The following is a 115,343-nucleotide window of genomic DNA, read 5'->3' on the forward strand; positions in this document are numbered from 1 at the left end:
ATCTGGTTTCGCGCGGGGATCGGTGCCGTGCTCGTCATCTACTGCTCGATTCTGCTGCTGGCGGCACGCCTGCCTCGCATTCGGCACGGCGGGCGGGCCGCCGACGGCGTCGTGGGCTTCATCGGCGGCGTGATGGGTGGCATTGGCGGACTGGTGGGCGTGGTCCCCACGCTGTGGTGCACGTTGCGCGGTTGGGACAAGGACATGCAGCGCGCGGTCATGCAGCTCTTCTTCATCGCCATGCACACGCTCACCATCACCCTGTACGTCGTGCATGGCGTGATCACGACGCAAACGCTGCATGTGTTCGCCATCGCCGTACCGTCGATGATCCTGCCGACGCTCGCCGGCGCCTGGGCCTACCGGTTTCTCTCCGACCACGCCTTCAGACGCATGGTGCTTGCGCTGCTTGCCTGCTCGGGCGTCACGCTGCTCATGGGCACCGTGCCGGAGCTGCTCGCGCGGTAGGAGCGCCAAACGCGCATGCATGTCCGGCGTTACGATGTGGAAATCGCCCGTCGCCCCGCACCGGGTTCGCGCCCGTCGCCCGCCATGTCCTCCTTGTCCGCCGCTGCCGCGTTTCCCGATCGTGCCGCCGCCGGCAACGCGCTTGCCGAAGTGCTCGCCTCACACGCGTTGCTCGCGCGCTGCGCCCCGCCGCTAGTGCTCGCCATTCCCCGCGGCGGCGTACCCGTGGCCCTGCCCATTGCCCGTCGACTGAACGGCACGCTCGACGTGCTGCTCGCGCACAAGCTTCGCGCGCCGCATCAGGCGGAGCTTGCCGTGGGCGCCGTCGATGAGTTCGGCGGCATCTTTCTTGCCGAGCACGCCCTTGCTCTCGGGGCCACCGGCACATATCTCTCGCACGAAACCGCGCGTCAACGCGCGCGCATCCAGCAGCGGCGACAGGCTTACACCCCCGGGCGCGGCGCGCCGCATGTGCGGGATCGGCCGGTCGTGGTGGTCGACGACGGCATTGCCACCGGCGCGACGATGATCGCGGCGTTGCGCGCGATGCGGCGTCTGGGCGCCACGCCGCTGCTCGCCTGCGCGCCAGTGGCGGCGCGCGAAGCCATTGCCCGCCTCTCGACGCTGGCCGATGCCGTCGTGTGTCTCGAGACACCGCACCCCTTCCATGCCGTGAGCGTGGCGTACAACGATTTCGTCCAGACAGACGATGCCACCGTCATCGCCCTGCTGGCGATGGCAGCCGATCGCCCCTAGGCGTTAGCGAAGTGCCGTCCCGAGGCGCTCAGGCCCAGTCGCGTCCCGACGCGTGCGCCCCCGCCCGGCGGCGTAGCGGCATCCCCCGCGATTGCACTACACTTGAGCCTGCTGTGCGACGTCGGCGCCACGCGATACCCCGGTACCTCGGTGGACGGCCGGCGCGGTGCGCAGGTGGCCGCCCGCCGGCCGCCTCATTCTGCTTCTTGCTGCTTCTTGTTGCTTCTTGCCGCTTCCTGCCGCCTCAGTTTCGACGGAGCCTGTGATGACGACGTCCCTGATTCTCAACGTAATCGGCCCTGACCGCCCGGGCCTGGTCAATGCCATCGCCGATCGCGCTACCGCCGCCGGCGCCAACTGGCTCGAGAGCCGTCTCGCGAATCTGGCCGGCCAGTTCGCCGGCATCATTCATCTGCAAGTCCCCGACGACAACATCGCGTCGCTCACGCAGGCACTGCATGCGCTCGAGACGCATGGCCTGAAGATCTCCGTCACGCCCGCGCAAAGCGCCGCCGCCGACCCGGCCGCGCGCACTCTCCAGCTCGACCTCGTGGGCCAGGACCATCCGGGTATCGTGAAGGAGATTTCGCATGTGCTGTTCGCGCGGGGCGTGAGCATCGACGAACTCGTCACCGAGTGCGTCGATGGATCGATGTCGGGTGGCACCCTGTTTCGCGCAACCGCCCGGTTGCATGTACCCGCCTCGGTCAGCACGGCATCGCTGCGCGAGACCCTGGAGAGCCTTGCCGACGATCTGATGGTCGACGTCGAACTCGATTCACCTGCCGGTGCCTGAGCGCGCGCCGATGAAGCGAGCCTTCCTGTTCGTCCTCGCGGCAGTTGCCATCCTCGCGCTGCTTTCACTGCTGCCCCTGCCCTTCGAGCGCCAGACTCACATCACGAACACCGTGACGCTGCGCGCGCCGCCGCAGGTCGTCTACGACTTCGCCACCACACCCGCCAACTGGCCGAAATGGCATCCGGCATCGCTCGCCGTGCAAGGCGCCACGGATCATCCGCTCAAACTGGGCGAAAAAGTCGCCGAGGAGTTTCGGCTTGCAGGCCGCCACGGCATTCTTCACTGGACGGTCGTCGATGCCAGACCGCCGTACACATGGCGCATCGAGGGCGAGGTCAACCGCCGCCCCGCGGGAGAGGTTCGCTACACGCTCACCCCCGACGGTACGGGCACGCGCTTCGAACGCGACTTCGTCTATCGCACGCCGAACCTGCTCTTCCTGATCCTCGACCCTATCTTCATCGGCCCGCGCGTGCGCGCCGAGTCGAAGCAAGGCGCCCGCCAACTCGAGCAGATCTTCGCGACGCTCGCGCCGGCCATTCCGGCGACGGCGTCGATGCCCGTAGCCGCAAGCGGCGTACCCGCGCAATAGCACCCAGGGCCTCGTCGCAACGACGGCAAGACTGACGGCGGCATGAGACCGGAGACGCCGTCGGGCGCACGTGGCGCCGTTGGCGTGGTCGAGCGTGCGACTACTCGTTGAACGTCGCCGACATTTTGTCCGCCGCCGCCTGAAGATCGGGCAGGAACGTCATCAACTTTTCCAGTGTGCAGTGCTGCGCGCTGGCCTGTACGGCAATGGCCGCACAGGCGCGGTTACGGTCGAGCATCACCGGCACGGCTACCGCGATCATGCCCGGCACGTGCTCCTCGTTGTTGGTGCCCACGCGACGCTTGCGCGTCTCGGTCAACTCCTCGCGCAGGTCTTCCAGGTCGGTGATGGTGTTTTCCGCCCGCGGGCGCAACGGCAGGTGCGCGATGAGCTTCTCGCGGCGCGCGCGCGGCAGAAACGCGAGCAGCAACTTGCCGCTCGCGGTGCAATGCAGCGGCACGCGCGAACCTGGCGAGAGTTTGAGCTGACGCGACCAGTCGGTCTCGATCCGGTCGAGATATACCAGGTCGTCGCCCGAGAGCATCGACAGGTTGCAGGTCTCGCCGAACTTGTCGACCAGCTGTTGCAGAATGCCGTGGCGCGCGGCCGCCGGCCCCACATGCATGAGCGCGTTCACGGCCATTGCCCGCACGCGCGACGACGGCTCGTAATGACGGCTGCCGGCCTCGCGGGTCACAAGCCATGCGGCTTCGAGCTGTTTGAGAATGCGGTGCACGGTCTGCTTCGGCAGACCGATGGCGGCAACGATCTCCGCCAGGGTCATCGGCGCACCGGCTGCACTGAGGATTTCGAGAATGCGAAATGCGCGGACGGCCGCGGCGTTCGACTGATTGCTCATGTCGGTACTTGGCTCTCGGGGTCGAGTTGTGTTTTAGGTCGTTATCGCTCGCGGCGGTCTCCCCCTTCTGCCCTCGCGCGACACGCCGCCGCCCAGCCCGTTGCCAACCGCATCAGGCTGCAGCACCGCCGTGCCGTCGCACCGCGACGTCCCGTTTTCCGCATTCTAGTGCGATTCTTCCAAGCTGACGATTCGAGACAAACCCGGAGATATTCGGAATACAAAATGCAAAACAAGAGGACCGGGACGCCGTCGGGCGTCCCGGTCCTCGCAATCGCCTCCGGCGGTACCCGCCATTCGCCGTCAGGACTTGCCGGACAGTACGCGCAAACGATGAATCAGACTCGACGTATCCCAGCGCGAGCCACCCAGCGCCTGCACATCCCCGTAGAACTGGTCGACGAGCGCCGTGACGGGTAGCGAAACGCCGGCGCGCTGCGCCTCGGCCAGACACAGCCCGAGATCCTTGCGCATCCAGTCGACGGCAAAGCCGTAATCGAACTTGCCGTCGATCATTGTCTGGCCGCGGTTGTCCATCTGCCAACTGGCCGCGGCGCCCTTGTTGATGACGTCGAGCACGAGCGGCATGTCGAGCCCGGCGCGCTGGCCGAAGTGGATCGCCTCGGACAATCCTTGCACGAGGCCGGCAATACAGATCTGGTTGACCATCTTTGCCAGTTGGCCCGCGCCGGCGTCGCCGATACGCGTGACGGCACGGCCATACGCGGAGAGCGTACCCGCGACACGATCGAAGGCGGCCACGTCGCCACCGCACATGATCGTGAGCACGCCATTCTTCGCGCCGGCCTCGCCGCCCGAGACGGGCGCGTCGACAAAATGCAGGCCTTGTTTGCGTGCCGCCGCATAGAGCTCGCGCGCCACGTCGGCCGATGCTGTGGTGTGATCGACGAAAACCGCGTCGGCCTTCATGCCGGCAAATGCGCCGTGCTCGCCGAGCACGATGCTGCGCAGGTCGTCGTCGTTGCCGACGCAGGCGGCCACGATGTCGGCATTACGAGCGGCCTCGGCCGGCGTGGCCGCGTGAGCCCCGCCGTATTCCTTGGCCCATTGCTGCGCCTTGGCGGTCGTACGGTTATAGACCGTGACCTGATGCCCCGCGCGTTGCAGGTGACCGGCCATGGGATAACCCATCACGCCGAGACCGAGAAACGCGATGCGCAGGGAGGATGCTTGCGATGAGGGGGAAGTCAATTCGAGGGCCTCGCAGGTGGAATCTTGATGAGAGACCGAACGGGGTGCCGATGGCGCCTTGCACACCCAGGGGTCCCGTCTGAAATACAGGGGGGCTTGCGAGACATCATTATAGAGACGGGCGGGGTTCGGGCGCCAGCGCAATCCCCCGCCACACGGGGCATTCGCGCGAATTCGCCCCAGAATGGTGCGCCGGCTGTCTTCCAATAATCATTCGTAAACATTGCCCGATCGTTTCCGTTTGAAAAATTCTGTTTCCGTGACTGGCGTTGGTGCCCGGTTCCGATACAATGCGCGGCATGGCTGATTTTGATACTTGTTGGTCAATTCGCGTTTACTACGAGGACACGGACGCCGGCGGCGTCGTCTTCTACGCCAACTATCTGAAATTCTTTGAACGGGCCCGCACCGAGTGGCTCCGTTCGCTCGGTATCGAGCAACTCGAACTGGCCCGCAATACCGGCATGATGTTCATTGTGCGCGCCACCGCGCTCGACTACCTGAGCCCCGCCCGACTCGACGATCTCGTCGTCATCAAAAGCCGCATCGAACGCCTCGGTGGCGCATCGGTCGACTTCCTGCAGGAAGCGTGGCGCGACACCCCCGACGGCAGCAGCGAACTGTTGGCGCGCGGCAGCATCAAAATCGGCTGCGTGCGCGCGGACACGCTGCGTCCGGGCAAGATTCCGGCGCATGTGCGTGCCGCCATGCAAGCGGCCACCAACGCCGCGCAGGCCGAGACCGCTCAGGCGCCAGGCCGCGCGCCCCGGCCGGCCGCCGCCTGACGCCAATGACAAGAATTCCGGTCATTCAATAACCACACCATGCCCGATCAAGACCTTTCCATCATTTCGCTGGTCATGCACGCCAGCGTGCTCGCCCAGGCCGTCATGGGCCTGCTGCTGCTGCTGTCGCTGCTCTCATGGACGCATATCTTCCGCAAGATCTTCGCGATCCGCCGCGCACGCACCCAGACCGAGCGTTTCGAACGCGACTTCTGGTCCGGCGGCGATCTGCAGGCGCTCTATCAAAGCGCGCTGAACAATCGCCACCAGACGGGCGCCCTCGAGCGCATCTTCGAATCAGGCATGCGCGAATACATCAAGGCGAGCGAGAAAGGGCTGAATGATCCTCACGCGATTCTGGACGGTGCGCGCCGCGCCATGCGTGCCTGCTATCAACGTGAAATGGACTCGCTCGAAGCCAACCTTCCGTTCCTCGCATCGGTCGGTTCGGTGAGCCCGTACATTGGTCTGTTCGGTACCGTGTGGGGTATCATGAACGCTTTCCGCGGCCTGTCGAACGTGCAACAAGCCACGCTCGCCAATGTGGCGCCGGGCATTGCGGAAGCGCTGGTGGCCACCGCCATCGGTCTGTTCGCCGCTATCCCTGCCGTGGTTGCCTACAACCGCTTCGCCACCGACATCGACCGGCTGTCGATCCGCTTCGAAAGCTTCATCGAAGAGTTCTCCAACATCCTGCAACGGCAGATTCACTAAGCACTCCGGGAGCGCCGAGACATGGCAGGTTCTATGCGCAACGCTCGCCGCGGCCGTCGCGCCATGGCGGACATCAACGTCGTGCCGTATATCGACGTGATGCTGGTGCTGCTCGTCATCTTCATGGTGGCCGCCCCGCTGGTGGCGCCGTCGATCGTCAATCTGCCGAGCGTCGCCAACGCGAGCCCGCAGCAGCAGACACCGCCGGTCGTCGTCAATATCGAAGCCGACAATCGCATGCTGGTGCGCTACAAGGATGGCGAGAACACCATCGAGCAGCGCATGAGCGGGGGCGATCTGACCGGCTTCCTGCAAGGCCGTCAGGCCGCGAATCCGGATCAGCCCGTCGTCATTGCCGCCGACAGGTCGGTGCGCTATGAAATCGTCATGAACGTGATGTCCGATCTCAAGGCCCAGGGCGTCAAGCGCGTGGGCCTGCTCGTCAAGCAGAAATGAGCCGCACCGTAGCCCGTTCCGACCGTCCCATTGGCCCGCGCAAGGATGAGCGCGGCACGGGTCGGGCATTCCTCCTCGCGCTGCTCATGCACGCGCTGTTGTTCGCGCTGCTCTTCTACGGCATGCGCTGGCAGAACAGCTCCCCCGCCGGGTCCGAAGCCGAACTGTGGACGCCCGCCGAAGTCGCGGAGCCCACGCCGCCCGTCGTGACACCGGCGCCCACGCCCGCGCCGCCGGCCGTGGCCGCACCCACGCCGCCGGCCGAAGACGCCGACATCGCCCTGCAGCAGAAGAAGCGCAAGCAGGAGCAGCAGGCCGCGGAACAGGCCCGCCTGCTCGAAGCCCAGCAGGAAAAGGCGCGTCAGGAAGCGCTCAAGCAAAAGCAGCTCGCCGAGCAGCAGGCGGCTGCGGAGCTCGCGCGCAAGAAAGCCGCCGAGGAAGCGGCGCGTCAGCAGAAGCTGGCCGACCAGAAGAAGGCCGACGAACTGAAGCGTCAAAAGGAAGACGAGGCGAAGAAGGCGGAACAACTGAAGCAACAGCAGCTGGCGGAAGCGCAGAAAAAGGCGGACGCGGAAAAGAAGGCCGCGGAAGACAAGGCCGCGAAGGCCAAGGCAGCGAAGGAAGCGGCGGCCCAGAAAGCCGCTGACGCGGCGCGTGCCGAACGCCTGGCTTCGCTGCGCGGCATGGCTGGCGGCACACCTGGCGCGCATGGTAACGGGCTGGGCTCGCAGGCCGGCGGCACCGGCTCCGGCGCGGGCGGCACGGCATCCGCCGGCTACGCCGACCGGGTGCGGGCCAAGGTCAAACCGAACATCGCCTATGGCGGTGACACCGAGGGCAATCCCACGGCCATCGTTGCGGTACGCCTCGCCCCGGACGGCAGCGTACTTTCGATGCAGCTGGTCAAGTCGAGCGGCAACCCGGCCTGGGATGCCGCCGTGCAGGCCGCCATCACCAAGTCCGACCCCCTGCCGCGCGACACCAACGGCAAAGCGCCCCCGAGCGTCAACCTGCGCTTTAGTCCAAAAGGCTGAGTCTGTTGTCAAACGGGAACGAAAACCGAGCGATGCGAGTCCATTTTCATTCGGATGTGGTAAAAATGGCGCTTGCACCGCGTAACTGACCAATCGAACGCATGCGAATTTCCAGTCAATATGCATGGCGTGCGCTGGTGGCCACCTGGCTCACCGCGGCTTGCACGATCGCCCATGCGCAGACACCGCTTACCGTCGACATCACCGGCGTCGGCACCAACCGATACCCGATTGCCGTGTCGAACTTCAAGGGCAGCGCGCCGACGGACATCGTGTCCGTCGTCAAGGCTGACCTGAGCAACAGCGGTCGCTTCAATCAGATCGACACCGGTGGCGCCGCCGTCGGCGTCGACGATTCGGTCGATCTCGGTACGTGGCGCGCCAAGGGCGCCAACGCCTTCGTCTCCGGCACCATCGTTCCGCAAGGCAACGGCAACTACCAGGTCAGTTTCCGTCTCTACGACGCCGTGAACGGTCAACCGCTCGGCGGCCTGGCCCTCACGTCGTCGCAGGCGAACCTGCGCCTGACCGCGCACAAGATCGCCGACTACATCTACCAGAAGCTGCTGGGCGATCGCGGGGTATTCGCCACGCGTCTGTCGTACGTGCTGCACAACGGCCCGAACTACCAGCTGCAGATTTCGGATTCCGACGGTCAGGACGCCCGCGTGGCGCTCAACAGCCGCGAACCGATCATCTCGCCGGCGTGGTCGCCGGACGGCACGAAGGTCGCCTACGTATCGTTCGAGAAGCGCAAGCCGGTCGTGTACATCCACGATCTGCCGACGGGTCGTCGCGCGGTGCTCGCCAACGAGAAGGGCAACAACTCGGCGCCGTCCTGGTCGCCGGACGGCAGCAAGCTCGCCGTGGCCCTCTCACGCGACGGCAACACACAGATTTACCAGGTCAACGCCAATGGCGGCGGCCTCAAGCGTCTTTCGCGCAGCAGCGCGATCGACACCGAACCGCAGTATTCCCCGGACGGCAAATGGATCTACTTCACGAGCGATCGTGGCGGTGGTCCGCAGATCTACAAGATGCCGGCCGGTGGCGAAAGTGCAGGCGGCGCGCAGCGCGTCACTTTCAAGGGGAGTTACAACGTCAGCCCGCGAATCAGTCCCGACGGCAAGTTGCTCGCGTTCATCGCGCGTCAGGGCGGCGCATTCAAGCTGTGCGTGCAGGATATGAGTACTGGCGATGTTACGGCTCTGACCGACACCAGCCACGACGAGTCACCGAGTTTTGCCGCGAACGGCAAGTACATTCTTTATGCAACGCAGTCAGGGGGCCGCAAGGTCCTCGCAGCAGTCTCGGTGGACGGGCAAACCCGGCAGATTCTTCAGGTCCGGGGAGGGGAAGTTCGCGAACCCTCCTGGGGCCCCTTTATGCAATAACATCAACAGCAACATCAATTGGAGGCTCATATGAGTTCCCTGCTTCGTAACATCCTCGCCATCTCTTCGCTGGCCGCTCTGGCCGCTTGCTCGTCGGGCGTGAAACTCGACGACCAGGCTAACGCCAACAAGGGTCAGACCACGACCGACGCCCGCGCCGTCGCCCCCGTCGACGCATCGGCTGACGAACTGAACAACCCGAACGGCCCGCTCGCCAAGCGCAGCGTGTACTTCGGCTTCGATTCGTACACGGTCGATCCGCAATACACCCCGCTGCTCCAGGCGCACGCACAGTTCCTGGCCAAGTACTCGCAACGTCACGTGCTGCTCCAGGGCAACACCGACCCGCGCGGCACGAGCGAGTACAACCTGGCCCTCGGCCAGCGTCGTGCCGAAGCGGTGCTGAAGTCGATGTCGGCCCTGGGCGCCAACACGAGCCAGATGGAAGCCGTGTCGCTGGGCAAGGAAAAGGCGACGGGTACGGACGAAGCCACCTGGGCTCAGGACCGTCGCGTCGACCTGGCTTATTGATTGAATCGTCATGACGTCTCGTTTGCTTAAAAACATCATCTGCGCGGCGACGCTCGGCACTGCGGTGCTGAGTCCGCTGGCGCATGCCGGATTGTTCGATGACGACGAGGCGCGCAAAGCGATCCTCGATATCCGCAGCCGTCTGGATTCGGACAAGCAGCGGATCGATGGTCTCACGCGCAACGTGCTGGATTTGAACAATCAGATCCAGCAGTTGCAGCGTGATCTGGCCGACCAGCGCGGTCAGAACGAAGATCTGAAAAACCAGCTTGCGAACCTGCAACAGAGTCAAAAGGATTTCTACACCGACCTCGACGGTCGCCTGAAGAAATTCGAACCGCAGCAGATGACCGTCGGCGGCGTTACCGGTACCGTCCAACCGGGCGAGAAGGATGTATTCGACGCCGCCCTGACGAAATTCCGCAATGGTGACTACAAGGGTGCGCAAACGGCATTCCGGACCTTCTCGGCGAAGTATCCTGACAGCCCGTATCAACCCGAAGCCCTGTTCTGGCTTGGCAATGCGCAGTACGCCAACAAGGATCTGAAGGGTTCGACCGCGACGCTGCAAGGGATCGTGACGAAGTACCCGACGAGCCCGAAGGCCGCCGAGGCCATGCTGGCAATCGCCAGCAACCAGGCGGAATCCGGGCAGACTGCGGCAGCGAAAAAGACGCTGGCGGAATTGGTGGCCAAGTACCCGGACACCGAATCGGCAGCGGAGGCCAAGAAGCGCGCGGCCAAGCTGAAGTAGAACGCCCCCCGGAAGGCTGCGCGAACCAGCCGTCCGTGTGAGGTCACTCGTCAAACGCACAACGCCGCCTTTGGGCGGCGTTGTCGTTTTCCGCGATTGCGGGAGACCTGCGCACCTCGCGTAGAATACGGACTTTCCAAGAACGGCCGGTCACGGCCGCTATCGTCCTCTCGCCTCATGACCGACGTCGATCTCACCGCCCTCTCCCACACGGTTGTGTGGCTCACCTTTGGCCTTGCCTTCATCTTCGGTGCCGTGTTGCAGCGCACGCACTTCTGCACGATGGGCGCGCTCTCCGACATCGTCAATATCGGCGACTGGAATCGCATGCGCATGTGGTGGCTGGCCATTGGCGTGGCGACCATCGGCACCGGCGTGCTTGCTTCGCAAGGCATCGTCGATCCGGTCAAGGCAATCTACACCACGCCGCGCTTCACCTGGCTGTCGTATCTGGTCGGTGGTTGGTTGTTCGGTTTTGGCATGGTGCTGGCCTCGGGCTGCGGCAGCAAGACGCTAGTGCGCATTGGCGGCGGCAATCTCAAATCGTTGCTGGTATTCGTGATGATCGGCTTGTCCGCCTACATGACCCTGAAGGGCCTGTTCGCCGTTTTTCGTGTGGCCGCGCTCGACAGCGTGCAAACGACGTTCGCCAATTCGCAGGATCTGCCGACCCTGCTCGGCGGCCTGTTCGGTGGGGACCTGCATCTCGCGCAGTTGGTGCTGGGCCTGGCAGTCGGCGGCGCGTTCGTGATCGCTGCACTGGCGCGACGCGACTTCTGGACCCTGGATAATCTGCTTGGCGGCGTGGTCGTCGGTGCGATCATCGTGGCCCTCTGGTACGTCTCGGGAAAGATCGGCTACGTGGCCGAGAATCCGAATACGCTCGAGGAGAGCTTCGTGGCCACCAACTCGGGCAAGATGGAAGCGTTGTCGTTCGTCTCGCCGCTGGCGTACACCATGTATTGGCTGATGCTGTGGAGCGACACGAGCAACGTGATCACGCTGGGCATCGCCAGCGTGCTCGGCGTGATTGCGGGGTCGTTCGCTTACGCCGTGGTCTCGCGCAATTTCCGCTGGGAAGGTTTTCAGGGCACCGAAGACACGGCGAATCACATGGTGGGCGGCGTGCTGATGGGTTTCGGAGGCGTGACGGCGCTGGGCTGCACGGTGGGCCAGGGGTTGTCGGGCGTATCGACGTTGGCGCTGGGCTCGTTTATCGCCATGGCGGCGATTCTCGCGGGCGGCATCTGCGCGTTCAAGTACCAGATGTGGCGAATCGAGCGCAGCGTTTGAGCGAAATTCGCGCGTGCTCGCGGGAAATGGCGGCGAAACGGACATATTCGCGTCACACTGCTATTGACACTATAACGCCTGCAACGCTATAATCTTTTTCTTCGTTGGGTCGTTAGCTCAGTTGGTAGAGCAGCGGACTTTTAATCCGTTGGTCGCAGGTTCGAATCCTGCACGGCCTACCAGAATACGAGAGGGGTTGCGAGAAATCGCAACCCCTTTTTCGTTTGCCGCGACCGGCTTCGCAACGCGCCGAAAATACTCGAATGCCGTGCCCGGCGGCCGGTACTTCGCATGCGACAATGCGAGGGCCAGCTTGTCCGAATCGTGAGATGGTGTAACGACGGCGACTCACGGCATGATTGCGGCGGCATCCCATCGAAGTCACTCTCGAAGACCCTGGGAAATACATCCGCCATTGCCTTGAATCTGCCCTACAATCGTGGCCCCGAAAGGCAAACCGGCACCGAATCTGCCCACACGAAGCGCTTACAGATTCGCAGCTTTCTCATTAGAACGATCTATGAAGCATAGTCTTTCCTCTCAAACGCAGCGCCGCCCCGGTGCGGCTGCTTTATGGAACGGCTTCGCCAAGGCATTTTTCTTTTTGACGCCGCTGACCTATGTGGCGGCGGAAGGCGGCGCCAGCGCGCTGTTCCTGGTTGCGTGTTGTGCTGCGATGTACGTTGTTATCAAGAACGTACGGGACCCGGAGCTCCAACCTTTCAAAATCAAGCCGGACGAATGGTTGTTCTGTGCCGCAATGTCCGCGCCGATTCTCGTCGTGCTGATCATTGAGATGTCGCATGGCAAGCTCGTTGGCAGGACACTGGACTCTCCCGTGCGTTTTTTGCTCGGCGTGCCGCTGTTTCTCGCCTTCCGTCGACTTCGTCCGAGCGCATTCGCAAGGCTGGATCTCTCGTTGTGCGTAGGTGCCATCGCATCGCTCGCCGCGTTGGTTCCCAGCTTTCCGGAGTGGGGAAAAGGTCGAGTGGAAAGCTACTTCATGAACCCGATTCACTTCGGCGATGTGGCCCTGCTGCTGTCGCTGTTGGTAGTGACGACGTACCGACGCGCGGATACCGTCGGTATGCTGGCCTTCAAGACGATAGCGGCGGCTTCTGCATTGTTCGCGTCGTTGCTGACCGGCTCACGAGGCGGATGGATTGCGCTTCCCGTTGTTGCGTTGGTCTACGTATGGAGCATCAATCGAGCCTTCACCTGGAAAGGCAAGACGGCGATGACTCTGGTCGCGACCGCCCTGATCGCACTGCCGATCATCTTTTCGCCGTGGATCGGTGAGCGCGTAGCGGCGGCGACGGCCGATCTCAGGAGCTATTCGCAAGGTCACCGGGACACATCCGTGGGCGTTCGCTTTCAGTTGTATGAATACGCGTTGCGGGCGATTGGCGACAATCCGATATCCGGCCTGGGCGCGGAAGGGTTCAAGCGAGGCATTCCGTCCCAGGTCGAGCTGGGGCGCCTTACGCCAATCGCCGGTCAGTTGGGGCTTGGCGAGGCCCACAACCAAATCCTCGCGTACGGAGCGGACTACGGAATCCCGGGCATCCTGGCATTGCTCGCCATCTACTTTGTGCCGTCAGTGCTGTTTCTTCGTGCGGCATCGCTTGCGCCGATCCGCAGCGCGCAACGCACGGCCGCCCTCCTCGGCTTGTGGACGTGCCTGGCATTCTTCATCTTCGGTCTGACCGTGGAAACGTTTAACCTGAAGTCGACCGTCTCGCTGTACGTCAGCCTCTTGGCGATATTTGCGGCGGCGAGCCAGATACGGGACGAAGGGCCAGTCGAATCGGTGTGAAATACCGACACTGCCAGACCGTATGCCGCTTCCACGACCGCATGCTTCCGGCAACGTCATGGCATCGAATTGACAAGCACCCGTCGGACAGAGGATCATCTGCGTCCGTATAGGTTATAAACCAATAAAAACGTTGTGAATCTCGGGGGTTACGATGAACGCGGGCGCATACATCATCAAAGAGGATTTTTTCAGCCAGGATGAGATGGCGACAATTGCCGATTTGGCAATCAAGCTGGGCGAATCCAAGACCGCCGTTCACCCCGACGGGAAATATGGCCACGTTCAATGGTTCAAGGTGCCGCTGACGCGTGAATCGCACAGCTTCGTGGACAAGATCTATTCATTCCTCGGTGCCGAGGCCGGCGGCCTGTGCGTTTTCTACTACCTGGCTCCCGGCGCCGTCCTGCACCCGCACCGCGATCTGACCGGCGCATCGGCCAACGCGCGAATCCGTTTCCACGTCCCGGTAATTACGAATCCCAAAGTTCGCTTTGAAGTGTCGCGTGAGCGCGTCACGATGAAGCCGGGCGAGCTGTGGACACTTGATACTTCTTATCTGCATAGCGTCAATAACGAAAGCGACGAAACGCGCGTTCATATCGTGATTGAATGTGATATCAATGAACAGGTTCGCGCCCACCTGAAACCCAAGACCTTCGCTAATCGATACCACGACGTATATTTCGCCGGTATTCTGGGCTTTTCGTTCCTCAAGGCGCTGGTCGTCAATTCGTGGCGTGATCCGAAATATTTCGTGCTGCAGTTGAAAATGATTGCGCGCTTTATCGGTTGGCGCTTCCTGGGAAAGAGTCGCAACGGCGAAATTTGATTGACCTCCCGGACAGTTGCTCCAAAATGGGTTGCGGTAAATCGCAGCCCATTTTTCATTCAGCAGGCCAATCTGATGACATCGGCAAGCCGACACGATTCCTGGTGGAAGAAGCTCATTGAACGCGAGTTCGTCCGCTTCCTGCTCGTCGGCGCGTCCAATACCGCGTTCTTCTACGCTGCGTATGCGCTATGCCTCAGGCTTATCGAGTACCGGCTGGCCTACACCGTCGCGTTTGCGCTAAGCGTCGTATTTTCGTATTGGCTGAACGCGCAGTTCGTCTTCCGCGTGAAGATGTCGCTGACCGGCCTGCTCCGCTTTCCCTTCGTGTACCTCGTCCAGTATGTGATGGGAATCGCGATGATGTACGTCCTCGTCGATCGCTTGAACGTGTCGGCCTATGTCGCCCCCATCCTCGTTGTCTGCCTGACCATTCCCATCACTTTCGCCCTCTCCCGACACCTGCTTCGCGGCGGACGTTCGCACTGATCAGCGCGTCTCAACCGGCCTGCGTTGCTGTCTTCACGACGAGCGCGGCACGCCCTGACGTCTCCCCCCCGCGACGCCCCGCCATGTCCGGGCTCGCCGGATCGATCACGGGAAGCCGGTGCTGCTCGATGTCCTGCACCACCTGGACGGCCGTGGCATCGATGCCGTCGGTGAGGGGCTTGGGATCGAGACCGATCGCCAGCACCATCACCGCCATGGCGCCCAGCAGCGCAAACTCGCGGCGGCTCACGTCGCCGAGCGACGCAACCCGCCCGTTACCCACGCGACCGAAAATCACGCGCTTGTACATCCCGAGCGTGTAGGCGGCACTCAGCACCAACGTCAGCGAGGCTAACGCACCGATCCAGAAATTGGCCTTGATCGCGCCCATCAATACGAGGAACTCGCCCACGAAGCCCGACGTGCCCGGCATTCCGACATTCGCCATCGAGAACAGCATCGCGAATGCGGCAAATCGCGGCATCGTGGCGGCCACTCCCCCATACGCGTCGATCGAGGCGCTTCCCGTACGGTCGTACAACATGCCGGTGCACAACAGCATGGCGCCCGAGACGATGCCATACGAAATCATCTGCATGACGGCGCCATCGGTACCCATCTCCGAGAACAGGAACAGACCGAGTGTGACCAACCCCATGTGTGCGACTGCCGAATACGCGAGCAGCTTTCGCAGATCGGTTTGCACCAACGCCACCAGACTCGCGTAGATGACGGCAATGAGCGACAGCACGACCATGACCGGCGCAAGGAAATGACTCGCATCGGGCAGCAGCGGCAAATTGAAGCGCAGCAGGCCGTAACCGCCCAGCTTCAGCATGCCCAGCATGACCGCCGCGCCGGTGGGCCCGTCAAGATGCACCTCGGGCAACCAGGTGTGCACCGGCCACATCGGCACCTTGACGGAGAACGCGCCGAGAAAGCCGATGAACAGCAGCACCTGCACCGCCAGGGGCAACTGCAGGGCCTGCCATCGTGCGATGTCGAAACTCTGCGTGCGCATGTACAGATAGAGCATCGAGAGCAGCATCATCAGTGAGCCGGTCAGCGAGAAGAAGAAGAACTTCACGGCGGCATGCGTGCGATTGAGGCGTCCGTACACGCCGATGAGCAGATACATCGGCAACAGCGTGGCTTCGAAGAAGACGAAGAACAGCATGCCATCCTGCGCAGTGAACACCCCCTGCATCACCCCGGAGAGCACGAGAAAGCTGCCGAAATACGCGCTCATGCGCGTGGTCACCGCGCGCCACGACGCCAACACCACGATCACGGTCGTCACGCCGGTCAGCGCGACCAGCCACAGCGAGATGCCGTCGACCCCGACGTGCCAGGACGCATCGAACGAATCGATCCAGCGAAAGCGTTCGACGAACTGAAGACTCGACACACCGGTTCGGAATCCATGGACCAGCGGCAAAATGGGGGCCGCCGACGCCAGGGCGGCAGCGAGCGACGTCCAGCGAACGACATCGGGGTGACGATCCCGACCCAGCAGCATGACGAGGGCACCGGCGACGATGGGAAGCCAGATGAGAAGCGACAGAATGGGAAACATTGGGGGACCTGATGGACTGCAACAAAAACCGGATGCCAAGGGGCAAAACCGTCGCAGCCAGGGACGAACCTCCCCCGCACGCCATGCCTGCGGCAAGGCGCGCAAATCAAGGCAAATCAATGCCGGCGGGAGGGGACGCCAGGCGCGGCGGCGTCAACGAAGGTCGCCAGCATACGCGCCTCAAATAAATTTTGCATCGCAGCAAATTTTACAAATGATTGCGCGACCTTCGGCCGACGGGACGGTCGGCGACGGGGCACAACACGGCCTGCCCACGCGCCAGTGCATCGCGACATCTCCGCACGCGCCGCCGACGACGTCGCTTTGAGGACGCATCGAACGCGTTAACGACGCCTTTCGGATTGTGAAGACAATGCGGCCGGGTCAGGCCTTCGGTCGGCGCAGATCGAACATCGGACCGATCTCGGCATAGTCGCCGAGATAGCCCGCGCGCATGACCGGATGCGCCTTCGCGGTATCGAACGTGCCGTCCTCGCGCAGGAACTCGCGCCGGATGTGCACTCCGACCACCTGCCCGAGGGCGAGCCAGTTGTCCATCGGCTTGCCGTCGAGTCCCTGCAAGCGCACGATCTGCAACAGTTTGCATTCGAGCGATGCCGGCGACTCGGCTACGTGCGGCACGCCGACATTCACGCCGGGCGCCTTGGTCAGCCCGGCCAGCTCGAACTCGTCGACCTCATGCGGCACCGGTGCGGACGTACGATTCATCTGTGCGACGAGCGACTTGCTGGTGAAATTCCAGACGAACTCGCGCGTCGCCTCGATATTGGCGATGGAGTCCTTGAAGCCTTCGCTGCAAAAGCCGATGATCGGCGGGAAGGTCGCGAACGCGCCGAAGAAGCTGTACGGCGCGAGGTTGACGCGGCCTTGCGCGTCGTGGCTGGAAATCCAGCCGATCACGCGCGGCGCGACAATGGCCTTGAACGGATCGTGGGACAGGCCGTGGCCCTTGGCGGGGTCGTAGAAGTGAACGTCGTTGGACATGAGGCGGCAGGACCGGAAAGGAAGCGTTACCGGAGATGCTAGCGCACTCCGTCAACTCGTGTGACATGGCGATCAGTCCGCTCCATACCGGACGCCGGGCGCCGCACGCCCGAGTCGTGTCACCAGTTCGCGATGCATGGGCCATCGCGAGGCGAGCGCCGCCGCATCGGCCATCTCGAAGTCCTCGAAGGCAAAGCCCGGCGCCACGGTGCAGCCGACGAGCGCGAACCCGGTCGACGGTGCAGGCTCCGCGGCGAACCAATGGCCGGCGGGCACCACATGCTGGACCCGCTCCCCGCCCGCGACGTCATGCCCGAGCCGGGTGGTGGCGAGCATGCCGCTTGCGTCGATCTCGTGAATCAACAACGTGCCGCCGAGATGAAAATGCCAGACCTCGTCGCTGCGGATGCGATGAAACGCGGAGAAATCCCCCGCTTCGAGCAGATAGAGAATCGCCGTGGAAATGTTGCGTGCCCCGGCAAAACCTGGCGCAAGGACTGTTTGCGGCAGGATGTCCGCGGCGCGATAGGTCTCGCGATAATGGCCACCTTCGGGGTGGGGCTGCAGCCCTAGCGACGTGACGAGTTCGGCGGCTGACGGCATATCGGGCTCCTGATCGACGGGTCGGACGAATGCCTCACACGATACCGCATCGGCGCGCGCCCCCGCCGTGCAGATACCAAAAGAATTACCAGGCAAAACAATCATTCCGACAGACAAAACGACCTTGCTTCCCCATGGGGAATCGCTCCCGCTCGCAAAGCGCCGTGGATCCTCGCGTGTGGCGTGACGACATGGGCCGCCGACGAGGATTCGTGATTTGTGCGACGATTGCCGTGTTGCGTCGCGCAAGGCGGCGCGTTTTTCATTGCAGGCGCCGCGACGGCGCCGTCATCACATGCCAGCTACGCTCAAGATCGATTTTGTCTCCGATGTCGCCTGCCCCTGGTGCGCGATCGGCCTTGCCTCACTGAAGACCGCGCTCGGCCGCCTGGGAAGCGAGGTCGAAGCCGACCTGCACTTCAGCCCGTTCGAACTCAACCCGGACATGCCCACCGAGGGCGTGCCGCTCGCCGATTACATGTCGCGCAAATATGGCCTGTCGCCGGAGCAACTCGCCCAGAATCAGGCGAACATCAGTGCACGCGCCGCAGCGGAGGGTTTCCCGATGCACATGGAGCTGCGCACGCATGCGTACAACACGTTCGACGCACACCGCCTGCTGCATTGGGCACAAACGCTGGGCAACGACAAGCAGCTCGCGCTGAAGGAAGCGCTGTTTCGTGCGTACTTCGTTGACGGCAAGCGCACGAGCGACCCCGATGTGCTCACCGACGCAGCGGCGCAAGCGGGGCTCGATACGACGCGGGCGCGGGAAATTCTCGCCTCGGACGAATACGCCGAACAGGTGCGCGCGCTGGAGCGTCACTACCAGAACCTGGGTATTCGCTCGGTGCCGGCAATCATCTTCAACAACCGCCACCTCGTGAGCGGCGGCCAACCGCCGGAAGTGTTCGAACAGGCCATCCGCCAGATTCTGGCCGAGGGCTGATCGACGATGTCGTCGCTCCCCCCGACCACTGACGTCGCGGCGGTCAATCCGCCTTCGCAGACGCAATTGCACGAGCCGCCCGCGACCGGACGCGGTCTCGCCATGACGGCGATTCTCCTTGCCGTCTCGCTCGCCAGTCTCGACACCGCCATCGCGAATACGGCCCTGCCACAGATGGCCATCGATCTGGATACCACGCCGTCGGCGTCCGTGTGGATCGTGAACGCCTACCAGCTCGCGATGGTGGCCACACTCCTGCCGTTTGCGTCGCTGGGCGAGCGCGTGGGTCACAAGCGCGTGTTCATGACCGGCGTGGCGGTCTTCCTCGTCGCCTCGCTGCTGTGCGCACTGTCGCCGACGCTCGGCTTTCTCGCGGGCGCGCGGGTGCTGCAGGGCGTTGGGGCCGCCGCAGTCATGAGTGTCAATATCGCTCTCATCCGCTTTCTGTATCCGGCGCATCAACTGGGGCGCGGCGTGGGACTCAATGCCCTCATCGTCGGCATCTCATTCGCCATCGGGCCGACGATTGCCTCGCTGGTGCTGGCGTTCGCGAGCTGGCCCTGGCTGTTCCTGATCAATGTGCCGACAGCGTTGCTGGCGCTCGCGTTCTCGCGGCGCAACCTGCCCGACACACCGCGCAGCGAACACAAGCCGGATATGGTGGCCGCGTTGCTCAACGTTGCGACGTTCGCGCTGCTGATCTTCGCGCTGAGCCAAAGCGCCCAACAGGCCGACTGGCGTCTCACGCTGGCATGCTTCGTGGGCGCGCTCGTCTTCGGATGGGCGCTCATTCGCCGCGAGCGCGGCCATCGGGCGCCGATGCTCCCGGTCGATCTGCTGCGCCTGCCCGCGTTTGCGCTGTCGACGGTGACGGCCATTTGTGCGTTCGCCACCCAAGGACTGGGGCTCGTCTCGCTGCCGTTCTATTTCGAGAACGTCTTGCATCGCAGTCCTATCGAGACCGGCTTCCTCATGACGCCCTGGCCGTTCTTCGTGGCGGCCGTTGCCCCGATTGCCGGCCGACTCTCTGACCGCTATCCGCCGGGCGCGCTGGGCGCGATCGGCCTGGCCATGCTCAGTGCGGGCATGGGTTTGCTCGCGATCATGCCCGAGCATGCGGCGCTTTGGGACATCGGCTGGCGCATGGCGTTGTGCGGGCTGGGTTTCGGCTTCTTCCAGTCGCCGAACCTGAAGGCATTCATGCACAGCGCGCCGCCCGAACGCAGCGGCGGCGCGAGTGGCATGGTCGGCACGTCGCGCCTGCTGGGACAGGCGACGGGCGCCGCGCTTGTCGCGCTGGCGCTCGGTCTGGCGGGTACCCACGGCTCGACATGGGCGTTGGCGTGGGGTGCGGCGTTCTCCGCGGCCGGTTGTCTGGCAAGCGGACTACGGCTGGTGGGCGGCAAGGACTGAAATCCGGCATAGTGCCCCCGCGTGACGTGCGTGTTCGAAGCCCCGCCTTGCGGGGCTTCGTCATTTCGTCACTTCGTCATTTCGGCGCTCCGGCAACCGGGGCGCTCGACGACGCGTCGGTTCGCCCTTGCATCCCGGCCAAAGTCGAGTACACTGAATACTGTACAAAAACACAGTACGCGAATCATTCCCGGGAGGACTACCCAATTGGAACGAACCGCAAAAGGCCTGTTCGACGTTCAGCTTGCCCCTCACCCCCTGAGTGGCGTGGCCGAAGCGACCGGCCTCGGCCGCATGTCGCTGGACAAGCGGTATCACGGCGATCTCGAAGCGACGAGCCAAGGCGAGATGCTCGCCTTTCGCAGCACCACGCCAGGGTCGGCCGGCTATGTCGCGATGGAAAGGGTTCAGGGCGCCTTGCACGGCCGCAGCGGGACCTTCGTGCTGCAACATAGCTCGACGATGACCCGAGGGGCGCCCGAACAATCGATCACCGTGGTCCCCGACTCCGGCACGGACGGGTTGTCCGGCCTGGCCGGGCGTCTGGTCATCGTCATCGCCGACGGCCAGCACTCGTACGAATTTCGCTACTCGCTGCCCGACGGTCAATGACCTGTCGGGCATCGTCCATCACCGGAGCACGCCAATGAGCCACCACGGCACGGATCGTCAGATCGACAACATCGAGTTCAGCGTCAGCGACATCGCCCGAAGCAAGGCGTTCTATGGAAGCGTGTTTGGTTGGACCTTTACGGACTACGGCCCAACGTACACGGAATTCAGCGACGGGCGGCTCACGGGCGGCTTTACGACCGGCGGCACCATCCGGCCAGGCGGGCCACTGGTGATTCTGTATGCCGACGACCTCGCGCAAACGCAGTGCCGTGTCGAAGCCGCCGGTGCCGCCGTTTGCGTGCCAGCCTTCGACTTCCCCGGCGGCCGTCGCTTTCACTTCACCGACCCCGACGGGTACGAACTCGCGGTGTGGTCGGCGGCGAAATGATCGCAGACGTTGCCACGCGTCGCCGTCCAAAGCTTGCGCGGTGCGGATGAGCGGCGAGCACGGGGTGCGCCGCCGGCGCTCCTCGCGTTCACGGCACCCACGGCACTTACTGCACTTACGGCACTTGGGGAAAGGGCACATCCTCGGAGAGTGGCCAGTACTGCCCCTGAAGGCGCTCACGCGCGAACGACGTGATGTCGGCGGTGCTCAGCCCCACGCTGTCGACGGAAATGATCTGCCTGGCCAACTGGCGGTAGTAGGCGCGAAAGTGATTCGCGCCCTTCAAGGCGATGAGGCGGTGGCGGCTCACGTCGAGCCCATGCATCGCGAAGGGCTCGACGTCGTAAATCTGCTCCGCGCGCGACGCGACGATAACGTCCACCCCATCGATCACGAGCCGGCACATCGCGCCCAGGTCGAAATGCACACCGGCGAACATCGCCCCTGGCCGGTTCACGAATTTGCCGTCCGTGATCGACTTGACATAGGCCTGAGCCTCGATGGGCCGCCCCTGATAGCGTCCCAGCTTCCCGCCGAGCGACACGGCAATCGTGGCGCCGACACCGGCGGCCTGCGCCTGTGCGACCACCTGTGCGTCGTTGATGGAGGCAAAACATGCCGTTCCCGGCTCGGGACGCGCCGACAACAGGGCGCGCAGCAGGTGCGTGCCGTCGCCCGGCGTACCGCCGCCGGGGTTATCCGCGTATTCGTTCACGACGATGGGCCCTGCTTCGGTGGCAAGCGCTGCCGCCACGCCTTCGGCGGGCGACGGGAAGGATGGCCGGAACGAGGCTCGATGACGCCAGATCCAGTCGGCCACCTCGTCGGCAAGGCGTTGCGCCAGCGCGGGATCGTCGTTCGTCGTGCAGATTACCGAGGGACATGGCGCAGCAATGTCGGCGTACGGAAAGCCGTGAAACCACGAACAGTCGACCACACCGTGCTGCGCCGCGAGCCTGGCACACAACGCGTTGACGAGCGCCGGGGTAAAACCCTCCTGCGTCGTGACGATGTACGGCAGCATCGGCAGGTAGCGCACGGCGGTGACAGGCTTGAGGCGACCATCGAGCATTTGCGCCAGCAACGCCACGGCCTCCACACCGCGATCGAAGAAATCGGTGTGCGGGTACAGCTTGCATGGCAGGGTGATGTCGCATGACAGACGCATGGCTTCCGTAAAGTTGCCGTGCAGGTCGTAGACGGCGGCAATCGGCACACTCGCGCCGACGAGATCGCGCACCGCGCTCGCCAGATCGCCCTCGATGTCCTCCACGCCATCCGCCACGCCGGCGCCGTGCAGCGCGAGCAGGACGCCGTCGACCGGGAGCTGCGCCCGAATGCCTTCGACGATCTCGCGCTTCATCGACGCGTAGGCGGCCGCGTCGATGGTGCCGGACGGCGTGGCCTGTCCCACGAAGGCGTAATCGAGCATCGCGCCCACGCGACGCGCGCCCTCGATGAATCCGCCCACCTGGTGATTGGCGTTGTCGAACACCTCGGCAACGCGCTGTCCCCAGTATTGCTCGAAAGCCGCCAGCGGCGTCAGGCCGGAGAATTCCGCGGCGTAGGTATTGGTTTCGTGGATGATGCCGGCCACCGCGAATCGCATGGGTGTGCGCTCCATTGTCGTAATCTCCTCAATGCTTCGGTCGCTGTTCAGCGATTGACGGTCTTCGGATCGAAGCTCAGCGCGATGACGGCGCTGATGAGCAGCGAGCCGGCAATCACGAAGATCGCGGGCGCCGTGCTGTGATAGGTATCTCGAATCCAGCCGATCAGGTAAGGGCTCACGAATCCGCCCAGGTTCGCCAGGCTGTTGATGGCTCCGATCGACGCGGCGGCCGTGGCACCACCGAGAAACGCCGTGGGCAACGTCCACATGATGGGCGAGAAGCTGATGATCCCCGCAGCGGCAATCGACAGCGAGATCACGGCCAGTGCCAGATGCTGACCGGCGAACACGCTGGCCGCCAGACCGAACGCGCCAACGAGCATGATGCCAGCCAGATGCCAGCGGCGCTCGCGGCGACGGTCCGAGCTTCGGCCGACCAGTACCATCGCCACCGCGGCGACACAATACGGAATCGCGCTCAACAGTCCCACCTGAAGCCCGCCGACCGCGCCGGCGTCCTTGATGAGCGTGGGCAGATAGAAGCCGAGCGTGTAGAGCGCCATCATCGCGGGAAAGGTCATCAGAATGATTTTCCCGATACGCGCGTCGCGCAGAATGTGCGACAGCGGCATGTGCGGGCGGCCCTTCTCGTCCTGCGCGATATCCCGGGCGATGAGCTCGCGTTGTTCGCTCGACAGCCACTTGGCGTCCTTCACGCGGTCGGTGAGGATGAGCAGAACGCCCACGGCCAGCGGCAGGGTCGGGAGCGCTTCGAGCACGAACACCCATTGCCAGCCGGCGTGGCCGCCGACCTGATGGAAGGTGTCCAGAATCCAGCCCGACAGCGGACTGCCCAGCAGACCGGCGACGGGAATGCCTGCCTGGAAGATCGCCGTCATCCTGGCGCGGCGATGATTGGGAAACCAGTACGTCAGGAAGAGAATGACGCCGGGATAGAAGCCCGCTTCGGCGACACCGAGCAGGAACCGCACGACGTAGAACTGCCATGGCGACGTGACGAACGCCATGATGCCGGAGAGCATGCCCCACGAAATCATGATCCGGGCGATCCACAGGCGTGCGCCGACCCGATGCATGATGAGATTGCTCGGCACCTCGAACAGCATGTAGCCGATGAAGAAAAGCCCTGCGCCCAGACCGTAGGCCGCCTCGCTGAATTGCAGATCGGCGAGCATGTTGAGCTTTGCGATGCCGATGTTGACGCGGTCGAGATACGCCACCACGTAACAAAGCATCAGGAACGGAATGAATCGCAGCGCGACCTTCCGGTAAGTGGCGTCTTCAAATGCCAAACGGTCGGTGCGTGTGCCGACGGCGGATGACAACGTGACCTGAGGTTCCATGTGTCTGATTCCTGCTGCGAGTGAGTGGCTTCGATGCGTCAGGCAGCTTGCCCGGCGCGTTCAGGGTCGCGCGCCAGTGCGTCGGCGCGCTCGAGAAATTCCTTGAGGGCTTCCGGAGGCACCAGCGAGCCGCCCGTCGACCAGATCACGTGGGTGGCCTCGCGCATGTCGAGGTCGTGCATGCGCACGTACGCCTGCCCTTCGGGAGAATTGAGCAACCAGTCGGGCCCGCGCACGCCTGCGGCCGCCGACGGCTCGACCAGCACGTCGAGGGTATGCTTCAGCATGCGCAGGTTCAGGAAGAGCTCGTCGTCGGTCACGGTGAACACACCCGACAGTTGCGAGACCATGAGCGGAGCGACGAGGTGCGACGCTTCACCGACGGCCAGGCCGTCGGCATCGGTCTTGTTGTCCAGCCCGAAGTCGTAGACCGACACGGGCGAATCGCTTCGCGACGCCAACTGGACCAGCATGCACGGCGAAGCCACGGGTTCGGCGAAGAAGCAGTGAACGTGCGCCCCGAAGATCGCCTTCAGGCCGTACGTGATGCCGCCGGGCGCTCCCCCCACGCCACAGGGCAGATAGACGAAGAGCGGATGCCCGGCATCGACCGTGCGCCCCGCCGCCACGAGTTGCTCCGCGAGATGGCGGGCACTGGCCGCATAGCCGTGGAACAGCAGGGGCGACTGCTCGTCGTCCACGAAATGACTGCGCGGCGATGCCGAGGCTTGCGTGCGGCCGGCGGCAACCGCCTTTGCGTAGTCGCCCGCATGTTCGACGACACGCACCCCGCGCTGGCGCAGTCGCGCCTTCTTCCACGCCTTGGCGTCGTCCGACATGTGCACGACCGTGTCGAATCCGAGCGCGGCGGCCATCACCCCGATGCTCAGTCCAAGATTGCCTGTGCTGCCGACGGCGACCGTGTATTGCGCGAACAGGGCGCGGGCTTCGGGGGAACCGAGCACGCGGCGGTCGTCCTGCGCCGCAATCAAACCTTGTTCCAGCGCGATTCGCTCGGCAACGGCCAGCACCTCGTGAAACCCTCCCCTGGCCTTGATGGAGCCTGCAACGGGCAGCGCATCGTCGCGCTTGACGAACCATGCGCTCGCATCGTCGGCGTCACCGCGGACAACCGCGCGCTTCAGGGCATCCGCCGGCATCAAGGCCGACTCGATGTGTCCGTCGGTCCCGGCCAGTTCGGGAAACAGGTTGGCGAGCAGCGGAGCGAAGCGTTGCATCCGCGCCTGGGCGTCGAGAATCGCGTCCGTCGAGTCGCTGTTGGGCGCGAGCGGCTGCCCGAGGCGGTCATTGACCCAAAGCGTCGGCGTCTTGCCTTGAAGTCTGGCTAATAGGAGCTTTGGCAGATACGGGAGAGACATTGTTGGCATATTCCGAGAATTTCCTGATACTTCACGGAATGCTAGCGCTCTGGTTCGCGTAAAAATAGCGCTGGATTCTAATGAACGCATTAGCTGGACTAATACTTATGCAACTGGATGCATCGATGCTGGGCGCCCTGCGGTGCTTCGAGACTGCGGCCCGGCTGCTGAGCTTCACGCAGGCGGCACGCGCCCTGAACCTGACGCAAAGCGCGGTGAGTCAAAAGATTCGTTATCTGGAGGATCGCCTGGGTTACGTGTTGTTCGTTCGGCAGGCACGCAGTCTGAAGCTCACGGAGAACGGAGAGGCGCTGTTCGAGACGACGGCCCGTGCATTGGGCGACATCGAGGCCACGCTGCAACGGCTCGGCATCTCCAACGCGCCGCTGCAGGTCAGTTGCCTGCCCTCGTTCGCCTTGCAATGGCTGATGCCGCGGCTGACGGACTTTCATCGGCAGGAGCCCGACGTCTCGGTACGGCTGAAGGCGGAGTTTCAAAGCGTCGACCGACAGTCCATGCGCGCGGACGACATCGACGTTGCGGTACGCTACGACCCCACGCAATACGCGGAGGTCAAGGCCGACGTCCTTTTCGACGAGTACCTGGTCGCGGTGGCTACGCCGGCATATCTGGCGACGCACCCGGGCCTGGCGGACGGTTCGTCATTCGACGGCGTGGTCTTCCTTCACGACGCGTCGCCGTGGGACGGCGCGACCGAATTCATCGAATGGCGCACATGGATGGACGCGAACCGGCCCGGCAGTGCGCAGAACATCGACGGACCGCAGTTCAACCTGTCGAGCCTGGCGCTGGCTGCCGCGCTCAATCATCAGGGCGTTGCCATCGGACGCAGCGCGCTGGTGCACGATGACCTGCAAAGCCGCCGTCTCGTGCCGATCGGCAAGCCGGTCAGGTCGCCCGCGCGATATGTGCTGCTCTCGCGCGATCCCTTCGACCGGCGCACGACAATCTTCTGCGAGTGGATACAGCAGGAATGCCGGCGCTTCGACGGTGCACGGTTTGGCGCGCTGGGGTTGTAGCGTGTCCTGCCCTTTCACTCCACCGTCACCGACTTCGCCAGGTTTCTCGGTTTGTCGACGTCCGTGCCGCGGGCGACGGCGGCGTGATACGCGAGCAGTTGCATCGGAATGGTGTGCAGGATGGGGGATAACAGGCCGTAGTGTTCGTTCAGGCGAATCACATCGATTTCCGGCCCCGGCGACAGGCCGCAATCGCTGTCGGCGAAGACATAGAGCCGGCCGTTGCGCGCGCTGACTTCGTGCATGTTCGACTTGAGCTTTTCGAGCAGACGGTCGTTTGGCGCGACCGCGACCACCGGCATTTCGTCGCTCACCAACGCCAGCGGCCCATGCTTGAGCTCGCCGGCCGGATAGGCTTCGGCGTGGATGTACGAAATCTCCTTCATCTTCAGCGCCCCCTCCATCGCCACGGGATAATGCAGGCCGCGCCCGAGAAACAGAATGTCCTGCCGCCGCGTCAGTTGTTCGGCCCACGCCATGATCTGCGGCTCCAGCGCCAACACCTTGGCGATGGCATCGGGCAAATGTCGCAGCGCCTTCAGGTGTTGCTGCTCGTCTTCGTCCGACAGTCGCCCACGCGTCTGGGCGAGTGTGAGCGCCAGCAGAAACAGCGCAACCAACTGCGTCGTGAACGCTTTGGTCGACGCCACACCGATCTCCACGCCCGCCCGCGTGAAAAACGTCAGCGCACACTCCCTCGCAAGCGCACTCGTCGCGACATTGCAGATCGCCAGCGTGTGCCGCATGCCACGCTGCCTGGCCACGTGCATGGCGCCCAGCACGTCCGCCGTCTCGCCGCTCTGCGACACGGCCACCACGAGCGTGTTCGAATTCGGCACGCTGTCGCGGTAGCGATACTCGCTGGCGATTTCCACATTCACCGGCAGTTGCGCGAGACTCTCGATCCAGTACTTGGCCGTGAGCGCCGCGTGATAGCTCCCGCCACACGCGAGCAAAAGCACGGAATCGACCGCGTTGAACACCCGCCAGGCGTTGTCGCCGAACAACTCCGGCATGATCGCCGTCACGTCCTGCAACGTGTCGGCGACCGCACGCGGCTGTTCGAAAATCTCCTTCTGCATGTAATAACGGTAAGGCCCGAGATCCGCCGCACCACTGTGTGCCGCCACGCGATGCACCGGGCGTTGCACGCGCTGGCCCTCATCGTCGACCACCCAGAAGCGATGCAGCTGAACGTCGGCGACGTCGCCGTTCTCGAGATACACGATCTGGTCGGTCACATTGGCCAGCGCGATCGCATCGGACGCAATGAAGTTCTCGCCTTCGCCGGCGCCAAGCACCAGCGGCATGCCGTCACGTGCGCCAACGAGCCGATGCGGCTCGTCGCGGCAAATCACCGCAATCGCATAGCTGCCCTGCAATTGCGCCGTGGCCGCCCTCACCGCTTCGAACAGGTCGCCGTCGTACAAATGGTCGATCAAATGCGCAATGACCTCGCTGTCGGTCTGGCTGGCGAATCGATAACCATGGGCTTCGAGCTTGCCGCGCAACGCTTCATGGTTCTCGATGATGCCGTTGTGCGAGAGCGCAATGCGCGGCGTCCCGGCGTTCGGCGACACGTGCGGATGCGCGTTGTCCGTCACCGGCTTGCCATGCGTGGCCCAGCGCGTGTGAGCAATGCCCGTATACCCGGCCAGCCCCATGCGCGTGACTTCCTCCTGGAGATTCGCCACACGCTCGACGCTTCGCGCGCGTACCAACGCGCGATCCGAATACAACGCTACGCCGCACGAGTCATACCCGCGATACTCCAACCGCTTCAGCCCATCGACCAGCGTGGGGACCACGTCCCGTTGCGCAACTGCACCGATAATTCCGCACATTTCGCCTCTCCAGAAGATTCGTTTTCCGTCAGTGAAGCGATGGTAGAGTGCGACATGTGAAATTAATCATCGAAATAATTCAAAGAATGAAATTAAATTACACCTCAAATCACTGATGAAATTTAATTTCATTGAATAACGCCCCGGCGGAGATGGCATGCCCCCTATCAATCTGGACGATCTCGACCTGCGCATCCTCGGCGTACTGCAGGTGGACGCGTCGATTTCGAATCTCGAATTGTCCCGGCGTGTACACGCATCCGCGCCGACCTGTCTGCGACGCGTGCGCGCGCTTCGCGACGCTGGCGTCATTGCCCGCCAGATCGCGATCATCGATGCCGCGAAGCTCGGGCCGACCCTGAACGCGGTGGTGGAAGTGAGCCTCGACCGACAGACTGCGGAAGACTACGACGCCTTCGAGTCCTACATCTGCGAAGAGCCCGCCATCACACAGTGTTATCGGGTGTCGCCTGGGCCGGACTTCGTCCTGATCGCACAAGTGCGGGACATGGCCGAATACGACGATCTCGCGAGGCGGCTCTTCAAGAGCGCAGCGAACGTTCGCAACGTACGCACCTTCTTCTCGACACGGCTCGCAAAGTTTGAAGCGAATGCCCGAATTCCGCCCGTCCGCGCCGGGTGACGTGGAGGGCACACGCATGCCTGTCAGCCTTGACAGGTGCGCAATGGCGGCGGCTCGCCTAGATTGAAAGCGCTCAAATTCACGGCAAGGCCGAGGCGCATCATGGCGAACATCACGCAGGTCAGCCCAAGCCAGATCGATCGCGACGGGGGAACCTCCATCACCATCAATGGCACAGGGTTCTCGGAAGCAGTCCAGGTGTATTTCGTGGACAAGAACAACCGCAAGACCCCGGCCCGGAGCTTTGCCATCGTCGACGACGGCACGATCACCGCGGTCAGCCCGTCCCTGGCCGAGACGGGACGTGCCACGGCCAACGTGACACTGGGAGATTGCCTGGCATCGGCCAACAGGATTGACGGCGCCGTCCGGACACCCGAGCAGTTGCTGTACAACCTGCAATACGTCAACGATCTATACGCGCTTGGCTCCGGGGCCGGGTCGATGCGGTAGCGCGTCGCCCCGTCGCCCCGTCGCCTCGACGCATCGTCGCATCGACGCACTGCCGTGCCGCCGGATGCCGAGCCCCGAACTACGTCTATGTTCATTTGAACATTAGCCATCGTCATTTGAATGTCACCATCGGCTGTCAAAGTGACGCTCATTGCACACTCAATGCGCGACACAGGACCCACCCGATGGACCTCTCCGAGCGTCAGACCCGCATCGTTGCGCTATTTCGCCAGCATGGCGAAATGAGCGTCGATGCGCTCGCCGAGCATTTCGGCGTGGCCACGCAGACCATTCGCCGCGACGTGAACCTGTTGTGCGACGCCAACGTGTTGCGTCGCTATCATGGCGGTGCGCGCCTGCTCACGCCCGGGCCGAACCAGCCGTATGAAGTCCGCCGCGTGCGCAATCTCGAAGGCAAGCTCCGCATTGGCCAGGCAGCCGCCGAACGCATCCCCGACGGGGCGACCGTACTGCTCGGTATCGGCACCACGCCGGAGCAAGTCGCCGTCGCGCTCGTGCATCGCAAGCGGCTTTGCGTCATCACGAACAACCTGCGCGCGGCGCTTGTGCTGGCCGGCAACCCCAATCATCGCGTCATTGTTCCCGGTGGCGAGCTGCGCTCGCCCAACCCCGAGATTCTCGGCGACGAAGCCGACCGGCTGTTCCGCGCTTACCGGGCCGACGTCGGCGTGTACAGCGTGGGCGGCATCGACGACGACGGCACGCTGCTGGACTACGACCGGCTCGAAGCGGCCTCGCGCGAAGCGCTGCGCGAAGCCAGCCGCTATCGCATCCTGGTGGCCGACACGTACAAGTTCACGCGCAAGCCGAGCGTGCGCGGCGGACAACTCCGCGAACAGGATCTTGTCGTCACCGACGGGCCGTTGCCCGACGCGCTCCGTGCGCACTTGCATTCGGTCGACTCGCCATCCGTGCCTGAATGGCTCGTCGTCTGAAACGCGCTTGCCTTCCTTTCGCCCACCGCTTCCGGCCACTTTTCGTCCCGAGACTTCCGCCATGCCTGCCGCCCCCGTCACCGCCATGTCCCAATGCGTCCGCCGGCTTGCCCGTCCAATGGGCTGGCATCGCCTCGCCGCCACCAGTCTTGCCGCCTTGGCCTGTGCCGTTGGCACGTTGGCGTTGCCGGGCGCCTACGCCAGCCCGCTCATCGTCGCGCATCGCGGCGGCACCGGCGACACCCCCGAAAACACGGTGCAGGCGTTCGCCAACGCGTTGCACAACGGCGCGCAGGCGCTGTGGATGACGGTACAGGTCACGCGTGACGGCGTGCCGGTGATGTACCGCCCCGCCGATCTCTCCGCACTGACCGACGGGCGCGGCAAGCTCGCCGACCTCGACTACGCGCAGGTGCGCAAACTCAATGCGGGCTACGCGTTCGCTCGCAAGGCGGACGACGGTCGCACGATTTATCCCTACCGAGATCACCCCCTTCCGATCCCGACGCTGCGCGAAGCCCTCGCCGCCGTCCCCGAGAACGTGCCGATTCTGCTCGACATGAAGCAAGTGCCCGCCGCCCCGCTCGTCGAAGCCGTCATCGAGGTACTCGACGAAACCCACGCCTGGGCGCGCGTGCGGCTGTACTCGACCGAAGCCGACGCGACCGACCGCATGCGCGCGCGTCGCCCGCAGGCGCAACTGTTCGAATCGCGCGACGCCACGCGCAACCGACTCGTCGCCGCGGCACTCGCCGGCCAGTGTGCGACGCCGCCCGCGCCGGGCACATGGGTCGGCATCGAGCTGCACCGCCAGGTTGAAGTCGTGGAACGCTTCACGCTCGGCCAGGGGGTATCGAAGGTCGTGGCCAACTGGTGGACACCGGCGGCCGTACAGTGCTTCAAGTCGCGGGGCGACGTACACCTCGTTGCGTTCGGCGTGGAAACGCCGCAGGACTTCGAGAGCGCATCTCAACTCGGCTTCGACGCCGTCATGACCGACTCCCCGTCGCGCCTGCGCGCCGCACTCACCGCGCAAGGGCACGACGCCTCGAAATAATCGCCTGCACCGGCTGCCGCCACGCGCGCAGCCGCCTCCCCGAGGAAGGTTGGAAATCAATTCCCGGGAAAGCGCTTTCATTATTTTTAGCACTTCTAATTAAAAGGAAGCGACGCGCAACACTGGAACGCCAACGTGCGGCACCGGAGGATCGCATCGCCCGCTTCGTCTCACGCTCAGGAAAATTCACCATGACGTTTCGCCCCCGCACCGTCCTCGCCCACGCCGCCACCTTCGCCCTCGGGTGCAGCGCCGCCGTACTTGCCCATGCGCAGTCGAACATCGCGCTTTACGGGATCGTCGACGGCGGCATCGGGTATGCCAGCAACGTGGCTTCGGTCACCCGAGCCGGTGCCACCGGCCGTCCAGCCGTGCTCGTCGGCAGCTCGAACACTACCTTCCAGAACGGCACGTGGCAAGGCAGCCGCTGGGGTATTCGAGGTTCGGAGGATCTGGGCGCCGGACTGAAGGCGCTGTTCCGTCTCGAGAACGGTTTCAGCATCGCCAATGGCACGGCCAGCCAGGGCGGCGCGCTGTTCGGGCGTCATGCCTACGTCGGCCTCCAGGACAAGACTTACGGCACCATCACGCTGGGCCGACAGTACGACCCGTTGATCGACCTCGTCGGTTCGGTCGGCGGCACTGCACTGCTCTCCGGCGTGGCCGCCCATCCGGGCGACGTCGACAACCTCGACCACAGCTCGAGGGTCAACAGCGGCGTGAAATACCGCTCGCCGTCGTGGGGAGGCGTCACGCTCAGCGCCATGTATGGGTTCGGCAATCAGCCCGGTTCGATGAGTCGTCAGAACACCTGGGGCCTCGGCGCCCAATACGCCAACGGGCCGCTGGTGTGGGGGACGGCCTTCTCACACGCGAACAACGAAAAATCGGGCCCCGGCGATACCACGATCGGCAGTTGGGCGGGGTCATCCGACTCGGCATTCGCATCGTCGATCAACGCCGGTTATGCAAGCGCCAGGGCGCGCGACGTGATCGCCACCGCCATGACTTACCAGATCGGCGACACCACGCTGGGCGCGAACTACAGCCACACGGAATACTCGCCGGGCACCTTCTCGCGCTTCTCGCGCACGGCGAAGTTCGATACGGTCGGCGTTCTGGCGATGTACCGCGTCACCCCGCTGTTGCGCATCGGCGGCGGCTACAGCTTCACCAACGTCAACGCCCCGGCGACGAACGTCTCTGGCGCGAAATACCACCAGTTCAATCTGGCGGCGTTCTACAACTTGTCCAGGCGCACCGAACTGTACGCGCTGGCCGGTTACCAGAAGGCGTCCGGCAGCACGCTCGATGCCTACGGAAACGTGATCGACGCCACGGCGTCGGTGGGCGACGCGGCCAATGGCATGTCCTCCGCCACCAGCACCCAGACGATCGTGCGCATCGGGGTCAGCCACGTGTTCTGAGCGCCCTGCCCTCGGCCGGCCGCCCGACGCGCACACCGTCGGCACCCCGGCCGTTGCGCGGCTAGGCCGCCTGCGCGGGCAGCGGCGGCACGAGCGTCACTCTTGGCGGGGGCAGCATCGTCACGGCGTGCATCTGCGCGCGCAACCAGTCGCGCGGACTACTGCCCGTCTTTCGACGAAATGCACGGGCCAGCGCCGACGCACTGTCATAGCCGACCTCCTCGGCCACCCGGGCAATCGGCTGGCCGTCCCGCAGGCGCTTTTGCGCCAGACCGATGCGCCAGTCGAGCAAATAATCCGCCGGCGACTGGCCAACGACTTCGCGAAACTGCGCGGCGAAATTGGCTCGCGACATATTGGCGGCGCCGGCCAGCGACTCCACCGTCCACGGCTCGCCGGGCTGGTGGTGAATCACGTGCAGCGCACGGGCCAGACGTGGGTCGGCAAGCCCGGCCAGCATGCCGTGACTCACCATGCGCTGCTCCAGCACATGGCGCAACAGCTGGATCACCAGGAGTTCGAACAGGCGGTCCATCACGGCCAGGCGCCCGCACTGCGTACCGAAGGCTTCGGCAAACAGCCAATTGAGCGTAAGTTCCAGTGTCGAAACCGATTGCGTCGGCAGCACCAGATACTCCGGCAGCGCCGCCACGAGCGGATTGCGCGTGCCGCCGTCGAACGACAACGATCCGCACACCAACTCCGTGCGGTCACCCTCGCCCGAAAGCAGTTGGTGATGATTGCGCCGGGGAAAGAAGATCAGCGACGGCTGCGCGATCTCATGCCGGGAGCCGTCTTCGAGCACCAACGAAACCTCGCCCGAGCGAAGCAGGTGCAGATGGCCGCCGTCATGGGCGTCGATGCCATAGCTGGCGATGCCGCACAGGCCGCCGCTGTGAAACACACCGGCGCGAACGCCGAAATTCGAAATCAGGGTGGAGAGCCGATCCATGACGCACTCGAAACGAATAACCCGGTGCGCTGATTATGGGGGAATTGCCGAAGCCTTGCTCGGAACGCCTCTCACCCCTTCGATGAATGGCAAGGCGTCAGGCGCGGCTGTCGGCAACCGGTGCGCCCGTTCCGATTTCCGAGCGAACTTCCGCGCGCGAGCGCCCGGCCGACGCCCCTTGCTGGAGCAGCGACGGATACGTCTGCAATGATTGGTCAAGCTCGCCGGAGGCGCGTGCCACACGCAGGGCCTCACGCACCTGCGCGCGTGTCACGGTCATAGTCTGGGAGACGCCGGTCTGCGCGGCGTCAGCGGTCTGGGTGTCGGCAAAGGCAGGCGCGCCGGCCAGCGAAGCGGCGGCGATCAGGGCGGCGGCGAAGATGCGAGCGTTCATGATGTAACTCCTTTCTGTCGGCACAGGTGGCCGTGGGTCGGTTTCCGCTTGGCACCGCGCAAGAAAGCGTTCCGGTGCGATCGGGTACGACTCAAGATTACGAAAGGACGGCCGGAATTTCGCCGCAGCGCGTCTGCAAGATGCGACCAATCGTCCAGAAATCACGATAGTCATTGCCTGCCGCTATGACCACGATAGGGAGGATTGATGAGGGGTGAAAAAACTGGCGTGCCACGCGCACCCAAGGCGCCAACCGTACACGACGCCGGTCAAGCGTCGCCGGCGCGTTGCTTGACCTTGATCTGCGCGACGGGGATCGCCGCCGCGACCGCGTCGCCGAGCAGGCGGCGCAGCACGGTCGGCTTGCCGAGCAGGTCGGCCAGCGTGTAGCGATCGAGAACCTCGAAATAGGCGCGCAAGGCCTCGCCCAGCACGCCGCGCAGGTTGCACGCCGAGGTGATCACGCAGCCGTTATCGCCCTGGTGAAAGCATTCGACCAGGGCAAAGTCCGGCTCCATGGCGCGCACGACTTCCCCGAGGCCGATCCGCTCGGGCGGGCGTCCCAGTCGAATGCCGCCTGAACGGCCGCGCACGGTGTGCAGAAAACCCAGTTGCCCGAGCTTCTGCACGATCTTGACGAGGTGATTCTTGGGAATGTCGAACGCATCCGCCACCGATTGCACGTGCACGAGCTCGTCGGGATACACCGCGACGTACAGCAATGTGCGCAGACTGTAATCGGTATGGTCGGTTAGTCGCATTCGATCGAAAACGGCAAGAGAGAAGCGGACAGGATGTCCGGCCGCCCGCACGGTCCGGCACACAGGCGGCACAGCGGCGGCACAGCGGCGAAGCAGTTTAACATGGCCCTCAAATGCATCTTATGCCGACCAAAGGCGCAGCGCCACCCGAACTTTGCCGCATCGGGCGAGCCGCTTTCCAGCGGCTTCCCGGCCGTAGGGTGCCGCGCCTGCGGCTTACCCCTTGGCGGCGCCGGCCAGCGCCGCCCGGCGGGCACCGACCGTGCCGCGCGATGTCCACCGGCCGTGCACGACGAGCCACTCTCCCACGATGCCCCGGCGGAACAACAACACACACAGCACGAAGATGCAGCCGGTCACGACGCTCACCATCGTCCCCAATCCGGCGAACGCCTGCCAGCCGGTCGCCTGCGCAAGCCAGTTGCCGATATCGCCCAGCTTCGTCTCCAGCGACACGATCAGCAGCGCGCCCACGACGGGGCCGAAGCGCGTGCCCATGCCGCCGACGAGCGTCATCAGAATGACCGACCCCGAGAGCGACCAATGCACGTCGGAGAGCGTGGCGAAACCGAGCACGAGCGTCTTGAGCGACCCCGCCAGCCCCGCGATGGCAGCGGAGAGCACGAACGCGAGCAGTTTGAAGCGCGCGGCCTCATACCCCAGCGAGATCGCCCTGGGTTCGTTCTCGCGAATCGCCGCGAGCACCCGGCCGAAGGGCGAGGCGATCACACGCGAGATCAGCGCAAAAGTTGCCGCCACCACGGCAAGCACCACGTAATAGAGCGTGAGATCGTGGTCCAGCGAGAGCCCGAAGAGCGTCTGCCGGGGCACGCCCTGCAAGCCGTCTTCCCCACCGGTGAAAGGCGCCTGCAGACAGAAGAAGTAGAACATCTGCGCAAACGCGAGTGTGATCATGGCGAAGTAAATGCCCTGGCGCCGGATCGCGAACAGCCCGAAGACGAGCCCGAACAAGGCACCCGTGACCACACCGGTCAGCATGCCCGCGAGCGGCGACCAGGCAAGATCGCGCATGACGTAGCCCGCGAAGTACGCCGCGCCGCCGAAGAAGGCCGCGTGGCCGAACGAGAGCAGCCCCGTATAGCCGAGCACCAGATTGAGCGAGCAGGCAAACAGGGCGAAACACAGCACCTTCATCGCAAAGACGGGATAGACGCCGAGGGCCGGCAACGCAAGCAACAGCGCGAGCAGGGCGAAATCGAAACGGTATTGGCGCATCATCGACGACTCACTTGTTGGCATAACCACCGAACAGACCATGCGGACGTACGAGGAGTACGAGCGCCATGATCACGAACACGACCGTGGCCGAAGCCTCCGGGTACCAGAGCTTGGTCAGCCCCTCGAGCACGCCGAGCGCCAGGCCCGTGACGACCGAACCGGCGATCGACCCCATGCCGCCGATCACGACGATGGCGAAAACCGTCACGATCATCGGCTGGCCCATGATCGGCGAGACCTGCATGATCGGAGCGGCCAGCACGCCCGCGAACGCCGCCAGTGCCGCGCCGAAGGCGTACGTGAGCGTGACCATGAGCGGCACGTTCACACCGAATGTCTCGACCAGACGGGCATTCTCGGTGCCGGCGCGCAACAATGCGCCGACGCGAGTGCGCTCGATCACGAACCACGTCAGCGCGCAAGCGCAGAGCGACGCGACCACCACCCACGCCCGATAATTGGGCAGCACCATGAACGGCAGGCGGGTGGCCCCGGCCAGCAGCGCGGGGCCGTCGAACGACATGCCCGAAACGCCGTACGCCGAGCGGCCGAGCCCTTCGATGATCAGCGTGAGGCCCAGCGTGAGCAGCAGCCCGTACAAATGATCGAGCTTGTAGATGCGGCAGAGCAGCCCCCGCTCGATGGCCGCGCCCAGCACGCCGGCGGCCAGCGGCGCGAGCAACAGCATCGTCCAATAGTCGAGCCCGAGGTACTGGCCCCCCATCCACGCGATAAGCGCACCGATCATGAACAGCGCACCGTGCGCGAAATTGATGACGTTGAGCAGGCCGAAGATGACCGAAAGGCCCAGGCTCAGCACGGCATAGAAGCAACCGTTGACCAGCCCAAGCATCAGCTGGCCGAGCAGCGACGGCAAAGGAATATCGAAAGGATTCACGGCATTGACCTTGTGAGCGGATTACACGTTGAGCAGCGTTTGCAATGCCTCGGTGTGGTCGGGCAACTGCGCGGCGTCGAATTGCAGCGCGATGCGGCCGTGCTCCATCACGTAGAAGCGCTCGGCGAGGGGCGCGGCAAAGTGAAAGTTCTGCTCGACCAGCACGATCGTGTAGCCCCGCGATTTGAGTGTCTCGATCATGCGCGCCAACGTGCGCACGATGGCCGGGGCCAGTCCCTCCGAGATCTCGTCGAGCAGCAGCAGACGCACGCCGGTGCGCAGGATCCGCGCGATCGCCAGCATCTGCTGCTCGCCACCCGAGAGCCGCGTGCCGGGACTGTGCCGGCGCTCGGCCAGGTTCGGGAACATGGCGTAGATCTCGTCGAGCGACATTCCCGCCCGCGCCGACACCCCGTCGCCGGCCGCGAGCACGGGGGGAAGCAGCAGGTTTTCCTCGCATGACAGGCTCGCGAAGATGCCGCGCTCCTCCGGACAGAAACCCACCCCGCAGCGCGCGATCCTGCGCGTCGGCAGGCCAATGGTTTCGCGACCGAAGACACGTACCGAGCCGCCGCGCGCGTCGGTCAGGCCGAGAATGGCGCGCAGCGTGGTGCTGCGGCCCGCGCCGTTGCGACCGAGCAGGCTCACGACCTCGCCCTGCGCGGCCACCAGATCCACGCCGTGAAGAATGTGCGATTCGCCATACCACGCCTGCAGGCCCGATACGGCCAGCGCCGGTACGCTCGCCGCCGCAAGGGAAGCGTCATGCGCGTTCATGCGTGCGCTCCTTCCAGATCGGCGTCTGCCGTACCCATATAGGCTTCGCGCACACGCGGATCGGCCGTGACCGTGGCGTAGTCGCCCTCGGCCAGGATCTCGCCGCGTTGCAGCACCGTGATCGTGTCGGCGATGCCCGAAACCACTTTCATGTTGTGTTCGACCATCAGCACGGTTCGACCGGCAGCCACCTGCCGGATCAAGGCCGCGACCCGCTCGACGTCTTCGTGCCCCATGCCCTGCGTGGGCTCGTCGAGCAGCATGACATCCGGCTCCATCGCCAGCGTGGTCGCAATCTCGAGCGCCCGCTTGCGACCGTAAGGCAGCGAGACGGTCGGCTCATGCGCATACGCCGCGATGCCCACCTCGTCGAGCAGCGCCATGGCGCGCGTATCCAGATCGCCCACCGCGCGTGTGCTGCGCCAGAAGTGGTACGAGCGGCCAGTGGCACGTTGGAGCGCCACGCGCACGTTTTCGATAACGGACAAATGTCCGAACACCGCCGAGATCTGAAACGAGCGGATCATGCCGCGCCGTGCAACCGTCGCCGGGGCGAGCCGCGTGATGTCCTCGCCCCGATAGAGAATCTGGCCCGACGTGGGCGTGAGGAACTTCGTCAGCAGGTTGAAGCACGTCGTCTTGCCCGCGCCGTTCGGTCCGATCAGCGCGTGGATCGCACCGCGCCTGACCTTCAGATCGACGCCGCCGACCGCCGTGAAGCCGCGAAACGCCTTGGTGAGTTGCCGCGTCTCGAGAATGATGTCGTCGTGCGCCATGGACTTATCCCAGGACCGGCAACGGCGTAATGCCGTAGCCGTGCTGCAGCCGGCGCCCGAGTACCGGGTCTTCGAGTTCGAAGTCGAAACGCTCGGCCGAACGAATACCGCCGATGGCCGCCAGCGTGCCGCAAAGCATGGCGGTGCCGTCTTCGAAGCGACCGCCCGCGTCGGCAAACCGTGCCAGCAAATCCGACGGCGCACGCATCGTCGTGACCGGTCCCTGCTGGTACAGCACCTTCTCACCGCCAATGTTGGCGTAGCTTCGCAGCACGAGACGGTCCCAATGCGGCTCGATGTCCTCCAGGCGCCAGAGCACCGTCGCGCAAGGCTTTTCGCACATCTGCTTGGACACCGTCACGCCGTACGTCTCCACTTCGCGGTCAGTGTGATCCGACGCCACGCCGACATACGTCTGCCCACCGCTGCGCACGAGCAGGAACTCGACCTCGCCGCTGCTCGCGCGCCCGCTTGCCTCGATGTGCGCCTGCGTCGTGAGCCGGTCGCTGGATACGCGATAGAACATCGGCGTGGCCGCGGGACGCTTCACGCCCAACGCCTCCAGCTCGCGGATGTGATGCTCCATCGCCTCGGTATCGCGCCCGGTCCAGCCCGCGATCACCAACTGCCTGATGGGAATGTCGAGATCGACGGCACCCTGCGCCGTCTGCACTACGAAATGCATGAGATTCATCTTGCCGACTCCGGTCATGGACTACCTTCCTGATGGGACTGCCCCGATCACTTCTTCACGAGCGCGCATTGGCTCTGCGCGAGGGGGCGAAACGCTTCGGCGGCGGGAATGGTCTGCACCACGTTGTAGTAGTCCCATGGCTTCTTCGATGCCTTGGGCGACTTCACCTGGACGAGGTACATGTCGTGCACCATCAGGCCGTCGGGGCGAATTTGTCCGCCCTTGGCAAAGAAGTCGTTCACCGGCGTCGCCTTCATCGAGGCCATGACCGTGTCGGCGTCGTCCGTACCGGTGCGCTGCACCGCCTGCAGGTAATGCATGACCGACGAATACGTGCCGGCATGCACGAGCGTGGGCATCTTGCCGGTCTTGGCGTAGAACCGTTGCGCCCAGGTGCGCGAGGCGTCGTCGCGGTCCCAGTAGAAGGCGGTGGTAAGCGTCATGCCCTGCGCCGCTTCGAGCCCCAGGCTGTGGATATCGCTGATGAACATGTGCAATCCGGCGATCTTCTGCTTGCCCGGCCCGGTAATACCGAACTCACGCGCCGTCTTGATCGCGTTGACGGTGTCGGCGCCAGCATTGGCAAGCGCGATCACCTTGGCGCGAGACGCCTGCGCCTGAAGCAGGTACGACGACAGGTCGGAGGAATTGAGCGGATGTTTGGCACGGCCCACGACCTTGCCGTTCACGTGTTGCAGCGCGTCCGTGGCATCTTTCTCGAGCGAAGCGCCGAGCGCGTAATCGACGGTGAGGAAATACCAGCTGTTGTCGCCGCTCCTCGTCATGGCCTTGACGGTGTTCGACGCGAACGAATAGGTATCGTAGGAATACTGGACGGTGTACGGCGAGCACTCCTCGTTGACCAGCCGCGTGGTGCCCGCGCCCGTCACGATCGCAATGCGCTTCTTGGCCCTGGCCACGTTCGACACCGCCAGCGCCACCGACGACGGCAGCAGGTCCTCGACCACGTCGACCTGCTGGTTGTCGAACCAGTCGCGCGCAATGGTCGCGGCTACATCGGTCTTGTTCTGATGGTCGGCCGAGATGACCTTGACCGGCACGCCGTTGACCTTGCCGCCGAAATCGTCGACGGCCATCTGCGCGGCGATCACCGATCCCTTGCCGCCGATGTCGGAGAAGATCGACGACATGTCGGTGAGCACCCCGATCTTGACCACGCCGTCGCTCATCTTGCCGGGCTGGGCCTGGGCGGAAAGCGAGGCGGCGAAGGTTGCGGCGGCGATCGCCAATGCGGCCAATGACGTGATACGACTTGCGCGAAACGTAGACATGATGTTTTCCCGATAGCCTGTGGAGATGTCGTGTGTGCTTGCGTGTGCGAATGCCTGCGGCGGTGCGGCAACGCCCTGGCGTACGCCGCACCTGTGCCTTTCCCTGAACGTGTCAGGCCGGATCGTAGTAATGAATCTCGAGCAGCAGACAGCCGCCGTTCGACTTGAACGGCCCGTGGAACGCGCCGGGCGGGCGGCAGGCGTAGGTATTCGGCGCGAACGCCTCGCCCCCTTCGCCCTGCGCGTCGTTCCCGACCGTCAGATCGCCCGAGACGAGATACACCTCCTCCCAGTAGGTGTGCACGAACGGCGCCGTGGTATGGATACCCGGCGCGAAGCGCAGCAAGCGCGTGCGACTGCCGGCACGGTTCGCTTCGTCGAGCGAGCCAGCGAGAATCTTCTGTTCGATGCCGGGGGGATAGCCGGGCGGCACCTCCCAGCCCTGCGTCATGTCGATGGTGCGAAACTCATCGTGCAGCTTGTTGATTGCCATGCGAACTCCTTGTCTTTGGCTGAAATTTGCGGTGTCGTGAATGTGCAGGAAGCGACGGCACGGATCAGGCCGCGACCGGCTGCCGGACGATTTCGTCCGAGAGCGCATAGGTGCCGAGCAGGTTGTCGACGAGGCGCGTGGCCTTTTGCCAGTCGTACGTGCGATAGGCGTGGCCCTTCGTGACGAAAGTCGCCCCGGCGTAGAACATCTCGTACTGGTTGTGGCGCGACGCGAACTCCGAACCTACGGCGTCCCAGGCGAGCTTGAAGAACTTGACCCGCTCCTCGGCGTTGGCCACCGGCGACTTCTGCGTCTTCTCGATGATGCTGGCGAGCATCGGGTTCTCGAAGTCGTGGATGCTCGAGGGCAGCATGATCATGCCGCCGCCGGCCAGCTCGCGAAGCGTACCGAGCACCTTCGTGTAGAGCTGCTGGGTGAGCACCTGCGAGCCGTAGAGGAGGCTTCGATCAGGCACGTAGAAGCCGTTCTCCATGTGCCCCTTGGCTTCCATACCGTGCACCCACGCCTCGACCATGGCCGCCTCGGCCGCCAGTTGCCCCAGCGCTTCGCGCACCTGCGGGAAGGCGTTGGTGCCATTGACCTCGGTGATTCGCAGGGCGATGCCGACCAGAAAGCGCAGCTTGACCATGAGCCGCACCTGACACTGATAGTTCTGGTAACTGTGCGCGGGCGTGGCGTGAAACTGCTTTGCGCACATGGTCGTGTCGCCCGCGACGAAGATTCGCTCCCACGGCACCTTCACATCGTCGAAGTACAGCACGGCGTCGTTCTCGTCGAAGCGCGAGGCAAGCGGATTGTCGAACACGGACGTGGCACTGCCCTCGTAGGACTTGCGCGACAATATGCGCAGCCCTTTCGTGTTCATGGGAATGGCGAACGACAGTGCATACATCTCGTCGCCGGCCTTGAGCGGCTGGATGCAACTGCAGAACACCTCATTGGCCATGATGCCGCTCGTGGCAAGCATCTTCGCGCCGCGCACCGTAATGCCCTCGTGGTCCTGGTCGACGATGCCCACCGCGAGGTACTTGTCTTCCTGTTCGTGGGCCGCCTTCGACTGGTTGGCCTGCGGGTTGACGATCACGTACGTCAGGAACAGATCGTTGTCACGCGCGTATCTGTAGTAGTCGCGCAAGGCGCCGGCGCGCTTCGTGTCGTACTGTTCGAACACGTCGATGCCCATCACCATGCCCGAAATGCACGAGGCGACGTGGTCGGGCGAGCGTCCCATGAAGCCGTAATGCAGCTCGCTCCAGGCCTCGAGCATCTCGCGGCGCTGCACCAGTTCGTCGTAGCTCGCAGGCAATTGCCAGATGCGTGAGACACGATCGCCCGTGTCCGGCGACGCAAACGTCATCGCCTCGAGGTTTTCCGGACGCGCCTGAAAGTCGTACAGGCTGGCGTAGCTGCGAATCGAGTTGCGGAACGCCGGGTGGGTGGTCACGTCGCCCACCGCCTTGCCGTCGATGTACACTTCGCGCCCGTCGCGCAGCTGACCGATATGTTGACTACCGTTCTTTACCATGACTCTCTCCTGAAACCCCTGGTGAACTCACGCCGCCACCGGCGTGGTATCTAGCGAGCAGTACCGCCCGCCGAAGAAAATGAGCGGTCGGCCGTCGTGCCGCGCCGCGTGACGAACGACCCGTCCGACAAAGATCACGTGATCGCCGCCGTCGTGCTGGGCATGCGACTCGCACTCGAAGGCGGCCAGCGCCCCCGGCAGGCGGCCGACGCCTTCGCCCGCGAAGCTCACGCCGTCCCACTTGTTGCCCCTCGCCGTGGCGAAGCGGTTCGACGTCTCGCGCTGGCTCTCGTCAAGCACGTTGACGGTGTAGCGCCGGGCGGCGCGCAGGTCATCCAGACTCAAACAGCGCCGGTCGACCGAAAACAGCACCAGCGGCGGGTCGAGCGACACCGAATTGAACGACGCCACGGTGATGCCGATGGGCGATCCGTCCGCACGCTCGGACGTGATCACGGCCACACCGGTGGCGAACATGGCAAGCGTGCGACGAAACTGTCGCGCTTCGTCTTCCTGAGCCGGCATTGCGCTCGATACATCGGTCATGGCTACCTCCATTACAAGCCGATCCGACGTGCGAATTCGCCCTGACCGGCCGTTCCGCACACCACACCGCCTTGTTCATTTAGCTTTGTTTGTTAGTCATTATTCAACGTTAACAAAATTAGCTAAACAAGCAAGGTAAACCCTGAGGGTCGTGACGGTGCATCTGCATTTCTCTGGTGCATTGCCGCACGAATTCCGGGCAAGATCCTCTTGGTTATTGGGTTTTCATGACCATCGCGATGCACCAGACACAACTGGATTGCGCACAATTCATTGCATCGCATTTCGAATAATTTCTGGTTTACCCGATGCAAATGCCGCCCGATTCGACGGCAATGAAACCCTTTTTCCAATGTGGGAGAGTGCGATGCGCGCAATGTGCGGTGCTACACTCGGCCGCAATTCAAGATGTCCATCGGACGATTCGGAGTCCCCTATGCCGTCAGCCACACCGTCGCTTTTCGAAGCCCCCATCTACATGGACTACAGCGCCACGACACCCGTCGATCCGCGCGTGGTCGAGAAAATGGTGCCGTATCTCGCCGTCAATTTCGGCAATCCAGCTTCGCGCAGTCATAGCTATGGCTGGGCCGCCGAAGCAGCCGTCGAGACGGCGCGCGAGGATGTCGCCGCATTGCTGGGCGCCGATCCGCGCGAAATCGTCTGGACGTCGGGCGCCACCGAAGGCAACAACCTCGCGATCAAGGGGGCGGCGAATTTCTACAGCGGCAAGGGCAAGCACCTGATTACGGTGAAGACCGAGCACAAGGCCGTGCTCGACACCATGCGCGAGCTGGAGCGCCAGGGCTTCGAAGTCACTTATCTCGACGTGCAGGCCGACGGCCTGATCACCGTGGATATGCTGCGCGACGCGCTGCGGCCGGACACCATCCTGGTGTCGGTCATGATGGTCAATAACGAGATCGGCGTGATTCAGCCGATTGCCGAGATCGGCGAGCTTTGCCGCGAACGTGGCATCGTGTTTCACTGCGACGCCGTGCAGGCGGCGGGCAAGATCCCCATCGATCTGCAATCGCTCAAGGTCGACCTGATGACGGTCACGGCCCACAAGGTGTACGGGCCGAAAGGCATTGGCGCGCTCTACGTGCGCCGCAAGCCGCGCATCCGCATCGAGGCGCAGATTCACGGCGGCGGACACGAACGCGGCATGCGCTCGGGCACGCTGCCGACGCATCAGATCGTGGGCATGGGGGAAGCGTTCCGACTGGCCCGGCTGGAACTGGCCTCCGAGGCGGCACGTGTCGGTGCGCTGCGCGACCGGTTGCTCGCCGGCCTGAAGGCCATGGACGAGGTCTACGTCAACGGCGACTTGACGCACCGCGTGCCGCACAACCTGAACGTGAGCTTCAACTTCGTCGAAGGCGAATCGCTCATCATGGGCATCAAGGGCGTGGCGGTGTCGTCAGGCTCGGCCTGTACGTCGGCTTCGCTCGAGCCGTCGTTCGTGCTGCGTGCGCTCGGGCGCAGCGACGAACTCGCACACAGCTCCATCCGCTTCACGCTCGGCCGTTTCTCGACCGAGGCCGAGGTCGACAGCGTTATCGAGCAGGTGCGTGGTACCGTCGGCAAGCTGCGCGCGATGAGCCCCCTGTGGGATATGTATCAGGACGGCGTCGATCTGAACACGATCCAATGGGCCGCGCACTGAACGCGCGCGCCGCGGGCGCCGCCTAACGCACGCGGCACGTGGCGCCTACCGCTTGTCGCGAATCGCCAGCAGATGGCCGAGATCGAGCGTGGCGCGGTCGCCATTGGCGACGAGCCGATCGACCACGGCGCACAGCACCTTGAATTCGGTGCGCGTCACGCCGTCGAACAGTACGTCGTTGATGCGCTGCTGTGAGGGGGTGAGTTCGTGGAGCAGTCTGGCGCCTGCCGTGGTCACGGTGAGGCTCATCTTGCGCCGATCCTCGGGGTTCTGACGCTTGTCGATCAGCTTGAGCGCTTTGAGCTTGTTCGTCTCGATGGTCACGAACGCACCGGACAGGTGCAGGTGCTCGGCCAATTGGTTGACGGTCACGTCGCCCACCGACGACAGGTGCACGACCGACTGCAACAGCGAATACTGAATGCCGGTCAGGCCGATCAGGCTGCCAAAACCGTCGCGCACCGAGAGCAAACGCGCGGCGAATGGGAGCAGGCCGTTGATCAGATGACGGAATTCGGCGTCGGAACCGTCGATGAGACAGGCCGGATTGGTAACGGTCAAGGCCTTCGGGGCCGACGATTTGGACATGATGGGGAAGCGGAATGCGGCGCAACGCGCCGGAACAATGACTTTGGAAAAAAATTATACTGCAAAGTTATCATTGCGCCGGCGGGCGGTTTGCCCGCCTCCCCGCGTCGTCTCGTCGGGCGCTGTCCGGCCATGCGCGCCGACGACCGGCAGCGGCTCGCCGGCCTCGGCGCCCGACGCCGGTTACCAACGCACGGTCAGGCCGGCCATCCACGAATCGTCATAGGTCTGCGGGTTCAGGCCTCGTCGATAACCCATGTCCAGGTCGAGCCATGGCCGAGGGCTATAGATTGCGCCGAGAATCACGAACGCCGGATTGGTTCGCTGCGAAAAGTCGGGGTTTTGCGACATGCCAACGTCCACAATCAACTGTGTCGTCGGCAGCACGCGGTAAAGAACTGCCCCCGACACCTTCCATAGCGATTGACGCTGCCCCTGCGTGTTGGCCTGATAAGCCGCCCCGGCATTGACGAGGAAGGTCCAGTCATGGATCGCGTATTGGGTAAGCAACGTGGCGCCGGCATTCACCCGGCCGGTGCCCAGGCCGCGCTGATCGTTGCCCGACGGAAGCGTCAGATACGGTTTGATGCCGATACTCAGCGCGCCGTCGTCGAACAGGCGCCATATGGCCCCCGCTTCCATATCGCCCACGCCGCTGCCGGCCGAGTCCGATCGATGCTGGAGATTCGTGTACGGCACGTTGACGTACAGGTCCAGCGCCTCGCCGACGCCGCGCGTCAACGTACTGTTCCAGAGGGTTTGGCGGCCAGTGTCCGGCTGCTTTGCCGTGACCTCGCCATTTGACTCGAATTGCCAGTTGCCGTCGCCCTGTGTGCCGGTGTCGTCGCTGACCAGCGGGTGAGCCGCGAAAGCGCTGAGCGGGCAAACGAGCGCGAGCGTCATGCATGACTTCTTCATGTTGCGTTCTCTTTCGATGTGTTTTGCCCGGGGCATGCTGCGCCCGGGCGCGTGTGTCGGGGGCGCCCCCAGCTCACCGGAGCGTCGGCGGGGCGCGTTTGTGGCGTTGGCGCTCAGAACCAGCGGCCGAAGCGACGGATGTAGATCGTCTTGACCATCTGTGCCAGTGCGATGTAGCCGAGCATGGTGGCCACGAGCCAATAGAAGTACGAACCCGGCAGGCTGACGAAGCCCAGCGCGTCGGCGAACGGCGAGTACGGCAGCCAGCATGCCAGCGCAATCGCAACCGATGTCGAGAGCATGATCGGCAGCGCCGGCGTGCTTTGCAGGAACGGAATCTTCTGCGTGCGCAGCAGGTGCACCACCAGCGTTTGCGACACGAGTCCCTCGATGAACCAGCCGGAATTCATGATCACCTGGCCGGCATCGCCGCCGTGGGCGTGATAGAGCGCTCCCGCACCGAACACGGTCCACATCAGCGCGTATGTCGTGATGTCGAACACCGAGGACGTCGGCCCGATCCACAGCATGAAGCGACGGATGTTGCCCGCATCCCACTTGCGCGGCTTCTTAAGGAACTCCGGATCCATGCGATCCCACGGCAGGAACATCTGCGAGATGTCGTACACGAGGTTCTGCACGAGCAACTGCATCGCAAGCATCGGCTCCCACGGCAGGAATGCGCTGGCGACCAGCACCGAGAACACATTGCCGAAGTTCGAACTCGCAGTCATGTTCAGGTACTTGAGGATGTTGCCGAACGTCTCGCGGCCCTTGATCACCCCCGCCTCCAGTACCATCAGGCTCTTTTCCAGCAGGATGATGTCGGCGGTCTCCTTGGCGATGTCCGCCCCGGTGTCCACCGAAATGCCCACATCCGCGTCGCGCAGCGCCGGCGCATCGTTGATGCCGTCGCCGAGAAAGCCCACGGTGTGGCCGTTGGCCTGGAGGGCCTTGACCACGCGCGCCTTGTGCAGCGGCGCGAGCTTGGCGAACACCGTCGTGGACTTGACCACGTTGCGCAGCGTGTCGTCGTCCATCGGTTCGATGTCCGCACCGAGCAGCGGCGTACCCGGCTCGATGCCGACGTCGCGGCATACCTTCATCGTGACGATCGGGTTGTCACCGGTGAGCACCTTCACCGTCACGCCATGCTCGCGAAGGGCGGCGATGGCCGGGGCGGCCGAATCCTTGGGCGGGTCGAGGAACGTCAGGAAGCCGCAGACGGTCAGTCCGGCCTCGTCGGCCGTCTTGTACTGCGTCTTCGCCTCCCCGGCCGGGATGTCGCGGGTTGCCACCACCAGCACACGAAAGCCGTCTTCGTTGTACGCCTCGGCACGGGCGAGCAGCATGGCGCGAGAGGCATCGTCGAGCGCGCGCACCCCTTGCGGCGTCTTTACGTGCGTGGAGACCGCCAGCATTTCCTCGACCGCGCCCTTGGTGATCATCAGGTGTTCGCCGCGTTCGTTGGCGACTACCACCGACAGGCGACGGCGCACGAAATCGAACGGCAGTTCGTCGATCTTGGCGAAGGCGCGCGGCTGCACCGGATCACCGATCTCGTTGGCGCGACGCAGAATCGCCACGTCGATCAGATTGCGCTGGCCGCTCTGGTGATAGCTGTTGAGCCACCCCAGGCGCAGCACGTCTTCCTGCACGTCGCCGCTCACGTCCAGATGCTGTTCGAGGATGATGCGGTCCTGCGTGAGCGTTCCCGTCTTGTCGGTACACAGCACGTCCATGGCACCGAAGTTCTGCACCGAATTGAGGCGCTTGACCACCACCTTGCGGCGCGACATCGCCATCGCACCGCGCGCGAGGTTGGCACTCACGATCATCGGCAGCATTTCGGGTGTGAGGCCCACCGCCACGGCCAGCGCGAAGGTGAGCGCGCTCAGCCAGTCGCCCTTCGTCAGGCCGTTGATCATGAAGACGACCGGCACCATCACCAGCATGAAGCGAATGAGCAGCCAGCTCACGCTGTTCACGCCGCGATCGAAGCTCGTCTCCACACGCTTGTGGCTCACCACGTTCTTCGCCAACGCACCAAAATAGGTGTCACCCGCGGTGGCCACGACCACGCCGGTTGCCGTGCCGCTCACCACATTCGTGCCCATGAAGCAGATGTTGGACAGGTCGAGCAGCGCCGCGCCCGCTTGCCCGGCCGGCGCTTCCGTGGCGCACACCCCGGACGCCGCGGCGGACTTCTGGGCCACGGCACCGAGCGTGTCGTACTTCTCCACAGGCAACGCTTCGCCGGTGAGGACCGCCTGGCTGATGAACAGATCCCGCGACTCGATCAGACGCAGGTCGGCGGGAATCATGTCGCCCGCCTGCAGCGTCACGATGTCGCCTACGACCAGTTCGCGCATGGCGACTTCGTGACGCTCCGGCTCGCCGGAGGCACTCACGCGACGACGCACGCTTGCCGTGGTGCGCACCATTGCCTTGAGCTTCTCGGCCGCGCGCAGCGATCGGAATTCGGAGAAAAAGCGCAGCAGGCCGCTGATCGTCACCATCGTGAGCAGGATGATGATGCTCTTGTAGTCCTGCTCGCCCGGGTCGGCGAAGTAGACATCGGTGAGGAAACTGATCGCCGCGAGTACGAGCAGCACCATCACGAAGGGGTTGTTGAAGGCGCCGAGCAGTTGCAGCGTCCAGTGGGGTGGCTTGTCGTGCGCGATCTCGTTCGGGCCGTGGCGCGTCTGACGCAGACCGACTTCCGCGAGCGTGAGGCCGCGCTGGTCGGTACCGAGGGTATGAAGAACATCGTGCAGCGGTTCCACGGCCAGACGTGCGATGACGTCGGGGCCGCGGTGCTGCAGATCGGAAGGCGTCGAATGCTCGACGAAGCCGCGCTGCTTCTGGCGCGATCGGAGTTGCTTGGTCATGACGAGTTTCCCTGGCGCGACTTGCACGGACATGCCAGGCATGCCCGGCACCGCGGCCGGCCGGTCTCGTCAGGCGCTACCGGATAGGTGTCTCCGGAAGTCGGCGCGAACGCTCCCAGCCGCGCCGCGCGTCGCGCGGTCGGTGATAACGAAAATGCGTGGGTCTGGCTCTGCGTCGCCCGTCGGGGTATCGCACGCCATGGGTGCGGTCCCGACGGGCCACATTCGTGGACTTCCGTCTTCCATTTCGGACTCCTTATTTTTTATGGATCGATACGCTTACCGGGTCACGCGCCGATCGGCGCGTTGCGGCTAGGCGCGCGCAGACGCCCCAGCGGTCGGCATGCGGCGCACGACGTCGTCCGACCAGAACACCCGGCGCACGCAGCGCTCGTCGGACAGGCGCATGACCAGCGACGTGAGCGAGGCCCTGGAGGCTTTCGGACAATCGAGCGTGACGGTGGCGGAGGCCTCGTCGCGGTCGTTCCAGTGCGTGATGCTCACGTGCGTGGCACGCAAGCCGAGGGCGGTCAGATCGACGAACATCTGCTTGCGCAACGCGCCAAGGGCATCGGCCAGGCAGACGACAGTGAGGTGCGACACCGGTGTGGCGCGCGTGGGTTGGCCCTGGAAGGCCTGAAACGTTTGAATGGCTCGCATGACTTCCTCGCATGGCTGCGAAGCGTCTGTGCCGCGGGCGGCACGGACGGTCGGCACGTGCGTGGGCGACGTCGCAATCCGAAGTACGGACGCGAAACGGCGACACCCTTCACGGGCACGACGATGGAAATTTTTGCGGGAATGGCGCCGGGGACATCGCGCTCAGGCAGCGCGTCGAGTGGCGCAAGACACCGCATCCTGCATGAGGATGCGGCACAGGGAATGGCTGTGGATCCTCAGGCAATCAATCGATCAAAGATCGAGGACTACTGGCATCGGAATTCACGGACATACCCCTTGAATGGAAGACAGGGCGGATGGTAACTGAGCCTAATTTGCGACGTCAAGCACAAATTGATGCATTGCAATATGGATCGGATTTCCCCTACGACAGATGCGACGCTCTGCCGCATAGGGCCGCGTGACGGCCTGCTCTCACTCGTTCTCTTCGAAGTAATGCCCGAACTTCACCTGCTTGGTGCGGATGTAGCGTTCGTTCTCTTCGCGCATGGGAATGTCGAGTGCAACGCGCTCGCATACCGGGATACCGTGTTTGGCGAGCGTGTCGAACTTCTTCGGATTGTTGCTCATGAGACGAACGGAGCGAACGCCGAGAATGCGCAGGATGGCGGCGGCCGAGTCATACTCGCGGGCGTCGTCGGGCAGGCCGAGATCGAGATTCGCTTCGACCGTATCGCGCCCCTGCTCTTGCAAAAGGTACGCACGGATCTTGTTGCTCAGGCCGATACCGCGGCCTTCGTGGCCGCGCAGGTACAGCATCACGCCGCGCCCTTCCTCGGCGATCTTGCGCATGCCTGCGTCGAGCTGCTCGCCGCAGTCGCAGCGATAGGAACCGAAGACATCCCCCGTGAGACATTCCGAATGCAGGCGCACGAGCGTCGGCGCGTCGCCGGACACGTCGCCCATGACCAGCGCGAGGTGCTCGTTGTCGCTGTCCTTGACGCGAAACGCATGTGAAGTGAAGGTGCCGTAGCGGGTAGGCAGCGTCGCCGACGCGACAAGCTCGACGCATTCGCCAGCGTCGCACGCGGGCTTGGCAGGGGCAGTACCGGGGGACTTCATCTTGAGGTTCAAACAGGCCGAATTTGGGGTATCTCGAGCCACCCGACAAGGGCGGCGTGCGCTAGGAGTGTACCGCCATTTGGGTTTTTCGGCCGAAGGCAGCATGCAACACACTGTTTCACGGACGGGTACGACACACCCGAACGTCACCTGGATGATGCTTCCAGGCGACGTTCCGGCGTCGCGGCGCGACGCTCAGTAATCGGCGCGCAGCGTGAGCATCACGTTACGGCGCTCGCCGTAGATGCCGTAAAACGTGGACGGCACCCGGGCATAGTAGTCGCGATCGAACACATTGTTCACGTTCAACTGCGCTTCCAGATGACGGTTCACACGATACGCGAGCATTGCGTCCCATACCGCGTAACCCCCTTGCGCCGCCCCCACGGTTCGGTAAGTCGAGCTCTGGATACGGACGCCGCCACCCACGCGAAGTCCATTGAGCAGACCGTCGAAAGCACGATCCGAGAAGCGATACGTGGTGTACAGCTTGAACAGATGCTGCGGCTCCTCGCCATCGAGCGCCTGACCGACCAGGCTCGGATCGCTGTTGTACCGGGAATTCAGCAAGGTATATCCCGCGTAGACGTTCCAGTTGCGCGAGACCTGCCCGGTGACTTCGGCTTCCCAGCCCTGACTCTGGGCCGCGCCGGCAGCCACCGAGCCGGTCGGGTGCAACGGATCCGCAACGGCGCGATTCGTGTCGGTCATACGGAATGCCGCCACCGTCGCGTTGAGGCGCCCGCCGAGGAACGCGCCTTTCAGGCCGACCTCATACTGCTTGCCCTCGCGCGGCGGCAAGCCCTGGGCGTCGAATGTCGTTGCCGTCTGAGGCGCGAAGATCGCCGAGTAATTGAAGTACGCGTTGATCTGCGGCGTGAGCGCAAGCACGATACCGCCGTAGGGAATGAATTTCTGGTTCGCCCGCGCCGTCGTCTTCCACGGGCCCTCCGTCGGCAGCAGACTCTGGCTCTGCTGCTGAAACCACGCCTCACGCCCGCCAAGCACGACTGTCAGCGGATCGAGGACCCGGACCCGAACCTGACCGTACAGCCCGAACTGCTGAGACTGAAGCTTGTTGCCGGACGTGAACGGAATCGTCGGTTCGTCCGACGGTGGCGAGAAGACACTGAAATTGCCGAGATTGCGACCGCCCGACAGACTGCGCTGCTGTGTCAGCTGGTAGCTCATGCCGAACAGCCACTCGTGCTTGCGTCCGAACGCCTTCACTGGCCCCGACAGATGCGAGTCGATGCCCAGCAGATTGTTTTCGCCTCGCTGGGACTGGGCGAAATATCGCGCCGTCAGGGTCGAGGCATCGATTCCCGGCCCCAGATACGCGTACTTGCTGTTGGACAGCACATGCCGATAGTTGACCGTCGTCGTCGAGACGATGTCGTTCTCCAGACGATGCGCCAACTTGGCGTTGACTTCCTGCATCGACGTCCAGGCGTAGTTCCAGTCCGGCGAGAAGTTCGAATTGTTGGGGGCATTCAGGAACGTGCGATTGGTGAGCAACGACTGCCCATAGTCGAACCCATGCAACGGGTTGACCTGATACGCGCCGGATAGCGACAGCAATGTCCTGGGGGTGAGATCGAACTCGAGCGCGCCGTAGGCGAGAACGTTGCGTTCGTCGGTGCGGGTCACGGACTTGTTGCCCATGTCGCCGGTCAGGACCGCCCGGCCGCGAACGGTGCCCGACGCGTTGAGCGGCCCGGTCACGTCGATCATCTGCCGGTAGTTCGCCCAGGACCCGACGCTCGTCTCACTGCGCACGGCAAACGTATCGCCCGGCCGCTTGCGCACGAGATTGACCGTCCCGCCGGGCTCTCCGGTGCCGTCGAGCAACCCCGCCGGGCCCCGCAGGACCTCGACCCGGTCATACATCGACAGGTCGAACTGCGGTTGATACTGAATGCCGCTCAGAATCGAGACCCCGTCGAACTCGACACCGACGTTGTACCCGCGCGAATTGAAGTAGCTGGTGCCGTCTCCATAGTTCACGGCGGTCACGCCGGTCGTGAACTGTAACGCGTCGGCCACCGACGTCATGGCCTGGTCGTCCATGCGCGCTCGCGGGACCACGGAAACCGAATTGGGGATGTCCTTGATCGCCTGCGACGTCTTGCCGATTGTCGTGACGGGGGTGCCGTACGAGAGCGATCCCTCCGTCTGCGCGTCACGCTCCGCCGTCACGTTCGCGACGGGCAGGCTCGCGGTCGCGTCAGGCGCCGCGGCAGGGTTCGCGCCGGGCGGCGTCGTCTGAGCGTGGACGGTTGCGGCACCGAGCAGCGCGAGCGCGACCGCAACTGGCGTCAGCGCGTGGCGCGCCGGCGGCAAGCCCTCTGCCCTCATGCGGTCGTACGCGCGGCCCCGTGCCGCGTGACAAGGTTTCTCGTTTTGGATCGTTTGCATCAATGACAACACTTCCCCTTGTTGCCGGACGCTGCCGGCGATCGTGAATTGGCGTCTCGTGCCTTGTGCGGCGACACGCCTGGCGCGCGCCTTTGGTCGAATCCCGCTACACTGGCGGAAATATCGCAAATGAGACTCATTAACAAATTTGCGTGTGTTTTGGCACAACACATTGATAGCTATGGAGAATATCGGGTTCGAAAAAAGCAAGGACGACAATAAATGTCGATTTTTTGACATCTGTCGTCCGCTTATCGACATTCGAACAAAAACCTTGGCATGAACGATTTCCTGCGCAAACGATTCCCCAATGCCGTGCGCCCGTTGCCGCGCGACGTGTTCGCACAGGTCACGCCGTATCGTCACGGCGAGCGTCTGGTGTGGCATCGCCATCGTCACGGTCAGCTCGTGTTTCCGGTAAGAGGCGTCGTGCGCGTGCTGACGTCCGCGGCGATCTGGACCTTGCCCCCTTCGCGCGCCTTGTGGCTGCCCTCGGATGTCGAGCACGAACTGCATGCCGTGGGCGACGGGCAAATGTGCAACGTTTATATCGAGCCGCGAGTGTTCCCGTGGCATACGACCGAGCCGACGGTCATTCTCGTCTCGCCGCTCATCCGCGAGCTGGCTGTCACGGTCGGTCGCGACGGCGACAACTACGGCCCGACGAGCCGCGCGGCGTTGTCGGTACCGCCACTGCTGGGTGTGCTGCGCGAGGCTGACGTCTTGCCCGAGCGCGGCGTGCCGGTGCCGCGCGACATGAGGTTGCAGGCGATTTGCGAGCATTTGATGAATGAGCCGTCCAGCAAGCTGACGCTCGACTTCTGGGGAAAGCAGTTCGGCGTGAGCGCGCGCACGCTGGCGCGTCATTTTCAGGCGGAAACGGGCATGACATTCGTCACGTGGCGCCAGCATCTGCGCGTGTCGGAAGCGATATCGACATTGGCGCTGGGGACGTCGGTCTCCGCGACGGCCGATGCCTTCGGGTACGCCAGCCCGAGCGCCTTCATCGCCATGTTCAAGCAGGTGACCGGGCGCTCACCGCAGCGTTACCTCGACGACGCCTGAGTCGTTCGCGTCGCGCCTGGCGCGCGGAGTCAGCGCGCATAGCTCAGGGGCGTTCCGCCGTCGGGGTTCGGTAACACGCCCATCGGCACACCGTAGATCTGCATCAGCGTTTCGGGCGACATCAGCGTCGCCGGCGTGCCGCTGGCGACCGGCCTGCCCTGTTTGAGCGCGAGCAGCGTGTCGCAAAACCGCGCGGCCATGTTCACGTCGTGCAACACGACGACGACCCCAAGCCCCCGCGAATCGGCGAGTTCCCGAACCAGTCCGAGCACGTCCAGTTGATGGGCGATATCGAGCGCCGACGTGGGCTCGTCGAGCAACAGGCACCGCGCCTGCTGCGCGATGAGCATGGCCAGCCACACCCGCTGTCGCTCGCCGCCCGAGAGCGACTCCACGAGACGACCCGCGAAGCGCAGCACGTCCGTGCTCGCCATTGCGCTTTGCACCACCTCATGATCGCGAGCGTCCATGCGACCGAGCGCGCCATGCCACGGATACCGGCCAAGGGCGACCAGTTCCGAGACCGTCATGCCGGCCGCCGCCGGGGGCTGTTGCGGCAGATAGGCCACGCGGCGCGCAAACTCGCGAGCGCCCCACGACTTCAGCGGCCGGCCCTCGAACCGGAGGCTGCCGCTGTCGGGCATCAGTTGGCGCGCGAGCAACTTGAGCAGCGTCGACTTGCCCGATCCGTTGTGGCCGATCAGGCCATGCACCTGGCCGCCGGCGAGCGTCAGCGTCAACGGCGAAATCAGCACGCGGCCATCCGTGACGAGGGAAACGTCATGCAATTCGAACATCGGGGCGTCAGTCATTGGCATTCGTGGAATCGGAAGCGCGGCGCGTCGCAACCTCGGCCTGCGGCTCGCGCAGTTGGCCGTCGTCGAGACGAATCAGACGGTCTGCCTGATCGAAATAGCGGTCGTCGTGAGTAATGACAAGCACACACTTGCCGCGCGCCTTGAGCGCGGGCAGCATCTGGCGATAAAAGACATCCTTGAACAGCGGGTCCTGATCCGCCGCCCATTCGTCGAACACGTAGAACGGTCGCTCCTCGAGATACGCGACGAGCAGCGCGAGACGCTTGCGTTGCCCCTGCGAGAGATCGAGCGTCGAGAAGCGCCCCGCTTCGATCGTGACCTTGTGATCGAGTTGAAGCGACCTGAGCAGCTCGCTTGCCTGCGCGTCCAGACCGTCCGGGGGAAGGCCCAACAGATGCTCGAACAGGAAGAAATCGCTGAACACCACCGAAAACAACTGGCGATAGCGATCGCGCTGCGCCTCTCCCACGGGCGTGCCGTCGACCAGGATGCGTCCTCGCTCGGGCACGTAGAGACCGACGATGAGCTTGGCGAGCGTGGTCTTTCCGCTACCGTTGCCGCCTACCAGATAGACGAGCTCGCCGGGACGAAACGTGAGATGGATCGGTCCCAGCGTGAAGTTCTCGTTTTCCTGCTCGCGGAAATAGCGATGCGTTACGCCGTCGAGAACGATGGTGTGAAACGCCGGAACATCGGACTCCGCTGGCTCCGCCAGCCATTCGCTCGGCAGTGCTGTCTCGACTTGCGCGATACGCTCCAGCGCAACGCGGGCGCTGCCGAGCGACGGCATCGCCGAGAGCACCCCTTCGATCGGCATGATGATGTACAGAAACACCAGCGCGTAACCCGATACCACCGGCGCCGGCAGATCGACGTGCCGCAGCACGACGAACAGCGTCAGGCCGATGAACGCGAAAAGTATGAAGCTGCCCCAACTTGCCGCGGCGGCGTAAAGCACATAGCCGCGCGTACGCTGCACTCGCACGGCTTCGACGCCGCTCGCGAGACGCTTTTCGATGAAGGCGGCGCGACGCGCCCGGTGCAGCTTCAGTTCCTTCGCCCCGTCGAACAGGGCGCGAAAGTCCTTCACCAAGGCTTCTTCGCGCTTTCGCGAACCGCGAAGGTGCAGCAAGGCACGCTGGTTCGCGAAGCGAAAGCCCGCAGCGCCGATGAAAATCGTGACCATGGCGAGCAACAGAATCTGCCACGACAGATAGCCGAGGTAGATCAGGCAGCCGGCGATCACGGCCCCCTGCATGGCGAGCGCCGGCAGGTTCACGAACAGCATGACGATCGTATCGAGATCCTGCGTGAGCACAGTGATCGCGCGCGCGACGCCATGCCGCTCCAGACTGGCGTAGGGCGCGGCACCGATACGGCGCACGACCTGCATGCGTAACGTCGCTTTCGCGCGTTGGCCGAGCGACATGAAGAGCGTTTGCGACACTGCACGCGTGACCAGCACCAGCGCGCCGAGCCCGAGAAACTGCATGCCGAGCGTCCCCAGATGTTCACGCGGCGCCGTCAGCGCCCGGTTGATGAGTGCAACGAGGCCCGCGTTGCCGAAGCCACTCACGAGACTACCCACGAATGCGATGGCCAATGGCCATCGAGACGCACGCACCAGTTGCCAGAACACGTTCATTGGAGGACAACCCTTCCTGGTTTTTCGGGGACGTTGGAAAGTCAGGCGACCTGCCGGCGCAGGTGCCAGAGCAAATATGGCGCCGCAATCAACATGGCGAGCACGCCCGCCGGAAGCTGCTGCGGAAAGATCAGGGTGCGGCCGAGCCAGTCCGCGGCGATCATCAGCAACGCACCGCACACGCTGGCGGCGACGGCTTGCGAGCGGGCCTTGCCGAACCCGGCCACTCGGGCCAGATGTGGCGCAAGCAGGCCGACGAACGACAGCGGACCGACCACGAGCGTGGCCACGGCACTGAGCGCCGCGGCGAGACACCACAGCCACAAGCGCGCGCGTTTGACGTTCACACCGAGCGCCGCCGCGACGGCGTCGCCCATCGGCAGCAAGTCGAGCCAGCGCGACGCCAGACAGGTGAGCCCCAGTCCGAGGAGCGCTGCGATTGCGGCGCCGGTTGCGACGCCGGTGCCGACAAGATAGGTCAGCCCCAACATCAACGAGCGCAGCAGGAATGCATTTGCGGTGCCACCGGCGCTCGCGATCGCCACGAGCGACTGTGCCGTGCCGGAGATCGCGACGCCGGCGAGCAGCATGCGCGTCGGCGAGAAGCCGCCACGGCGCGACAACATCAGCATCACCGCAAGGCTGGCCGCCGCCCCGGCGAGGGAGGCACCGAACAATGTCGACGCTTGCACGCCAGCGGCGACGAACGTGACGACCAGCACGCCCAGCATGGCCCCGCCGCTCACGCCGAGCAATTCGGGACTCGCCATCGGGTTGCCGCTGATACGCTGCAGCAGCGTGCCCGCCAGTGCAAGCGCGACACCGGCGGCCGCAGACGCGAGCATGCGCGGCGCGCGCCACGGCCATATCACGGCCCACGACCCGTCGTCCGCCCATTGCCAGCCGGCGAACGTGCGCCCGAGATGCTGCGTCACCCACACGAGTGCAACACCGAGCACCAGCGCCAATGCCAGCCAGCGCAACGGATGGCGTGCACGTGCGGGCCATGTGGCTTCGGCGGCTGCCACCTCGCCGGCGCGCGTGTGCGCCAACAGCCACAGCAACAGGGGACCACAGAGAAGCGCCGCTGCCGCGCCGGTCGGCAGCGTGGCGCCATCGAGCAGCGGCAGCGACTGCACAATCTGATCGGTCAGCATCAGCATGAGCGCGCCGATGACCGGCGCCCACACGAGTTGATCGCGCAACCGTCTCGCACCGGCCAGTCTGACCAGTTGCGGCCCCGCGAGCCCGATGAAGCCGATGATGCCCACGATACTGACGATGCTCGCAGAGAGTACCGCGGCCACGGCGAGCCCCGCCGTGCGGATCCACGCGATGCGCGCACCGAGTTGCGTGATGCTGCGATCGTCCAACGCGAAAAGCGAGAGCGGTCTGAGCATTAGCGCGGCCGCCAGGCCGGCGACCAGCACGCGCGGCACCAACGCTCCGACGTCGTGCCAGCCATTCTGTACGAGCGAGCCGGCCCCCCACGCGAATACACCTACGAGCGCGCGCTCATGGGTCATGGAAACCATGATCGACAGGCCACTGCAATACAGGTTGACAATCATGCCCGCGAGAATCACCGGCACGGGCGCGAAGCGGCTGCGCCATGTCAATGCCATCACCGCCGCTATCGCAGCCGCGGCGCCCGCAAGCGCAATTCCGGACTTGAACGCGAGCGCGATCGGCGGCAACCAGATCGCAGCCGCCGAAAGCGCCAACGACGCCCCCGAGGCCACGCCCAGCGTCAACGGCTCGGCCAACGGATTGCGCAGCACCTGCTGAAACATCACGCCGGCGAGCGACAGTCCCGCGCCGGCCAGCAATGACATTGCAAGACGCGGCATCCACGCATAGTGCACGAGCAGACCGGCCAGGCCCGCCGCGCCGACCGGCGCAGCGGATTCCGCCGGATGCGCGATCACGTGGCAAATCGCCAAAAGAAAGGCACCGATGTCGACGCCCGCCGGGCGCAATGCAAACAGACTATTCACGGCGAGGACCACCGCCGGCAGACCGAAGAGAAGTGTCAGGCGCCAAAGACCAAGATGCCTGGCAGCCATCGACGCACCTCGACCGGCACCGGAAGTCATGGGTCGAAGCGGATTGGGTGCACTCATGCCGCCGCCCCCGTGAGCGCGCCACGCAGCGCGAGCGCCAGCCTTACCGCGGTCGGGGTGCCGCCGGTGGGCAACATGACTGGCAGTCGTGCGACGCGCGAGCTCCGAACGAAAGGCATGGCTTGCCACAGCGGGCTTTGTCCAAGCATGCGGAGCAATTCGGGCTGCGTACCGATCAGCATCGCGCTCGCCGACGTGTCAGCGCCGAGTTGGGTGTAGTCGACCTGCGCCATGCCCTCGGTGTCGCTCGGACGCTTCCATGCATTCGTCAGCCCAATGGCCGCCAGCGTCCCGCCAAAGACGCTCTCGCGACCAAAGACATGAGTCAGCCGGGTATCGACCGGACTCATCAGGTAGATCGGCCGGTTTGTCATTCCATACTGCGCGAGCCGATCGCGCACGGCGTGCAGTTGCGCGTCGGTTTGCGCGAGCAATTGCGAGGTTTGCGCAGGTCGGCCCAGCGCATCGCCGAGCGCGCGAGCCCGCCGCATCGCGAGGAGGTAGCCGTCTTCATGCCGATGCGCGGGGGGCGCCACGAACAGCGGCGCGATCCGGGCGAGCGAATCCGCGAGCGCACCATGTGCCGGCGTGACGACGATCAGATCAGGGCGCAATGCCTGCATCACCTCGAAGTTGGGCTGAAACAGCAAGCCGACATCGACGACATCGTCCGGCATCGCAGGTGTGCCGGCCAGCAGTCGATACCAGAACGGGCGAGCCACCCCCACCGGCGTGACCCCGAGTGCCAGCACCTGCGCGGCCAATCCCCAGTCGAGCACGACGACGCGTGGCGCTCGACTTGCGACCGGTGGCGACGCGGCCCACGTACGCGCGGCAAGCCAGCGAGGCCCGAGTGCCCCCAGGCCAAGCGCCGCCACGAGTCCGCGCCGGGTAACTGACACGGGTCGATGCATCACCATCGAGGGCCAGTCGCCCACGCAAAGGAGTGGTGCGCCACCGCGACAGAGCCCTCGGACACCGCCGGACAGCCTGCAGTCCCTCCGGCGCATACCGTATGGATGAGGTTCTGCTGGCCCTCATTTAAATTAATGAGACGTATTACCATTATTAATCGTATCTTGTACCAAAGCCTTGATGGCGATAGGTAGAATACCCGGGATGCTTTTACTGGAAATCACAAAAAATGTTGAGAAATGGACAATATGTGTCCATTTCGATGCACTTCGGCTCGCAGGGTGTGCCTTCTCCGTGGCCGCCGGGAATCCCGGATATCCGATCGTGTTAAAGGAGTCTTCGGTGGGGAAGTCGTCATGAAGGAATTGCTGCTGCGTCGCTACCCCGAGATTCGCCGCCATTTGCCGCGCGACGTCACGCTTGCCGGTCGGGAATGCGAGGACGCCGAGCGCCAGCCGTGGCATCAGCACCAACATGGCCATGTGGTGATGGCGCTGCGTGGCGTTGTGCGCGTGCTTACGCCGTCGCACACGTGGACGCTGCCCTCGTCGCGCGCGCTCTGGCTGCCGCCGAATACGCCACATGAGCTTCACGCCGTTGGCCGCATGCATTTCTGCACGATCAGTATCGAGCCAGGCACGGCGCCATGGCTGTGGCCCAATGCGCTTGTCCTCACAATCAGCCCGTTGCTGCGGGAATTGACCGTCGACATGCTGCCCGACGGCACGCATTACGCACCCGACAGTCGCACCGCGCTCTCGGTGCCGCTTCTGATGCGTCTGGTTCGTGAGGCGGCCGCGCCCGGCGAGCATGGCCTGCCATTGCCGAGTTCGGCCAAGCTGCTCGCGATTTGCGAGCATATGATGACGGCGCCCGCCACCGACTATTCGCTGGAGCGCTGGGGGGAAGAGTTGGGGGCAAGCGGCAAAACCCTCGCGCGCCGCTTCAAGGACGAGACGGGGATGACGTTCGGCCGCTGGTGCCAGCACATGCGCGCGTCGGAGGCGATCACGCGGCTGGCGGTTGGCGCGTCGGTCGGCGACGTCGCATTGGCGCTCGGCTATCGGAGTCCGAGCGCGTTCATCGTGATGTTCAAGCGGTTGTTTGGCCGCGCGCCTCAGCAGTATCTCGCAATGCCTGATCGTTGAGCCGCGAACGAACCCTGCACCGGTACTGACACTGGCCCCGGCGCCACGCTCCGCGTTATCAGGTTTGTCCGACGGCCAACGTCGACACCTCGGCGGACGAAGCCGTCCGCGCGAATACCTTGCGCGAGATCCAGACGGCAAGCACCCCGACCGCGACTCCGGCGACGACATCGACCACATAGTGCCCGCCGTGCGATGGCGTCGAGATCACCATGAGCGTGTTGAGCACGATGAAAATCGGAAACAGGCGACGAACGTGGCGCATCGCGTAGGCGAAGAGCATCGCCATGACGGTATGAAACGAGGGAAACGACACCAGCCCCTGCGCCGCTGCGAACGACAGCGTTCGCACATGATCGATCCGGAAGGCAAGATAATCCGACACGGTGGACGCCGTGCCAGGGTCCTGCACGTTGAAGTGCACGAAGGCGCTTTCGGCGGGAAACGGCGTGGCGATCATCAACACCAGTACGGTGCCGATCATGAACTGGACGACGAATTCGGCATAGTCGCGAACGTTGCGGGTGACGACCAGCAAGAATGGCACGCATGCCATCTGAATCCAGGTGGACTGGTAAGCCGCGCCCAACACGGCATCCAGCCACGCATGCGCGCGCACGGTCTGATATATCGTGGGCCAATGGATGCCGAGCCAGGCATCCGCGGCCACGAGCGAGCTCGCGATGTCGGGGGCGGCAAGGGTGAGCGACAGATATTGGAAAACGAGTGCGCCGCAGGTGAAGCCGGCGAGCGTGACGATCCAGAGAATGCCCGCGCCGGCGTCGCGATAGAACACTTCGCGCGCCGTTCCGCGCAACCGGGGCAACCGCGAGATCGCGAGCAGCAACGCGCCGACGGCCAGACTGGCCAGGCCGCGAACGACAATGCGCACGATCTCGTCGTGCCTTACCACCAGCCCGGCGTGCGCGCCCCACGCAAGATCCACGGCGATCAGCGCAAGATTGAAAAGCCACGTCGCCCAGTAGATCCGCCAGACGGTCGCCGGCATTTCGCCCCCTTGTTCACGTCGAAACCGGCGCCCGGGCGCCGAAGCGAGAGACTGCACGGCATCATCGGGGGAAGTGGCGGAAAGCAGCAGGAGTCGAACCTACCTGGGAGCGGCTGACGCCCCCAACCGGGTTTGAAGCCCGGCCGCATCACCGGATACGGATGCCTTCCTTCAGACGAAGCGACCTAGGACGCCGCACCCCATGTCACACCGGGACGCCGTACGTGGCGATCGCCAACGCGGCGAGTATATCCCGCACGATCGAAGAACTCCAGAATCTGAATCGCGCGCTTGCGCCCCAACCCCGTGGCATCCCGAAACGTACCCGCCTCAACCGCGCCGTTCGCATGCGCGATCATCTCCGCCAGCGTCTGCACGCACGCTTCGTCGTAAAAGAGGTCCTTGACGATCTGATGCACGCGGCCCTGCCGGGCAAGCTTGCGAAGCACCCCACGCACGCGTTCCTCCGGCACACCGAGCTCGCGCCCCATGTCGCGCACCCACGGCGGATCGAAGCGGCCCTGCGCCACTTTCGGCAGCAACGCCCGCGCCAGTGCCGATTCCTCATCCGTCATTTCGACGCGATGCGTGGGCAGATGCCACCACGCGCCCGTACGTGCCACCCCGCCTTCGCCGAGCATCGCCTGCATGGCCATGCGCCAGCGCGGCGCGTCCAGCGCCGGCCACGTCATCCGTCCCAGGCGCGCCGCATCGAGCCCAGGCTCGTCGGGCAGGCGCGCATGATAATCGCGCAGGGCGTCAAGCACGCGCACCCGCACGGCGTCCCACGCCCGGGGCGCAAACGCGAGCGACTCGCCCTCCGAACCGGGCAGCACCACCGCGTCCGACGGCCACTGCCATTGCCCAGGCGGCAACCCGGTCAGCGCCACGACCTGAGCGCTCGTCAGCCCGAACGGCGACTGCGACAGGAGGGCTTCGAGCCCATCACCGTCGAGAAACTTCGCCACGGCATCGAGCCACGCCAATCGCGCCGCCGATCGGCGCTTGCGTTCCGGCGCCGCCGGATCGAGCACCCGTCCGCCGCCGACGGTCGCCGTTGCCTGCGGATTGCGCACGATGAAGCGATCGCCCGGCATCGCACAAACCGGCGCATCGAAGACCAACTGCACGCGCATCGTCCCGCCCGGGGCAAGCGTGTCGCCCCCCAGCAAAACGGTGCGCGCCTGAACGTGCGTCGTGCCCAGATGCACATGCAATGGAAACCACTGCGTGAGCGGTGCGCTGGCCTCGAACCAATGCAGGTCGACGTCGATGTGCGTCGAAGGCGCCGACAGACCGTCGGCGACGATCCAGTCGCCTCGCCCAAGTTGATCGCGCTCCACACCGGCCAGATTCAGCGCGCAACGCTCACCGGCCCTGCCCGCATCGACGGGACGATTCTGCGCGTGAATACTGCGCACCCGTACCGGCACCCCCTGCGGCATCACCCGCAGACTGTCGCCCACGCGCACCGTGCCCGCGAACGCCGTGCCGGTCACGACCGTACCGTGCCCCGGCAACGTGAACACGCGATCCACCGCCAGACGAAATAGCGCGTCGTCGCGCCGTATCGCGTTGCCCGACGCCTTGAGCGCCTGTGCCGCCGCAACGAGCCGCTCGCGCAACGCCGCCACCCCCGGGTCGTCCGGCGTGGTCGACGACACCGGCACTACCTCGGACTGCGCGAGCGGCGTGCCGGCCAGCCACCGGTGAATCTCCTGCGTGAGCGTGGCCAGCCGCCCAGCGTCGACGCGATCGGCCTTCGACAACGCCACGACACCGCGTCGCACGCCCAACATCGAGAGAATGGCCAGATGCTCGCGCGTCTGCGGCATGATCCCATCGTCAGCGGCGACCACCAGCAGCGCGAAGTCGATGCCGACGGCGCCGGCCGCCATGGTGTGAATCAGCTTCTCGTGACCGGGCACGTCGATGAACCCGAGCACGTCGCCGTCGGGCAACGGCGTGTACGCATAGCCCAGCTCGATGGAAATACCGCGCGCCTTTTCTTCCTTCAGACGATCCGTGTCGACGCCGGTGAGCGCGCGAACGAGACTCGTCTTGCCGTGGTCGATGTGTCCTGCCGTGCCAACGATCATGCGCGCAACTCCGCAAACTGCAGCGACAACCGCGCCTCGTCCCCCGCTTCGAGACACCGCAAGTCGAGCCACAGCGTCTGATCCGAAATGCGACCGATCACCGGATACGGCAACGCGCGCAGCGCCGCCTCGAGCCGGGCAAGCGCACGGCCGCTGCCGCGCTTGCCGCCCCCCGCCGGCACGATCGCCAACCCGAAACTCGGCAGTTGTTCCACCGGCAACGCACCGCTGCCGATCTGGCTCATCATGGGTGCGGCACGCACGGTGTAAGCCTCGCCCAACGACGCCGCGAGCACCGGCGCCAGACGCTCGGCCTGCGCCGCCATGTCCGCGCGCGCCCGGGTGAGCAGCCGCAGCGTGGTCAGCCGCTCGGTCAGATGATCCGGGTCCCGATACAGCCGCAGCACCGGCTCCAGCGCGGCCAGCGTGAGCTTGCCGACGCGCAGCGCGCGCTTGAGCGGATGCTTCTTGATTCTGGCGATGAGGTCCTTGCGCCCGACGATCATGCCCGCCTGCGGACCACCCAGCAGTTTGTCGCCGGAGAAGGTCACGAGATCGGCGCCCGCCGCGATCGTCTCCTGAACAGTGGTTTCGTGCGGCAACCCCCATTGCTCCAGCCGCGCGAGCGTGCCGCTGCCAAGGTCGACCGCCACCGGCACGCCGTGCGGCCTCGCGATCTCCACGACCTCGGCCACGTCCACGCTCCGCGTGAAGCCCGTGACTTCGTAGTTGCTGCAATGCACCTTCATCAGCAACGCGGTCTTCTCGCCGATGGCATTGCGATAGTCGGCGGGATGCGTGCGATTCGTCGTGCCGATCTCGACCAACCGCGCCCCCGCGTGCGTCATGATGTCGGGAATGCGGAACGCGCCGCCGATCTCGACCAGTTCGCCGCGCGAGACCACCACTTCGCGACGCCTGGCCAGCGTCGCCAGCATGAGCAGCACCGCGGCGGCATTGTTGTTGACGACCGTGGCCGCCTCCGCGCCGGTCAGCTCGCACAGCAACGGCGCAACGAGGTCGTCGCGATCGCCGCGTCCGCCAGTCGCCAGATCGAATTCGAGATTCGCCGGGGCGGTGAGCGCCTGCATCACCGACTCGACAGCCGACTCGGGCAGCAACGCGCGTCCGAGATTGGTGTGCAGCACGGTGCCCGTCAGGTTGAAAACCGGCCGCAGCGCGGCACGGTTGCGCTCGGTCAAGGCACGCGATACCCGCGCGCCAAAGGCATCGGGCGTCACGGCATCGCGGGTCAGCGCGCCCGCCAGCGCCGCCGCACGGCACGCATCGAGATCTTGACGCAACGCCGCCGTAACCTGAACGCGTCCGAAGTCGGCCAACGCCGCCTCGAAGACCGGCATTCCCAGCAACCGGTCGACCGAAGGCAATTCCGCCGCGCCCGCCAAGGCGTCATTGTCCGCCGGCTGGCGCGTCATCGCCGTCGTTCCCGTCATGGCGTCTCTCCCCTCAGGCGTCTTCGGCGTTTTGCCAGAGCAGCGGATTGCCGTTGGCACGCGCATAACCCGCCTCGCCCATCAGCACGTCGAGCGCGAGACTGGCCAGGTCGTCGGCGACCGGCTCCACGAACGGGTCCTTGTCCTGATAGAAGATCTTCCGGTAGCCATGGCAGTCGTCGCACGATTCGGCCCGGACGGGAGACGATGCGACACGCTTGGCCGCCTCATCGAGCTTCGGACGCCCGTTCTCGCCCTTGATGATTTCTCCCCCAGAACTCGCGGCGAGCACGGCGTCGCCCGATGCGGTGGCCTCCCCGCCCTTGTCGACAACGTGGTACGCGACGTGCTCGCTGGCCTCGCAATGCGTGCACTTGACGCGCACCATGTGCCATTCGGTCGCGCACAGCCCACACGCAAGGTAACGATAGCCCTCGTACGCGCCGCCGATGCGAACCACGCTTGCCACCGGCAGCGTGCCGCACACCGGGCAGACATTGGGGACGTCGAGCATCGGCACGTCGCCCACGTCGAAGGTACTCGCCACGCCGGTCCAGAGGACTTGCAGCGCGGCCATGATGAACGGCGCGCTAGCGGCGTCGACGCCCTTGCCATGCCCGGCGAGCAATGACTGGGCGCCGGCTTCGAGCGCGGCCGGATCGGCCTCGCGAACCCGCGTCAGTACGCCGCGCACGGCGGCGGGCAGGTCGGGCTGCGCCGCAACGGCGTCGAGTAGCGGGGCGAGAAGCGGTTGCCACCGGCCGGCGTCATAGCCGCCGGTCGCGGGGACGAGCGGCATGCAGTGCTGCTGCGCCTGCGCGATCGACTCGGGCGACGGCGGCGACGGCGTGAAGTTGTCGAGCACGCGCTGCTGCGCGTCGACGAGCGCGGCCATCAGCCGCAGGTAATCGCCAAGCGGATGACCGTCGGCCAATTGACGCAGCCGCGCCGCGCGCGCCGAAAAGACTTCGGCGCGCTGGGGCAGGCGCACACGGGGAATGGAGGTGCGATCGAGGGACTCGATCTGTCCGGGTTCGAGAATGCGTTGCAAGGTGGCCGGCCTCGTAAGAGCGTCCGGCCACCAACCCGGCCGGACTTATTTGTTGAGCTGCTTGTACCAGGCGCGATGGTGCTTCCACGCCCAGCCGCGGGTGACGGTTCCGCGCGTCATGGCGCGCACGGAACCCTTGATCCAGATCGCCGCGTAGATGTGCGTAATGATGCCGCAAATCAACACGAATGCACACACCGCGTGAACATCCGACGCCAGACGAATCGCCCAGATCGGAAAGTAGAACGCGAAGTAGGCACGCCAGATCACGATGCCCGAGAGCAGCAGGCCGATCATGCACAGCACCATCACGTAGAAAAGCAACTTTTGGCCGGCGTTGTAGCGCCCGACCTCCGGCAGATTCTCCTCGCGGTTCTCGAGCACGTCGCCGATCTTCTTCATCCACTCGGCGTCGCGCGACTCGAACTTGTTATAGCGGGCAAGCCGCAGTGCGAGCCACACGAACGCGACGAACATCACCACACCGACGAACGGATGCAGCACGCGTGTCCAGGGACCGCCTCCGAACAGGTTGGTGAGCCAGAACATGGACGGATGGAACAGCGCCAGCCCGGAGAGCGCGAGCAGGATGAACGTGCCCGCGACGATCCAGTGATTGATACGCTCCGAGGCGTTGTAGCGCTCGATCAGATCGCCCTTGTCTCCCGTACGATCGCTTCGTTCATACGACATGGTCAGACCTCCTCGTGCGTGATGGCGCCCTTCTGTCCATCGGGCCCGCTACCCTTGCGCGACGCGTCGTAGCGGCGCGCCGCTTCTTCATCCTCCTCGGTCGTCTCGTTCGGGCCGGTCTTGATGTAGTGGAAGAAGCCGGCAATCGCCGTGAGCGCCATGGCGGCGACCCCCAGCGGCTTGGCGATGCCTTTCCAGAACGTGACCATCGGGCTGATGCGCGGATCGTCCGGCAGGCCGTGATAGAGCGACGGCTTGTCGGCATGGTGCAGCACATACATGACGTGCGTGCCGCCCACGCCGGCCGGATCGTACAGCCCCGCGTTGTCGAAGCCCCGGGTCTTCAGGTCCTCGATGCGCTCGGCCGCCTGATCCTTCATCGCGTCCTTGGTGCCGAACATGATCGCGCCGGTCGGGCAGGTCTTCACGCACGCCGGTTCGAGCCCCACGGACACGCGATCGGAACACAGGGTGCACTTGTATGCCTTGTGATCCTTCTGCGAGATGCGAGGAATGTTGAACGGGCAGCCGGTGATGCAGTACCCGCAACCGATGCACGCCTCTTCATGGAAGTCGACGATGCCGTTCGCGTACTGCACGATCGCCCCGGGCGACGGGCATGCCTTCAGGCAGCCCGGGTCCTCGCAGTGCATGCAGCCATCCTTGCGGATGAGCCACTCGAGGTCGCCCTTCGGGTTTTCGTACTCGGTAAAGCGCATGAGCGTCCACGAATCGGACGTCAGATCGGCCGGGTTGTCGTACACGCCGACGTTCGTGCCCACCTCATCGCGCAGGTCGTTCCACTCCATGCAGGCGGTCTGGCACGCCTTGCAGCCGATGCACTTGGTGACGTCGATGAGTTTGGCGACGTCACCCGTGTACGCCTCGCGCTCCGAGGGTGACGGCAGCGTGGTTGCCGAGCGCCGTTTGATATCCAGAGATTGCAATGCCATGGCGCCCCCTTATGCCTTCTCGACCTTCACCAGGAACGACTTGAACTCCGGTGTCTGCGAATTGCCGTCGCCCACGATGGGCGTGAGCGTGTTCGCGAGGAACCCGGGTTTGGTCAGTCCCTTGAAGCCCCAGTGAATCGGAATGCCCACGTGGTGAATCGTCTTGCCTTCCACCTTGAGCGCGCGAATGCGCTTGGTCACGACCGCGCGCGCCTTGATGAAGCCGCGGTTGGACGTCACCTTGACCATGTCGCCCGCGGCCACCCCGATCTCCTTGGCCAGCGCCTCGCCGATCTCGACGAATTGCTCCGGCTGGATGATCGAGTTGAGCAACGCGTGCTTGGTCCAGTAGTGGAAATGCTCGGTCAGACGGTACGTGGTCGCGACATACGGGAACTTGTCGGCGGTGCCCATCGTGGCCAGATCGTCCGGGAACACGCGGGCGCCCGGATTGCTCGTGGCCTTGGGCTGCTTCGGATGCAGCGGGTTGTAACCCAGCGGCGTCTCGAACGGCTCGTAATGCTCGGGGAACGGCCCTTCCGCCATGGCACCCTTCGCGAAGAACCGTGCAACGCCCTCGGGGTTCATGATGAATGGACTCATGCCGCCGGCCGGGTCTTCGTCGATCTTGAAGTCCGGCACGTCGGACCCTGTCCAGACCTTGCCGTTCCAGTACACGAGCTTGTGCTTCGGATTGAAAGGCTTGCCCGCAAGGTCCGACGACGCACGGTTGTAGAGGATGCGACGGTTCGCGGGCCACGCCCACGCCCAGTTCAGTGTCTGGCCGATGCCGGTCGGATCGCTATTGTCACGACGCGCCATCTGGTTGCCCGCCTGCGTCCACGCACCGGCGAAGATCCAGCATCCGGACGACGTGCTGCCGTCATCCTTCAGTTCCGCGAAGCCCGCGAGCTGTTCGCCCGCCTTGCGCGTGACCTTGGTCGGATCCTTCGGATCGACGAGGTCCTTGAGCGCACGGCCGTTGTACTCCTTGGCGATCTCTTCGGGCGACGGGCTCTCCGGCCGTGCGTAGGGCCACGACAGGTTCACGATCGGGTCCGGGTACTTGCCGCCCTGCGTCTTGTACATCTCGCGCAGGCGCAGGAACAACCCGGTCATGATCTCGATGTCGGTGCGTGCCTCGCCCGGCGGCTCGGCCCCCTTCCAGTGCCATTGCAGCCAGCGCCCGGAGTTGACGAGCGCGCCGTCTTCCTCGGCGAAGCAGGTCGTAGGCAGACGGAACACCTCTGTCTGGATCTTGCTGGAGTCGACGTTGTTGTGCTCGCCAAAGTTCTTCCAGAACTCCGACGTCTCGGTCGCCAGCGGGTCCATGACGACCAGGAACTTGAGCTTGGCCAGCGCCTGGTCCCACTTGAACTTGGCCGGCGCCGCCGCGATCGGGTTGAAGCCCTGCGCGATGTAGCCGGTCATCTTGCCCTGGTTCATCAGCTCGAGAACCTGCAGCAGGTCGTACGGCTTGTCGAGCTTGGGCAGGTAGTCATAGCCCCATTGATTCTCGGCGGTCGCCGCGTCGCCCCACCAGGCCTTCATCAGGCTCACGTAGAACTTCGGGTAGTTCTGCCAGTAGCTGAGCTGGTTCGGACGCAGCGGCTTCTGGGTGCGTGGCGTCAGGTATTGCTCGAGGGTCTGCTCGGCCTGCTTGGGCAAGGTCATGTAGCCCGGCAGCAGGTCGGTCATCAGCCCCAGGTCGGTCAGCCCCTGGATGTTCGAGTGACCGCGCAGCGCGTTCATGCCGCCGCCCGCCACGCCGATATTGCCCAGCAGCAGCTGCACCATCGCGCCGGTGCGAATCATCTGCGAACCGATCGAGTGCTGTGTCCAGCCCAGCGCATACATGATGGTCATGGTGCGCGTGGGGGTGGAGCACTCGGCGATCTGCTGGTAGATGTGCTCGACCTTCTCGGCCGGCGTGCCGCATACGCGCTCGACCGTCTCGATCGTGTAGCGCGAGTAATGCTGCTTCATGAGCTGGAACACCGTGCGCGGGTGTTGCAGCGTGGGGTCGGTCAGCACATAGCCGTCCGCGCCCTTCTGATAGTCCCAGGAGCTCCTGTCGTAGGTGCGCTTTTCGGCGTTGTAGCCCGAGTAAAGACCGTCTTCGAACGCGAACTCGTCTTTCACCAGGAAGGTGAAATCGGTGTAGTTCTTGACGTATTCATGCTGGATCTTGTCGTTCGTGAGCAGGTAATTGATCAGCCCGCCGAGGAAGACGATATCCGTGCCGGTACGGATCGGGGCGTAGTAATCCGCGACCGATGCCGAACGGTTGAAGCGCGGGTCGACCACGATCAGGCGCGCCTTGTTGTGCGCCTTCGCCTCGGTCACCCATTTGAAACCGCACGGGTGTGCCTCGGCCGCGTTGCCGCCCATGATGAGTACCAGATCCGCGTTCTTGATGTCGACCCAATGGTTCGTCATCGCGCCACGGCCAAACGTCGGGGCAAGACCTGCCACCGTCGGGCCGTGTCAGACACGTGCCTGGTTGTCGAATCCCAGCATCCCGGTACTGCGGATGACTTTGTGCGTGAGGTAACCGACCTCGTTGCTCGATGCCGACGCGGCAAGCATGCCCGTCGTCAGCCACCGGTTGACCGTCAGGCCATCGTCCGTCTTCTCGACAAAGTTGGCGTCGCGGTCGTCCTTCATCAGCTTCGCAATGCGGTCGAGCGCATCGTCCCACGAAATCCGCTCCCACTTGTCGGAGCCGGGCTTGCGGTATTCCGGGTGGGTGAGACGGTTCGGGCTGTGGATGAAGTCGATGAGACTGGCCCCCTTCGGGCACAGCGTGCCGCGATTGACCGGATGGTCCGGGTCGCCTTCGATGTGAAAAACGCTCTTCTTCGCGTTCTTCGCACCGTCGCCGTAGCTGTACATGAGCAGGCCGCAGGCCACGGAACAGTACGGACAAGTGTTGCGCGTTTCGGTCGCGCGCGCGAGCTTGAACTGGCGGACTTCCGCCAGCGCCGCGTCGGGCGCGAACCCGAGCATCGCCAGGCTGGACCCTGCCAGCGTTGCGCCACTCACTTTGAGGAACTGGCGCCTGGACATATTTAGCATGGGGGAATTCTCCTCAAATTTTCGGAAACTTTGCGGGAGTGCGTTGAGTATAGAGCAAAGTGCCTACGTTTTCCGCGACTTAGCACAAACCATGCCTCATGTTGCGCCACACCCGGATTATTGGGAACTTCCTTGACATTTTGGTATTCTGAGCGTCACTTTGGTCACCGTCCCCGGTAATGGACACATTGCCCCCAGAAGATGATGTGACGGACCTGATCGCCTGTCCGAACTGCGACACGCTGCACCGCCGCACGGACTTGCCGCCGCGCGAGACGGCGCGATGCGTGCGCTGTCACTCGGTGCTTTACCGCGCCCCCGACCTGCGCCTCTCGCGGGTGCTCGCGCTCACCCTGACCTGCTTGATCGTGTTCGCCATCGCGAACGCCTTCCCGATCGTCGAAATCGAGGTGCAGGGCATCTACACCGAAACCACGCTCGTGGGCGCCGCCTGGGCCCTGTATCGCGAAGGCATGTGGCTGGTCGCGCTGCTGGTCTTCGCCACGACCGTGCTCTTCCCGCTCTCGCAACTGGTTGCCCTGGTGCACCTGATCGCGCCGCTGTCGGTCGGCCGTCGGCCGTACGCGGTGTTCCATGTGATGCGCGCCATCGAATTCTGCCGGCCGTGGGGCATGATCGAGGTCTTCATGCTTGGCGTGCTCGTCTCGCTGGTCAAACTCTCGGCCATGGCGAGCGTGCTGCCGGGCATTGCGCTGTGGGCATTCGGCGCGCTCACCGTGTTGCTCGCCATGGTGCTGTCGTACGATCTGCGCAATCTGTGGCTGGTCATCGACCACACGCCGGACCCGAATGCGCCCGGTGCCGCCCCGTCGCGGGTGCCGCGATGAAATATCTCTCGGCCAAGGCCGCCGGACTTGTCGCCTGCACCGTTTGCGGGCGACTCTCCCGCGAGGTGAAGACCGTGGAGAAGGAACGGTGCCCGCGCTGCGGCGCCGTGCTGCACCAACGCAAGGTGGACAGCCTTGCGCGCACGTGGGCCTTGCTCATCGCGGCGGCGATCCTGTACATTCCCGCCAACGTACTGCCCATGATGCAGACGCGCTCGCTGCTCGGAAATTCGAGCGACACGATCATGAGCGGTGTCATCTATTTCTGGACCAGCGGCGAGTACGATCTGGCCATCGTCGTGTTCACGGCGAGCATTCTCGTACCGATGCTCAAGCTCATTGCCCTGTCGCTGCTGTGCTTCACCGCGCAGCGCGGCGCGCGCTGGAAACCGCATCAACGCACCAGGCTGTATCACATGATCGAGTTCATCGGCCGCTGGTCGATGCTCGATGTCTTCGTCGTCGCGCTGATGGTGGCGCTCGTCAACATTCAGTCGCTGGCCGTCATCCAGGCCGGCCCGGGCATCGTGGCGTTCGGCTCCGTGGTCGTGCTCACGATGTTGGCCTCCATGCAGTTCGATCCCCGGCTGATCTGGGATCAGATTCGCGACGACGATACCGAACAGGACGACCATGACTGAACCGAACGACCCGCAAGCCCCGAAGGCGCCGCCGCCCGAGGCAAGCGAGCTGCCGACACCGACCATCGAGCCGCGCAAGCGCTGGGCGCCGTCGCTCGTCTGGCTGATTCCGCTGGTAGCCGCCGTGATCGGGCTCTCGCTCGTGGCCAAGGCGCTCATCGAGCGCGGGCCGACCGTCGTCATCGACTTCAAGACCGCCGAGGGCCTGGAGGCGGGCAAGACCAAGGTCAAGTACAAGGAAGTCGACATCGGCACGGTCAAGAACATCGAACTCTCCGACGATCTCTCGCACGTGCGTGTGACGGTGGATCTGACCAAGAACGCCAAGCGCTTCGCCGTCAAGGACTCGCGCTGGTGGGTGGTGCGCCCGCGCGTGGCCGGCGGCAGCGTCTCCGGTCTGTCGACATTGCTCTCGGGCGCCTACATCGGTGCCGATGCCGGCAAGTCCAGGGAATCGGTCTCCCATTTCACCGGCCTGGAGGTGCCGCCGGTGGTCTCCAGCGGGCAGCCCGGCAAGCCGTTCGTGCTGCACGCGAGCGACGTTGGCTCGCTCGACATTGGGTCACCGATCTATTACCGCCGCATTCAGGTCGGTCAGGTCGAAGCCTATTCGCTCGACCCGGACGGCAAGGGCGTGACGCTGCGCATTTTCGTGCAGGCGCCGTATGACCAGTACGTCGGTTCGAACACCCGCTTCTGGCATGCGAGCGGTATCGACCTGCGGCTCGACTCGAGCGGCTTCCAGGTCAACACACAATCGCTGGCGTCGGTGGTCATCGGCGGCATCGCCTTCCAGGCGCCCAACGATGCGGGCGCGGGCGTGATGGCGAAGGCGGGTCAGGAATTCCGGCTCGCGCCCGACGAGGCCACGGCCATGAAGGCCCCGGACACGCATCCGGTCACGGTGGTGTTCCGCTTCCAGCAGTCGCTGCGCGGCCTCGTCGTGGGCGCTCCGGTGGACTTCCGTGGCATTACGCTCGGCGAAGTCACGTCGATCGGGGTCGAATTCGACGCGGCCACCAAGCAGATCAACATGCCGGTCACCGTGATGGTATACCCGGACCGTCTGCGCCGCCGCGACCCGAAGAACAACCTTCCGCCCAACGAACTCGCCAGCCGCCAGATCCTCAACGCGCTGGTCTCGCGGGGCCTGCGCGGGCAATTGCGCACAGGCAACCTGCTCACCGGTCAGTTGTACGTGGCGCTCGACTTTTTCCCGAATGCAAAGCCGGCCAAGGCCGAAGAAGTCGACAACGTGCTCGTCATGCCGACAGTGCCCAACACGCTCGACCAGTTGCAGCTCCAGATCGCCGACATCGCCAGCAAGCTCGACAAGATTCCGTTCGACAGCATCGGCCAGAATCTCGACGCGTCGCTGCGTAAGCTCGACAAGACGCTCGAGAGCGCGCAAGGGCTGTTCCGTCAGCTCGACAATGAAATCGCGCCCGAGGCGAAGGCCACCCTGGGCGAGGCGAAGAAGAGCTTCGGCGCCGCCGAGCGCACGCTTTCCGAAGACTCGCCAGTTCAGCAGGACGTGCGTCAGGCCATGCAGGAACTGACCAGGACGCTGCGCTCGCTCAACACGCTCGCCGATTACTTGCAGCAGCATCCCGAGGCATTGCTGCGCGGCAAACCGAAGGATCCGCAACCATGACCAGGCCGAACGAGATGATTCGCAGCCCGCGCCAACGCGCCGCCCGACGGCCGACAGGCCTTCGCGCCCTCGCCGTGCTCGCCTCGACGCTTGCCGCCGCGCTCGCCGGCTGCGCGTCGCCCACGCCCACGTTCTACACGCTCAGCGATGCGCCCGGCCTCCCCGGCACGCCCACGGCTTCCGGCACTTCCGGCACTTCCGGCACTTCCGGCGCCCGGACGATCGGCGCCGAGGCGCCGGCCGCGCCATACGCTGTTGAAGTCTCGCCCGTTGCCGTGCCGGAGCAGGTCGACCGGCCGCAGATCGTCATCACGCGCGGCGGCGGTCGCGTGGATATTCTGGAGGCGTCGCGCTGGTCGGCACCGCTCAAGACCGAACTCACCTCGACGATCTCGCGAGACCTGACGCAGCGCCTTGGCGCGATGGATGTTTACGGGCTGCCGCGCGCCGACGGTCTGACCGTATACCGTGTGTCGACTTCGGTGCAGCGGTTCGAGTCCGTCCCTGGCGAGCAGGCTGCACTGACGGCCGTGTGGAGTGTTCGCCGCGCGCCGGGCGACCTCGTGCTCACGTGCCGTTTCGCGGGCACCGAGCCCGCCAGCGGCGGCGTGGCGGAGGTGGTTGCGGCCCAGCGCAAGCTCGTCGACCGGCTGGCCGAAGGGATTAGCCGCGCCATCGCGACCAGTGCCCAGGGGGCGGGATCCACACCTCGCTGCCAGGACTGAACGGCGGCGCAGGTGACGGCACAGGTCGCGGTAAAGGCAACTGTGGGCAACGGTGCGGCCGTCCGGGGACCTGGCGAAATCCGGGTGCCAGCACCGGACACCCGCATTGGACTAAAGTCCCATGCGCCGCGGAAATTTCCGTGGGAGACTCGAGACTTATCCGAAGCCGCAACTTCCCGACGCGCAACGGCCCATTGAAGCCCGCTCCGTGACATCACACGCTCCTGACGCTCCGTCGAGACGCTCGCCGTCCTCGAACCCTCACACTGCCCCGCCCCCGGCCCATGCGCCGAGGCCGCCGTCCCAGACTGGCAAAGCCCCTTTCGATGCCCACGCGACGGACGTCTATGTCGCGCGTCTGGCTGCGCTCCATGCGAATTTGCCGGTCTCGCTGGCCGGTTCATTCCTGACGGTATGGTTGATCGTGGCCGTGCTGCACGAGGTATTTCCCTTACGGGATCTGTTGCTCTGGGCCGGAGCGCAGGCGGTGCTCACCCTGTGGCGCGCATCGGCCCTCGTCATGTATCCCGGCGTACGCCGCCGCCGAAAGGAGCGTGCGAGCCGCGCCGACACCGGCGGCGTCGACATCGCTGCAGTCCGACGGTGGGACTGGCGGGTGCGCGTCGGCTCGCTCGCCGCGGGCCTGCTCTGGGGCGTTCCGCTCGCCGTCTGGCTCTGGCAGGCGCCCGCCGCCCAGCAAACGTTCCTCATCGTCGGGCTGCTCACGCTGGGCACCGGCGCGATCTACGCGTACTGTATACATCCACCGGTGTTGCTGGCGTTCGAAGTGCCCTACTACGCGCCCAGTTTCGTCGCGTTGGCCGCCCTTGGCGGCACCATTCCGACCACGCTCGCGGTTGCGGGGTCGGTCTATCTGGCGGTCACCTTCGCATTTGCCTACCGGATGTACCTCACGCAAATCGACTCGCTTTCGATGCGCTTCGAGAACGACGACCTGATGGCGCGGCTCGCCGTGGAGCGCGACGCCGCCGAGCGCAGCAATCTGGCCAAATCTCGCTTTCTTGCCGCCGCCAGCCACGATCTGCGGCAACCGGTGCATGCCCTGAGCCTTTATGTCGGCGTGCTGCGCGAGCAGCAACTCAACGCGCGCAGCCGCCAACTGGTCGACCACATCGGTCGCGCGACCCTCGCAATGGGACAACTCTTCGACGGGCTGCTCAACATCTCACGGCTGGATGCCGGCGTGATCCAGCCCAAACCCCGAACCCTGAGACTTGCGCCGATCATCGATCAACTCCAGTTGGAATATGCACCGCAAGCGGCAGCGAAAGGGTTGATCCTGCGCGTTCACGCGGCCCGCAATAGCGAGGCGGTCGCCGTGCGTTCCGATCCGGTGTTGCTCGAACGCGTACTGCGCAACCTGCTCGACAACGCCATTCGCCATACGATGCGAGGCGGCGTGCTCATCGGCTGGCGTCGACGCGGGCCTCACATCCTCATCGAAGTCTGGGACACCGGCGTCGGCATCTCCGACACCGATCTCGACAAGATATTTCTGGAGTTTCATCAGGTCGGAAACCCGGAACGCGATCGATCGAAGGGATTGGGCCTCGGGTTGGCCATCGTACGGCGCACCGCGGATTTGCTCGACCACCCGCTGACCGTGCGTTCCGTGCCGGAGCGCGGCAGTGTCTTCAGATTGCGCGTGCCGATTGCCGACGCTCAGGCGGTGCGTCCCGCACACGAGGCACCATCAGGCGGGCTCTCGTCACATGACAGATCGGGGCAAAACGACGGCCCCCTCATTTGCGTGATCGAGGACGACGCGGAAAACCTTCACGGGCTCTGTCTGCTGCTCGACACTTGGGGTTATCGCACGGTCAGGGGCGCCAGCGGCGAGGAGATCGTGCTCGCCGCCGTGGCGGCACGAGCGAGGCCGGCCCTGATCGTCAGCGACTTCCGCTTGCGCGACCACGAAACGGGCATCGACGCGATCGATCGTCTGCACGAAGAGTTCGGCGACGACTCCATTCCGGCGATTCTGATGAGTGGGGACACCGATCCGCAGCGCCTCGTGGAAGCGTCGGCACGCGCATGGCCATTGCTGCACAAGCCGGTGGACGCTCAACTGCTGCGCCGCACAATCGAACAGACGCTTGGCGCGCAGTCCAGCCCTCAGGATATCGTGCGCGACGCCTGAAACCTCAGGAGGGCTTGCCGAGAAGCCCACCGCGCCGTGCAAGCGTGGCCGCTTGCGTGCGATTGAGCGCTCCCAGTCCGGCCAGCACGGCAGACACGTGCGCCTTGACTGTTTTTTCCGTCATGCCAAGCCGCGCAGCAATTTCACCGTTTCGCAAGCCGTCGCAGACCAGCAATAAAACCTCGCGCTGGCGCGGCGTGAGTCCGGAAAGCCGCTCGGCGATCGAGCGATCGTCGGAAAATTCCGTGCCGTCTCCAGGCGTGCGGGGACCGGCGAGCGCATCGTTCTCGACGTCGCAGTCCCCCAGTCCCGCCGGGAAATACCGCTCGCCGCGAAGCACCGCGCGCAAGGCACCGATCAGCGTGCGGCTGTCGGCGGACTTGTGCACGAAACCGTGCGCGCCCGCGATCAGCGCAGAGCGCACATCCTGACGGTCTTCCGACGCGGAAATCACCAGCAGGCGCAGGTCGGGACGTGTGGCGCGCAACCGGGCAAGCAACGCGGCTCCGGCCAGATCGGGGAGGTAATAGTCCGACATGACGGCACGCACGTCGGGGCGACCGGCGAGCGCCGCTACCGCCGACTCGCCGTCGGAGAAAGCCTCGAAATCGAGTTCCGATGTCCCCGCACGCAACGCCAGCAGGAGACCCTCGCGGAACATCGCATGGTCGTCGATCAGGAAAACGGTCGGCATCTGGGGGGAAGCGCGAAATCGCGCTTGTAAATATCCGGCGTCGACAATACGCGGAATTATGTCGCATTCCTGAATTAAAGTCCGGGATTTCCAAAATTCCACCTCGACCGTTCTCACCGGATGAAAATGCCGTCCCACGGGATCGCGTCCGTCCCCGGGCATACCTCGATTCCGGCAAACGCGAAAGGTCAGGAAAACCCGATGCCCCACTTCGCGCATTACGGATTGCGCAATCGATTACGTGATGTTTAAGATGTTCGAGACCCGGCGGCTCACGCCTCCAGCACGATAACGAGAGACGACGGCCGGCGGATCGCGATAACTCGAACATTGGAGACAAGCCATGTCCAGCTTCACCGGCCACCTGCGCCGCACGATCACCGTGGCGGCCTGCGCCACGGTTCTCTCCGCCGTCTCGGCGACGGCTTCACATGCCGCGCCGGGCGGCAACGTTTCCGACGGCGTCGTGAAAATCGGCGTGCTCACGGATCTGTCGGGCGTGTCGAGCGACAACGCCGGCAAAGGCAGCGTGGTGGCCGCGTCGATGGCGATCGACGACTTTTCGCGCGAGCACAAGGTGCTTGGCGCCCCGATCGAGCTGGTGTCCGCCGATTCGCAAGGCAAGACCGACACGGGCGCGACCATCGCGCGCGAGTGGTACGACCGGGGCAAGGTGGACATGATCACCGACCTCACCTTCTCCAACGTGGCGCTGGCGGTGGACCGGATTGCCGACGAGAAGAAGAAGATCGCCCTCGTGACGGGCGCCGGCTCGTCTGCCATCAGCAACGAGCAGTGCACGGCGCACAGTGTGCAATGGATGTACGACACGTATGCGCTGGCGAACTCGACGTCGCAGGCGCTGCTGCGGCGCGGACTCAAGTCGTGGTACTTCATCACTGCCGACTACGCGTTCGGCCATGCGCTCGAGAAGGATGCGAGTGAAATTCTCGCTCGCCAGGGCGGCAAGGTCGTCGGCTCGGTGAAGCATCCGGTGAACTCGCCCGACCTGTCGTCGTATCTGCTGCGCGCGCAGACGTCCGGCGCCCAGGTGATCGCGCTGGCGAACTCGGGCACGGACACGCTCAACACCGTCAAGCAGGCGTCCCAGTTCAACATGATCCAGGGCGGCAAACAGGTCTTCACCCCGCTGCTCTCGCTCATTACGGAAGTCCACGGCATGGGGCTGAAGAATGCCCAGGGCATGATTCTCACCAACGGCTTCTACTGGGATCAGGACGATCGCTCGCGTGCGTTCGCCCAGCGCTTCTACGCGCAGCACAAGAAAATGCCGACGATGATGCAGGCTGCCGTGTACTCGGCCGTGCTGAACTACCTGAAGGCCGTTCAGGCGGCGGGCACCGATGATGCGGACGCCGTGATGGCCAAGCTCAAGTCGATGAAGATCGACGACCCGGTGATTCGCAACGGTCAGATTCGCGCCGACGGCAAACTGGTCCACGACATGCTGCTGGTACAGGTCAAGACACCTGCCGAATCGAAGTCGGAGTGGGATCTGTACAAGATTCTGGAGACCATCCCGGCCGACAAGGCATTCGCGCCGCTGGCCGAATCGAAGTGCGCGCTGGTGAAGAAGTAAGCCATGCGCTCGCGACTCGGGATCGGTCGCACCCACCGCGCGTGCGCCGCCATTAGCGGCGCACGCGCGCCGACGGCCGCTTGCGAAGCGCTCAGGCCGTCGTATTGACCTTGCTGCCTCGCGTCTGCAGCGGATTCATCAGCGCGAGAATCTGCGCCTGAATCGACATGGCCTGTGACGAGAGGCTGGCCGTCATCTGGAGCTTTTCATCGGGCGGCATGCGGTCATTGTTGCGCACCGCGTCTAGCTGCGCCATCACCTTGGCGAGCATCGCCTTGAGCTTCTTGATGGTCTGCGCCACGACGGGATCCGCGCCACTGGCGTCGCCGACATCGCTTACCGCCTTGCCCATCTGGCGCGCACCGTCGCGTGCGCCACGCACCATCTCGACCATATTGGCGTCGATCCGGCGCGAATCGGTGTTGTTATTGTTCTCGCCACCGCTATCGGCACCATCGCCACGGCCGTCGCGCGTGTCGCGGCCGCCCGCGGCAGCGCTGCCCGTCGCCGACGCTCCGGTAGCACTGCCGGCATTGGCCGAATCGGATTGCCCGCCGGGGTTCGACGTGCTGACCGCCGCCTGCGCCTTGTCGACCTGCTGTTGCTGAATGTGGGCTTGCCATACGTCGAGCAGGCCGGAAGTCGCACTGCCCTTGATCGGAATGATGGTCGCCATACAGAGGGGAGAGAGCTCCGTGAAAGGGTCGGTAAGTTTTGGTAAGGATTCGAAAGGTATTACGGCATCCTTATCGAATTCCTTTAACCACGCCCAGCACTCCTTTCCGCTCTCCGTACTCGAGCGCAGAGCGCGTGGACCTCAGACCTGCCCCGCCCGCCGCCGGAACACGATCAGGCGCGGATCGCCCGATATCCGACGTGCTCGAAGCGTTCTTCATCGACCGGTGCGACGCCGTCTTCGCCGTCCGTCCGATCGTCGCTGGCCAGTGCGTCGAGACGGATCGCCGCGTGGACGAGCGCAATGTGCGAGAACGCCTGCGGGAAGTTGCCAACCTGACGCTGATGATGCGTGTCGTACTCCTCGGCAAGCAACCCAACGTCGTTGCGCAGCGCGAGCAAGCGCTCGAACAGGGCGCGGGCGTCGCGCTGACGGCCCAGCATCACCAGGCAATCGACCATCCAGAAACTGCACGCGAGGAAGGCGCCCTCGCCGGCCGGCAGGCCATCGTCGACACGGCTCGTTCGATAGCGCTGCACCAACCCACCCTCCATCAGCTCTCGCTCGACCGCCTCGACCGTGCCGACGACCCGCGGGTCGTCCGCCGGCAAAAAGCCGACGAGCGGAATCATGAGCACGCTCGCGTCCATTTCGGACGAACCATACGCCTGCATGAACGCGTTGCGCTCCCTGTCGAAGCCGTGAGCACACACATCGGCATGGATTTCCTTGCACAACTGCTTCCACCGATCGACCGGCCCCGGCAATCCGAAGCGCTCGGCCGACTTGATGGCGCGATCGAATGCCACCCACGCCATCACTTTGGAATACGTAAAGTGTTGTCGACCGCCGCGTACTTCCCATATCCCCTCGTCGGGCTCGCGCCATACGGTCTCAAGGTGCGCCACCAGCTTGGTCTGCACCTCCCAGGTCGCCTCGTCGCGCGGCAATCCACCCAGGCGAGCCTGATGCAGGGCGTCCATCACTTCACCATACACATCGAGCTGCAGCTGGCCGACCGCGCCGTTGCCCACGCGCACGGGCTTCGCCCCCTCGTAGCCGGGCAGCCAGTCGACCACCCATTCGGGCAGGCGCCGCTCGCCGGCCAGTCCATACATGATCTGCACTTGCGAGGGCGCGCCGGCCACCGCGCGCACCAGCCATTGGCTCCAGTCGGTGGCTTCGGTGTAGTAGCCACCGAGCATCAGCGCCTGAAGCGTGAGCGTGGCGTCCCTGAGCCAGCAGTAGCGATAGTCCCAGTTGCGCTCTCCCCCGAGCTGCTCGGGCAGCGACGTCGTCGGCGCGGCCACCACGCCGCCGGTCGGCACGAACGTGAGCGCCTTGAGCACGATCAGCGAGCGGCGAATCGCCTCGGCCCAGCGACCGTCGAGCTGACAGCGATTCGCCCAGGTTCGCCAGTAGCGCTCGGTGTCCGTTAGCGCGGCCAGGGGATCGATCTCGCGCGGATCGGCGTGATGCGAGGGCACGCGCGAGAGCACGAACGGTACCGTTTCGCCCGCGTTCACGTCGAAGCGCGCGCGCAGCCGGCCGGGCACGTCCTCGATCGGCACCGGGGTGCGCAGCACCACTTTGTCGGGGCCCGCGATCAGGCGCATGCCGGGGCCCGTGGGATCGTCGTCGTCGAGCGGACGCGACCATGGCACCGACGCGCCGTAATCGAACCGCAGGATCAACTCCATCGACATCGACACGGTGCCATGAATGCCCTTGACGAGCCGAACGAGATCCGCGGCGCCATCGCGCAGCGGCATGAAGTCGATCACAGCCACGCAGCCCTCTACCGTCTCGAAGCGCGTCTCGAGAATCAACGTGTCGTCGTGGTATCGCCGCGTGCAGGTCGCATGCGGATCGTCGGGGGAGAGCTTCCAGCGGCCGTGCTCGGCGCCGCCGAGCAGGGCCGCGAAACAGGCGGGGGAATCGAAATACGGCCAGCAGAGCCAGTCGATGGAGCCGTCGCGCGCCACGAGCGCAGCGCTGCGGCAATCGCCAATCATTGCGTAATCTTCAATACGTGCCGGCATGCTCACCTCGCGAACAGGAGAGGATCGTGGCCCCCGTCGGCGACTGGGGGCGCGCGAGCGCATGGAGCCCTATGGTACGCGCGTCGATCGCGCTCGGCCATCGGGCTCTCCCGGGAAGCCTCGGTAATGAGCGGGGTTCGCGAAAGATGCTGCCTGGGGTCATGCCTTCCCTCCTTGCGACGACGTCGTCGGATCAGGTTTGTCGGTGGCCAATCCTGCGCCCGTTCAAAAACCGACCCGCCGACGGAAGGGAAGTTCGCTATCGCGAATCAAGACGCGGAAAATCCGCATGCATGGCGGGACGAGTACGTCACGCACTCGTCGAGGTGCCCTCCTCCAGCGCGTGCACCGCTCCCTGCATCATCAGCTCGCGGATTTGCCCGGCGTCGAATCCGTACTCGGCCAGCACCTCACGGGTGTGTTCACCAAGGCGCGGTGCGGGTCCGCCGGTGCATTTCGGGGTCTCGGAGAAGCGGATCGGCAGGCCGATGCTGCGTGTCGTGCCGTCCAGCGGGTGCACCGTTTCCACCACCATGTCGCGCGCCACGATCTGAGGATGGGAGACGGCTTCGGAGATCGACAGCACCGGTCCGACCGGCAGGCCAACGGCGTCCAGGCGCTCGACCCAGTGCCGCGTGGTATCGCGCACGAGGTACGCGGTAAGCCGTTCGACGAGTTCGGCGCGATGCGCGGTGCGCCCGGCGTTGGTCGCGAAACGCGGGTCGTCCGCGATCTCGGGCGCGTCGAGCACCTGCAGCAAGCGCTCGTAGTTCGCCTGGTTCGCCGCGCCGATGTTGACCCAGCCGTCCTTCGTGCGAAACGCCTGGTAAGGCGTGCTCGTCGGATTGGCCGAGCCGAGCTTGGGCGGATTCTCGCCGCTCGCGAAGAAGTTGGCCGCCGCCCAGTACATCTGCTGGAAACCGGCTTCGAGCAGCGACGTGTCGACGATCTGCCCTTGGCCCGTGCGCAGCCGATGGGCGTAGGCTGCGGAAATGCCGAGCGCCGCCAGAATGCCCGCGTTGATGTCGGCAATCGGCGAGCCCGCCTTGATGGGCGCCTGCCCGGGCTCCCCGGTCACGCTCATCAGCCCTGAGAGTCCCTGCGCGATGAGGTCGAAGCCGCCCTTGTCGGCGCACGGACCAGTGCGCCCGTAGCCGGAGATGGCGCAATAGATGAGCGCGGGGTTCGCCTCGCGCAGCGTCTCGTAGCCCAGGCCGAGCTTCTCCATCGTGCCCTTGCGATAGTTCTCCGTCACCACGTCGGCGCTCGCGAGCATCTTGCGCAGCACCGCCTGGCCGCCCGTCGTCTTGAGATTGAGCGCAATGCCGCGCTTGTTTCGGTTGAGCATCATGAAAGATGCCGACTCGCCATGCGAGAGAATCGGCGCGAAGCGGCGCGCATCGTCGCCGTCCATTTTCTCGACCTTGATGACGTCCGCGCCCATGTCGGCCAGCATCATCCCGCACACCGGTCCCGACATGATGTGCGACAGCTCGATGACCTTGACGCCCTGCAGCGGCCCGCTTACCCGTCCCGTCGATTTCGTCGATTTCGTCGATGTCGTCGATTCGCGCATGTCATCGCCCCTCGAAAACCGGGGCCGTCTTCGCAAGGAAGGCGCGATAGCCCGTGCGGAAATCGGCCGTGCCGAAGCATGCGAAGCCCTCGTCGATCTGCGCCGGCGTGAGCGGCTCGCCGCTCGTGAGCTCGCGCACGAAACGCTTGTGCCAGCGCGCGACCAACGGCGCCCCGTCGGCAATGCGCTGCGCGCTGGCGAGGGCTTCGCGCGTCACATCGGCGTCGGGCACCACACGCGTGACGAGACCGATGCGCGCCGCCTCCTGCGCGTCGAAGATGCGTCCTTCGAGCAGAATCTCGAGCGCCCGCGCCGGCCCCAGCAGACGCACGAGCCCCGAAAGTTCGGCATGCGCCATGACCAGCCCCAGCTTGTTGATGGGCGCGCCGAACCGGCTCGACTCGCCGCAGATGCGCACGTCGCAGGCCGAGGCGATTTCCATGCCGCCGCCCACGCAGATGCCATGAATCATCGCTACCAGCGGCACCGGGCACTGTGTGAGCGCGTCAAGGGTGCGGTGCATCAGGGCGCCGTAGGCGCGCGCCTGCTCCACGTTGGCGCGATCCGTCTCGAACTCCGCGATGTCGTTGCCGGGGGCGAACGACTGCTGTCCCGCACCGCGCAGCACGATGCAGCGCACGTCCGGTGTTTCGGACAACGTCAGAATCGTGTCTCCGAGTGCCTGCCACATCGGCTTGGTCAGGGCGTTGAGCTTCTCGGGACGATTGAGCGTGACGACCACGATGGCGCCCAGCCGCTCGGTCAGAACGGTCGATGTCACATTGCCTCCTTGCGTTGCCGGCCGTTGGCCGCCAGAGATTTTTGGTATACCAATTTTTTGTAAACGATAGAATCTCCAGCGGCTGATTGGCAAGAAGAAATCGATGAATTAAGGGTTAACGTGGGAAATTCAGCGCTCCCCCGTTGACGTTGTGTCGCCTCTTCATCAAAATTGGCATTCCATTTTTTGACGAGCTTCACGCATGAGCACATCCGCTTCGCTCAACGCCACCGCGTACGAGGCCCTGAAGGCGCGCATCGTGCGCGGCGAGTTGCGCCCCGGCGCCCCGCTCTCGGAGCGCGCGCTGTGCGACGCGCTGGCCGTATCGCGCACGCCGCTGCGCGAGGCGCTCAAGCGGCTGGCGAACGAAGGGCTCGTGGAGATATCGGAAACACGCCGCGCCCGGGTGGCGCGCGTGAGTGTGGACGAGGTGGTGAATCTGCTTGCGGTCATGGCCGTGCTCGAAGGCCTGTCGGGCGAGCAGGCGTGCGAGAAGGCGACGGACGCCGACCTCGACGAACTGGCGCGGTTACAGTCGGCCATGGAGTCGGCCTACGCGCGCACCGACCACGCGGCGTATTTTTCACTGAACCAGCAGATTCACCTGAGCATTCTGCGCATGGCGGACAACGCGCCGCTCGCCGAATATTTCCACAATCTCAATGCACGGCTTCGGCACGTGCGCGAGCGCCTGACGCCAACGCCGGAGCGCTGGCGTCAGGCCGTGGACGAACATGCGGAAATGCTCGCGTTGCTGCGTCGGCGCGACGGCAAGCGATTGCGGACCTTGATGGAAGCGCACTTGCGCAGCAAGACCGACGCGTACGTTGCGGCGATGCTCAACGAGGGATTGGTGAGTATGCGTCGGCCCGCCTGATACCCGGCAAGCGCGCGCCGATCAGGCGGCGGCGCGCCTGTTGGCGAGCACGGTGGCGCACTTGGCCTTGAGGTGCGCGCGCAGCAGACGCCCGAGCGCCGCCCCGTCGCGCCGATGCAGCGCGTCGAGCATGGCGACGTGCTCGTCGATGGCCCGCTCCCATTTTCCGGCGTGCAGGTTCGAACCGAACCGCAGCGCCTGCAGGCGGCCATTCACCGACTGATACATCTGGGTGAGCGACGGATTCCGCGCGGCGGCATTGATGCGATCGTGAATGCGTTGGTTGCAGTCGAAATAGCCGGACAGATCGCCATTGGCGTGGCAGGCATCCATCGCGCCATGCAATTCCTGTATCTCGTCGACTTCGGCCTGTGTGATGCGCTCGCAGGCCAGTTCGCCCGCGAGCGCTTCGAGCCCACTGAGCAACTCAAAGGCGTCGGCGATGTCCGACGACGAGAGCATGACGACACGCGCGCCGCGATTGGGCAGCAACTCGATGAGCCGCTCCACGGCCAGCATCTTGAGTGCCTCGCGCAACGGCGTGCGCGAGACGCCAAGATGTTCGCAGAGCGCGCGTTCGTTCAGGTGGGCGCCGGGCGGCAGCATGCCCTCGGTAATCATTCTGCGAAGACGATCCATCACAGCCAGATGCAACGCGCGTCGGCTAATGGGTTGCGACGCGTCGTCCGGCGGGTGGACGGCGGGATCTCGTAGGGCGTTCAGGGTCACGGAGTGCATAGGCTCGGCCAGGTCGTTCGCTTGAAGGGAAGGTCATCGACTGCACGCACTGCACTTTCGCGGGCCACGGCGCTCACGACCGCTGCCATGCCGCACGAAATATTACGAAATATTACGAAGTCTGATTCTCGCAGATCAGCGCCACTTTGACTATGTTAGGTGGTGTTTTCACTGAGTACGCAACAGTTCGCTGCAGTGCGCAATATCGCCGCGATCTTGTATAGGATGTGGGGCAATGTGCTGCCGACGCACGGCCGTTTCGGCCTCACGCAACCCCAAATTCCGGAGACACCGCCCATGTTCGATACTTCCCCCGCCGTCGAATCGCTCGCACAGTTGCTGGCCGACACGCGCCGCGGCGACACGCCCATTGCAACGGCGCCGGCCGCATGGCTGCCGGTCGACACCAATGCGGCCTACGCGGTGCAATTGCGCACGCTGGATCTGCTCGGCGAGACGATTGCCGCGTGGAAAGTCGGCGCGAAATCGCCGATGGACGTGCACAATTGCGCGCCGATTCCCGCGTCGGTGGTCAGCGAGGCTGGCGGCGCGCTGGCGCTCGGCAACTTTTTTCGTCCCGGGCTGGAACTGGAGATCGCGTTTCGACTGGCGCGCGACATCAAGCCGGGGCGCTATGACGAACGCGACGCGCTGCTCTTTGTTGGTGAAACGCTGACCACCATTGAGATCACCGACAGCCGCTTCGCCCAGACCGGACTGGACAGTCGCTTCGCGCTTGCCGATCTGCAGAACAATGGCGCGCTGGTCGTTGGCAGCGGTCGCGACTACACGGGCTCGCTCGAATACATGAAGCCGAAGCTGTCGTTCACGCTCGACGGCGCCGCGATCACGCCAATGCGCGCGGGACACAACACCGGCGGCGATCCGCGCGAATTGTTCACGTGGCTCGTGAACCACAATGGCAAGCGCGGCATCACCATGCGCGCCGGCGCGATCGTGACTTGCGGCTCCTACGTCGGGATGATTCCGGCGAGCGGCCCCGGTCTGCTGCGCGGCACCATCGACGGGATCGGCGAGGTCTCGGTCACCCTGACGTAACTTACATAACCCTGGCGCGCCTCGGCGCCAGGCATGCTCGGAAGTCTGACGCGACCGGGCTTCAATGCCCGGCGCGAGCGTCGACGCCCGCCAGCATCGTCGGGGCAAGCAGCGCGATCGGCACGATGCAGAGCAGACCGGCACCCAACGCGAACGGCAGACTGACGCCGTGCGCCATTGCCCCGATCACGACCGGTCCCACGAGCAATCCGAGATAGGCCAGGCGTGCCATGACGGCGATCGCCTCGGCACTCGCCATGCCGCCCGCGCGCGCCGCTTCGCCCGACGCCGCGAACATGACCGGCATGACGTTCGAGAGTCCGAGCCCCGCGAGCGCGAAGCCGGCAACGGCAGCCGCCGGGACTCGCCAGAGCAGCGCCATCAACACTCCGCCCACGCAAACCAGACTGCTCACGCGCAACAGGCGCGCCCCACCCATGCGGGCGCGCACGGGGTCGCCCCCGAAGCGGCCACCGGCCATGCCGAGTGAGAACGCGGCGTAGCCGGCGCCGATCCAGGCGCCCTGCGCCGACACCACCTCGCGCATGTACACGGCGGTCCAGTCGTACATGGCGCCCTCGACCACGAGGCCGAGAAACGCGAGAATGCCGAAGCCGGTGAGCCTTCGGTGCAACTTGCGACGCGCCGCCTCGTCGAGCACGGGCAGCGGCGTGCGCGCCACGGGCGTATCACCCGACTTGCCTGCGTCGACCGGCGCCTCGCCAGGCAGCATGTCCGGTTGGAGATAGCGTGCGCCGACCACCATCACGAGAGCGCACGCCAATGCGGCAAGACCGACGTGCCACTGCGGCGAGCCCTGATGCGCGAGCCACGCGCCGCCGACCATCGCGCCGGACATGCCGCCGAGGCTGAAGCAGCCATGCAACGACGCCATGATCGGTTTGCGGTAACGCGCTTCGAGCGTCGCGGCCTGTGCGTTGACGGCCACGTCGTACGTGGCGTTCGCCGCGCCGTAGAGCGCGAGCCAGCCCACGAGGCCCCAGTAGTTCGGCATCGACAGAATGAATGCGCTCGTGAGCGCGAGCGCGATGCCCGATTGCAGACTCGCCCGGCGGCTGCCCGCGCGCCCGACCCAGCGCGCCATGCGCGACATGGTCAGGAGCGCGCCGCCGGCGACCGCGAACATCGCCACCGACAGGTTCGCATCGTTCAGGTCGAACATGGCCTTCACCGTGGGGACGTGCACGCCCCATGTCGCATACAGGAAACCGCTGCAAAACAGCAAGGCCATCGTCGCCGCGCGCGCAGGCCAAAAGCCCCCGCGTGGCTTCGTCGTGTCAGAAGTCATGGGAATCGCAAGAAGAACCGGAAAGACGCGGCAGAGAACACTGCGTTGTCGTGAGAGAAGAACCGTGAGGCAGCCCCGGCGCGATGCGGAACTCGTTGAGGCGAATTCTAACGCACTCTGCGTGACATTGCCGTGCACTGCCACATGAATGGAAACGCGTGGGGAGAACGCCGGCCGCCGCGTCGCGACGGCCGATGGATTACCAGGCGGACAGCTTGCGCAACAATTCGCCGAGCGACCAGATGGCGTCATCCGGACGATCCGCCGCATGACTCGCCGCGAACGCCATGACTTCGGGTACACCACAGCCATGCGGCGTATCGAAGCGCACGCCCAGATCGCACAGCTTGACGACCAGCGCCTCGAACGCCGGCCAATGCGCGCGCCCGCCGCCGTCGCGCGCCGCCATGACCGAGAGCACCAACGCTCGCCCGACGCTCAGCCCATCGCGACCGCACAGTCGCGGGTCGGCGCCAAGGCTCAACAACATGCGCACCACCGCGGCCGTATCGTCGCGCAACCTGGGGTCGGTGCGGCCCGCGATACGCACGATTGTCGACGGATTACCGCCATGCAGCGTCGCCGCGCCCGCTTTCGCATACAGGATGGGCGGATACCCGCGCGCGTCCCGCGCGTTGACATCCACGCCATGGCAGGCCAGCAACCCGAGCGTGGAAATATCCCCGTGGATGGCCGCGTAATGCAACGCACGCGCCTCCGGCAAGACAGGCACCGCGTCGCCAGCCACCGCGCAAGCATGGGGCGACGGCACATTGGGATCGAACCCCAGCGACAACATGATGTCGACGGCCGCCGCCGGCATGCCGTGGCGCATCGCGAACAGCAGAACGGGCTCGCCGGTAAATGTCGTCATCAGCCGTTGCGCCTGCGGATTGCGCGGCAGCAGATCGAGCAAAGCCCGCCCCAGGAAAGGGTTGCGAGGCTCGCCGGACACGGGATCGAGCCGCAACGCCCGTGCCGCCAGCATGACCGCCCCGCGCCAGATCGGCTCGTCGAAGGGCCATTGGCGGTAGCCCGCCAGTTGCAATACGCGAAGCGCACGGCAAGCGTCGCGCGCCCCGACGTCGTCGACCGAGGTTGCCGCCTGCGCCCACCACGTCGCGAGCGGAGACGGCGATGCACCGAACTCGACGAGCGCTTCCATGATCGCGTCCTCGGGCGCTTCCTGGAGCAGGTCGCACAGATCATGCGCGGCTTCCTCCGACAGCCCGGCGTCTCGCAGCAGGTCGATGCCGATCCGGTCGGCCGGCAGCAGGATTACCTCCCGCAAGGCCAGTTGCTCGTGCTCGCCGACCAACGCCCGCCCGGCCGGGTCGCGGGCCAGCAGCGGTTCGAGAAACGCCGCAATCTTGCCCGCGGGCATTACGGCCGCCGAACGCAGTGCGGCGCGCTGCGTGCTCGACGGCGGCAACGCCGCGAATTGCCAGCGCAGGTGCGCCACGTCCGATTGCCAGAGCTGGCAACAGGCCTCGCGGTCGAATGCCGGCGCGCATGCCTGCGCAGGGTACGTCCGCGTATCGTCTTGATGTGACGCCGCATCGGCGATGGGGGCGAGGCCCGGGGGTGTGGGAGAAGAAGGCGGTGCGGCAGGCGCGGAAGATCCGGATGACGCTGATGGCGCGCAAGGCGGCAGGGAAGGAAACATCGAACACTCCTGATCGGGGAACGAAGCCCCGGGTCACGGCACAACCTGCCGTACCCGGTGCCGGAAGGGGGCTCTGAGGCATCCTAGGCATCGGCGCGGCAGCGCATCTTGGCAATGCGACGTTGCGCTGTGGGGAGTGGTCGCCGGCCCGCGATGTCGTGACCGTCGGGACAGGCGTCGAGGGGCGGGAGCGCACGGCGGCGAAGACTTATCCACCGTTTTTGTTCACAAAGCTGTGGACAACGAACTGCGCAGTGCCGCCAACCGCTTGATCGGAAAGGTAATTTCGCTCAAAGGCATCAGGCGCGGGCACACGTGGGCAGATCACCCTGCCCGCGCCCCCGCTTATCCACAGATTTTGTGTTCAAGTCTGTGGACAAGTACTCGAGGAATCGATGCAAGTGCTTGATTCGAATCGCGGATTCATTCGGTCGAGGTGGTCTGGGCAGCCACCTCGCGCGCCGCCGTCATCGCAAATCCCTTGTTGCGCTCGCGCACGACACGGTGGATCAGTTCCCAAACGGTGTGCGCCACCGGCGAGAGCGAGCGGTTCTTGCGCCGCACGAGCACGATGTTGCGCTCGAACGCCGGCAGCAGCGGACGCACGGCCAGCGTCGAGTTCTCGGGCAACGGCAATGCCAGCGGCGGCAGGACGCTCACGCCGAGGCCCTCCTGCACCATGCGGAAAATGGTGCTCACGTGACCGAGCTCCTGCGTGATGTTGCCCTGGACCTTTTGCGTCGTGAGCGCGCGGTCGATCAGCGGCCGGCTGCCCGAGCTCTGATTGAGCAGCACGAGGTTTTCGCCAGACAGTTCCGACCAGTGCACCGCGCCCTGCTCCGCGAGCGGATGATCGCTTCGGCACACCAGGCAGAACGGCTCGCTCATCAGGTGTTCGGTCGTGAGATCGTCAGCCCCCTGCGGGGCGACCACGATGCCGAAGTCGACGTCGCCAGCCCGCACGCTGTCGAGCACCGCCCGCTGCATCTGGTCCACGAGCGCGAGCGCAATGTCGGGATACGTCGCCTGCGATGCCAGCAGCACACGCGGCAGGAGCGTGGCGGAAATCGTCGGTGCCGCGCCAATGCGCACGCGGCCCGTGGTGCGCGCTTCGGCGCCATGCGTTTGCAGCAACGCGATTTCGAGCTCGTCGAGCACGCGATCGAGGCTGCTCGCGAGGGTGATGCCGGCGTCGGTCAACGCGACTTCGCGCGTCGTGCGATCGACCAGACGCAGGCCAAGCTGACCTTCGAGTTCGTTGATACAGCGACTGATGGCCGGTTGTGTCAGACCGATCTCGGCGCCTGCGCGGCTGAAGTTCTTGCTGCGCGCCACGACCATGAAGACCTTGAGTTGTCTCAGCGATACGTTCATGTGCTAGTGCCCTGCGAGGAAGTGAGCCAACGAGCCATCGGAATGACTCCGGCGCGCCGCACAGCGCGGCGCGCCCCTTACGCGTCAAACGTTGCCTGCCGCCGCTTCAGGCGATCAGGCGGCCGCCTTGACCATCTCCTCGACGACCTTCTTCGCGTCGCCGAATACCATCATGGTCTTGTCGAGATAGAACAGGTCATTGTCCAGACCGGCGTAGCCGGCGGCCATCGAGCGCTTGTTCACGATGATCGTCTTGGCCTTGTAGGCCTCGAGAATCGGCATGCCCGCGATCGGGGACTGCGGATCGTTCTTCGCGGCAGGGTTCACCACGTCGTTCGCTCCGAGCACCAGCACTACGTCGGTCTGGCCGAACTCGCCGTTGATCTCGTCCATCTCGAGCACCTGGTCGTACGGCACCTCGGCCTCGGCCAGCAGCACGTTCATGTGCCCCGGCATGCGGCCCGCGACCGGGTGAATCGCGTAGCGCACGCTCACGCCCTTCTCCACCAGCTTGTCGGTCAGCTCCTTGAGAGCGTGCTGGGCCCGTGCCACGGCGAGGCCGTATCCCGGCACGATCACCAGCGATTCGGCGTTGCTCATGAGGAACGCGGCGTCGTCGGGCGAGCCCGACTTGACCGGGCGTTGCTGCTGCTCGCCACCCGCGGCGCCGGCGCCGGCCTGCGCACCGAAGCCGCCCAGGATCACGTTGAAAAACGAGCGATTCATCGCGCGGCACATGATGTACGAGAGAATCGCGCCCGAGGACCCCACCAGCGATCCCGCGATGATGAGCATCGGGTTGTTCAGCGAGAAGCCGATCCCCGCGGCCGCCCAGCCCGAGTACGAGTTCAGCATCGACACGACCACCGGCATGTCCGCGCCGCCGATCGGGATGATGATGAGCACGCCGAGCACGAAGGCGATGGCCGTCATGATGACGAACGGCGTCCAGCTCTGCGAGGCGAAGAAGGCGATGCCGAAGCCGAGCATCGCGATGGCCAGCGCCAGGTTCACCATGTGCTGGCCCTTGAATACCACCGGCGCACCCTGGAACAGTCGGAACTTGTACTTGCCCGAGAGCTTGCCGAAGGCGATGACCGAGCCCGAGAACGTGATCGCGCCCACGAACGTGCCGATGAACAGCTCGATGCGGTTGCCCGGCGGCAGCAGCGTCTCGCCGGCCGGCACGATGCCGAACGCGGCCGGTTCCGCCACGGCGGCCACCGCGATGCACACGGCCGCCAGACCGATCAGCGAGTGCATTGCCGCGACCAGCTCCGGCATCTTCGTCATCTCGACCTTGCGGGCGACGAATGCGCCGATGCCGCCACCGACGACCAGCCCAGCCAGAATCAGGCCGAGGCCCGAGAAATTGCCGTTCGAGAGCTTACGCAACTCGAAGATCAGCGCCACGGTGGTCAGCGCGGCGATCGTCATGCCGATCATGCCGAAGGCATTGCCCCGGCGCGCCATCTTTGGATTCGACAGGCCCTTGAGCGCCTGAATGAAACAGATCGACGCGACCAGGTACAACAGCGTCACAAGATTCATGCTCATGTCAGTGCGCTCCCTTTGCCGCGGCTTCGTCGTTGGCCGCCGTCTTCGCCGGGGCCTTGTCCTTTTTCTTGAACATCTCCAGCATGCGCTGCGTGACGAGGAAGCCCCCGAACACGTTCACCGCGGCCAGCGCCACGGCGACCACGCCCATCGTCTTGCCGAGCGCGCCTTCAGTGAGGCCCGCCGCCAGCATGGCCCCCACGATCACGATGGCCGAGATCGCATTGGTCACCGCCATGAGCGGCGTGTGCAGCGCCGGCGTGACGTTCCACACCACGTGATAGCCGACGTACACCGCCAGCACGAAGATGATCAGATTGATCACCGTGTGATTGATCATTTCCATGATGTCCGCTCCCCCTTAAGCCGCACGCAGCACTTGACCGTCGCGGCACATCAGGCACGCGCTGACGATGTCGTCGTTGGTATCGATGACGAGCTTGCCTTCCTTGTCGATCACCAGCTTCAGGAAGTCGAGCACGTTACGCGCGTACAGCGCGGACGCATCGGCCGCAACCATGCCCGCCAGATTGGTGTAGCCGGCGATGGTCACGCCGTGGACCTTGACGACTTCGTCGGCCACCGACAGCGGGCAGTTGCCGCCGCCGTTCGCGCCGCGTCCGGCCGCCAGATCGATGATCACCGAGCCGGGCTTCATGGCCTTGACGGTGTCTTCGGCGATCAGCGTGGGCGCCGCGCGCCCCGGGATCAGGGCGGTGGAGATCACGATGTCGGCCTGCGTGAGGCGCGTGTGCACCAGCTGGGCCTGACGCGCGAGCCATGCGGCGGGCATCGGGCGCGCGTAGCCGCCCACGCCCTTGGCGATCTCGCGCTCTTCGTCGGTCTCGAACGGCACGTCGATGAACTTGGCGCCGAGCGATTCGATCTGCTCGCGCACGGCCGGGCGCACATCCGAGGCTTCGATCACGGCGCCCAGGCGCTTGGCGGTGGCGATCGCCTGCAAGCCCGCCACACCGGCGCCGAGCACGACCAGGCGCGCCGCCTTCACGGTGCCCGCGGCCGTCATGAGCATCGGCATGAAGCGTTGATAGAGGTTGGCCGCGAGCATCACGGCCTTGTAGCCGGCGATGTTGGCCTGCGAGGACAAGACGTCCATGCTTTGCGCACGCGTGGTGCGCGGCGCGGCCTCCAGGGCGAAGCCGACGATACCGGCCGCGGCCATGCGCGCGTTGTTCTCGGCATCGAAAGGATTGAGCATGCCGACCACGACGCTGCCGCGCGGAATCTGTGCGACTTCCGCGATCGACGGTGCACGTACCTTGAGCACGAGTTCGGCGCCAAGGGCGTCGGCCGCGCTGCCGCTCGAGGCACCGGCCGCGACGTAGGCCGCATCGGGTACGCTCGCCGCCTCGCCGGCGCCATGCTCCACGGTGACGCGATGTCCCGCGCCCACCAGTTTCTTCACCGTTTCCGGTGTGGCCGCGACGCGGGATTCGCCGCCAGCCGTCTCCTTTGGAATGCCAATATGCATAGTTATTATCTCGGGGTCTGAGCCCCTGTCGTGTTGTGAAACTCAGGCCGCGGCGGCTCGCGGTGCCAGCATCGAACGCCCTTCATTGGCGGCTTCGAAGCAACGCACCTTGGTGCAATGAATCAGATCGCAAAGGAACTCCGGTTCGTAGGCACGCAGCAGGTGCGGCTGATGGCCATCGAGGTAAGCCCCGATCAACACCAGCTCGGCCATGCGCAGCGCCTGCGCCGAAGCGCCCTCGAGATACGCCAGCGGCAAATCCTGATTACCCGTGGTGTGCAGCAAGCGGGTGTACGTGTGGTTATCCCAATACCAGTCCAGACCCAGTTCAACGAATGCGTTGTTGAACGCGTGCAGATGCGCGTCGGCAACCGGTGCCAGGGCGGCGGGTTTGATATGCGTTTCGATGACAGACATGATGGTGTTCTCCCAGAATCAGTGTTCGTCTTCGCAGTCCCGCGCTCGCCTGGCATGACGCGTCACCGACGCTTTGCTGTCACACCACCTTCATCCGGGCTGCCATTGCAGATTACGCAGCCCGACGTATAAAAGACAGTTAAAGTTAATTATGCAAACCATCTACGATTACTTATACTTCCCCAGGTACACCAAGGCCCTGCAAGTCGCTGTGCGATCTTGCCTGCCCGGCCCTCCCCGACCGACTTCCTGGAAGCACGCCGCATGAGACACGCCACGCTCCGCCAACTGAAAGTCTTCGAAGCCGTGGCGCGCCATCTGAGCTTTTCGCGCGCCGCCGAAGAACTGCACCTCACCCAACCGGCTGTCTCCACGCAGGTCAAGCAACTCGAGACACACGCCGGTCTGCCGCTTTTCGAGCAACTGGGCAAGAAGATCTTCCTCACCCCGGCGGGCAGCGAAATGCTTCACTACAGCCGCGCGATCATTGCGCTCTTTCGCGAGACCGAAGAGGCGATGGACCACCTCAAGGGCATTACGGGCGGCAAGCTGAACGTGGCCGTGATCAGCGCGGGGGACTACTTCTTTCCCCGTCTGCTCGCCGCGTTCACCGCGCGCCATCCCGGCGTAACGCTCAACCTCACCGTGCACAACCGTGAGGAACTGCTGCATCAACTCACCGAAAACCTCACCGACCTGGCGGTGATGGTGCGCCCGCCTCACGAAATCGATACGATCAACGAGGCTTTCGCACCGCACCCCTATGTCATCGTGGCGCCGCCCGGCCACGCGCTGGCCGATCAACGCCAGATTCCGTTCTCTCGTCTCACGCAAGAACCGTTCATCAGCCGCGAGCGTGGCTCCGACACCTGGAACTCCCTGCAGGATGCGTTCGGCGAGCGCACCCAGCAATTGAAGATCACGATGGAAATCGCCAGCACGGAGACCATCAAGCAGGCGGTCGTGGCGGGCATGGGCATCAGCTTTCTGTCGGCCCACACCGTCGGCATGGAATTGCGGACCGGCCAACTGACGGTGCTCGACGTGAAGGGCTTTCCCGCATGGCAGAGCTGGTACGTCGTGCACCGTCGCAGCAAACGGCTGCCGCCCGTGGCGCTCGCGTTTCGTCAGTTCCTCCTCGACGAGGGCGCCATGCTCATCGACGGCATGATGGCCTACAAGAGCCCGGTGCCGCCGCCCGCCGTGAGCGCCGACGGCGAACATGGCGATCGCTTGCATCGCTGATGCCGGTGGCCTGACGCAACGTCAGGTCAGAATGAAAAAGGGCGATCGACTCAGGCCATTGCCACCCCGGCCGACCACCGTGAAATCGGTTGCGGATCTGCCGCGCGTCAGCCCATGCGGTTGGCCAGCGTGCCCAGACCGTCGATGCTCACTTCCACCAGTGCGCCCTCTTTCATCGAGCCCACACCAATGGACGTGCCCACCGCGATCACATCGCCCGGCAGCAGCGTCATGTCCTGCGACAAGCGCGCAACGAGCTGCCACGGATTGAAGATCATGTCGGCGAGCGGGTAGCGCTGTCGCTCCGTGCCGTCGAGGCGAGTAACGAGTTCGGCTTCGCGCCAGTCGAAGTCCTGCGCGATGACCGGCCCCAGGCAGCCGAACGTGTCGAAGCCCTTGGCACGTGTCCACTGCGCGAAGTTGCCGTCCTGTTCGATGATTTCAGCGGCGGTCACGTCGTTGACCAGCGTGTAGCCGAGAATGTGATCGCGCGCGGCCTCCTCGCTCACGTGACTCGCCGTCTTGCCGATTACCACGCCCAGTTCGCCCTCGAAAACGATCTTGCCGGCATACGACGCGGGACGCCGAATCACCGCGCCGGGCCCGTTGAGCGTGGTCGCAGGCTTGATGAGAAACAGCGGATGCGACGGCGCGGCCTTGCCGAGCTTCGCGCCGAGCGCGTGGAAGTTGTTCCACAGCGCCACGATCTTGCTCGGCTCGCAGGGACACAGCAGGTCGACCGCATCGCGCGCGAGCGTCGCCCCCGTCGCGATCGGTGTGTCGTAGAGACTGCCGCGATGCTCGAGAATCTGATCGTCCTGCAGCAGGCCAAAGCCGATGCGCCCATGCGCGGTCTTGAAGCGGGTCCAGAGTTTCATGTGTTTGCCATTCCTTTAGCGGCCCGGCCGCACGGCAGCGTTCGCCGTGCGCGCGCCGGACACGATGTCTCGGTGTCATGCACATCCGTCTCGTGCAGACGCTCGTGCGCGTGCCGCGCGGCTCAGACCGCGCCGACTTCGCGCAGCGCGGCGATCTGCTGCGCGCTGTAGCCGAATTCGGAGAGCACGTCGTCGGTGTGTTCGCCGAGCAGCGGCGAGCGCTCCACGTGCGTGGGGCTGGCCGAGAGCTTGATCGGGTTGCCGACGGTGAGGTACTTGCCGCGCGTCGGGTGATCGACTTCCACGATGGTCCCCGTCTCGCGCAGCGACATGTCTTCGGCGATTTCCTTCATCGACAGAATCGGCCCGCACGGAATGTCGTACTGGTTGAGAATGCCCATGACCTCGAACTTCGATTTCGTCATGGTCCATTGCTCGATCGTGTCGAAGATCTCGCGCAGTCGCGGCAGACGCGCGCGCGGCGTCGCATAGTCCGGATGCTCGACCCACTCCGGCTTGCCGATCACCTTGCAGATCGAACCCCACACCGGGGCCTGCGTGATGAAATAGATGTAGGCGTTGGGATCGGTCTCCCAGCCCTTGCACTTGAGAATCCAGCCGGGCTGGCCGCCGCCCGAGGCATTGCCGGCGCGCGGCACCGCGTCGCCGAACTGGCCGTTCGGGTACTGCGGATACTCTTCCATGACCCGCGTGCGCTCCAGGCGCTGCTGATCGCGCAGCTTCACACGGCAAAGATTGAGCACGCCATCCTGCATGGCGGTCAGCACGCGCTGGCCCTCGCCGGTCATCGTGCGCTGATACAGCGCCGTCACGATGCCCAGCGCGAGGTGCAGCCCGGTACCGGAGTCGCCGATCTGCGCCCCCGTGACCATCGGCGGGCCGTCGTCGAAACCCGTCGTCGATGCGGCACCGCCCACGCATTGCGCCACGTTCTCGTAGACCTTGCAATCCTCGTACGGACCCGGGCCGAAGCCCTTGACCGAGGCCACGATCATGCGCGGGTTGAGCGAATGGATGTGCTCCCACGTGAAGCCCATGCGATCCAGGGCCCCGGGGGCGAAGTTCTCCACCAGCACGTCGCAGTCGCGAATCATGCGCTCGAGCACCGCCTTGCCCTCCGGGTGCTTGGTGTCGAGCGTGATCGAGCGCTTGTTGCTGTTGAGCATGGTGAAGTACAGGCTGTCCGCGTCGGGGATGTCGCGCAATTGGTCGCGCGTGACATCGCCGTGTCCGGCCCGTTCGATCTTGATCACGTCGGCGCCGAACCATGCCAGCAATTGCGTACACGTGGGTCCCGACTGCACGTGGGTGAAGTCGAGTATGCGCACACCTTCAAGTGCTTTGCCCATGGTGGTTTGTCTCCTCCTGATGCGACGTCGTTTATGTGATCGGTGCGCGAGACATGCCGGCATGCGGACGGGGAAACACGTCAGCGCCGGGAGTCTCGCCGGAGTCGACGATGCGCGTCGCCTCTTTGGGCGCCATTCACATCGCTGTCCGTTTGTTGTGATATACGGTATTTCATACACGATATTTTATCAACGGCTTTTTGTTGCCGATGTGCTTTGCTGTGTTGCGGGGTAATCATGCAAAAATGTCCGCCAACCCCGTGAATACACGGGGATCCGCATTGCAGCATGTTCCATTGGACACCCGGGTTCTACGGGTTTACAGGCATGCACTGGACAGCTGAAACCGGACGAATTGATGCAGACCACGTTGATGACGCCTTGAATATATTGAATACAAAATACATAAAGGTAGCTTTGCTCAACGACCACCGTCTTGAAATGGAAAAAGCACCGATGTGCGACATCCCTTTCGGATGTCGCGCATCGGTGCTTCTTGAAATCAGCGTCGGCGCGCGCCGTGCGCGCCTGCGATGAACCTTACCCTGCCGTGGCAGCCACCTTGGCTTCGAGTTCGGCGATGCGCTTGCGCAGTTGACGATCCTCCTGGAAACGCGTGGTCTCGTCGCGAATCACGGCCACGATGCCGGTGACGTCCCCCCCCGCACCATGCAACAGCGCAACGGTGAAGGCGATCGACATCGCCCGGCCGTCCTTGTGCGCGGCCGGGACCTTGAGCAGGTCGCTGCCGTATTTGGTCTGCCCCGTCTGCATGGTCTTCGCGTAGCCCTCGTTGTGACGTGCGCGCAGACGGTCGGGGATGATGATGTCGAGCGGTTGTCCGACGGCCTCGTCCGCCGAGAAACCGAACATCTTCTCCGCCCCGGAATTCCACAGCGTGATGATGTTGTTCGGGTCGGCAACGACGATGGCGTCGCCCACCACCTGCACCAATTGATTGACGTCGACGGATGCGCTCATGATGTCTCCAGGACGATTGTAGGGATGGCAAAAGACAGGTTTCGGCGGGTTCGAACGGCCGCCAAACATGCCAATAAATTACATCAATTAAAGGACAATCCGGTCCCGAAAATAAAAATGGGTGCGCGCGCCGTTCGGCGCCGCACCCATGAACACGCTTGACCTGTTTGCCTCGCATCGTCGCACGGCACGCGCCCGCTCCGCCGGAAGACGGATCCGGCGCGCGCGATGCGACGGATGCGGCGGCGGCGAGCCGCCGCCCGTTGTCAGACGGAACGCGATGCGTGCAGATTGGCGATCTGATCCTTGCTGTAGCCCAGCTCGGACAGAATCTCGTCGGTGTGCTCACCGAGCAGCGGCGAACCCGTGATTTCCGGCTTCAGGCCCGAGAACTTGATCGGGCTGCCGACGGTGAGATACGAGCCACGCTGCTTGTGCGGCACTTCGACGATCGTGCCCGACGCGCGCAGCGACGGATCGTTCGCGATTTCCTTCATCGACAGCACCGGTGCGCACGGAATGTCGAACTTGCGCAGGATGTCGACCGCTTCGTACTTCGTCTTGTCGGCCAGCCAGGCTTCGATGGTCGCGAAGATATCGAAGATGTGCGGCTGACGAGCCTGCGCGGTGTTGTAGTTCGGATCGTCGATCCATTCCGGCTTGCCGATGGCGCGGCAGATCGGCTCCCACGCGTGGCCCTGAATCGTGAAGTAGATGTATGCGTTCGGGTCCGTCTCCCAGCCCTTGCACTTGAGCACCCAGCCCGGCTGGCCGCCGCCGCCGGCGTTGCCGCCACGCGGCACCACGTCGGTGAATTCGCCATGCGGGTACTGCGGATACTCTTCGAGGTAGCCGACACGGTCCAGACGCTGTTGGTCGCGCAGCTTCACGCGGCACAGGTTGATGACCGAATCCTGCATCGAGACGGCGACCTTCTGGCCACGTCCCGTCTGGCCACGACCGATGAGTGCCGTGAGAATGCCGATGGCCAGGTGCATGCCGGTATTGCTGTCGCCCAGGGCTGCGGCCGACACCGTCGGGGGGCCGTCCCAGAAGCCGGTCGTCGAGGCGGCGCCGCCAGCGCACTGGGCCACGTTCTCGTACACCTTCAGGTCGTCGTAGTGGTGACCGTCCGAGAAGCCCTTGACCGACGCCACGATCAGCTTCGGATTCAGTTCGTTCAGTCGCTCCCACGTGAAGCCCATGCGGTCCAGGGCGCCCGGGGCGAAGTTCTCGACGAGCACGTCAGATTCCTTGACCAGCTTCTCGAGCACTTCCTTGCCTTCCGGCGTTTTCGTATCCAGGGTCAACGAGCGCTTGTTGCTGTTGAGCATCGTGAAGTACAAGGCATCGGCGTCGGGGATGTCGCGCAACTGGTTGCGCGTGACGTCGCCCGAACCCGGGCGCTCGACCTTGATCACGTCCGCGCCGAACCATGCCAGCAGCTGGGTACAGGCCGGGCCCGCTTGCACGTGCGTGAAGTCGATGATCTTGATGCCTTCGAGGGGTTTGCTCATGTGATGTCTCCTAAATTGACTCGGATTACTTTTTCATCGCCGCGCTTTGCGGATTCAGGTTCGTCAGACGGCCGCTTTCCGTACCGGCGGCTTCGTCGATGACGGCATTGATGAGCGTCGGCTTGCCCGAAGCGATCGACGCCTCGAGTGCCTTGGTCAGTTCTTCCGGCGTGGTGACGTGATAGCCGATGCCGCCGAAGGCTTCGATCATCTTGTCGTAGCGTGCGTCCTTCACGAACACGGTCGGGGCCACGTCCTTGCCGCCCGTCGGGTTCACGTCGGTGCCGCGGTAGACGCCGTTGTTATTGAAGATGACGGTGGTGACCGGCAGCTCGTAACGGCAAATCGTCTCGAGCTCCATGCCGCTGAAACCGAACGCGCTGTCGCCTTCGATCGCCACGACAGGCAGGCCGCTCGTCACGGCCGCGCCGATGGCGAAGCCCATGCCGATGCCCATCACGCCCCACGTACCCGAGTCGAAGCGCTTGCGCGGCTGGTACTGGTCGATGATGCTGCGTGCGTAGTCGAGCGTGTTCGCGCCTTCGTTCACCAGGTTGATGTCCGGGTGCTTCTTGAGCACGTCGCGAATGGCACCCAGCGCGCTGTGGAAATTCATCGGCGACGGGTTCTGCGCCAGGGTGGCCGCCATCTTCGCGAGGTTCTTGTTCTTGCGCTCGGCAATCGCGCCCGTCCACTCGGACGAAGGCTTCGGGAAGCTGGCGTCGATGCCGCCGAGCAGCGCCGAGACGCACGAACCGATGTCGCCGATCACCGGCGCGGCGATCGCCACGTTGCTGTCGATTTCCGTCGGCGAGATGTCGATCTGCACGAACTTCTTCGGCGCCGAGCCCCAGGTCTTGCCCTTGCCGTGCGCAAGCAGCCAGTTCAGGCGGGCGCCGATCAGCACGACGACGTCGGCCTCTTGCAGCACGAACGAGCGCGCGGCGGCAGCCGATTGCTCGTGCGTGTCCGGCAGCAGGCCCTTGGCCATCGACATCGGCAGGTACGGAATGCCGGTCTTCTCGATCAGCGCGCGGATGTCGGCGTCGGCCTGCGCGTACGAAGCGCCCTTGCCCAACAGGATCAGCGGACGCTTGGCACCCTTGATCACGTCGAGTGCGCGTGCCACGGCATCCGGTGCCGGGATCTGGCGCGGTGCGGCGTCGATCACGCGAATGAGCGATTCCTTGGCCTTCTTGGCGTCGATGGTCTGGGCCAGCAGCTTGGCCGGCAGATCCAGATACACGCCGCCCGGACGGCCGGACACGGCAGCGCGAATGGCGCGGGCCAGGCCCACGCCGATGTCTTCGGCGTGCAGCACGCGGTAGGCCGCCTTGCAATACGGCTTGGCCGCATTGAGCTGATCCATTTCCTCGTAGTCGCCCTGTTGCAGGTCGACGATTTCGCGCTCGCTCGAACCGCTGATGAGAATCATCGGGAAGCAGTTCGTCGTGGCGTTGGCGAGTGCCGTCAGGCCATTCAGAAAGCCCGGTGCGGACACCGTCAGGCAGATACCCGGCTTCTGCGTCATGTAGCCGGCGATGGCCGCGGCGTGGCCCGCATGCTGTTCGTGGCGGAAGCCGATGAAGCGCATGCCTTCGGCTTGTGCAAGACGTGCAAGGTCCGTGATGGGAATGCCCACCAGACCGAAGATGGTGTCGATGTCGTTCGCTTTGAGAGCATCGATGACCAGATGGAAGCCATCGGTCGTTTCTGCCTCGGACACGATGTTCGCGTGTCGGCTACTGTCTTTGAGCGTGTCGCCCGCGGTGTCGTTTTCCGCCTTGCCGACTGGCACGGTCATCGCAATGGACATAATTCTCTCCTCCAATTTTTCCGGTTTCAGTGTTGCGTCGTCTTGTCTGACGATTAGTGGGTGTTCCTGTACAGCTTCTCTACTTGCTCATCCGGTCGTGCAACCGGGCCCGGGAGGACCCGGATTGCACGCCGGTCAAACATTTCGCTAATCCATTCAGCCAGGCTGCTTCTCGGTGCCTTGCTTACGTGGTGCTGCGGCTCAGGTCCGCGGGCTTCACGATCGTCTCGCCGGATTGCTCCCGGTAGTCGTTGGCGTAACGCTGTGCCAGACGAGCCCGCATCGGCTTGAGGACGAACAGGGCGAGGAAGGCGGCAAAGGCGTTCATGGCGCAAGCAATCATGAACACGGCCTGCCAGCTCCCGGTCGACGAGGTGATGATGCTCGAGAAGGGCACCAGCAATGCGGCGGTCCCCTTCGCCGTGTACAGCATCCCCGCGTTGGTCGCGGCGTACTTCGAGCCATACGTGTCGGCGCACGTTGCCGGGAACAGGCTGTAGATTTCGCCCCAGGCAAAGAACACCAGGCCGGTCAGGATCACGAAGGCCACCGGGTGCTGGCCGAACTTCGCCAGCGCGTAGATCCCCGCGGCTTCCATCGCGAATGCGATGAACATCGTGTTTTCACGACCGATCTTGTCCGAGATCCAGCCGAACACCGGACGCGTCACCCCGTTGAGCACACGGTCGATAGCCAGTGCGAAGGTGAGTGCGGGCAGCGTGAGGCCGAGAATCGACACCGGCGCCTGATCCAGACCGTAGTCCTTGGCGATCGGGCCGAGTTGGGCCGTCGCCATCAGACCGCCGGCAGCCATCAGCACGAACATCAGGTACATCATCCAGAACACGGGCGAGCGCATGACTTCCGTCGGCTTGGCGTTGTAGCGCATGGCGCCCGGAGCCAGCTTCTTGAGCGCTTCGATCGATGCCGGCGGGTTGGCGAGCGCCAGACCAAGCACCAGCACGATGATCCCCTGCCCCAGACCGAAGGTCAGGAACGTGTTCTCATAGCCGCTCGACTTGATCATGTTGGCGATCGGTACCACGGTCAGCGCCGAACCTGCACCGAAACCGGCAGCCGTCAGGCCCGCGGCAAGACCGCGACGATCCGGGAACCACTTCAGCGCGTTGCCCACGCAGGTGCCATACACCGCACCGGCGCCGACACCGCCGACCGCCGCCGCGAAATACAGCATCGGCAGCGACGACGCATAGGCGTTCAAGACCCATGCCACGCCGCACAGCAAACCGCCGCCCACCACGACCGGGCGCGGACCGAACTTGTCGACCAGATACCCTTCGATCGGCACGAGCCAGGTTTCGGTCACGACGAAAATCGTGAATGCCACCTGAATGGCCGTGCGGCCCCAGTGATACTTCTCGTCGATCGGGTTGACGAACAGCGTCCACCCGTACTGCAAGTTGGCGATCATCGCCATGCAAATCACGCCGAACACGAGCTGAACCCAAGGGCTCGCGAACACGGATTGCTTACCGTGTTGATTAGTCGTCTCCACTTGTACCTCCTCCATCGGTTTCCAGTTGTTTGGCAGCTTCACAACAACAACACCTTCCGGATGGGGTCTGTGCCCCCTGGGTATGCTTTACGAGGTCTTTGCCTCGTCGACTTGTCTCTGATGCCTACGGGAGTCCATTGCGTTTTCCCGTAAATATACCGAACGAAATATACGATATATCAGATATAAGTCAACACTAATTTATTGCTGTCCTCGTTTTTCCCCTCGCGTGCCGAAGTCGTTTTCGTCCATTGCATCGACAACAACTCCGGCACGCGAGGCACTGTTCTAAGTGGCGGCTAGATACAGTAACGCCACTGTAGGACGAAGCGCCGCAACAACGCAATGCGAAAACACTAAGGAGTTAACCCGATCCCAGGGGCTTGTCCAACAAGGCGCTCCGCCCTTTTACATCGGGCTCCTTGGCAATTTTTAAAACGAGCACAAGACGATATTTTTGATAGTTTATTTCACAAGAACACGAACGACCCGTGGCCTCCCGTCGTCTGTAACACACCGTAATAATTCACTCATTCGACGCCTGACACGAATCCGTGCCCGCATTTCATTGCCGTTGGGCTCACAGATCGACTGCCCCGATTTTCGGCCATCTGCGGGGAAACCATGAGGGCAATTCGCCCGCGAATGCTTGGCGCTACCCGCTATGTGATATACGATATACAACATTTGGTATTAGTAGAAATTAGAACAACAAAACGGCCCATACCAGGCCCAGGTTTCGATTGACCTTTGGAGGGAGAGACTTCATGAAGATTTGCATCTATGGCGCCGGCGCCATCGGCGGCTATCTGGGCGTGCAACTCGCGCGTGCCGGAGCCGAAGTCAGTCTGGTTGCACGTGGCCCGCATCTGGCGGCCATGCGCGAGAACGGACTCAAGCTGCTGATCGATGGCGAAGAGCGCGTCGCCCAGTTGCGATGCACGGACGACCCGCGAGAACTGGGCCCGCAGGACTACGTGATCATCGCCCTCAAGGCGCACTCGGTACCGTCCGTCCTCGACGCGATGCAACCGTTGCTCGGCCCGGACACCGCCGTGGTCACCGCCGTCAATGGCATCCCCTATTGGTATTTCTACAAGCACGGCGGCGCGCTCGAAGGCACGACGCTCGAGAGCATCGATCCGGGTGGCCGCCAATGGCGCGAGCTTGGCCCGGAGCGCGCGATCGGCTGCGTCGTCTATCCGGCAACGGAAGTCGTCGCACCCGGTGTGATTCAGCACGTGTACGGCACGAAGTTCCCGCTGGGTGAAGCCAGTGGTGAGCGTACCGAGCGCGTGGAGAAGCTCTCGCAAATGATGGCCGCCGGCGGACTCGATGCGCCGATTCGCGACAACATCCGTGACGAGATCTGGCTCAAGCTCTGGGGCAATCTCTGCTTCAATCCGATTTCCGCCCTCACACACGGCACGCTGGACATCATCGCCAGCGATCCGGGCACGCGCGCCGTGGCCAAGGCCATGATGCTCGAAGCCAAGGCGATTGGCGACAAGTTCGGCGTGCATTTCCGGGTCGACGTGGAGCGGCGCATCAACGGCGCCGGCGCTGTAGGCGCGCACAAGACGTCGATGCTCCAGGACCTCGAGCGCGGTCGCGCCATGGAAATCGATCCGCTCGTGTCCGTCGTGCAGGAGATGGGGCGACTGGCGAACGTGCCGACACCGACGCTCGACGTCGTACTCGCCCTGATCAAGCAGCGCGAATTCATGACGCAACCGGATGCGGTCGCCGCCGCGCAGGAACGTCTTGCCGCCAAAGCCGCCTGAGCATGATCCAGGGCAGCCGACGCGCGTTGCTTTAATGAAACAGTCGCGGGCGGGGCACCGATCGTGTCCCGCTTGCACGGTCTCCCTATATATATAGGCAGCACGATGGACGCGAACGGCGTGGGATGCGTTGCCGGGTGCCCCAGCCGTTGCCCGCAATTGCCCATAGGTGCCGCCGCCGGGTCCCGGTCGCGGCCGATTTTTTGCCCGATCGATAGCCCTGCGCCACACAATCGAGGCCATCGTCGACACGGGCGGACGCGAACAAGAAGTGGGACGCCACGATGTGGCTTCGCGGCAACGCAATAACGTACGTTTGCACCACCCCGGACGTTTCGCCTCGCATGAAGGAAACCGCGCGCGAGCACCGCGTCCCGAAATTTGCACCAACGCAAGCCGGACGGAGATCCAAGGAGGTTAGCTGCCATTATCGAGTCACTGATGACTATCGGAAAAAGAGACAAATTTGGACGGCAGGAACGTCCAGTGACCTGAAGAACGTCCCGAAAAATGATGAATTTTGATATTCGGTATGTGGTATATCTTGAGACTTGTTGCGTTGCGACATACAATGCAAAGCAAGTTCTCCCCCACATTGGCTTACCGTTCAACGTTCATCAGGAGCTTCATCATGTTGGTCACTGTACTTACTCTGCTTGCCTTGGCTTCCGCCCTCGCCGCCGGTGTTGCGATGGTTCACCTCTTCGTCGCGCTGCCGGCCTCGATGCTCGAAAAGGCCGAAACCAACGGTCGTTTCGCGTACCTGCCGGAAACCACGCAGGCAAACGAATCGGGTAAACTCGTCACGAAGCCGGCAACCATCGTGGGGCAGCAAGCATTGCGCCTCTGAAGGGGCCGTAATACCTAGGAGACTATTGCATGTCCCTGATCACCCCAACTCCGGCACGCGTGACTCCGCTCGTGCTGGAGCCGATCGACACGACCACGAGCTTTCGCAATCAGGCATATGCGCTGCTGAAAAAAGCGATCGCCGATGCCGATATCTATAACCAGAAAGAAGAAATTCGCCTGGATGAGCGTCAGCTCATCCAGGTGCTCGGCGTTTCGCGCACACCGATTCGCGAAGCCATGACGTTGCTGGAGCAGGAAGGCTTTCTCCGCACGGTCCCGCGACGCGGCATCTTCATCATCCGCAAGACCAAACGCGAAATCGTCGAAATGATCCAGATGTGGGCAGCCCTGGAGGGCATGTCCGCGCGGCTCGCCACGCTGAACGCGAGCGACGAGGAGATCGCCAAGCTGCGCCATCTCTTCGACGAGTTCGTGAACGCACCGCCGACCGACCACATTGAAGAGTATTCGGACGCGAACATCGACTTCCACCAGGCGCTGATCAATCTCGGCGGTTCGCAGGCCATCGCCAATACGATCAAGAACCTGTTCATTCACGTGCGCGCCATTCGCAAGGTGACGATTGCACAGAATGACCGGGCCGCCCGCTCCATTGTCGACCACCTGAAAATCATCACGGCGCTCGAGAAGCGGGACACCGAACTGGCCGAGAAGCTCGCACGCGATCACACGCTGGGGCTGGCCGCGTTCGTCGAAGAGCACTGCGACTTCCTCGAGTAATGCTGCCGACGTACGCCGCCAGGTCTCCGGCGACGTCCGTTCGACAAAAGGCCGGCGACATGCACATGTCGCCGGCCTTTTCCTTTTCCTTTTCCTTTTCCTTTTCCTTTTCCTTTTCCTTTTCCTTTTCCTTTTCCTTTTCCTTTTCCTTTTCCTTTTCCTTTTCCTTTTCCTTTTCCTTTTCCTTTTCCTTTTCCGTCTCCTTTTCGTTCCCGACGTCCGTCCTCGGCCTTCTCGCCGCTGCGCCTGCGCTTGTCCCCCGCCCCTGCCCGGCATCCCGCCTGTCCACTCCCGCGTTTCCCGAACTGCGGTAGCCGGCGCGGCACCCTCACCCGGCACATATGCATGGCGACGCCGAATTACGGGTAAACGATCCCGCCAAAGCCGGTCCGAATCTATTGCACGTATACCGTATATCATATATCGTGTTTCACATACTGACGCTTCGGCACCGGTACCAAGAGTTGACGAAGTAAGCAACGGGCGAGAGACCGAACCCGTGCGGCATATGGTGGGGGCTATGTGCCGCACGCTCGTCCGGCGCCGCGCTGATCGCTAGACCCGAGCAGCGTCGCCGGATGTGACCATTGGGTCTCTCGCCCCGGGGCAGGACAAGAACAGATAACCCAACACCCTAGGGCGCACCGTTCCCCACGGCGTGCCAAACAGGAGACATCAGCCATGCGCGAGGCTTTTTCCGTCGCGACGGTACAAGCGATTCTGGACGCCCATGCAGCTCAGGAAGGCCCCCTTCTGCCGATCCTCCATGACGTTCAGGAAGCTTTCGGCTTCGTTCCCCCCGATGCCGTGCCCGTCATTGCCAACGCCCTGAACCTGTCCCGCGCCGAAGTGCATGGCGTGATCACGTTCTATCACCACTTCCGCACCAGCCCGCCGCCGCGCCACGTCGTGCAGATTTGCCGCGCCGAGGCGTGCCAGAGCATGGGGGCCGACGCCCTGGTCGCGCACGCCGAACGCGTGCTCGGCTGTGCGATGCACGGCCACAGCGGCGATGTTGCGCTCGAGCCTGTGTTCTGCCTGGGCCAGTGCGCCACGTCGCCGGCCATCACGATCGACGACAAGCTGCACGCGCGCGTCACTCCCGAGAAATTCGACCGCCTGGTCGCCCGCGCCAAGGATGCCGTATGAGCCAAGCCACCCATTCCGCCAAGGCCCCGGTGCGCCTTTATCTCCCGCGTGACTCCGCCGCCCTCGCACTGGGCGCCGACGAAGTCGCCGACGCCATCCGTGCGCAGGCCGCCAAGCGCGGCATCGAGATCGAACTCGTGCGCAACGGCACGCGCGGCATGCTCTGGCTCGAACCGCTGCTCGAAGTCGAGACGCCGGCCGGACGCGTTGCCTACGGTCCGGTGGAAGTCGATGACGTCGCCGGTCTGTTCGACGCCAACGTCACCGCCGGCGGCGATCATCCGCTCGCGTTGGGTCTGACCGAAGCGATCCCCTATCTCAAGAAGCAGGAACGTCTGACGTTCGCCCGCGTGGGCGTGACCGATCCGGTTTCTGTCGACGACTACGTCGCCCACGACGGCTACAAGGGACTGCGCAACGCACTCGCCATGGACGGCGCGGCCATCGTCGCGCAAGTCACCGAATCGGGGCTGCGCGGCCGTGGCGGCGCGGCGTTCCCGACCGGCATCAAGTGGAAGACCGTGCTCAACACGCCCGCCGACCAGAAGTACATCGTCTGCAATGCGGACGAAGGCGACTCGGGCACGTTCGCCGATCGCATGCTCATGGAGGGCGACCCGCTCGTGCTCGTCGAGGGCATGACGATCGCGGGCATCGCCGTGGGCGCCACGCGCGGCTACATCTACGTGCGCAGCGAGTATCCGCATTCCATCGAAGTGCTCAACGAGGCGATTGCCAATGCCGTGAGCGCGGGTTACCTCGGCGAGAACATCCTGGGCTCGGGCCAGACCTTCCATCTCGAAGTTCGCAAGGCCGCAGGCGCGTACGTCTGCGGCGAGGAAACGGCGCTGCTCGAGAGCCTGGAAGGCAAGCGCGGCGTGGTTCGCGCCAAGCCGCCGCTGCCCGCCATCGAGGGGCTGTTCGGTCGACCGACGGTCATCAACAACGTGATCTCGCTCGCGTCGGTGCCGATCATCATGGATCGCGGCGCCGAGTTCTACAAAAACTTCGGCATGGGACGCTCGCGCGGCACGCTGCCGATTCAGCTCGCCGGCAACATCAAGTACGGTGGCCTCATCGAAAAGGCCTTCGGCGTGACGCTGCGCGAGATCCTTTACGACTACGGCGGCGGCGCCATCACCGGGCGCCCGCTGCGCGCTGTCCAGGTCGGAGGCCCGCTCGGCTCCTACCTGCCGGAATCGCAATGGGACACGCCGCTCGACTATGAAGCGTTCGCGGCGCTGTGGGCGGTGCTCGGACACGGCGGCATCGTGGCCCACGACGACACCGTGGACCTGGCCAAACTCGCCCGTTACGCGATGGAGTTCTGCACCATCGAATCGTGCGGCAAGTGCACGCCGTGCCGCATCGGCTCGACACGCGGCGTCGAAGTGATGGACCGGATCATCGACGGACGCGACCGCCCGAAACAAATCAAGTTGCTGCGCGACCTGTGCGACACCATGCTCGCCGGTTCGCTGTGCGCAATGGGCGGCATGACGCCCTACCCCGTGCTGTCCGCGCTGAACCATTTCCCGGAAGACTTCGGCGCGGCCGAACCGTCGAATCTGCCGACCAAGGCCGCCTAGGAGACCGCCCATCATGATGGACCCGATGTTTGAGAAGGATTACGGCACCCCGCGCCGCGAATCGACGCAGGAAGTCACGCTGGAGATCGACGGCGAGCAGGTCACCGTGCCCGCCGGCACCTCGATCATGCGTGCCGCCGCCGAAGGCGGCGTCAACGTTCCGAAGCTGTGCGCCACCGACTCGCTCGAGCCGTTCGGCTCGTGCCGCCTGTGCCTCGTGGAAATCGAAGGCCGCCGCGGCTTCCCCGCGTCGTGCACCACGCCGGTCGAGCCCGGAATGAAGGTGCGCACGCAATCGCCGAAGCTCCAGGAATTGCGCAAGGGCGTGATGGAGCTGTACATCTCCGATCACCCGCTCGACTGTCTGACCTGCGCGGCCAACGGCGATTGCGAACTGCAGGACATGGCCGGCGTGACAGGCCTGCGCGAGGTGCGCTACGGCTTCGACGGCGCCAATCACTTCGACAGCGAGAAGGACGAGTCGAACCCCTACTTCACTTACGACGCCTCCAAGTGCATCGTCTGCAACCGCTGCGTGCGGGCCTGCGAAGAGACCCAGGGCACCTTCGCCCTGACAATCTCGGGTCGTGGCTTCGAAGCGCGCGTGTCGGCGGGTCAGGACCAGCCGTTCATGGAGTCGGAGTGCGTGTCGTGCGGCGCGTGCGTGGCCGCCTGCCCGACCGCCACACTCCAGGAAAAGTCCGTCATTCATCTCGGCCAGGCCGAGCACGCCAAGATCACGACCTGCGCCTATTGCGGCGTGGGCTGCTCGTTCAAGGCAGAAATGAAGGGCAATGAGGTCGTGCGCATGGTGCCGCACAAGGACGGTCAGGCCAATGAGGGCCACGCCTGCGTGAAAGGCCGCTTCGCCTGGGGCTACGCCACGCACAAGGACCGCATTCTCACGCCCAAGATTCGCAAGAAGATCACCGATCCGTGGCAGGAAGTGTCGTGGGACGAGGCACTCGACTACGCGGCGTCCGAATTCAAGCGCATTCAGGCCAAGTACGGCCGCGACTCCATCGGCGGCCTGGTGTCCTCGCGCTGCACGAACGAGGAGGACTACCTCGTGCAGAAGCTGGTGCGCGCGGCGTTCGGCAACAACAACGTCGACACCTGCGCACGCGTTTGTCACTCGCCCACCGGCTATGGCCTGAAGGCCACGTTGGGCGAGTCGGCCGGCACGCAGACATTCAAGTCCGTCGAGCATTCGGACGTGATCCTCGTGATGGGTGCAAACCCGACGGATGGTCACCCGGTATTCGGCTCGCGCATGAAGAAGCGTCTGCGTCAGGGCGCCAAGCTGATCGTGATCGACCCGCGTCGCATCGATCTGGTCCAAAGCCCGCACATCAAGGCCGACTACCATCTGCAACTGCGCCCCGGCACCAACGTGGCGATGATCAATGCCCTGGCGCACGTGATCGTCACCGAAGGGCTCATGGCCGACGAGTTCATCGCCGAGCGCTGCGAAGATCGCGCGTTCAACCAGTGGCGCGACTTCATTGCGCGCGCCGAGAATTCGCCCGAAGCCACCGAAGCGCATACCGGCGTGCCCGCGCATCTCGTGCGCGGCGCCGCACGCCTTTACGCCACCGGCGGCAACGCGGCGATCTACTACGGCCTCGGTGTGACCGAGCACGCGCAGGGGTCGACGACCGTGATCGGCATCGCCAACCTGGCCATGGCCACGGGTAACATCGGCCGCGAAGGCGTGGGCGTGAATCCGTTGCGCGGCCAGAACAACGTGCAGGGCTCGTGCGACATGGGCGCCTTCCCGCACGAATTGCCGGGCTATCGTCACGTGTCGGATTCGACCGCGCGGGCGCTGTTCGAGGCCGAATGGGGCGTCGAGCTGCAAGCCGAGCCGGGGCTGCGGATTCCGAACATGTTCGACGCCGCGCTCGCGGGCACCTTCATGGGCCTGTACTGCCAGGGCGAGGACATCGTGCAGTCCGACCCGAACACGCAACACGTCACGCACGCGCTCGAGCACATGGAGTGCATCGTCGTTCAGGACATCTTCCTGAACGAAACCGCCAAGTATGCGCACGTACTGCTGCCGGGCTCGTCGTTCCTCGAGAAGGACGGCACGTTCACCAACGCCGAGCGCCGCATCTCGCGCGTGCGTCAGGTCATGCCGCCTCGCGCCGGTTACGCCGACTGGGAAGTGACGATTCAGCTCGCCAAGCGCCTGGGCTACGAGATGAACTACTCGCACCCGTCGGAGATCATGGACGAGATCGCTCGCCTTACCCCCACGTTCACCGGCGTGAGCTACGAAAAGCTCGATCGCGTGGGCAGCGTCCAGTGGCCTTGCAACGAGAACGCGCCCGACGGCACACCCGTCATGCACATCGACGAGTTCGTGCGCGGCAAGGGCAAGTTCCTGATCACGCAGTACGTGCCGACCGACGAGAAAGTGACCAAGCGGTTCCCGTTGATCCTCACGACCGGCCGCATCCTGTCGCAGTACAACGTGGGGGCACAGACCCGCCGCACGGCCAACAACCACTGGCACGACGAGGACCGACTCGAGATCCATCCGCACGATGCCGAGGAGCGCGGCGTGAAAGACGGTGACTGGGTCGGGATCCAGAGCCGGGCGGGCGAGACGGTACTGCGCGCCGTGGTGAGCGACCGCATGCAGCCGGGCGTGGTGTACACGACGTTCCACTTCCCGGAATCGGGGGCGAACGTCATTACCACCGACAACTCCGACTGGGCGACGAATTGCCCCGAGTACAAGGTCACGGCGGTGCAGGTCTCGCCGGTAGCGCAGCCGTCGGAGTGGCAGCGCCAGTATTCGGACTTCAATCGCCAGCAGGAAGCGTTCCACGATCATGCGGTCGCGGCGGCGCAGGCCAGTACCAACTGAGGCGAGGGCCCGCCCGGCAGGAGGATGCCGGGCGGCGCGCGGACATGGACAATCCGCGTCCAATGCCGGCTGACGAAAGCGCCGGCGAGCCTCGCCGTCTATTGCCACAGACGGTGCGGCGGACGCGAGATTGGCCATCGGCCGCGTCGCGACGCACAGCACAAGCAACACCTGCCGGCATTGGCCGGTTCGCACCACTCGAACAGAGAACGATTTCAGGGGACAGAAACATCATGGACACCGACAACCTGGTCAAGATGGCCAATCAGATCGGGGACTTTTTCGAGACGATGCCCGATCGCACCGAAGCGCTCGAGAACATCGCCGGGCACCTGCGGCGCTTCTGGGCACCGCGCATGCGCATGACGATTCTCGAACACCTCGAAGCCACCGACGGTCACGGGATGCGTGAAATCGTCGTGGCCGCGATCAACGCGCATCGCGCCGAGCTTTGGCCGCGCGGCTGATGCCGACATCGAGACGGACTCGCAAAAGCCGGGCGGCGGGCGACGGCTCGCGCGCTCGTCGCGCCTGAGGCATCCGATGCACCCGATTCACCCGATTCACCCGATGCGGCCAATGCAACCGCTGCACCGGGCACTCCGGTTGCGGTAGGTGCCCTACGCGCCCAGCTTGATCAGAATCGCACCGCCCACGACGAGGCCGCATGCCACGACGCGACGGGCGTTGAGCTTTTCACGCAGGAACAACCAGCCCAGCAAGACCGCGAAGATCGCGCTCGATTCGCGCAACGCCGAGACCACACCCATCGGCAGGTATTGCAGCGCGAACACCACCATGCCGTAGGCGCACTGCGCCACGACACCCGCCCCGAGCGCTTCGCTCACCCGGCGCGGCGGCGCGAGCCACATGCCTCGCCATCCGCCCCGCAATCGCCAGACCGCCCCGACGAGTGGCACGCTCGCGAACAGATACGCCCACGCGATATAGCCGAAGCCGTTGCCGCTCGACAGACGCACACCGAATCCGTCGATGATCGTGTAGGTCGCGATGAACACGCCCGTGAGCAGGGCCGCCGGCACGCTGTCGCCCGAGAAGCGACGGCCGCGCAACGCCAGCGAGAGAATGCCCGAACAAATGCAGGCGATGCCCGCCACCGCCATCCAGGTCGGCCATTCCCCCGCGAGCAGCAGCGCCGCCCCCGAGATGAGCAGCGGCGAGATGCCGCGCGCGATCGGGTAGATCTGCCCGAACTCGCCGACCCGATACGCCCGGATCAGCGCCGCCGTGTAGGCCACCTGCGCGCACGCCGAGAGCACGATGAGCGGCCACACCTGCATCGGGGGCATGGGCAGCCAGCAGATGCCCACCACCGCCGCGATCAACTGGGGCACCGCCATCATGCCCACCTGCCAGAGACGATCG

Annotated in this window: 104 protein-coding genes and 2 tRNA genes (2 of these 106 cut by a window edge); 46 read left to right on the forward strand and 60 right to left on the reverse strand. The window is 64.4% G+C overall.

All coding sequences use genetic code 11. The features are described 5' to 3' along the window. The 4 genes from LV28_RS40190 to LV28_RS40205 form a co-directional block, all read left to right on the forward strand. Positions 1-468: the 3' portion of a sulfite exporter TauE/SafE family protein gene (locus tag LV28_RS40190; protein WP_023873640.1), read on the forward strand. It extends 285 nt beyond the left edge of the window; only the last 468 of its 753 coding nucleotides appear in the window; its start codon lies beyond the left edge, outside the window; it ends in the stop codon at positions 466-468. 84 nt (positions 469-552) lie between these two features. After that, positions 553-1,224: a phosphoribosyltransferase gene (locus LV28_RS40195; protein ID WP_028730726.1), complete on the forward strand. Its 672-nt coding sequence runs from the start codon at positions 553-555 to the stop codon at positions 1,222-1,224. A 265-nt stretch (positions 1,225-1,489) separates the two neighbouring features. Next, positions 1,490-2,020 (forward strand): glycine cleavage system transcriptional repressor, encoded by a 531-nt coding sequence (locus LV28_RS40200; RefSeq protein ID WP_038620566.1) that lies wholly within the window; start codon positions 1,490-1,492, stop codon positions 2,018-2,020. A gap of 10 nt (positions 2,021-2,030) precedes the next feature. Further along, the gene (locus LV28_RS40205) at positions 2,031-2,615 is read left to right on the forward strand and encodes an SRPBCC family protein (protein ID WP_023596821.1); all 585 of its coding nucleotides are present in this window, start codon (positions 2,031-2,033) and stop codon (positions 2,613-2,615) included. Between the two features lie 100 nt (positions 2,616-2,715). Here LV28_RS40205 and LV28_RS40210 read toward each other — a convergent pair whose 3' ends face one another. Together LV28_RS40210 and LV28_RS40215 are read right to left on the reverse strand one after the other, a co-directional pair. Next, on the reverse strand, positions 2,716-3,474 hold the full coding sequence (locus LV28_RS40210) for an IclR family transcriptional regulator (RefSeq protein ID WP_023596822.1): 759 nt from the start codon (positions 3,472-3,474) through the stop codon (positions 2,716-2,718). A gap of 303 nt (positions 3,475-3,777) precedes the next feature. Further along, entirely contained in the window at positions 3,778-4,686 is a 909-nt protein-coding gene (locus LV28_RS40215; protein ID WP_031627331.1) for an NAD(P)-dependent oxidoreductase, read from the reverse strand. Between the two features lie 290 nt (positions 4,687-4,976). Here LV28_RS40215 and ybgC point away from each other — a divergent pair, with 290 nt between their 5' ends. The 12 genes from ybgC (at position 4,977) to LV28_RS40275 (ending at position 14,784) form a co-directional block, all read left to right on the forward strand. Beyond that, entirely contained in the window at positions 4,977-5,471 is a 495-nt protein-coding gene (ybgC, locus tag LV28_RS40220; RefSeq protein WP_023596824.1) for a tol-pal system-associated acyl-CoA thioesterase, read from the forward strand. A 39-nt stretch (positions 5,472-5,510) separates the two neighbouring features. Then, a complete protein-coding gene (gene tolQ / locus LV28_RS40225; RefSeq protein ID WP_023596825.1) occupies positions 5,511-6,185 on the forward strand; it encodes a protein TolQ in 675 nt (224 codons plus the stop codon). Positions 6,186-6,206: 21 nt separating this feature from the next. Next, positions 6,207-6,641: a protein TolR gene (tolR, locus tag LV28_RS40230; RefSeq protein ID WP_038620563.1), complete on the forward strand. Its 435-nt coding sequence runs from the start codon at positions 6,207-6,209 to the stop codon at positions 6,639-6,641. Continuing rightward, positions 6,638-7,675 (forward strand): cell envelope integrity protein TolA, encoded by a 1,038-nt coding sequence (tolA, locus tag LV28_RS40235; protein ID WP_038620560.1) that lies wholly within the window; start codon positions 6,638-6,640, stop codon positions 7,673-7,675. Before tolR ends, tolA begins: the two co-directional genes overlap by 4 nt. Positions 7,676-7,776: 101 nt before the next feature. After that, positions 7,777-9,069 (forward strand): Tol-Pal system beta propeller repeat protein TolB, encoded by a 1,293-nt coding sequence (tolB, locus tag LV28_RS40240; RefSeq protein WP_023596828.1) that lies wholly within the window; start codon positions 7,777-7,779, stop codon positions 9,067-9,069. 30 nt (positions 9,070-9,099) lie between these two features. Next, positions 9,100-9,600, forward strand: coding sequence for an OmpA family protein (locus LV28_RS40245; RefSeq protein WP_023596829.1), 501 nt, complete (start codon positions 9,100-9,102; stop codon positions 9,598-9,600). A 10-nt stretch (positions 9,601-9,610) separates the two neighbouring features. Continuing rightward, complete coding sequence (gene ybgF, locus LV28_RS40250; RefSeq protein WP_023596830.1) at positions 9,611-10,354, forward strand: tol-pal system protein YbgF; 744 nt, start codon at positions 9,611-9,613, stop codon at positions 10,352-10,354. 177 nt (positions 10,355-10,531) lie between these two features. Then, a complete protein-coding gene (locus LV28_RS40255; protein ID WP_023596831.1) occupies positions 10,532-11,647 on the forward strand; it encodes a YeeE/YedE family protein in 1,116 nt (371 codons plus the stop codon). Positions 11,648-11,753: 106 nt separating this feature from the next. Continuing rightward, positions 11,754-11,829 (forward strand) — tRNA-Lys (locus LV28_RS40260). 338 nt (positions 11,830-12,167) lie between these two features. Continuing rightward, entirely contained in the window at positions 12,168-13,463 is a 1,296-nt protein-coding gene (locus LV28_RS40265; protein WP_081326909.1) for an O-antigen ligase family protein, read from the forward strand. 154 nt (positions 13,464-13,617) lie between these two features. After that, positions 13,618-14,295: an aspartyl/asparaginyl beta-hydroxylase domain-containing protein gene (locus LV28_RS40270; RefSeq protein WP_048806579.1), complete on the forward strand. Its 678-nt coding sequence runs from the start codon at positions 13,618-13,620 to the stop codon at positions 14,293-14,295. 75 nt (positions 14,296-14,370) lie between these two features. Then, positions 14,371-14,784, forward strand: a complete 414-nt coding sequence (locus LV28_RS40275; protein WP_048806578.1) for a GtrA family protein — start codon at positions 14,371-14,373, stop codon at positions 14,782-14,784. A gap of 10 nt (positions 14,785-14,794) precedes the next feature. Here LV28_RS40275 and LV28_RS40280 read toward each other — a convergent pair whose 3' ends face one another. The 3 genes from LV28_RS40280 to LV28_RS40290 all read right to left on the reverse strand — a co-directional run bounded on the left by LV28_RS40280 (position 14,795) and on the right by LV28_RS40290 (position 17,968). Beyond that, positions 14,795-16,360 carry a complex I subunit 4 family protein gene (locus tag LV28_RS40280; RefSeq protein ID WP_052408637.1) on the reverse strand — a complete coding sequence of 522 codons (1,566 nt, stop codon included), beginning with the start codon at positions 16,358-16,360 and terminating at the stop codon, positions 14,795-14,797. 384 nt (positions 16,361-16,744) lie between these two features. Continuing rightward, positions 16,745-17,365: a flavin reductase family protein gene (locus tag LV28_RS40285; RefSeq protein ID WP_023596836.1), complete on the reverse strand. Its 621-nt coding sequence runs from the start codon at positions 17,363-17,365 to the stop codon at positions 16,745-16,747. Between the two features lie 72 nt (positions 17,366-17,437). Beyond that, entirely contained in the window at positions 17,438-17,968 is a 531-nt protein-coding gene (locus tag LV28_RS40290; RefSeq protein WP_023596837.1) for a cupin domain-containing protein, read from the reverse strand. A 295-nt stretch (positions 17,969-18,263) separates the two neighbouring features. On the opposite strand from LV28_RS40290, the gene LV28_RS40295 reads away from it, so the two are divergent. The 4 genes from LV28_RS40295 to LV28_RS40310 all read left to right on the forward strand — a co-directional run bounded on the left by LV28_RS40295 (position 18,264) and on the right by LV28_RS40310 (position 21,333). Next, positions 18,264-18,917, forward strand: a complete 654-nt coding sequence (locus LV28_RS40295) for a DsbA family oxidoreductase (protein WP_038622341.1) — start codon at positions 18,264-18,266, stop codon at positions 18,915-18,917. Between the two features lie 6 nt (positions 18,918-18,923). After that, complete coding sequence (locus LV28_RS40300; RefSeq protein WP_023596839.1) at positions 18,924-20,330, forward strand: MFS transporter; 1,407 nt, start codon at positions 18,924-18,926, stop codon at positions 20,328-20,330. A 207-nt stretch (positions 20,331-20,537) separates the two neighbouring features. Continuing rightward, positions 20,538-20,942 (forward strand): DUF3224 domain-containing protein, encoded by a 405-nt coding sequence (locus LV28_RS40305; RefSeq protein ID WP_025249410.1) that lies wholly within the window; start codon positions 20,538-20,540, stop codon positions 20,940-20,942. 34 nt (positions 20,943-20,976) lie between these two features. After that, entirely contained in the window at positions 20,977-21,333 is a 357-nt protein-coding gene (locus tag LV28_RS40310) for a VOC family protein (RefSeq protein WP_025249411.1), read from the forward strand. A 115-nt stretch (positions 21,334-21,448) separates the two neighbouring features. Here the strand turns inward: LV28_RS40310 and LV28_RS40315 are convergent, their stop codons facing one another. The 3 genes from LV28_RS40315 to dsdA are packed head-to-tail and all read right to left on the reverse strand — an operon-like array spanning position 21,449 to position 25,697. Further along, on the reverse strand, positions 21,449-22,957 hold the full coding sequence (locus tag LV28_RS40315; RefSeq protein WP_048806577.1) for a M81 family metallopeptidase: 1,509 nt from the start codon (positions 22,955-22,957) through the stop codon (positions 21,449-21,451). 32 nt (positions 22,958-22,989) lie between these two features. After that, positions 22,990-24,309 carry an MFS transporter gene (locus LV28_RS40320; RefSeq protein ID WP_023873625.1) on the reverse strand — a complete coding sequence of 440 codons (1,320 nt, stop codon included), beginning with the start codon at positions 24,307-24,309 and terminating at the stop codon, positions 22,990-22,992. 38 nt (positions 24,310-24,347) lie between these two features. Continuing rightward, complete coding sequence (gene dsdA, locus LV28_RS40325; protein ID WP_048806576.1) at positions 24,348-25,697, reverse strand: D-serine ammonia-lyase; 1,350 nt, start codon at positions 25,695-25,697, stop codon at positions 24,348-24,350. A 98-nt stretch (positions 25,698-25,795) separates the two neighbouring features. Here dsdA and LV28_RS40330 point away from each other — a divergent pair, with 98 nt between their 5' ends. After that, the gene (locus tag LV28_RS40330; protein ID WP_038620550.1) at positions 25,796-26,728 is read left to right on the forward strand and encodes a LysR substrate-binding domain-containing protein; all 933 of its coding nucleotides are present in this window, start codon (positions 25,796-25,798) and stop codon (positions 26,726-26,728) included. A gap of 14 nt (positions 26,729-26,742) precedes the next feature. Here the strand turns inward: LV28_RS40330 and glmS are convergent, their stop codons facing one another. After that, entirely contained in the window at positions 26,743-28,572 is a 1,830-nt protein-coding gene (gene glmS / locus LV28_RS40335) for a glutamine--fructose-6-phosphate transaminase (isomerizing) (protein ID WP_038620547.1), read from the reverse strand. Positions 28,573-28,729: 157 nt separating this feature from the next. On the opposite strand from glmS, the gene LV28_RS40340 reads away from it, so the two are divergent. The 5 genes from LV28_RS40340 to LV28_RS40360 all read left to right on the forward strand — a co-directional run bounded on the left by LV28_RS40340 (position 28,730) and on the right by LV28_RS40360 (position 33,108). After that, a complete protein-coding gene (locus LV28_RS40340; protein ID WP_023596847.1) occupies positions 28,730-29,215 on the forward strand; it encodes an Lrp/AsnC family transcriptional regulator in 486 nt (161 codons plus the stop codon). 102 nt (positions 29,216-29,317) lie between these two features. Next, a complete protein-coding gene (locus LV28_RS40345) occupies positions 29,318-29,668 on the forward strand; it encodes an IPT/TIG domain-containing protein (RefSeq protein WP_023596848.1) in 351 nt (116 codons plus the stop codon). 185 nt (positions 29,669-29,853) lie between these two features. Continuing rightward, a complete protein-coding gene (locus LV28_RS40350) occupies positions 29,854-30,624 on the forward strand; it encodes a DeoR/GlpR family DNA-binding transcription regulator (RefSeq protein WP_025249415.1) in 771 nt (256 codons plus the stop codon). A 61-nt stretch (positions 30,625-30,685) separates the two neighbouring features. Next, positions 30,686-31,681, forward strand: coding sequence for a glycerophosphodiester phosphodiesterase family protein (locus LV28_RS40355; RefSeq protein ID WP_231113224.1), 996 nt, complete (start codon positions 30,686-30,688; stop codon positions 31,679-31,681). A 191-nt stretch (positions 31,682-31,872) separates the two neighbouring features. Beyond that, on the forward strand, positions 31,873-33,108 hold the full coding sequence (locus LV28_RS40360; protein WP_081326910.1) for a porin: 1,236 nt from the start codon (positions 31,873-31,875) through the stop codon (positions 33,106-33,108). Between the two features lie 61 nt (positions 33,109-33,169). On the opposite strand, the gene LV28_RS40365 is transcribed toward LV28_RS40360, so the two are convergent. The 12 genes from LV28_RS40365 to LV28_RS40420 all read right to left on the reverse strand — a co-directional run bounded on the left by LV28_RS40365 (position 33,170) and on the right by LV28_RS40420 (position 43,476). Beyond that, a complete protein-coding gene (locus tag LV28_RS40365; protein WP_063599117.1) occupies positions 33,170-34,060 on the reverse strand; it encodes an AraC family transcriptional regulator in 891 nt (296 codons plus the stop codon). A 97-nt stretch (positions 34,061-34,157) separates the two neighbouring features. Continuing rightward, on the reverse strand, positions 34,158-34,454 hold the full coding sequence (locus LV28_RS49005) for a DUF4148 domain-containing protein (protein ID WP_038620543.1): 297 nt from the start codon (positions 34,452-34,454) through the stop codon (positions 34,158-34,160). A gap of 269 nt (positions 34,455-34,723) precedes the next feature. Next, positions 34,724-35,215, reverse strand: a complete 492-nt coding sequence (locus LV28_RS40375) for an Rrf2 family transcriptional regulator (RefSeq protein WP_023596854.1) — start codon at positions 35,213-35,215, stop codon at positions 34,724-34,726. Positions 35,216-35,431: 216 nt separating this feature from the next. Then, positions 35,432-36,454: a branched-chain amino acid ABC transporter permease gene (locus LV28_RS40380; RefSeq protein ID WP_038620541.1), complete on the reverse strand. Its 1,023-nt coding sequence runs from the start codon at positions 36,452-36,454 to the stop codon at positions 35,432-35,434. Positions 36,455-36,461: 7 nt separating this feature from the next. Then, positions 36,462-37,352, reverse strand: a complete 891-nt coding sequence (locus tag LV28_RS40385; RefSeq protein WP_025249418.1) for a branched-chain amino acid ABC transporter permease — start codon at positions 37,350-37,352, stop codon at positions 36,462-36,464. A gap of 21 nt (positions 37,353-37,373) precedes the next feature. Then, a complete protein-coding gene (locus LV28_RS40390; protein WP_038620537.1) occupies positions 37,374-38,129 on the reverse strand; it encodes an ABC transporter ATP-binding protein in 756 nt (251 codons plus the stop codon). Beyond that, complete coding sequence (locus tag LV28_RS40395; protein ID WP_038620534.1) at positions 38,126-38,905, reverse strand: ABC transporter ATP-binding protein; 780 nt, start codon at positions 38,903-38,905, stop codon at positions 38,126-38,128. The genes LV28_RS40390 and LV28_RS40395 overlap by 4 nt, the downstream gene beginning before the upstream one ends. Positions 38,906-38,909: 4 nt before the next feature. After that, positions 38,910-39,599, reverse strand: a complete 690-nt coding sequence (locus LV28_RS40400) for a DUF2848 domain-containing protein (protein WP_023873616.1) — start codon at positions 39,597-39,599, stop codon at positions 38,910-38,912. A gap of 47 nt (positions 39,600-39,646) precedes the next feature. Then, a complete protein-coding gene (locus LV28_RS40405) occupies positions 39,647-40,891 on the reverse strand; it encodes an ABC transporter substrate-binding protein (protein ID WP_023596860.1) in 1,245 nt (414 codons plus the stop codon). Between the two features lie 112 nt (positions 40,892-41,003). Further along, a complete protein-coding gene (locus LV28_RS40410; RefSeq protein WP_023596861.1) occupies positions 41,004-41,384 on the reverse strand; it encodes a cupin domain-containing protein in 381 nt (126 codons plus the stop codon). A gap of 64 nt (positions 41,385-41,448) precedes the next feature. Beyond that, on the reverse strand, positions 41,449-42,930 hold the full coding sequence (locus tag LV28_RS40415; protein WP_038620532.1) for a 4-hydroxyphenylacetate 3-hydroxylase family protein: 1,482 nt from the start codon (positions 42,928-42,930) through the stop codon (positions 41,449-41,451). A 27-nt stretch (positions 42,931-42,957) separates the two neighbouring features. After that, positions 42,958-43,476, reverse strand: coding sequence for a flavin reductase family protein (locus tag LV28_RS40420; RefSeq protein WP_169834581.1), 519 nt, complete (start codon positions 43,474-43,476; stop codon positions 42,958-42,960). Positions 43,477-43,912: 436 nt separating this feature from the next. On the opposite strand from LV28_RS40420, the gene LV28_RS40425 reads away from it, so the two are divergent. Beyond that, positions 43,913-45,145 (forward strand): IscS subfamily cysteine desulfurase, encoded by a 1,233-nt coding sequence (locus tag LV28_RS40425; RefSeq protein WP_023873612.1) that lies wholly within the window; start codon positions 43,913-43,915, stop codon positions 45,143-45,145. Between the two features lie 45 nt (positions 45,146-45,190). On the opposite strand, the gene LV28_RS40430 is transcribed toward LV28_RS40425, so the two are convergent. The 6 genes from LV28_RS40430 to LV28_RS40455 form a co-directional block, all read right to left on the reverse strand. Beyond that, entirely contained in the window at positions 45,191-45,733 is a 543-nt protein-coding gene (locus tag LV28_RS40430; RefSeq protein WP_023596866.1) for a MarR family winged helix-turn-helix transcriptional regulator, read from the reverse strand. A gap of 183 nt (positions 45,734-45,916) precedes the next feature. Then, the gene (locus LV28_RS40435) at positions 45,917-46,651 is read right to left on the reverse strand and encodes a hypothetical protein (protein ID WP_038620528.1); all 735 of its coding nucleotides are present in this window, start codon (positions 46,649-46,651) and stop codon (positions 45,917-45,919) included. A gap of 113 nt (positions 46,652-46,764) precedes the next feature. Continuing rightward, complete coding sequence (gene mgtA / locus LV28_RS40440; RefSeq protein WP_081326912.1) at positions 46,765-49,542, reverse strand: magnesium-translocating P-type ATPase; 2,778 nt, start codon at positions 49,540-49,542, stop codon at positions 46,765-46,767. Positions 49,543-49,854: 312 nt separating this feature from the next. Further along, positions 49,855-50,202, reverse strand: a complete 348-nt coding sequence (locus LV28_RS40445; protein ID WP_023596869.1) for a hypothetical protein — start codon at positions 50,200-50,202, stop codon at positions 49,855-49,857. A gap of 435 nt (positions 50,203-50,637) precedes the next feature. Then, positions 50,638-51,285, reverse strand: a complete 648-nt coding sequence (gene ribA, locus LV28_RS40450) for a GTP cyclohydrolase II (protein ID WP_025249421.1) — start codon at positions 51,283-51,285, stop codon at positions 50,638-50,640. 195 nt (positions 51,286-51,480) lie between these two features. Then, entirely contained in the window at positions 51,481-53,643 is a 2,163-nt protein-coding gene (locus LV28_RS40455; RefSeq protein WP_080738864.1) for a TonB-dependent siderophore receptor, read from the reverse strand. 339 nt (positions 53,644-53,982) lie between these two features. Here LV28_RS40455 and LV28_RS40460 point away from each other — a divergent pair, with 339 nt between their 5' ends. Further along, entirely contained in the window at positions 53,983-54,768 is a 786-nt protein-coding gene (locus LV28_RS40460; RefSeq protein WP_023596872.1) for an AraC family transcriptional regulator, read from the forward strand. Positions 54,769-54,797: 29 nt separating this feature from the next. Here LV28_RS40460 and LV28_RS40465 read toward each other — a convergent pair whose 3' ends face one another. Genes LV28_RS40465 through LV28_RS40480 form a run of 4 tightly spaced genes read right to left on the reverse strand, consistent with a single transcriptional unit; the run spans position 54,798 to position 60,256 of the window. After that, the gene (locus LV28_RS40465) at positions 54,798-55,580 is read right to left on the reverse strand and encodes an ABC transporter ATP-binding protein (protein ID WP_255315216.1); all 783 of its coding nucleotides are present in this window, start codon (positions 55,578-55,580) and stop codon (positions 54,798-54,800) included. After that, positions 55,573-57,231 carry a cyclic peptide export ABC transporter gene (locus LV28_RS40470; RefSeq protein ID WP_038620522.1) on the reverse strand — a complete coding sequence of 553 codons (1,659 nt, stop codon included), beginning with the start codon at positions 57,229-57,231 and terminating at the stop codon, positions 55,573-55,575. Before LV28_RS40470 ends, LV28_RS40465 begins: the two co-directional genes overlap by 8 nt. A 41-nt stretch (positions 57,232-57,272) precedes the next feature. After that, complete coding sequence (gene fhuB / locus LV28_RS40475; protein ID WP_038620518.1) at positions 57,273-59,297, reverse strand: Fe(3+)-hydroxamate ABC transporter permease FhuB; 2,025 nt, start codon at positions 59,295-59,297, stop codon at positions 57,273-57,275. A gap of 53 nt (positions 59,298-59,350) precedes the next feature. Further along, a complete protein-coding gene (locus tag LV28_RS40480) occupies positions 59,351-60,256 on the reverse strand; it encodes an ABC transporter substrate-binding protein (RefSeq protein WP_158443205.1) in 906 nt (301 codons plus the stop codon). A gap of 369 nt (positions 60,257-60,625) precedes the next feature. On the opposite strand from LV28_RS40480, the gene LV28_RS40485 reads away from it, so the two are divergent. Then, positions 60,626-61,417 (forward strand): AraC family transcriptional regulator, encoded by a 792-nt coding sequence (locus tag LV28_RS40485; RefSeq protein ID WP_023596877.1) that lies wholly within the window; start codon positions 60,626-60,628, stop codon positions 61,415-61,417. Positions 61,418-61,475: 58 nt separating this feature from the next. On the opposite strand, the gene LV28_RS40490 is transcribed toward LV28_RS40485, so the two are convergent. From LV28_RS40490 to fdnG, 8 genes are all read right to left on the reverse strand, one after another. After that, on the reverse strand, positions 61,476-62,426 hold the full coding sequence (locus tag LV28_RS40490) for a phosphatase PAP2 family protein (protein ID WP_048806573.1): 951 nt from the start codon (positions 62,424-62,426) through the stop codon (positions 61,476-61,478). Positions 62,427-62,500: 74 nt separating this feature from the next. Beyond that, positions 62,501-62,596: transfer RNA gene (locus tag LV28_RS40495), tRNA-Sec, on the reverse strand. Between the two features lie 15 nt (positions 62,597-62,611). After that, the gene (gene selB, locus LV28_RS40500) at positions 62,612-64,525 is read right to left on the reverse strand and encodes a selenocysteine-specific translation elongation factor (protein ID WP_038620515.1); all 1,914 of its coding nucleotides are present in this window, start codon (positions 64,523-64,525) and stop codon (positions 62,612-62,614) included. After that, complete coding sequence (gene selA / locus LV28_RS40505) at positions 64,522-65,979, reverse strand: L-seryl-tRNA(Sec) selenium transferase (RefSeq protein WP_231107060.1); 1,458 nt, start codon at positions 65,977-65,979, stop codon at positions 64,522-64,524. Before selA ends, selB begins: the two co-directional genes overlap by 4 nt. Positions 65,980-65,992: 13 nt before the next feature. Further along, complete coding sequence (gene fdhE / locus LV28_RS40510; protein ID WP_115344647.1) at positions 65,993-67,021, reverse strand: formate dehydrogenase accessory protein FdhE; 1,029 nt, start codon at positions 67,019-67,021, stop codon at positions 65,993-65,995. A 54-nt stretch (positions 67,022-67,075) separates the two neighbouring features. Beyond that, on the reverse strand, positions 67,076-67,723 hold the full coding sequence (locus LV28_RS40515) for a formate dehydrogenase subunit gamma (protein WP_023596891.1): 648 nt from the start codon (positions 67,721-67,723) through the stop codon (positions 67,076-67,078). A gap of 2 nt (positions 67,724-67,725) precedes the next feature. Next, a complete protein-coding gene (gene fdxH, locus LV28_RS40520; protein ID WP_023596892.1) occupies positions 67,726-68,676 on the reverse strand; it encodes a formate dehydrogenase subunit beta in 951 nt (316 codons plus the stop codon). Positions 68,677-68,685: 9 nt separating this feature from the next. Next, entirely contained in the window at positions 68,686-71,754 is a 3,069-nt protein-coding gene (gene fdnG / locus LV28_RS40525) for a formate dehydrogenase-N subunit alpha (RefSeq protein WP_141571143.1), read from the reverse strand. Positions 71,755-71,960: 206 nt separating this feature from the next. Here fdnG and LV28_RS40535 point away from each other — a divergent pair, with 206 nt between their 5' ends. The 5 genes from LV28_RS40535 (at position 71,961) to LV28_RS40555 (ending at position 77,783) form a co-directional block, all read left to right on the forward strand. Then, positions 71,961-72,602, forward strand: a complete 642-nt coding sequence (locus LV28_RS40535) for a paraquat-inducible protein A (RefSeq protein ID WP_024788798.1) — start codon at positions 71,961-71,963, stop codon at positions 72,600-72,602. Then, positions 72,599-73,243, forward strand: coding sequence for a paraquat-inducible protein A (locus LV28_RS40540; RefSeq protein WP_023596896.1), 645 nt, complete (start codon positions 72,599-72,601; stop codon positions 73,241-73,243). The genes LV28_RS40535 and LV28_RS40540 overlap by 4 nt, the downstream gene beginning before the upstream one ends. Then, entirely contained in the window at positions 73,236-74,897 is a 1,662-nt protein-coding gene (locus LV28_RS40545) for a PqiB family protein (RefSeq protein WP_023596897.1), read from the forward strand. Before LV28_RS40540 ends, LV28_RS40545 begins: the two co-directional genes overlap by 8 nt. After that, entirely contained in the window at positions 74,894-75,622 is a 729-nt protein-coding gene (locus LV28_RS40550) for a PqiC family protein (protein ID WP_081326914.1), read from the forward strand. The genes LV28_RS40545 and LV28_RS40550 overlap by 4 nt, the downstream gene beginning before the upstream one ends. Positions 75,623-76,001: 379 nt before the next feature. Beyond that, positions 76,002-77,783 (forward strand): ATP-binding response regulator, encoded by a 1,782-nt coding sequence (locus LV28_RS40555; protein WP_048806572.1) that lies wholly within the window; start codon positions 76,002-76,004, stop codon positions 77,781-77,783. 4 nt (positions 77,784-77,787) lie between these two features. Here LV28_RS40555 and LV28_RS40560 read toward each other — a convergent pair whose 3' ends face one another. Continuing rightward, on the reverse strand, positions 77,788-78,639 hold the full coding sequence (locus LV28_RS40560) for a response regulator (protein ID WP_257125730.1): 852 nt from the start codon (positions 78,637-78,639) through the stop codon (positions 77,788-77,790). A gap of 181 nt (positions 78,640-78,820) precedes the next feature. Between LV28_RS40560 and LV28_RS40565 the strand changes: the two genes are divergently transcribed. After that, positions 78,821-80,077, forward strand: a complete 1,257-nt coding sequence (locus LV28_RS40565; RefSeq protein WP_048806571.1) for an ABC transporter substrate-binding protein — start codon at positions 78,821-78,823, stop codon at positions 80,075-80,077. 91 nt (positions 80,078-80,168) lie between these two features. Here the strand turns inward: LV28_RS40565 and LV28_RS40570 are convergent, their stop codons facing one another. The 5 genes from LV28_RS40570 to LV28_RS48825 all read right to left on the reverse strand — a co-directional run bounded on the left by LV28_RS40570 (position 80,169) and on the right by LV28_RS48825 (position 85,352). Further along, complete coding sequence (locus LV28_RS40570) at positions 80,169-80,753, reverse strand: hypothetical protein (RefSeq protein WP_023596902.1); 585 nt, start codon at positions 80,751-80,753, stop codon at positions 80,169-80,171. Positions 80,754-80,926: 173 nt separating this feature from the next. Next, complete coding sequence (locus tag LV28_RS40575; RefSeq protein ID WP_023596903.1) at positions 80,927-82,795, reverse strand: glycoside hydrolase family 15 protein; 1,869 nt, start codon at positions 82,793-82,795, stop codon at positions 80,927-80,929. 310 nt (positions 82,796-83,105) lie between these two features. After that, positions 83,106-84,371 carry a CaiB/BaiF CoA transferase family protein gene (locus LV28_RS40580; protein ID WP_048806570.1) on the reverse strand — a complete coding sequence of 422 codons (1,266 nt, stop codon included), beginning with the start codon at positions 84,369-84,371 and terminating at the stop codon, positions 83,106-83,108. Between the two features lies 1 nt (position 84,372). Continuing rightward, complete coding sequence (locus tag LV28_RS40585) at positions 84,373-85,152, reverse strand: enoyl-CoA hydratase-related protein (protein WP_023596905.1); 780 nt, start codon at positions 85,150-85,152, stop codon at positions 84,373-84,375. Beyond that, complete coding sequence (locus tag LV28_RS48825; RefSeq protein WP_147291619.1) at positions 85,149-85,352, reverse strand: hypothetical protein; 204 nt, start codon at positions 85,350-85,352, stop codon at positions 85,149-85,151. Before LV28_RS48825 ends, LV28_RS40585 begins: the two co-directional genes overlap by 4 nt. 2 nt (positions 85,353-85,354) lie before the next feature. Between LV28_RS48825 and LV28_RS40590 the strand changes: the two genes are divergently transcribed. Next, on the forward strand, positions 85,355-86,029 hold the full coding sequence (locus tag LV28_RS40590) for a GntR family transcriptional regulator (protein WP_023596906.1): 675 nt from the start codon (positions 85,355-85,357) through the stop codon (positions 86,027-86,029). Between the two features lie 21 nt (positions 86,030-86,050). Here the strand turns inward: LV28_RS40590 and LV28_RS40595 are convergent, their stop codons facing one another. After that, positions 86,051-86,668: a GntR family transcriptional regulator gene (locus LV28_RS40595; protein ID WP_223272125.1), complete on the reverse strand. Its 618-nt coding sequence runs from the start codon at positions 86,666-86,668 to the stop codon at positions 86,051-86,053. A gap of 258 nt (positions 86,669-86,926) precedes the next feature. Between LV28_RS40595 and LV28_RS40600 the strand changes: the two genes are divergently transcribed. Then, positions 86,927-87,826: a 2-keto-4-pentenoate hydratase gene (locus LV28_RS40600; protein WP_155765758.1), complete on the forward strand. Its 900-nt coding sequence runs from the start codon at positions 86,927-86,929 to the stop codon at positions 87,824-87,826. A gap of 61 nt (positions 87,827-87,887) precedes the next feature. On the opposite strand, the gene LV28_RS40605 is transcribed toward LV28_RS40600, so the two are convergent. From LV28_RS40605 to LV28_RS40635, 7 genes are all read right to left on the reverse strand, one after another. After that, positions 87,888-89,078: an MFS transporter gene (locus LV28_RS40605; RefSeq protein ID WP_052167291.1), complete on the reverse strand. Its 1,191-nt coding sequence runs from the start codon at positions 89,076-89,078 to the stop codon at positions 87,888-87,890. A 256-nt stretch (positions 89,079-89,334) separates the two neighbouring features. Continuing rightward, positions 89,335-90,597, reverse strand: coding sequence for an ankyrin repeat domain-containing protein (locus tag LV28_RS40610; protein WP_023596910.1), 1,263 nt, complete (start codon positions 90,595-90,597; stop codon positions 89,335-89,337). Positions 90,598-91,224: 627 nt separating this feature from the next. Then, positions 91,225-92,175, reverse strand: coding sequence for a LysR family transcriptional regulator (locus LV28_RS40615; protein WP_023596911.1), 951 nt, complete (start codon positions 92,173-92,175; stop codon positions 91,225-91,227). A gap of 114 nt (positions 92,176-92,289) precedes the next feature. Then, a complete protein-coding gene (locus LV28_RS40620; RefSeq protein ID WP_023596912.1) occupies positions 92,290-93,732 on the reverse strand; it encodes an NAD(P)(+) transhydrogenase (Re/Si-specific) subunit beta in 1,443 nt (480 codons plus the stop codon). A 1-nt stretch (position 93,733) separates the two neighbouring features. Then, positions 93,734-94,078, reverse strand: coding sequence for an NAD(P) transhydrogenase subunit alpha part 2 (locus LV28_RS40625; protein WP_023596913.1), 345 nt, complete (start codon positions 94,076-94,078; stop codon positions 93,734-93,736). Between the two features lie 15 nt (positions 94,079-94,093). Beyond that, entirely contained in the window at positions 94,094-95,224 is a 1,131-nt protein-coding gene (locus LV28_RS40630) for a Re/Si-specific NAD(P)(+) transhydrogenase subunit alpha (RefSeq protein WP_023596914.1), read from the reverse strand. A 42-nt stretch (positions 95,225-95,266) separates the two neighbouring features. Further along, positions 95,267-95,641: an HAD family hydrolase gene (locus LV28_RS40635; RefSeq protein WP_023596915.1), complete on the reverse strand. Its 375-nt coding sequence runs from the start codon at positions 95,639-95,641 to the stop codon at positions 95,267-95,269. A gap of 264 nt (positions 95,642-95,905) precedes the next feature. Here LV28_RS40635 and LV28_RS40640 point away from each other — a divergent pair, with 264 nt between their 5' ends. Next, entirely contained in the window at positions 95,906-96,886 is a 981-nt protein-coding gene (locus LV28_RS40640) for a LysR family transcriptional regulator (protein ID WP_048806568.1), read from the forward strand. 107 nt (positions 96,887-96,993) lie between these two features. Here the strand turns inward: LV28_RS40640 and LV28_RS40645 are convergent, their stop codons facing one another. Together LV28_RS40645 and frc (LV28_RS40650) are read right to left on the reverse strand one after the other, a co-directional pair. Further along, positions 96,994-97,764 (reverse strand): fumarylacetoacetate hydrolase family protein, encoded by a 771-nt coding sequence (locus tag LV28_RS40645; RefSeq protein WP_023596917.1) that lies wholly within the window; start codon positions 97,762-97,764, stop codon positions 96,994-96,996. Positions 97,765-97,886: 122 nt separating this feature from the next. After that, on the reverse strand, positions 97,887-99,134 hold the full coding sequence (gene frc, locus LV28_RS40650; RefSeq protein WP_038620504.1) for a formyl-CoA transferase: 1,248 nt from the start codon (positions 99,132-99,134) through the stop codon (positions 97,887-97,889). 327 nt (positions 99,135-99,461) lie between these two features. Here frc (LV28_RS40650) and LV28_RS48830 point away from each other — a divergent pair, with 327 nt between their 5' ends. Then, positions 99,462-99,671: a hypothetical protein gene (locus LV28_RS48830; RefSeq protein ID WP_147291618.1), complete on the forward strand. Its 210-nt coding sequence runs from the start codon at positions 99,462-99,464 to the stop codon at positions 99,669-99,671. Positions 99,672-99,674: 3 nt separating this feature from the next. Here the strand turns inward: LV28_RS48830 and LV28_RS40655 are convergent, their stop codons facing one another. From LV28_RS40655 to oxlT, 4 genes are all read right to left on the reverse strand, one after another. Next, on the reverse strand, positions 99,675-100,115 hold the full coding sequence (locus tag LV28_RS40655; protein ID WP_023596919.1) for a PAS domain-containing protein: 441 nt from the start codon (positions 100,113-100,115) through the stop codon (positions 99,675-99,677). Positions 100,116-100,381: 266 nt separating this feature from the next. After that, positions 100,382-101,632, reverse strand: coding sequence for a formyl-CoA transferase (gene frc / locus LV28_RS40660; RefSeq protein WP_023596920.1), 1,251 nt, complete (start codon positions 101,630-101,632; stop codon positions 100,382-100,384). A 25-nt stretch (positions 101,633-101,657) separates the two neighbouring features. After that, positions 101,658-103,448, reverse strand: coding sequence for an oxalyl-CoA decarboxylase (oxc, locus tag LV28_RS40665; RefSeq protein WP_023596921.1), 1,791 nt, complete (start codon positions 103,446-103,448; stop codon positions 101,658-101,660). Between the two features lie 184 nt (positions 103,449-103,632). Beyond that, entirely contained in the window at positions 103,633-104,979 is a 1,347-nt protein-coding gene (gene oxlT, locus LV28_RS40670) for an oxalate/formate MFS antiporter (protein WP_023596922.1), read from the reverse strand. 752 nt (positions 104,980-105,731) lie between these two features. On the opposite strand from oxlT, the gene LV28_RS40675 reads away from it, so the two are divergent. From LV28_RS40675 to LV28_RS40700, 7 genes are all read left to right on the forward strand, one after another. Next, entirely contained in the window at positions 105,732-106,748 is a 1,017-nt protein-coding gene (locus LV28_RS40675) for a 2-dehydropantoate 2-reductase (RefSeq protein WP_023873587.1), read from the forward strand. Between the two features lie 571 nt (positions 106,749-107,319). Next, positions 107,320-107,598 (forward strand): hypothetical protein, encoded by a 279-nt coding sequence (locus tag LV28_RS48835; protein ID WP_145863291.1) that lies wholly within the window; start codon positions 107,320-107,322, stop codon positions 107,596-107,598. Between the two features lie 29 nt (positions 107,599-107,627). After that, positions 107,628-108,341 (forward strand): GntR family transcriptional regulator, encoded by a 714-nt coding sequence (locus LV28_RS40680; protein ID WP_023596925.1) that lies wholly within the window; start codon positions 107,628-107,630, stop codon positions 108,339-108,341. A gap of 681 nt (positions 108,342-109,022) precedes the next feature. Further along, positions 109,023-109,490: a formate dehydrogenase subunit gamma gene (locus LV28_RS40685; protein ID WP_023596926.1), complete on the forward strand. Its 468-nt coding sequence runs from the start codon at positions 109,023-109,025 to the stop codon at positions 109,488-109,490. After that, a complete protein-coding gene (locus LV28_RS40690; protein ID WP_038620501.1) occupies positions 109,487-111,079 on the forward strand; it encodes a formate dehydrogenase beta subunit in 1,593 nt (530 codons plus the stop codon). Before LV28_RS40685 ends, LV28_RS40690 begins: the two co-directional genes overlap by 4 nt. A 13-nt stretch (positions 111,080-111,092) precedes the next feature. Further along, positions 111,093-113,957, forward strand: a complete 2,865-nt coding sequence (gene fdhF / locus LV28_RS40695; protein ID WP_023596928.1) for a formate dehydrogenase subunit alpha — start codon at positions 111,093-111,095, stop codon at positions 113,955-113,957. 233 nt (positions 113,958-114,190) lie between these two features. After that, positions 114,191-114,424, forward strand: coding sequence for a formate dehydrogenase subunit delta (locus LV28_RS40700; RefSeq protein WP_023596929.1), 234 nt, complete (start codon positions 114,191-114,193; stop codon positions 114,422-114,424). A gap of 153 nt (positions 114,425-114,577) precedes the next feature. Here LV28_RS40700 and LV28_RS40705 read toward each other — a convergent pair whose 3' ends face one another. Beyond that, positions 114,578-115,343: the 3' portion of an EamA family transporter gene (locus LV28_RS40705; protein WP_023873583.1), read on the reverse strand. Its footprint extends 83 nt past the window's final position; the window shows 766 of its 849 coding nt (coding positions 84-849); the start codon falls outside the window, past its right edge; its stop codon occupies positions 114,578-114,580.

The sequence above is a fragment of the Pandoraea pnomenusa genome (genome assembly GCF_000767615.3).
GTDB classification, from domain to species: Bacteria; Pseudomonadota; Gammaproteobacteria; order Burkholderiales; family Burkholderiaceae; genus Pandoraea; species Pandoraea pnomenusa.

Excerpts from the sequence above, each read along its gene's own strand:
- LV28_RS40195 (WP_028730726.1), top strand. The coding sequence starts at position 553 with ATGTCCTCCTTGTCCGCCGCTGCCGCGTTTCCCGATCGTGCCGCCGCC.
- LV28_RS40200 (WP_038620566.1), top strand. The coding sequence starts at position 1,490 with ATGACGACGTCCCTGATTCTCAACGTAATCGGCCCTGACCGCCCGGGC.
- LV28_RS40205 (WP_023596821.1), top strand. The coding sequence starts at position 2,031 with ATGAAGCGAGCCTTCCTGTTCGTCCTCGCGGCAGTTGCCATCCTCGCG.
- LV28_RS40210 (WP_023596822.1), bottom strand. The coding sequence starts at position 3,474 with ATGAGCAATCAGTCGAACGCCGCGGCCGTCCGCGCATTTCGCATTCTC.
- ybgC (WP_023596824.1), top strand. The coding sequence starts at position 4,977 with ATGCGCGGCATGGCTGATTTTGATACTTGTTGGTCAATTCGCGTTTAC.
- tolQ (WP_023596825.1), top strand. The coding sequence starts at position 5,511 with ATGCCCGATCAAGACCTTTCCATCATTTCGCTGGTCATGCACGCCAGC.
- tolR (WP_038620563.1), top strand. The coding sequence starts at position 6,207 with ATGGCAGGTTCTATGCGCAACGCTCGCCGCGGCCGTCGCGCCATGGCG.
- tolA (WP_038620560.1), top strand. The coding sequence starts at position 6,638 with ATGAGCCGCACCGTAGCCCGTTCCGACCGTCCCATTGGCCCGCGCAAG.
- tolB (WP_023596828.1), top strand. The coding sequence starts at position 7,777 with ATGCGAATTTCCAGTCAATATGCATGGCGTGCGCTGGTGGCCACCTGG.
- LV28_RS40245 (WP_023596829.1), top strand. The coding sequence starts at position 9,100 with ATGAGTTCCCTGCTTCGTAACATCCTCGCCATCTCTTCGCTGGCCGCT.
- ybgF (WP_023596830.1), top strand. The coding sequence starts at position 9,611 with ATGACGTCTCGTTTGCTTAAAAACATCATCTGCGCGGCGACGCTCGGC.
- LV28_RS40255 (WP_023596831.1), top strand. The coding sequence starts at position 10,532 with ATGACCGACGTCGATCTCACCGCCCTCTCCCACACGGTTGTGTGGCTC.
- LV28_RS40265 (WP_081326909.1), top strand. The coding sequence starts at position 12,168 with ATGAAGCATAGTCTTTCCTCTCAAACGCAGCGCCGCCCCGGTGCGGCT.
- LV28_RS40270 (WP_048806579.1), top strand. The coding sequence starts at position 13,618 with ATGAACGCGGGCGCATACATCATCAAAGAGGATTTTTTCAGCCAGGAT.
- LV28_RS40275 (WP_048806578.1), top strand. The coding sequence starts at position 14,371 with ATGACATCGGCAAGCCGACACGATTCCTGGTGGAAGAAGCTCATTGAA.
- LV28_RS40280 (WP_052408637.1), bottom strand. The coding sequence starts at position 16,360 with ATGTTTCCCATTCTGTCGCTTCTCATCTGGCTTCCCATCGTCGCCGGT.
- LV28_RS40285 (WP_023596836.1), bottom strand. The coding sequence starts at position 17,365 with ATGTCCAACGACGTTCACTTCTACGACCCCGCCAAGGGCCACGGCCTG.
- LV28_RS40290 (WP_023596837.1), bottom strand. The coding sequence starts at position 17,968 with ATGCCGTCAGCCGCCGAACTCGTCACGTCGCTAGGGCTGCAGCCCCAC.
- LV28_RS40295 (WP_038622341.1), top strand. The coding sequence starts at position 18,264 with ATGCCAGCTACGCTCAAGATCGATTTTGTCTCCGATGTCGCCTGCCCC.
- LV28_RS40300 (WP_023596839.1), top strand. The coding sequence starts at position 18,924 with ATGTCGTCGCTCCCCCCGACCACTGACGTCGCGGCGGTCAATCCGCCT.
- LV28_RS40310 (WP_025249411.1), top strand. The coding sequence starts at position 20,977 with ATGAGCCACCACGGCACGGATCGTCAGATCGACAACATCGAGTTCAGC.
- LV28_RS40315 (WP_048806577.1), bottom strand. The coding sequence starts at position 22,957 with ATGGAGCGCACACCCATGCGATTCGCGGTGGCCGGCATCATCCACGAA.
- LV28_RS40320 (WP_023873625.1), bottom strand. The coding sequence starts at position 24,309 with ATGGAACCTCAGGTCACGTTGTCATCCGCCGTCGGCACACGCACCGAC.
- dsdA (WP_048806576.1), bottom strand. The coding sequence starts at position 25,697 with ATGCCAACAATGTCTCTCCCGTATCTGCCAAAGCTCCTATTAGCCAGA.
- LV28_RS40330 (WP_038620550.1), top strand. The coding sequence starts at position 25,796 with ATGCAACTGGATGCATCGATGCTGGGCGCCCTGCGGTGCTTCGAGACT.
- glmS (WP_038620547.1), bottom strand. The coding sequence starts at position 28,572 with ATGTGCGGAATTATCGGTGCAGTTGCGCAACGGGACGTGGTCCCCACG.
- LV28_RS40340 (WP_023596847.1), top strand. The coding sequence starts at position 28,730 with ATGCCCCCTATCAATCTGGACGATCTCGACCTGCGCATCCTCGGCGTA.
- LV28_RS40345 (WP_023596848.1), top strand. The coding sequence starts at position 29,318 with ATGGCGAACATCACGCAGGTCAGCCCAAGCCAGATCGATCGCGACGGG.
- LV28_RS40350 (WP_025249415.1), top strand. The coding sequence starts at position 29,854 with ATGGACCTCTCCGAGCGTCAGACCCGCATCGTTGCGCTATTTCGCCAG.
- LV28_RS40355 (WP_231113224.1), top strand. The coding sequence starts at position 30,686 with ATGCCTGCCGCCCCCGTCACCGCCATGTCCCAATGCGTCCGCCGGCTT.
- LV28_RS40360 (WP_081326910.1), top strand. The coding sequence starts at position 31,873 with ATGACGTTTCGCCCCCGCACCGTCCTCGCCCACGCCGCCACCTTCGCC.
- LV28_RS40365 (WP_063599117.1), bottom strand. The coding sequence starts at position 34,060 with ATGGATCGGCTCTCCACCCTGATTTCGAATTTCGGCGTTCGCGCCGGT.
- LV28_RS49005 (WP_038620543.1), bottom strand. The coding sequence starts at position 34,454 with ATGAACGCTCGCATCTTCGCCGCCGCCCTGATCGCCGCCGCTTCGCTG.
- LV28_RS40375 (WP_023596854.1), bottom strand. The coding sequence starts at position 35,215 with ATGCGACTAACCGACCATACCGATTACAGTCTGCGCACATTGCTGTAC.
- LV28_RS40380 (WP_038620541.1), bottom strand. The coding sequence starts at position 36,454 with ATGATGCGCCAATACCGTTTCGATTTCGCCCTGCTCGCGCTGTTGCTT.
- LV28_RS40390 (WP_038620537.1), bottom strand. The coding sequence starts at position 38,129 with ATGAACGCGCATGACGCTTCCCTTGCGGCGGCGAGCGTACCGGCGCTG.
- LV28_RS40395 (WP_038620534.1), bottom strand. The coding sequence starts at position 38,905 with ATGGCGCACGACGACATCATTCTCGAGACGCGGCAACTCACCAAGGCG.
- LV28_RS40400 (WP_023873616.1), bottom strand. The coding sequence starts at position 39,599 with ATGAATCTCATGCATTTCGTAGTGCAGACGGCGCAGGGTGCCGTCGAT.
- LV28_RS40405 (WP_023596860.1), bottom strand. The coding sequence starts at position 40,891 with ATGTCTACGTTTCGCGCAAGTCGTATCACGTCATTGGCCGCATTGGCG.
- LV28_RS40410 (WP_023596861.1), bottom strand. The coding sequence starts at position 41,384 with ATGGCAATCAACAAGCTGCACGATGAGTTTCGCACCATCGACATGACG.
- LV28_RS40415 (WP_038620532.1), bottom strand. The coding sequence starts at position 42,930 with ATGGTAAAGAACGGTAGTCAACATATCGGTCAGCTGCGCGACGGGCGC.
- LV28_RS40420 (WP_169834581.1), bottom strand. The coding sequence starts at position 43,476 with ATGACCGATGTATCGAGCGCAATGCCGGCTCAGGAAGACGAAGCGCGA.
- LV28_RS40425 (WP_023873612.1), top strand. The coding sequence starts at position 43,913 with ATGCCGTCAGCCACACCGTCGCTTTTCGAAGCCCCCATCTACATGGAC.
- LV28_RS40430 (WP_023596866.1), bottom strand. The coding sequence starts at position 45,733 with ATGTCCAAATCGTCGGCCCCGAAGGCCTTGACCGTTACCAATCCGGCC.
- LV28_RS40435 (WP_038620528.1), bottom strand. The coding sequence starts at position 46,651 with ATGAAGAAGTCATGCATGACGCTCGCGCTCGTTTGCCCGCTCAGCGCT.
- mgtA (WP_081326912.1), bottom strand. The coding sequence starts at position 49,542 with ATGACCAAGCAACTCCGATCGCGCCAGAAGCAGCGCGGCTTCGTCGAG.
- LV28_RS40445 (WP_023596869.1), bottom strand. The coding sequence starts at position 50,202 with ATGCGAGCCATTCAAACGTTTCAGGCCTTCCAGGGCCAACCCACGCGC.
- ribA (WP_025249421.1), bottom strand. The coding sequence starts at position 51,285 with ATGAAGTCCCCCGGTACTGCCCCTGCCAAGCCCGCGTGCGACGCTGGC.
- LV28_RS40455 (WP_080738864.1), bottom strand. The coding sequence starts at position 53,643 with ATGAGGGCAGAGGGCTTGCCGCCGGCGCGCCACGCGCTGACGCCAGTT.
- LV28_RS40460 (WP_023596872.1), top strand. The coding sequence starts at position 53,983 with ATGAACGATTTCCTGCGCAAACGATTCCCCAATGCCGTGCGCCCGTTG.
- LV28_RS40465 (WP_255315216.1), bottom strand. The coding sequence starts at position 55,580 with ATGACTGACGCCCCGATGTTCGAATTGCATGACGTTTCCCTCGTCACG.
- LV28_RS40470 (WP_038620522.1), bottom strand. The coding sequence starts at position 57,231 with ATGAACGTGTTCTGGCAACTGGTGCGTGCGTCTCGATGGCCATTGGCC.
- fhuB (WP_038620518.1), bottom strand. The coding sequence starts at position 59,297 with ATGGCTGCCAGGCATCTTGGTCTTTGGCGCCTGACACTTCTCTTCGGT.
- LV28_RS40485 (WP_023596877.1), top strand. The coding sequence starts at position 60,626 with ATGAAGGAATTGCTGCTGCGTCGCTACCCCGAGATTCGCCGCCATTTG.
- LV28_RS40490 (WP_048806573.1), bottom strand. The coding sequence starts at position 62,426 with ATGCCGGCGACCGTCTGGCGGATCTACTGGGCGACGTGGCTTTTCAAT.
- selB (WP_038620515.1), bottom strand. The coding sequence starts at position 64,525 with ATGATCGTTGGCACGGCAGGACACATCGACCACGGCAAGACGAGTCTC.
- selA (WP_231107060.1), bottom strand. The coding sequence starts at position 65,979 with ATGACGGGAACGACGGCGATGACGCGCCAGCCGGCGGACAATGACGCC.
- LV28_RS40515 (WP_023596891.1), bottom strand. The coding sequence starts at position 67,723 with ATGTCGTATGAACGAAGCGATCGTACGGGAGACAAGGGCGATCTGATC.
- fdxH (WP_023596892.1), bottom strand. The coding sequence starts at position 68,676 with ATGGCATTGCAATCTCTGGATATCAAACGGCGCTCGGCAACCACGCTG.
- LV28_RS40540 (WP_023596896.1), top strand. The coding sequence starts at position 72,599 with ATGAAATATCTCTCGGCCAAGGCCGCCGGACTTGTCGCCTGCACCGTT.
- LV28_RS40545 (WP_023596897.1), top strand. The coding sequence starts at position 73,236 with ATGACTGAACCGAACGACCCGCAAGCCCCGAAGGCGCCGCCGCCCGAG.
- LV28_RS40550 (WP_081326914.1), top strand. The coding sequence starts at position 74,894 with ATGACCAGGCCGAACGAGATGATTCGCAGCCCGCGCCAACGCGCCGCC.
- LV28_RS40560 (WP_257125730.1), bottom strand. The coding sequence starts at position 78,639 with ATGCCCGGGGACGGACGCGATCCCGTGGGACGGCATTTTCATCCGGTG.
- LV28_RS40565 (WP_048806571.1), top strand. The coding sequence starts at position 78,821 with ATGTCCAGCTTCACCGGCCACCTGCGCCGCACGATCACCGTGGCGGCC.
- LV28_RS40570 (WP_023596902.1), bottom strand. The coding sequence starts at position 80,753 with ATGGCGACCATCATTCCGATCAAGGGCAGTGCGACTTCCGGCCTGCTC.
- LV28_RS40575 (WP_023596903.1), bottom strand. The coding sequence starts at position 82,795 with ATGCCGGCACGTATTGAAGATTACGCAATGATTGGCGATTGCCGCAGC.
- LV28_RS40580 (WP_048806570.1), bottom strand. The coding sequence starts at position 84,371 with ATGCGCGAATCGACGACATCGACGAAATCGACGAAATCGACGGGACGG.
- LV28_RS40590 (WP_023596906.1), top strand. The coding sequence starts at position 85,355 with ATGAGCACATCCGCTTCGCTCAACGCCACCGCGTACGAGGCCCTGAAG.
- LV28_RS40595 (WP_223272125.1), bottom strand. The coding sequence starts at position 86,668 with ATGGATCGTCTTCGCAGAATGATTACCGAGGGCATGCTGCCGCCCGGC.
- LV28_RS40605 (WP_052167291.1), bottom strand. The coding sequence starts at position 89,078 with ATGGCCTTGCTGTTTTGCAGCGGTTTCCTGTATGCGACATGGGGCGTG.
- LV28_RS40615 (WP_023596911.1), bottom strand. The coding sequence starts at position 92,175 with ATGAACGTATCGCTGAGACAACTCAAGGTCTTCATGGTCGTGGCGCGC.
- LV28_RS40620 (WP_023596912.1), bottom strand. The coding sequence starts at position 93,732 with ATGAGCATGAATCTTGTGACGCTGTTGTACCTGGTCGCGTCGATCTGT.
- LV28_RS40625 (WP_023596913.1), bottom strand. The coding sequence starts at position 94,078 with ATGGAAATGATCAATCACACGGTGATCAATCTGATCATCTTCGTGCTG.
- LV28_RS40630 (WP_023596914.1), bottom strand. The coding sequence starts at position 95,224 with ATGCATATTGGCATTCCAAAGGAGACGGCTGGCGGCGAATCCCGCGTC.
- LV28_RS40635 (WP_023596915.1), bottom strand. The coding sequence starts at position 95,641 with ATGTCTGTCATCGAAACGCATATCAAACCCGCCGCCCTGGCACCGGTT.
- LV28_RS40640 (WP_048806568.1), top strand. The coding sequence starts at position 95,906 with ATGAGACACGCCACGCTCCGCCAACTGAAAGTCTTCGAAGCCGTGGCG.
- LV28_RS40645 (WP_023596917.1), bottom strand. The coding sequence starts at position 97,764 with ATGAAACTCTGGACCCGCTTCAAGACCGCGCATGGGCGCATCGGCTTT.
- frc (WP_038620504.1), bottom strand. The coding sequence starts at position 99,134 with ATGGGCAAAGCACTTGAAGGTGTGCGCATACTCGACTTCACCCACGTG.
- LV28_RS48830 (WP_147291618.1), top strand. The coding sequence starts at position 99,462 with ATGCACTGGACAGCTGAAACCGGACGAATTGATGCAGACCACGTTGAT.
- LV28_RS40655 (WP_023596919.1), bottom strand. The coding sequence starts at position 100,115 with ATGAGCGCATCCGTCGACGTCAATCAATTGGTGCAGGTGGTGGGCGAC.
- frc (WP_023596920.1), bottom strand. The coding sequence starts at position 101,632 with ATGAGCAAACCCCTCGAAGGCATCAAGATCATCGACTTCACGCACGTG.
- oxc (WP_023596921.1), bottom strand. The coding sequence starts at position 103,448 with ATGTCCATTGCGATGACCGTGCCAGTCGGCAAGGCGGAAAACGACACC.
- oxlT (WP_023596922.1), bottom strand. The coding sequence starts at position 104,979 with ATGGAGGAGGTACAAGTGGAGACGACTAATCAACACGGTAAGCAATCC.
- LV28_RS40675 (WP_023873587.1), top strand. The coding sequence starts at position 105,732 with ATGAAGATTTGCATCTATGGCGCCGGCGCCATCGGCGGCTATCTGGGC.
- LV28_RS48835 (WP_145863291.1), top strand. The coding sequence starts at position 107,320 with ATGCAAAGCAAGTTCTCCCCCACATTGGCTTACCGTTCAACGTTCATC.
- LV28_RS40680 (WP_023596925.1), top strand. The coding sequence starts at position 107,628 with ATGTCCCTGATCACCCCAACTCCGGCACGCGTGACTCCGCTCGTGCTG.
- LV28_RS40685 (WP_023596926.1), top strand. The coding sequence starts at position 109,023 with ATGCGCGAGGCTTTTTCCGTCGCGACGGTACAAGCGATTCTGGACGCC.
- LV28_RS40690 (WP_038620501.1), top strand. The coding sequence starts at position 109,487 with ATGAGCCAAGCCACCCATTCCGCCAAGGCCCCGGTGCGCCTTTATCTC.
- fdhF (WP_023596928.1), top strand. The coding sequence starts at position 111,093 with ATGATGGACCCGATGTTTGAGAAGGATTACGGCACCCCGCGCCGCGAA.
- LV28_RS40700 (WP_023596929.1), top strand. The coding sequence starts at position 114,191 with ATGGACACCGACAACCTGGTCAAGATGGCCAATCAGATCGGGGACTTT.